Here is a 111,366-nt window from a genome sequence, read left to right as displayed (position 1 = left end):
TGGTCCGCAAGCGCGACGACTTCGACGAACAGCTCGCCCGCCAGGCGCAGAAGGCCGGCGCGCGGCTGTACGAGCGGTGCAACGTAGGCGCTCCGATCACCGACGACCGCACCGGCCGTATCACCGGCGTCCACGCCAAGCTGGGCGAGGAGAAGACCCCGGTCACCTTCCACGCGCCGCTCGTCGTCGCCGCCGACGGCAACTCGACCCGGCTTTCCCTGGGCATGGGTCTGCACCGCCGCGAGGACCGGCCGATGGGCGTCGCCGTCCGTACGTACTTCACCTCGCCCCGCCACGACGACGACTACCTGGAGTCCTGGCTCGAACTGTGGGACCGGCGCGGCCCCGGCGAGGACCGGCTGCTGCCCGGCTACGGCTGGATCTTCGGCATGGGCGACGGCACCTCCAACGTCGGCCTCGGCATCCTCAACTCCTCCTCCGCCTACAAGGAGCTGGACTGGCGCGAGGTGCTCAAGGCGTGGTGCGCCTCGATGCCGGAGGACTGGGGGTACACCCCGGACAACATGACGATGCCGATCCGCGGCGCCGCCCTGCCCATGGCGTTCAACCGCCAGCCGCACTACACCAAGGGCCTGCTGCTGGTGGGTGACGCGGGCGGCATGGTCAACCCGTTCAACGGCGAGGGCATCGCGTACGCCATGGAGTCCGGCCAGATCGCCGCCGACGTCATCGTCCAGGCCCATGCCCGCGCGACCCCCGCGCAGCGCGAGATGGCGCTCCGCCATTATCCGAAGGTCCTCAAGGACACCTACGGCGGCTACTACACGCTCGGCCGCGCCTTCGTGAAGCTCATCGGCAACCCGAAGGTCATGAAGATCGCGACGCAGCGCGGTCTGACACATCCGCTGCTGATGAAGTTCACGCTGAAGATGCTGGCGAACCTGACGGACCCGACGGGCGGGGACGCGATGGACCGCATTATCAATGGGCTGTCGAAGGTGGCCCCCAAGGCGTAAGGCGCAGGGCCCGTCTTGGTCCTGGAACTCGCCTGGGCACTGGAACTCGTATCAGCCTCGGGTCCACTTCTTGAGGGCATCCCGGTCGGCGAACTTTCCCACGTTCGTGTCGACCGGGGTGTCCGTGTACTGGTGGAACTTCCACGCCGCCTTGATCCGGGGCTTTCCGGGGGTCACATAGTCGGCGATCCACAGCGCGTCGCCCGCGATGCCGGTGGTGTCGCGGTGCAGCCAGTAGTACTGCCCGCAGTAAAGCCCCACTCGGTGATTGGACCCGCGCAACCGCTTCACCTCGCTGAGGAACGCGTCCTTCTCGGCACAGGAGACCCCGTCGTCCTCCCAGTCGGCGAACAGCGGGTCGTACTCGACGCTGGCGCACTCCTCGACGAAGTACCGCGCTTGCGCCTTCATGTCACCGGGCCGCAGGAAGTGATAGAACCCGGTCACCAGCCCGGCGCCCCGGGCGCGCGCGGCCTGCGCGTTCATCTTGGGGTTGATGTACGACGTGCCCTCGGTGGCCTTGATGAAGACGAAGTCGAGATCGGCCGTGCTGTAGCTGGAACTCTGGTGTGACGAGACGTCGATGCCTTTGACGGTCATGGGGGGAAGGCCTCCTGCGCGGTAGTTCAAGTGTTTCAACTTGCCCTTACCCAACCGTGGTTCCTACGGATCGCGCTGGCGTATCGGCGACAGCCACGACATCTTTACGAGTGAATTCCCCTGACTGAGGGAACTTGCGCGCGGCTACGACGCGGCGTGGGCCCGGTGTGGGCCCGGGGTGGGCCCGTGGGCCCTTCGGAATGGGCCTTGTGCGTACGTAGTGTGCCGATATACGTGCCACGGCTGGACGCCTGGGGCGGACGGCTTCAGCAGTTTGGTGGAAGGTACTTCCCTTGTCGGACTCACAAGGCTTGATGTTCCAGGCCGGCATACCCACGCGCCGTTGGGAGTTGCCGAGATCTCTTGTCGTGACCAGGGTTCTGCTCTATCTGATGTTCGCTCTGACGCTGTTGGGTGGTGTTGGCGTGGTGAACTCGTTGCTGGAGCTGGGTCGTCATATCACGCCGATGCTTTCTCTGGTGGCGTTGTATGCGGTGGCGCCTGGGGTTGCTGCGGTGGTCCTGGCGCGGCGTTTGTGGACTGGTGGGAAGGTTGTCTGGTTCGCGTTGGTAGGGCTTCAGGCGTGGTTGTTGGTCGGCAGTGTGGTGAATCTGTATGGGGGTTCGGAGCGGGGGCTGAGTCAGCTTCTGTTGCCGGGTGCTCTGCTGGCGTTGGTCTGTGCGGGTGCGAGTCGGGCTTGGTTCGAGTTGCCTGCGGATCAGCGGGCTGTGAGGCCGCGTTGGACGCGGGAGCGGTTGCGTCGGGAGGCGTTTCCGTCGGTTCCGCACATGATCGGGTGGCGTCGGAACCGGGGTCAGGGGACGGTCGAGTACGTAGGCATGATCGGTCTGGTCGCCCTGATCATCGGCACGCTTGTTCTCAGTGGTGTGGGGACTCAGGTCGCGAACGGTCTTCAGACGGCGGTCTGCACCATTCTTGGCGGGGACTGCGAGAGCGACACGGTCGCCGGGGGTGGTGGCGAGTCCGGCGGTGGTGACTCCGGCGGTGCGTCCGGTGGTGGTGACTCCGGCGGTGCGTCGGGTGGTGGTGACAACGGTGGTGGTGACTCCGGCGGTGGTGCGTCGGGTGGTGGCGACAACGGTGGTAGCTCCGGCGGTGGGAACAACGGCGGTGGATCCGATGGTGGGTCTGACGGTGGTGGGTCTGACGGTGGTGGGTCTGACGGTGGTGGTTCCAACGGTGGTGGTTCCAACGGTGGCGGTTCCAACGGTGGCGGCTCGAACGGTGGCGGCTCGAACGGCAGTGGTGGGAACAACGGCGGTGGATCCGACGGTGGGTCTGACGGCGGTGGATCCGATGGCGGTTCGGACGGCGGCGGTTCGAACGGTGGTGGTTCGAATGGCGGCGGGTCCAACGGTGGCGGCTCGAATGGTGGCGGCTCGAACGGCGGTGGTGGGAACAACGGCGGTGGATCCGATGGTGGGTCTGACGGCGGTGGATCCGATGGCGGTTCGGACGGCGGTGGTTCGAATGGCGGTGGTTCCAACGGTGGTGGGTCCAACGGCGGTGGCTCGAACGGCGGCTCCGACGGCGGTGGTTCGGACGGCGGCGGTTCGAATGGTGGAGGTTCGAGCGGTGGTGGTTCGAACGGTGGTGGCTCGAACGGTGGTGGTTCCAACGGTGGTGGTTCGAGTGGCGGTGGTTCCAACGGTGGTGGTTCCAACGGTGGTGGTTCGAGCGGCGGTGGCTCGAACGGTGGTGGTTCGAGCGGTGGCGGCTCGAACGGTGGTGGTTCGAGCGGTGGTGGTTCCAACGGTGGCGGCTCGAACGGTGGTGGTTCGAGTGGCGGTGGTTCCAACGGTGGTGGTTCGAGCAGTGGTGGTTCGAGCGGCGGTGGTTCCAACGGCGGTTCGGGCGGCGGTTCGAACTGCACGTCGGTCATGGGCCCTGCGGGCATCATCACGCACTGCGATGACCCGGATGAGCCGGACAAGCCGGATGACGACGACAAGGACAAAGACAAAGACAAGGACAAGGACAAGGACGACGACGGCAAGGAGACCATCTGCAATCCGGTCATGGGCCCTGCGGGTATCACCCAGCACTGCACGGAGGTAGATAAGCCGGACGAGCCGGATGACGACGACAAGGATGACGACAAGGACGACGACAAGGACGACTGTCGGAACAAAAATGTCGCCTTCTACGGCAGTGCGACCGCCGGTGCGGCCGGCAGCGGACGCTACACGCTCGCCTCGGCCGGTACTCGTACGCCCGTTGTCTTCAGCGGCAGCGTCCTCGCGGCCGGTTCCGGATTCTCCACTCTGAACCTGTTGTCCACGGTCTCCGGGGCCACGATCCCTGGCGTCGACACGTTCGACGATGTGAAGGACCGGCTCACCATCGCGATCGGCCTCACGGACCCGCCGCCTCCGCCGATCAAGGACGAGCCGGAGCCCGAGCCGGAGCCGGAACCTGAGCCCGAGCCGGGGCCGGAGGACTGCCCGGTCGGCAAGCCCAACCCCAACCCCCATCCCGAGGTGATGGAGGACGAATACGACATCGAGATCACGGGTGTCGACCAGGAAGACATCAAGTGGCGCGACACGGACGAGCCTCTGTACCGCTTCGATGACCGTCCCCCGGAGGACATCTTCCTGAACGGCTTCGATCCGAAGAAGCCGAACAACGGGGATCTGTACGACTACGTCACGCAGAACACGGACTCGGCGTTCGTCGGGACAACGAGGAACGAGCAACCGGATCTGCTCTACGAAGACAGGAAGTACCGCTACGACATCGATCCGCCGGGTGGAATCGACGTCAACGCGACCCTCGGGAAAGACAGTCGCTGGGCCAGCGAAGAAGAGGTCGCCTTCCCCGGCGGGATCGATTCGAGGTACATCAAGGGCGCCTGGGAGATCAACCCGGACGGTAGCTTGGGCAAGTACATACCGAACGACAAGTGGTACGAGCCGCCGAACGAGCGAGACTGACGGCTGAGCTGTACGCACGGCCCTGTGCGGTGACCGATCGGTCACCGCACAGGGCCTTCGTCATGCCGGGTGCTGAGGGGGAGCGGGACGGGGCATACGGTCCACTCCGTCCAGAGGCCACGGTGGCTGAGCGAGAATCCACACGGCTCGCCCCGGTGCAGCGCCCCGACCGCGCCGATACAGCCGCCACCGTCCACCCAACTCAGGGCGCGCTTGCGCTCGATGGGGGTGAGGGTGGCGGCGAGGTCGCGAACGGCCCTGCGGATGGCGCGGATCGCTTCGACGGGGGTGGTGGCCACGTGGTGCGATGCGTCGGCGATGCCGTCGACGGAGAGCGGGCTGTAGGTGATCCGCTCGCACCAGAAGGCTTGGTCTGTGCCGGAGTTGGGCATGGTGGGGCCTCCTGGCGGGCGGCATGGGCGGTTCGCGCGGCGGGTGGGTGGAGCTGGGGTTGTCCCCTGCCTTTGGCCGGCGTGACGAGCGGCGGGCAGGGGACAACCTTTCTGGGCTCCCCCAACTGGCGCAGAAGGAGGGGGAGTTGTGCGACGCGCAGCGGGCACGGCACGGCAGAGCTGTGCCGAGGGTTCTGCCCGTGGCGGCGACACGTGGAGACGTTAGCGTTTGCTGCGGACGCGTATCAAGTGTTTGACGTCTAACGAGTGAGGTGGCATATGTCGACGGGTTGTATGCGTCGACGCGCGCGGCCTGGTTGGGGGTTCAGGCGAGGTTGTCGAACTCGCCCTGCTTGGCGCCGTCGAGGAAGGCCCGCAGTTGGGCGCGGGTCGTACGGATGACCACGTCGGGGTTGTCGCTTTCGCGCATGAGGATCTGACCGTCGTGTTCGGCAAGTTCGAGGCAGTCGGAGCCTGCGGCGTTCGAGGACTTGGAGGATTTGTGCCACTGAATATCCATACCTGTATGTCTGCCGTGGTGTCCCGCGAAAGAAACGGGCGGCCTCCACCTGCGCCGGTGGGGCCGCCCGTTGCGGGATGCGGTGGTTGCTCAGGCGAGGTAGTCGAACTCGCCTTCCTTGGCGCCGTCGAGGAAGGCGCGCAGCTTGGCAGGGGTGGTGTGGATGACGACGTCGGGGTTGTCGCTCTCGCGCATCAGGATCTCGCCGCCGTGCTGGGCGAGTTCAAGGCAGTTGCTGCCCTCGGCATCCGAGGACTTGGAGGACTTGCGCCACTGAATATCCATTGTTCTCACGCCTTCATACTTGTTGTGCGACCTTGCGAATGAAGTCTCGTGAACTCTCCGGATCGAGTGACCGCTCTTCGGTCCGATCCAGCACCGCTCGATAGTTCACGAGACGCGTTTCGGCATCCAGAAATGCCGACCCGGTCGCGGTTTCCATCTGTACGGTATCGAGCTGCGGAACGGGCCCGTACATATAGTGTGTCGAACTGCTGGCGTTCGGGAACCCACCCGCCGCGAACGGGATTGCACGGATGGTGACGTTGTCGCGATCCGACTCCTTGAGCAGGTAGTCGAGCTGGCTACGGGCGACCTTGGAGCCGCCGTACGTCATCCGCAGAGCGGCCTCGTGGATCAGGAACGTGCAAGTAGGCGGGTCCGCCCGGTCAAGTACGTCGCGCCGCTTCAGCCGATGTGAGAGCCAGCGGCGCTGTCGCGCGGGGCTCGACGGTGGCACGGCTTCCGCGAAGACAGCACGTACGTAGTCCTCGGTCTGGAGCAGACCGGGCATATGCATGATCTGTACCGCTCGAATACCGACGGCGTGATGCTCCAATTCGGCCAGATCGATTGCGGCACTGGAGAGGTCGCCCCGGTAGTCCTCCCACCATCCGTTTATGCGCTCCGAGGCCATGCTGGCGAGCGCGTCGATATACGCCGTGTCGGGGCACTCGTAGTGGCCGGCCCACGTGCGCACCCGCTCGGGACTCACGCCGAATCGCCCGGATTCGATGTTGCTGATCGTGGTGCGATCTGTGCCGAGCATGGTTGCCGCTTGGGTGAGCGACAGGCCGGTGTGCTCCCGGATCTTGCGCAGTTCGGTACCCAAGCGACATTGGCGCGCGGTGGGTGCCTTCCTCGATGGCATCGGCCTCTCCTCTTGTTGGCTCTCAGTGTGGCCCGTGACCAAACCGGGGTCCACCTCGTTCGTGACTTTACGCGACTCCGTCCAACGCGTGAGGTGGAGGCGCTATCGTCGTCACAGCACCGCGTCGCACGTCAGTAAGACCGAAGTGCAGCCGCTTCGGCGCGCCTTGAGGCGCGCTGTCGCGGCCATCGCCACGCATGGCGGGCCACGCGTCAGTTCAGACCGCACCGCGTTGGGAGAACGACATGACCACCGTGACCGCCACCGCAACTCCCGTACCTCCACCACCCCAAGGTGGCGAGACCTACCGGCTTGCCCTGCCTAACACCGCGAGCGCGGCCAAGGTCGCGCGTGACTTCGTCACGTCGCTGCTGGGGGTGAACCGGCATCGCGACCTTGTCGATGACGCGCGCCTCTGTGTGACCGAAGTGGTCACCAACGCCCACCGTCATACCCATACGCCGCTGATCCGCGTGCATGTGACGGTCAACCACAAACAGGCGACGGTCTCCGTGGCCGACGACAAGCCCTGGGCCTTTCCCGTGCCGGCCGAACCGGTTGCCGTACGCATGGGGCGCGACCAAGAGGGCGGGCGGGGGCTGATGCTCGTGGACAGCCTGGCCCGTGCGTGGGGATTCACGATCTACGGTGGCCGATCGCCCAAGCTGAAGGCGGTCTGGTTCACGTTGTCCGAGGCCAGGAATGAGGTGGCCGGGTGATGGAGCCCGTAACGGACCCTGCGTTGTGGGGTGTTGTGTCGATCGCGTTGAGTGCGATCGTGCTGGCGGTGGGGGTGTTGTACGCGGTGATGCCGAGTCCGGAGAGTGCTTTTCCGCCGGTGCCGCTCGACGCGGAGGAGGGGTACACGTACACCTGCTACTGCTGCCCCGATCCGGTGCGTGTGACGGTCCGGGCGCCGCAGGCGCACTTGGTGGGACGGGCGGCCGGTGGTCGACGTCAGGTCAGTGCCGAGGGGTAGTCGGGGTGGGCCGGAAGGTTTGATGGCGGGTGGGGGCCGCCCCTGATCTTTGAGTTTCGCGGTTCCGGGTCGGGCGTCAAGGGCGCTCCTTTGTCGCGTCGGCTGCGCCGATTCCGCTTCGCTCCACCCTTGACACCCAACCCTCCACCGCAAGTGCAGCTTTGAGGGGGGCGGCCCCGGGGGAGGGATCCCCGGGAAAGCACCTCTGTTCCGGGGGCCGGTTGCCGACCGCAGGTCGGTGGGTGGTCTGCGCGGCAGTGGAATGGGGCGGCCCGGCACCGGCTCAGCGAGCTGATGCGAGTGGGTAGCTGGGACTCATGCCCCGCTGGTGACAGTCCATTGACGGGTGCACCTGTCAGCCGAGGCGGACGGGTCTGCTACCTGCCCCAATGTCCCATTTTGGAAGGGGCTTTGGAGGGTCCTCCGGCGGGTGATGTGTGCTGGGTTCGGTTAAGTCGTCCCCACGACACATCACCTCCTCTGACCGGCCCACTCGGCGCCTCGTTAGTCACACCCGTCCCATCACCCACATGCCCGGGGGAGAGGTCAGGGTCTGGGGTCATTGGACCTTGGGGGAGGCGGGCGGTCGGCGTCGGGTCAGTGCCGAGGGGTAGTCGGGGTGGGCCGGGGGGTGTGGATGCGGGTGGGGGCCGCCCCTAGGTTTCAGTTTCGCGGTTCCGGGTTGGGCGTCAAGGGCGCTCCTTCGTCGCGTCGGCAAGCCGATGACCTTCGGTCACCCTTGACACCCAACCCTCCACCGCAAGTGCAGCTTTGAGGGGGGCGGCCCCGGGGGAGGGATCCCCGGGAAAGCACCTCTGTTCCGGGGGCCGGTTGCCGACCGCAGGTCGGTGGGTGGTCTGCGCGGCAGTGGAATGGGGCGGCCCGGCCCCGGCAAAGCGACTGACCCCCGTGGACGGTCGGGATTCATGCCCCGCTGGTGGCGGTGTGTGGGTGGTGGGGTGGCTGTGACTCATGAGGCGCTGATCGGGCCTGTCCAAGGAGGTGATGTGTCGTGGAGACGACTTAACCGAACCCAGGACACATCACCTGCCCGAGGGCCCCGGAATGGCCCGCCAAACTGGGACATAGGGGGCGGGTGGCAGGCCCGTCCGCCTCGGCTGACAGGTGCACCCGTCAATGGACTGTCACCAGCGGGGCATGAGTCCCAGCTACCCACTCGCATCAGCTCGCTGAGCCGGTGCCGGGCCGCCCCATTCCACTGCCGCGCAGACCACCCACCGACCTGCGGTCGGCAACCGGCCCCCGGAACAGAGGTGCTTTCCCGGGGATCCCTCCCCCGGGGCCGCCCCCCTCAAAGCTGCACTTGCGGTGGAGGGTTGGGTGTCCAGGGTGAAGCGAAGCGGAATCGGCGCAGCCGACGCGACGAAGGAGCGCCCTTGACGCCCAACCCGGAACCGCGAAACTGAAACCTAGGGGCGGCCCCCACCCGTCTCCGAACCCTCCGGGTCACCCCGACTACCCCTCGGTCCTCACCCACACCCGAAAACCAACCCCCACCAGCGGGGCATGAATCCCGGCCACTCCCCAACGGTCAGACGCTTTGCCGGAGCCGGGCCGCCCCATTCCACTCCCGCGCAGACCACCCACCGGCCAGCAGGCCAGGAACAGACCGGCCCCCACCCGCATCCCCCCGCGTCCCCACCCCCCCCGGCCCACCCCGACTACCCCTCCACCCCGACCACCCCTCCGCCCGGACCCCCCGCTGAATCCGGATCCGGCGGCCTCGCCGCCTCAAGTGGGCCGTTTGCGGGCGGGCGGTCTTACTTCTCGGCCGTGCCCGGTTTCCCGCTGATGGACTCCTGATAGATGTCCGCGTAGGTGCGCGAGTCCTTGACCAGGTCGTCGCAGAAGGCGGCGACGTCGTTGCCGATGAGTTCCAGGACTCCCTTGCCGGCCGTGACGCCCTCCTCGAAGAAATCGACGATCCCTGAGAGCAGGGTCCCGTCAGCCAGGTCGACCGGTCCGATCTTGAAGAAGTACTTCTGCATCTCCTTGTAGACGATCTGGTAGTCCGGCGGGAGCGCCTTGACCCGCGCCATGTGCGCTCGCCACTGCTTCTTGCCCTCGATAATGTCTTGGATGCCCACGTCAGCCTCCTAGTTGGCCCAGTTTCCTTGCGACGTTCCTGTTCAGCTGCTCGCGCCACCGGTCGCGATGGTTCCGAGCACCCTCTCCGCCGGCCAGCGCCGCGCAGAAGTCGGCGACGTCGTCGCCCAGCACCTCGTGAATGGTCTGCCCGTCCGCCGCCGATTCTTCGAGCAGCCCCAGGGCACCGTCGAGGATCGGCATCAGATTGCGGCCCGTGAAGCCCGAGTAGGGGAAGAGGTGGGCCTTGATCTGTTCCCATGCCGCCCGGTAGTCGGCCGGCAATGCCCCGGCCCGGGCTTCGAACGCCTTCCATTCCCTGGTGAGGTCGCTGCCGGTAATGGTCTCCCAGAAGTTCATCTCCCGCCCTCCTTGAGCTTGTCGATTCGTGATGAGAGGTACTTCCATTTCGCCCAGAACTTCCGGAGTTCTTCGCGTCCCGCGTCGTTGAGCGCGTAGAACTTGCGCGGCGGGCCCATCCCGGATGGTCGTTTCGTCACTTGGACGAGCCCGTTCTTCTCCAGGCGCAGCAAGATGGTGTAGACCGTCCCGTCGATGACGTCGGTGAAGCCGAGTTCATTCAGCCGACGCGTGATGGCGTACCCGTAGGTCTCCTCGCTGCCGATGATTTCGAGCACGCAGCCCTCCAGCGTGCCCTTCAGCATCTCCGTCAGGTCGTCCACCGCGGGCCTCCTCTTCGGTTCTCCCGGTACTGCGTAGTACCGAGTACCACTACACGGTATCACCGAGTAGTGCGGCGAGGAAGGGATTCGAATCGTCGGTGCCGTGCTCGGCGCGCGGACCATCACCGACCCGGAGGCCGGGAAACGGCCCCCGGGGACAACGGAGCCTCCCCGGGGGCCTGTCCTCCGGTCCGTTCGCGAACAGCGGTGGATCAGTGCTGGATCAGGCCGCCGACCGGGACGGGAGCGACGTGGCCGGTCGCCGGGGCCGTCCGGGCCAGGTCGAGGCCGATGTCGACCAGTGATGACCGGCGCAGGCGAGCGACATCGGGGATCGGAGTCCAGACGGACTCGGCGATCTCGCCGTTCGGCTCGGGCCGCGATTGGCCGCCGGTGATACGGACCCGGTAGAAGACGCCGACATTCTGATGCGTGACTCCCGCACGCGCGACGGCCGCGGGGATCACCCGGGAGTCCACGCCCAGCAGGCGTTCGACCACCGCCTCGCAGCCGGTCTCCTCGGCGACCTCCCGGATCACCGCATCGAACGGATCCTCGCCGTGCTCGACACGACCGCCCGGAAGGGTCCAGTTGCTCCCACCCTCCGGCGGTACGTGACGAGCGAGCAGCACCCGCCCGTCCTGGACGCACATGGCGTATGCCGCCAGCCGGAAACTCATCCCCGTACCTCCCCATGGACCTGTCCAGGGGTCAAGGTACGCGCGCCGCGCGCGGAGTGGAGCCGGATCGCTGTGCGCCCGCGCCGACAAGGGCGGGCGCGGAGGGCGGGACGACCGTTAGGGTCGGCCGCATGGACAGCGATGAGGACGCTCTTCTGGCAGAGCAGGTCGCCTACTACCGGGCCCACGCGGGCGCGTACGACCGGCCTTACTCCGAGCGGGAGGACCTGCGGGAGCTGCTGGCCGCGGCTGACGACCTGCCGATCGTGGGTGACGTACTGGAGTTGGCCTGTGGAACGGGCCAGTGGACCAAGGCGCTCGCCCCGCGGGCGCGCTCGGTGACCGCGGTCGACGCGTCGGACGAGCCATTGGCCATCGCACGTGCCCGGGTTGCCTCCCCGCACGTTCAGTTCATCCAGGCCGACCTGTTCGCCTGGCAGCCGCCGCGCCGCTACGACACCGTCTTCTTCGCCTTCTGGCTCTCGCATGTCCCGCCGTCCCGCCTGCCGGACTTCTGGAGCGCGGTGGCCGCCGCGCTCGCGCCGAACGGGAAAGCGATCTTCATCGACGACGGTCCCGCCGAGGCCGCGCGCGAAGAGGTCCTGGACCAGCAGCCTGTCCCGGCGGTGCTGCGCCATCTCGACGACGGCAGCCCGTATCGCGTCGTCAAGGTGTTCCACGACGCCGGCAAGCTCACTGGCGACCTCGCCGCGCTGGGGTGGTCGGCCGATGTCCGGCACGTGGGCGGCAACTTCATCGTCGGCACCGCGCAACCCCCGGCCGTGCGTCCTGCGCCGCGTTGATCCGTTCTTCGGGGACCCGGCCCCCCCACCCGCCATCGAACCGGCCGGTAACAAGGAGCGGACCGCATTGCCGTGGGGGAGGGTGTCCGGCGGGGCGGGGCAGCCGCGCGTCCCACCGCGGACCGCGGCGTGCGGTTCGGGCGCAACCTCGTCAGTCTGATACCGGGCCGTCAATCGCGCATCCCGGGGTCTCGGCGGCCCGACCGCGGGACCGGAGACGGGCCTTTTGGCGTTCCTCGGCCAGCGGTACTGCTCTTTCTCCGCATCGGAGTGGTCTCTCCTCCTGCTCGGTTTTCGGAGGCTTTCGGTCGTCAACGTCTGAAGTGTCCGAACATTTCTTCACAAGGAGAAAACTCATGCGTATTCGTACAGCAGTCGCCGCCGCCGCTCTCGCCGCTCTGGCTGTCCTGGGCGGTGCGGGTGCCGCCTCAGCCGCGAGCTGGGAGCACGACGGGCGGGGAGAGGGCATTGACGTCTCGACCTGGATCAAGGAAAGCTTCAACACGGTTGTGATCTTCGGCGAGAAGTGACGCCGTCTCCACCCCGGCCCCCCGCGGGTTCACCGCGGGGGGCCGGGGTGCGTTCAGGCGGGAAAGCCGCGCGGTGCTCGGGTCAGCAGACCCGTGGCCAGTACCTCCAGCAGTTCGCGGAGCGTCGCGGTGAAGTCCATCCGCATGACGCCCAGTGCGGGGTCGGCCTCGTAGGCGGCCAGCATCGCGGCCGAGGGCTGCGCGTGGGTCCAGACAGCGCCGGTCGACATGAAGGCGGCGGCGGCGTACTTCGTCGCGTCGTGTTCGTCCAACTCGGGTAGGTGCGCGCGGATCAGCCGGACCAGGACGGTGACGTTGGCCAGGGTGGCGCGCTTGTACTCCGCGGCGATGCGCGGGGAGACGTTCCGTTCCAGTACCGCCGCTTGCGCGCTGACCAGATCGCAGAGCACCGGACGGGCCGCCAGTGTGTCCGCCATCGCGCCCGCGAGCTGGTCGCCGCGTTCGTACGGTCCCGAGGCCGGGTCGATCGCCGTGGCAAGGGCGCCGTCCAGCAGGTCCAGCCACTCGCGCAGCGCGGTGTCCAGCAGTTCGAGCAGGACCGCCTCGCGGGATTCGAAGTAGCGCAGCACGTTCGACTTGGCCAGACCGACGCGCCGGCTCAGCTCGTTGAGGCTCACCTGTGCCACGGGCATCTCGGTCAGCATCGTCGCCGCGCTGTCCAGGATCGCTTGCCGGCGTACGGCGCGCTGCTCCTCGCTGCGGGCGCGCTGGAAGGGCGTTGTCATGGCCTCAAGGCTACAGACCCCCGGTCTGTTGTTAGTAGACCGTCGGTCTGCTAGCGTCGATCACAACAGACCGGCGGTCTGCTACGAGTCGGTCCACCACGACGAAGGAGTCGCCATGTACGTCGTCCCCGACCAGAGCGGGAAACTCGCCGTGGTCACCGGCGCCAACAGTGGCACCGGGAAGGAAGCGGCCCGCCGGCTCGCCGGAGCGGGGGCGCGTGTCGTGCTGGCCGTCCGTACGGTCGCCAAGGGCGAGCGGGCCCGTGACGAGATCCTGGCCCAGTACCCGGACGCTCAACTGGAGGTGCGCCGGATCGATCTGGCCGATCTGGCCTCCGTCCAGGAGTTCGCGGACGGGCTCATCGCCGATGGCACCCCGCTCGATCTGCTGCTCAACAACGCCGGGGTGATGGCCCCGCCGGTCCGGCTGACCACGGCCGACGGCTTCGAGTTGCAGCTGGGGAGCAACCACCTCGGCCCCTTCGCGCTGACGGTCCGGCTGCTTCCGCTGCTGCTCTCCGCCACGGCGCCGCGCGTGACCACGATGAGCAGCGGTACGGCCAACTTCGGCCGTATCCACTTCGAAGACCTTCAGTGGGAGCGCCGCTACAGCCCGAACCTCTCCTACGCGCAGTCCAAGCTCGCCAATCTCATGATGACCCGGCAGCTCGCGGCCCTCGCCGCCGAGCGCGGCTGGCAGCTGCTGAGCGATGGCGCGCACCCCGGCTACACCCGCACGAACCTCCAGACGGCGGGGGCGAGTCTCGGCACCGGAAAGCCGTCGCGCCGGGCCTCCCTGCTCACGTCCCTCGACTTCCTGCCCTCGCAGGACGTCCAACAGGGCGCGGAACCACTGCTGTACGCGGCGGCCGACCCCGGCGCCGTCGCCGGTGGGTACTACGGTCCGGGCCGACGGTTCGGGCTGGTCGGCCCCACGACCACCGCCCGTATCACCCGCCGGGCCCTCGACCCCGCAGCCAACGCCCGTCTGTGGGCCGAGTCCGAGCGCCTCACCGGCGTCGCGCTGCCCGCCCCCGCCGCCTGAGGAGAAGCGGGGGACGCGTCCCGCGGCGAACTCCGGAGTGGGCCGTGGCGGCTGGAGCCGAGAGCGTCATGGGAGAGGTTCCCGAGGGAGGCGTGGTTGCCCGAGACGTCTACGGTCCGGGAGCATGTGGCGACGGACCGTGGCCGCCGGACTGGGGGGACCCGCTCATGCCTGCTTTATCCGCGCGCCGGGACTTGGCCACTCGCGTGGTTGAGGGGCTTTCCTCACCGTTGCTGAACGCGGTGATCGGGGTTATCGGAGTAGCGGTGCCGGTGGCGGCTTGGGTCAACGACACCGCCAGGGCGAAGAACGCCCTCTTCGCCGTGGAGACCGTGCTGGTACTTCTCCTGGTGGCCAACCATATGTGGTTGCGCAGCGCATACATCACGCTTCGGAGAGCCAACAGTCGTGAGATGGCCGACAGCCAGTACTTCGACCTTGTGCGTTCTCAGCTGGAGAGCGAACTCATCGCGGATTTCGGGGAGATCGCGGACGGGCATCTTCAGGTGTACGCGTCGGAGGTGCCCCGGCTTTCCGTGTTGTTGTACAGGGTCCTCATCGATGGCGGGTCCGAGCCCAAGCGGGTTCTCGCGGCCGACCTGACCACGAATCCGAACCTGCTCACCCAGCGGCGGGAGTATCTCGCCGTCAATCGCCGGCTCATCGAGGCGGGTGGCACGATCCAGCGGCTGTTCATCGCCTGGGCCACCGACCTGGCCCGTGAGGATTTCGCGAGGGCGCTGCTGCCGCTGATCAATCACCACCGGTCGCTCGGCGTGCAGTGCGGGATCGCGGTGCGTGACCGGTTCCGCGCGGATCAAGCCATCGACTTCGTCGTGGTCTCCGGGGCGGCGGTGCTCGTGGAGGAGGACCAGGGCGATGCCGATTACACGCGTGGCCGCTCCTCGGTGTACTTCAAACAGGTCGACCGCTGGACCGGCCGCTTCGAGTCGATCTGGGGACATGGCACGCTGTCCGCCCCGTTCACGCTTCAGTCCTACGAAGCTGTGGTCCGCCCGATGATCGATGCCGGGATCTGGGATGCCGCCCGGGTGCGGACGGCTGTGAACGAGCTGTGAGAACGGCGGTCCCCGGCAGGTGGGCGCGACGTCAGTAGAATGGCTGCTACCAGCCGGTCCGCGGGGCCGGTGCGAGTCGGAAAGCGGTCCTCGTCAGCCATGCCACATCTCTCGATCGCCAAGACCCACGGGTCGCGTAACGACATCTTCGTGATCGACGGCTCCCCGGATGATCACTTCGCCGCTGCCGATGTGCCCCGTGCGGTGAAACGGCTGTGTGACCGGCGGACGGGCCTGGGCAGTGACGGTGTGTACTTCCTCGCTGATAACGGCGATGGGTCCGCCAAGGCGTGGTTTTTCAATCCGGACGGTTCGCCTGCTCTGCTGTGCGGTAACGGGATGCGCTGCGCCGGCCGGCTGCTGCTCGACCGATACGACACCGAATCCGCTGTCGTACACACCGGCCCGTACAGTTTCACCGTCCACAGGGCTGACGACACCCCGCAGGGTGTGCGTCAGGTCGCGGTTGAGCTGCCTCCCGTCGACTTCACCCCCGCCGCCCCCATCGTGGCGGATGTGGAGTGGCCGTTCGTGGGCCAGGTCCTCCCGGCGTTCCACGCCACCCGCGCCGTGTCGGCTCTGGCGGTGCCCAACTCGCACCTGGTCAGTATCGTCGGCGCCTACGACGAAGCGGAGTTGGTGGAGACGGGACGCAGGGTTGCCGACGCCGCCGATTCGTTTCCGATCGGTGCGAACGTCTCCTTCGTTCTGTCTTTGGACGACACGGAGGTATTCGTTCACACGTTCGAGCGTGGTGCCGGGCTGACCCCCTCCTGCGGCTCCGGCGTGGCGGCGTCGCGGGCGGTGTCCTCCAAGCTAGGCCTGGTCGATCCCGATGTCCGGCTGCGGGTCCGTAACCCCGGCGGCCCTGCGCGCACCTGGTTGCAGGAGAGCGGAGGCCAGTGGCAGCCCGTCCTGGAAGGCAACGCCACCGTGGTCTACCGCACCGAACTCGACCCGGCCGACCTCTTGGGCGACAGCCCGCTGGAGTTCACCGGTGAGACGTATCTTCCGGAGATCAACGCCTTCACCGCGCTGTTCGACGATAATCTCAAGGCGTTGCACGCAGCCGGAGTCAACCCGACCATGATCTAGGGCGTGTTGGAGAAGTCTTGGTCCCCGCACCAGCGCTTATCGCGCGGGGATGGCATCGGACTGTCGCCCATGGTGGATCACGGGGCGGGTGCTGGGTCATGAGGATGGGGCATGCTCACACCTTTAGGGATTATCGCGGCCGGAATCGCCTTGCGGCAGTTCGACCGATGGTGGTTCAGCCCGGCGCGGGGACGTCAGTTCGCAGGATCGTTGCGGGCCGTCATGGCCTTGCAGCGCAGCAGGGCCAATAACCTCACGCCGGTGCTCCTGCTGGTCGGGCACTGGCTGGAACTTGTCGGCTGGTGGCAATTGGCCGCGCGCACAGGCCCCATCGGGTGGGGCGCCGTCGTTCTGGTCGCGTCGGTGAAGTTCCGACATTTGCAGGAGGTCAGCCACTTCACGGTGCATGGAGTGCTCACCCGTGACGGCGCCCTGGGTATCGCATTGACCGAGGCAACGGTGCACGCCCCGCTCGGCTTCGTGCCCGTGCCGGTACGGCGCGACAAACACGTCCGTCAGCATCACCCCAACGCCACAGTCGCCGGGGTGGACCCCAACCTCGCCGAACTTCACCGGGCGGGCCTGCGCCCCGAGGTCGGCTCCGGTCGATTCGTCATGGCTGTGATCTTCCCCCTGACCCTTGGCGGGCTGGCTGACACCTGTCGCGGCCTGGCCGTCAATCTGGATCCGCGCGGCGCCGGTTGGTCGCGCCTGTGCGTTTTCGCGGCCGTTCCGCTCGCTCTGGGGATTGTCCTCGGCTGGCCCGCCGCCGTGTTCGGCTTCCTCGTCCCCCGGCTCCTGTTCTACCCCCAACTGGCCTGGATGTCTCTGCTGGTTGAACACCGCTGGTTTGATGCCGAGCGGGCTACGGGCGGCCCTGCTGCCATCGAAGCCGCCCGCTGTCTGCGTCTGTATCCGCGCAATCGCGTCCTGGCTCTGCTGGCTCGTGGCACCTGGCTCCCATATGGAGATTTGTTCCACTATGCCCACTCGGTTCACCCAGCCGTGCGCTGGAACTATCTGCCTGCCCTGGAGCGCGGCATCGGCACGCCCGCGTACAGCCCACGTGGCTTGTTGATCGGCAGCTCCACCGTGGTCGCCCACCACCGTCGCGCGCTCGCGGACGCGCGGGCGTCGGGCCGTACGGCAGGTGTCACGCAGCCTGCCGCGCGTGCCGACGGGTGACTTCCTCGGCGCGGAGACCGAAGCGGGGACGGGCCCTGGGGGCAGACGGAGGCGGCCCGTCACGCGCGACACGTACCCGCATCCCCCGAGCGGGATGCGGGTACGTGTCGTATGCGTATTCGTGCCGATATGTCAGAGGACGCGGACCGCGCCGCTCGGCGGGTCCCAGTCCAGGGACTTCTTCACCACACCGCTGCTGGGGTTCTGCGCGCCGATGAACTCGCCGCCACCGGCGTAGATCGCCGTGTGGTACGCGCTGCCCGCGCCGCCCCAGTAGAGGATGTCGCCCGGCTGGAGGTTGCTCAGGGAGACCTGGGTGCCGGCGGTCGACTGGTCCTGCGAGACACGCGGGAGGTCGACACCGATCTGGCGGTAGGCGGCCTGGACGAGGGCGGAGCAGTCCCAGGCGTTGGGGCCCGTCGAGCCCATGATGTACGCGTCACCGAGCTGGGCCTGGGCGAAGGCGAGCACGGCGGCGGCCGAACCGGTGGCCCCCGAGGTGGTCTTCGACGCCGTCGAGGCGGACGAACCGGAGGACGAGCCCGAGCCCGAGCCGGAGTCCGACGAGGAGGACGCCGACAGCGTGGTCCGCTCCGCGGTACGGGACGCGCGCTCGGCGGCGGCGGCCTTGGCGCGCGCCTCCGCTTCGGCCTTCTTCTTGGCCTCGGCCTCGGCCTTGCGCTCCGCCTCGGCCTTGGCCTTCTTGGCGGTCTGCGCGGCGCTGGCCGCCGCGGCGTCCTGCTGGGCGCGCAGGTCCAGGGAGTTCGCGATGCGCTGCGTGGCCTCGGCGGACCTCGTGAAGTCGCCGACGAGCCCGGAGGTGAGCGTGGGCATTTCTATGGTCTGAGTGGTCACCGGCTCGGCGTTCGCCGGTCCGGCGGCACCTGCGACCGCGATGGTGCTGAGGACGCCACCGGCAACTCCGCTACGAAGGACGACTTTCGACGCGCTGCGGCGGGGCTTCCGGTGGCTGGGTATGTGAGCGGTGTGGGACATGAGAACTACGGCTATCAGGTGAGACCTGGTTCCCGTCAAGCAAGGTGTGTTGCGCCACAGTTACGTTCGGAACCTCTGAATCCGCTTAGCGTTCAGCCTTATTGACGCCGTAACGGGCAAACCGGGCATGCGTGATCATGGCTGTGATCACGGTCTTTCTGATAAACGTCCGAATTGCCCGCCGCTTACCACCCCTTCACACCCATGGCCAAGCCCTCTTGTCTTGGTGATGGAGTGGAGTGGTACAGGTCACAGGACGGTCACCGCTCGGCGGTCGGAATGATCACGGAGTCCGTTCGGCGCGATCGCGGGGTCCGCTCGGAGCGGTCGTGGGGTCCCGCGGAATGATCTCGGGATGAACTCGGGATGATCTCGAAGTGATCCCGGCGGTCCTCCGGCGTGCTCGGCTCCGTCTTCATGGACGCCCGTGAAGCTGTCCCGGTTGCTCGTGAATGCGTGCACGTGTCCACGTCGGTCCGCACTTCCCCCTCGCGCGAGTGACCACCGAGCCCCATAGCACGGTAGACTGTTTCATTGCAAATTTGCTTGTACGGTGCATCGCTTGATAGGGCAACCCGCCCCCGACCAGCGGAAACGGACTCGGTTGTCACATCTGGTGAGCGCTCGGCCGCTTCACGTATGAAGATCACCGCTCATCCGACTTCATGATCCTTCGTCGGGTGGTGGAGATCACAAAGCTGTTGCTGCACCCCGTGTCGCAGATCACAGACCACCGGGCATAAGATGCGGGGCAGTCGGGCTTGTGAACTGCCTCACATGTACGCGATCTTCAGTGATCGTGACGGGGCGGCGAGGCGAACCGCCCGGTGCGATCCAACGGTCAAGGACGACTGGAAGGAGCTGAGGGGCGTGAATTCCTACGCACCCATCCTCGTGCTCGGCGCCCTCGGGGCTGGGTTTGCGATCTTCTCCGTGGTCATGGCCACGCTTATCGGCCCAAAGCGCTACAACCGGGCCAAAGTTGAAGCGTACGAGTGTGGCATCGAACCCACGCCGACGCCGGCCGGAGGCGGCCGTTTTCCCGTCAAGTACTACCTGACGGCGATGCTCTTCATCATCTTCGATATCGAGGTCGTCTTCCTTTACCCCTGGGCCGTCACCTTCGACGCTCTGGGGATTTTCGGGCTCGTGGAGATGCTGCTCTTCGTGCTCACCGTCTTCGTCGCCTACGCGTATGTGTGGCGGCGCGGCGGTCTGGAATGGGACTAAAGGGGCTGAGGGGCCACCAATGGGACTCGAAGAGAAGCTGCCGAGCGGCTTTCTGCTGACCACCGTCGAACAGGCCTCGGGCTGGGTGCGGAAGTCATCCGTCTTCCCCGCGACCTTCGGCCTCGCGTGCTGCGCCATCGAGATGATGACGACCGGTGCCGGGCGGTACGACCTGGCGCGGTTCGGCATGGAAGTCTTCCGCGGTTCGCCGCGGCAGGCCGATCTGATGATCGTGGCCGGGCGGGTGAGCCAGAAGATGGCGCCGGTTCTGCGACAGGTCTATGACCAGATGCCCAACCCCAAGTGGGTGATTTCCATGGGGGTTTGTGCATCATCGGGCGGAATGTTCAATAATTACGCGATTGTCCAGGGTGTGGATCATATTGTCCCTGTCGACATCTATTTGCCCGGCTGCCCACCACGTCCCGAGATGCTGATGGACGCCATTCTCAAGCTCCACCAGAAGATCCAGAGCTCCAAGCTCGGGGTCAACGCGGAGGAAGCGGCCCGTGAGGCGGAGGAGGCGGCCCTCAAGGCGCTCCCGACGATCGAGATGAAGGGGCTGCTGCGGTGACCGGCGACCAGGGATCCGGAGAGCGGCCCTCCGGAAACAACGTTCCGTCCGCGCGTGAGGACGGCGGCGAGCCCATCCGCGTACAGAAGGGCATGTTCGGCGCCAACAACGGCGGCGACACCTCCGGCTACGGCGGGCTCGTCAGGACCGTGATGCTGCCGGGCGCCTCCGCCCGGCCGTACGGCGGCCCCGGCGGGTCCTTCGACGAGATCGCCGACGAACTCGAAGGCGCGCTGGAGGAGCAGGGCCTCCTCCCGGAGAACGCCATCGAGAAGACGGTCGTCGACCGCGCCGAGCTCACCTTCCATATCGCCCGCGAGCATCTCGTCCAGGTGGCGCGCACCCTGCGCGACGACCCGGCGCTGCGCTTCGAGCTCTGTACGGGGGTCTCGGGCGTCCACTTCCCCGGCGACAAGGGCCGTGAGCTGCACGCCGTCTACCACCTGCGCTCGCTCACCCACGGCCGGCTGATCCGTCTTGAGGTCTCCGCACCGGACGCCGACCCGCATGTGCCGTCCCTGGTCGAGATCTATCCGACCAACGACTGGCACGAGCGCGAGACGTACGACTTCTTCGGGCTGATCTTCGACGGCCACCCCGCCCTGACCCGGATCATGATGCCGGACGACTGGCAGGGCTTCCCGCAGCGCAAGGACTATCCCCTCGGCGGGATCGCCGTCGAGTACAAGGGCGCCCAGATCCCGGCTCCGGACCAGCGGAGGTCGTACTCCTGATGTCTGCTCCCCACGCACCCCACGCATCGCCCACCCCGCACGCCACGCCCCGCGCGACCACCGAGGGCACCGTATACACGGTCACCGGTGGCGACTGGGACGAGGTCGTCCAGTCCGCGGCAAAGGCCGACGACGAGCGGATCGTCGTCAACATGGGTCCCCAGCACCCCTCCACCCACGGAGTGCTGCGGCTGATCCTGGAGATCGAGGGCGAGACCGTCACCGAGGCCCGCTGCGGCATCGGCTATCTGCACACCGGTATCGAGAAGAACCTCGAATTCCGCAACTGGACGCAGGGCACCACCTTCGTCACGCGCATGGATTACCTGACGTCGTTCTTCAACGAGACGGCGTACTGCCTGGGCGTGGAGAAGCTGCTCGGCATCGAGGACGACATCCCGGACCGGGCGACGCTCATCCGCGTCCTGCTGATGGAGCTGAACCGGCTCTCCTCGCACCTCGTCTGTATCGCCACCGGCGGTATGGAGCTGGGCGCGACGACGATCATGATCTACGGCTTCCGTGATCGTGAACTCATTCTCGATGCCTACGAGCTGATCACCGGCCTGCGGATGAACCACGCGTTCATCCGCCCCGGCGGACTCGCCCAGGATCTGCCCCCGGGCGCCGTCGACCATCTGCGCGAGCTGCTGAAGACGCTGCGGAAGAACCTGCCGGAGTACGACAAGCTCGCCACCGGCAACCCGATCTTCAAGGCCCGTATGCAGGACGTCGGCTATCTCGATCTGACCGGCTGCATGGCGCTGGGCGCCACAGGACCGATCCTGCGCTCCGCCGGACTCCCGCACGATCTGCGCAGGAGCGACCCGTACTGCGGTTACGAGACCTTCGACTTCGAGGTCCCGACCGCCGACAGCTGCGACGCGTACGGCCGCTTCCTCATCCGCCTGGAGGAGATGCGCCAGTCGCTGCGGATCGTCGAACAGTGTCTGGACCGGCTGGAGCCGGGCCCGGTGATGGTCGCCGACAAGAAGATCGCCTGGCCCGCACAGCTCGCGCTCGGCCCCGACGGTCTGGGCAACTCGCTCGACCACATCAAGAACATCATGGGCACGTCCATGGAGGCTCTGATCCATCACTTCAAACTGGTGACGGAGGGCTTCCGGGTCCCGCCGGGACAGGCGTACGCGGCCGTCGAGTCGCCCAAGGGCGAACTGGGCGCGCATGTCGTCTCCGACGGCGGCACCCGCCCGTATCGGGTCCACTTCCGCGACCCGTCCTTCACCAATCTCCAGGCCATGGCGGCGATGTGCGAGGGCGGCCAGGTCGCCGACGTCATCGTCGCCGTCGCGTCCATCGACCCCGTGATGGGAGGCGTCGACCGGTGACCACCACACCGCCCAACGCAGAGGTGAGCCTGGGGATGCCACAGCTCCCCGCTCCCGACTACCCGGCCGATGTACGCGCCAGGCTGGCAGCGGACGCCAAGGAGATCATCGGCCGCTACCCCGGCTCCCGGTCCGCGCTGCTTCCGCTGCTGCACCTCGTGCAGGCCGAGGAGGGGTTCGTCTCCCGTACGGGGATGGCCTTCTGCGCGGAGCTGCTCGAACTGACCACCGCCGAGGTCACGGCCGTCGCGACCTTCTACTCCATGTACCGCCGCAAGCAGGGCGGCGACTACCAGGTCGGCGTCTGCACGAACACGCTCTGCGCGGTGATGGGCGGCGACGCCATCTTCGACGCGCTCAAGGAGCACCTCGGCGTCGGCAACAACGAGACGACCGAGGACGGCAAGGTCACCCTCGAACACATCGAGTGCAACGCGGCCTGCGACTTCGCGCCCGTCGTGATGGTGAACTGGGAGTTCTTCGACAACCAGACGCCGGACAGCGCCAAGCGGCTCGTCGACGACCTGCGCGAAGGGCAGACCGTCCAGCCCACCCGGGGCGCGCCCCTGTGCACGTACAAGGAGACCGCGCGCATCCTCGCCGGCTTCCCCGACGAGCGCCCCGGCGCCGTCGAGGCCACCGGCGGCGCCGGACCCGCGTCACTGGTCGGCCTGCGGCTCGCCAAGGGCGAGACACCTCAGCGGGTGGTACGGCCCCGGGACGGCGCGCATCCGCAGAACGAATCGCAGCCGGGCGCAGCCGAGGAGGGGGAGTGATGACGATGGCCGCCGCGCTCAACGAGAACGGGACCAGCCCCGAGAAGATCCTCGCGCCCGTCCTGTCCGCCTTCTGGGACCAGCCGGAGTCCTGGACGCTGGAGACCTACGAGCGCCACGAAGGGTACGAGGGGCTCAAGAAGGCCCTCGCGATGCCGCCCGACGACGTCATCGCGTATGTGAAGGACTCGGGCCTGCGCGGTCGCGGCGGCGCGGGCTTCCCCACCGGGATGAAGTGGCAGTTCATCCCGCAGGGTGACGGCAAGCCGCACTACCTCGTCGTCAACGCGGACGAGTCGGAGCCGGGCACCTGCAAGGACATCCCGCTCCTCTTCGCCAATCCGCACTCCCTCATCGAGGGGATCGTGATCGCCTGCTACGCGATCCGCTCGCAGCACGCGTTCATCTATCTGCGCGGTGAGGTCGTCCCCGTACTGCGCAGGGTGCACGAAGCGGTGCGCGAGGCCTACGCGGCGGGGTATCTCGGCAAGAACATCCTGGGCAGCGGGCTCGATCTCGATGTCACCGTGCACGCGGGCGCGGGCGCGTACATCTGTGGTGAGGAGACCGCGCTGCTCGACTCCCTGGAGGGCCGTCGCGGACAGCCCCGGCTGCGTCCTCCCTTCCCGGCGGTGGCGGGCCTCTACGCCTGCCCCACTGTGGTGAACAACGTCGAGTCCATCGCGTCTGTTCCCGCGATCCTCAACCGCGGCAAGGACTGGTTCAAGTCGATGGGCAGCGAGAAGTCCCCGGGCTTCACGCTCTACTCGCTCAGCGGCCATGTCACCAGCCCCGGCCAGTACGAGGCCCCGCTCGGGGTCACCCTGCGCCAGCTGCTCGACATGAGCGGCGGTATGCGGGCGGGCCACCGGCTCAAGTTCTGGACACCGGGCGGCTCTTCGACCCCGATGTTCACCGACGAGCACCTCGATGTCCCGCTGGACTACGAGGGGGTGGGCGCCGCCGGCTCCATGCTCGGCACGAAGGCGCTCCAGTGCTTCGACGAGACCACCTGCGTCGTCCGGGCCGTGACCCGCTGGACCGAGTTCTACGCCCATGAGTCCTGCGGCAAGTGCACGCCGTGCCGTGAAGGCACGTACTGGCTGGTGCAGTTGCTTCGCGACATCGAGGACGGCAAGGGACAGCTGTCCGACCTCGACAAGCTCAACGACATCGCCGACAACATCAACGGCAAGTCCTTCTGCGCGCTCGGTGACGGCGCCGCGTCCCCGATCTTCTCCTCGCTGAAGTACTTCCGCGAGGAGTACGAGCAGCACATCACCGGCAAGGGCTGCCCCTTCGACCCCGCGAAGTCCACCGTCTGGGCAGACCGGAACCCGCACCTGGAGGTGAACGCATGACCGTGACGACGAGCGCTCCCTCCGGCGGCGGCGAGCCCGCGGTCCCGCCCGAGGACCTTGTCTCGCTGACCATCGACGGCATCGAGATCTCCGTCCCCAAGGGGACCCTGGTGATCCGCGCCGCCGAACTCCTCGGCATCGAGATCCCGCGCTTCTGCGACCATCCGCTCCTGGACCCGGCCGGCGCCTGCCGCCAGTGCATCGTCGAGGTGGAGGGCCAGCGCAAGCCGATGGCCTCCTGCACCATCACCTGCACCGACGGCATGGTCGTCAAGTCGCAGCTGACCTCCCCGGTGGCCGAGAAGGCCCAGCGCGGGGTGATGGAGCTGCTGCTCATCAACCACCCGCTGGACTGCCCGGTCTGCGACAAGGGCGGCGAGTGCCCGCTCCAGAACCAGGCCATGCAGGTCGGCGACCCGGACACCCGCTTCGAGGGCAAGAAGCGCACGTTCCAGAAGCCCGTCCCGATCTCCACACAGGTGCTGCTCGACCGTGAGCGGTGTGTGCTGTGCGCGCGGTGTACGCGGTTCTCCAACCAGATCGCGGGCGACCCGATGATCGAGCTGATCGAGCGGGGCGCGCTCCAGCAGGTCGGCACCGGCGAGGGCGACCCGTTCGAGTCGTACTTCTCCGGGAACACCATCCAGATCTGCCCGGTGGGGGCGCTGACCTCGGCCGCGTACCGCTTCCGCTCCCGCCCGTTCGACCTGGTGTCCTCGCCGAGCGTCTGCGAGCACTGCGCGGGCGGCTGCGCCACCAGGACCGACCACCGGCGCGGCAAGGTCATGCGGCGGCTGGCCGCCAATGACCCGGAGGTCAACGAGGAGTGGCTGTGCGACAAGGGGCGGTTCGGCTTCCGCTACGCGCAGAAGCCCGACCGGCTCACCACCCCGCTCGTACGCAACGAGGACGGCGTCCTCGAACCGGCGAGCTGGCCCGAGGCGCTGGAGGCCGCGGCCCACGGTCTGAGCGCCGCGCGCGGCCGGGCGGGGGTGCTCGCGGGCGGCCGGCTCACCGTTGAGGACGCCTACGCCTACGCCAAGTTCGCCCGGGTCGCCCTCGACACCAACGACATCGACTTCCGCGCGCGCGTGCACAGCACCGAGGAGGCCGACTTCCTGGCCGCCCATGTCGCGGGCCACGGCCGCGACCTGGACGGTACGGGGCTCACGTACACCACGCTGGAGAAGGCTCCGGCCGTGCTGCTCGTGGGCTTCGAGTCCGAGGAGGAGGCGCCCGGCGTCTTCCTGCGGCTGCGCAAGGCGCACCGCAACCACGGCCAGCGCACATTCTCGCTGGCCACCTACGCCACCCGGGGTCTGGAGAAGGCCGGCGGCACGCTGCTGCCCGCCGCGCCGGGCACCGAGACCGAGTGGCTGGACGCGCTGGCGGCCAACCCGGTCAGCGCCGGACTCGAAGGGGACGGCGAACGGGCCTCCCAGGCGCTGCGCGAGCAGGGCGCGGTGATCGTCGTCGGCGAGCGGCTCGCGGCCGTACCGGGCGGGCTCACCGCCGCCGCGCGGGCCGCCACCGCGACCGGCGCGAGGCTGGTGTGGATCCCCAGGCGGGCCGGCGAACGCGGCGCGGTGGAGGCGGGCGCGCTCCCGTCGCTGCTGCCCGGCGGCCGTCCCGCCACCGACCCGCGGGCCCGTGAGGAGACCGCGGCGGTCTGGGGCGTACGCGAACTGCCGCGCGCCTACGGCCGTGACACCGGCCGGATCATCGAGGCCGCCGCCACCGGCGAGCTGTCCGCCCTGGTCGTCGCTGGTGTCGAGGTCGCGGATCTGCCGGACCCGGCGGGCGCGCGGGCGGCGCTGGACGCCGTCGGCTTCCTGGTCTCGCTTGAGCTGCGGCCGAGCGAGGTCACCGAGCGGGCCGATGTGGTCTTCCCGGTGGCCGCCGTCGCGGAGAAGTCGGGCACCTTCCTCAACTGGGAAGGCAGGGCGCGGCTGTTCGAGGCCGCGCTGAAGCCGGAGCAGATGACCCGGCGCCTGGCACCGAGCGACGCGCGCGTGCTGCACATGCTGGCCGACACGCTCGCCGCCACCTCGGACGCCGACGGGCTCGACGGCTTCGGACTGCCGGACCTCAGGGCCGTACGGACCGAGCTGGACCGGCTCGGCTGCTGGGAGGGACCGCGCGCCACCGAGCCGCTGGAACCGTCCCGTCCGGTGCCCAGGCCCGGCGAGGGCGAAGCCGTACTCGCGGGCCACCGGCTCCTGCTCGACCTCGGCCTTCTCCAGGAGGGCGACGACGCGCTGGCCGGCACCCGGCACGCGGCGGTCGCCAGGCTCTCCGCCGCGACGGCCGCCGAGACGGGCGTCAAGAACGGCGACGAGCTGTCCGTCACCGGCCCGTCGGGCACGGTCACGCTCCCGCTTCAGGTCACGGAGATGCCGGACCGGGTGGTCTGGCTGCCGCTCAACTCGACGGGCGGCGGGGTCCTCGCGGACACCGGCTCCCGCCCCGGCACGCTCGTCCGTATCGGCCCGGCCGAGCCCGGCGACGCGGCCACGGAAGCACCGGAGGTGCGCGCATGACCGCCTTCGCCCAACTCGCGACGGCCCCGGGAACGGTCCTCGCCGTCGAGGACCTGTCGATGTTCGGCCGCGACCCGTGGTGGCTCGTGGTCGTCAAGGCGGTGTTCTGCTTCGCGTTCCTGCTGCTGACCGTGCTCTTCGCCATCGTGTGGGAGCGCAAGGTCGTCGCCTGGATGCAGCTGCGCATCGGCCCGAACCGGCACGGCCCCTGGGGGATGCTCCAGTCCCTCGCCGACGGCGCCAAGCTGATGTTCAAGGAAGACATCATCGTCAAGCGCGCGGACAAGGTGGTCTACGTCCTCGCGCCGATCATCGCGGCGGTGCCGGCGTTCATGGCGATCGCCGTGATCCCGTTCGGCCCGGCGGGCAACGAGGTGTCGATCTTCGGCCACCGCACCACGATGCAGCTGACCGACCTGCCGATCGCGATGCTCTACATCCTCGCCGTCGCCTCGGTCGGGATCTACGGCATCGTCCTCGCGGGCTGGTCATCGGGATCGACGTATCCGCTGCTCGGCGGGTTGCGCTCGTGCGCGCAGATGATCTCGTACGAGATCGCCATGGGCGCCGCGTTCGCGTCGGTGTTCCTCTACTCGGGGTCGATGTCGACCTCGGCGATCGTCGAGGCCCAGGCCGACCGCTGGTACATCATCCTGCTGCCGGTCTCCTTCATCATCTACATCGTCACGATGGTGGGCGAGACGAACCGCGCCCCCTTCGACATGCCGGAGTCCGAGGGCGACCTCGTCGGCGGCTTCAACACCGAGTACTCATCGATCAAGTTCGCGATGTTCATGCTCGCCGAGTACATCAACATGGTCACCGTCTCGGCCGTCGCCGCCACGCTCTTCCTCGGCGGCTGGCGCGCCCCGTGGCCGATCTCCACCTTCTGGGAGGGCGCGAACCACGGCTGGTGGCCGCTGCTCTGGTTCGTACTCAAGGTCCAGCTGCTGCTGTTCTTCTTCATCTGGCTGCGCGGCACGCTGCCGCGCGTGCGCTACGACCAGCTGATGAAGCTCGGCTGGAAGGTGCTGATCCCGGTCTCGGTGGTCTGGCTGATGGTCGTCGCGACCGTACGGGCCCTGCGCAACGAGAACTACGGCTTCCAGTCGATCGTGCTGTACGTCCTCGGGGCGGTCATCGCGATCCTGCTGCTCTCCTTCGTCGTGGACATCTTCCGCGACAGGAAGGAGAAGGCCGCGGCGGCGAACGAACCGGAGCCCCCGGCCTTCGATCCGATGGCGGGCGGATTCCCCGTACCGCCGTTGCCGGGACAGGAGTTGCCGCCCGTACCGCGCAGGCGGCCACGACGTGACCGTGAGCTGATTGTCAGTGGTGGGGGCAATACTGTGAGTGACGGTACCGAGAGTGACGGAAAGGAGGCTGACAGTGTCTGACTCTTCGCCGGGGGACATCCCGCGTCCCCCCCGGAATCCGGTGGCCGGCTTCGGCGTGACCTTCAAGGCCATGTTCAAGAAGCGGCTGACCGAGCAGTACCCGGAACAGCAGAAGGAGACGGCGCCGCGCTTCCACGGCCGGCATCAGCTGAACCGGCATCCGGACGGGCTGGAGAAGTGCATCGGCTGCGAGTTGTGCGCCTGGGCCTGCCCGGCGGACGCGATCTATGTGGAGGGCGCGGACAACACGGACGAGGAGCGCTACTCCCCGGGGGAGCGCTACGGCCGCGTCTACCAGATCAACTACGCGCGCTGCATCCTGTGCGGTCTGTGCATCGAGGCCTGCCCGACCAGGGCGCTCACGATGACCAATGACTTCGAGCTGGCCGACAGCTCCCGCGAGAACCTGATCTATACGAAGGAGCAGCTTCTCGCGGGCCTTCAGGAAGGCATGGTCGAGACACCGCACTCGATCTTCCCGGGCACCGACGAACAGGACTACTACCGGGGGCTGGTCACCGAGGCCGCGCCGGGTACGGTCCGGCAGGTCGCGGTGAGCAAGGGCGAGAAGCCGACGGACGAGGAGGTCGGTGCATGAGCCTGCTCGCCGCGTCCTCCCTCGCGTCCGTCCTGCCTGTTTCCTCTCTCGCTTCCGCTTCTTCCCTCACCTCCGCCGCCACGACGACCTCGACCGGTGAGGCCGTCCAGTTCTGGATCCTCGGCACCGTCGCGGTGATCGGCGCGCTCTGCACGATCCTGATGAGGAAGGCCGTGCACAGCGCGCTGTGCCTGGCCGCCACGATGATCGTCCTGGCGGTCTTCTATCTCGCCAACGGGGCGTATTTCCTGGGCGTGGTGCAGATCGTCGTCTACACCGGCGCGATCATGATGCTGTTCCTCTTCGTGGTGATGCTCGTCGGTGTCACGGCCGCCGACTCCCTCAAGGAGACGCTGAAGGGCCAGCGTTGGTGGGCCGCCGCCTGCGGGCTGGGCTTCGGGGTCCTGCTCATCGCCGGGATCGGCAACGCCTCGCTGAACTCCTTCACCGGGCTCGGCCAGGCCAACGCCGGCGGCAATGTCGAGGGACTGGCCGCCCTGATCTTCACCCGGTACGTCTTCGCCTTCGAGATCACCGGCGCGCTGCTGATCACCGCGTCGGTCGGCGCGATGGTGCTCACGCACCGGGAGCGGACCGAACGGGCCAAGACCCAGCGGGAGCTGGCCGAGGAGCGCGTACGCAAGGGCACGCAACTGCCCCCGCTGCCCGCCCCCGGTGTCTACGCCCGGCACAACGCGGTGGACATCGCCGGTCTGCTGCCCGACGGCACCCCGTCCGAGCTGACGGTCAACAAGACGCTGAAGGACCGCGGGCAGATCCGCGATGTGTCGAACGAGGCCATCGCGGACCTGAAGGCGCTGGAGCAGCGGTCGTCGCAGCGGCTGGGCCGCGAGGATGAGGAGGTCAAGCGATGAATCCGGTCAACTACCTCTATCTCGCCTCGCTGCTGTTCACCATCGGCGCGGCCGGGGTGCTGATCCGGCGGAACGCGATCGTGGTGTTCATGTGCATCGAGCTGATGCTGAACGCCTGCAACCTCGCGTTCGTCGCCTTCTCCCGGATGCACGGCAATCTCGACGGCCAGATCATCGCGTTCTTCACGATGGTCGTCGCCGCCGCGGAGGTCGTGGTCGGGCTCGCGATCATCGTGTCGCTGTTCCGTTCCCGCCACTCGGCCTCGGTCGACGACGCCAGCCTGATGAAGCTCTGAGGGGTCGCTGAATCGTGGAGAACTTGATTGCGCTGCTCGTCGCGGCGCCTCTGCTCGGAGCGGCGGTGCTGCTGTGCGGCGGCCGTCGGCTCGACCGCGTGGGCCACTGGCTCGGCACGCTGCTGGCCGCCGCGTCCTTCGTGATCGGTGTCGTGCTCTTCAGCGACATGCTCGGCAAGAGCGGCGAAGGCCGCTCGCTGCACCAGCATCTGTTCAGCTGGATCCCCGTCGAGGGGTTCCAGGCGGACATCGCCTTCCAGCTCGACCAGCTGTCGATGACGTTCGTCCTGCTGATCACCGGCGTGGGCACGCTCATCCATATCTATTCGATCGGGTACATGGAGCACGACGAGCGGCGCCGCCGCTTCTTCGGCTATCTGAACCTGTTCCTGGCGGCGATGCTGCTGCTGGTCCTCGCCGACAACTACCTGCTGCTGTACATGGGCTGGGAGGGTGTCGGGCTCGCCTCGTACCTGCTCATCGGGTTCTGGCAGCACAAGCCCAGCGCGGCCACGGCCGCCAAGAAGGCGTTCCTGGTCAACCGGGTCGGCGACATGGGTCTGTCGATCGCGATCATGCTGATGTTCACCACCTTCGGGACCTTCGCCTTCGGTCCCGTGCTGTCGTCCACGGGCGACGCGACGGAGGGCAAGCTGACGGCGATCGGCCTGATGCTGCTGCTGGCCGCGTGCGGCAAGTCGGCCCAGGTGCCGCTCCAGTCCTGGCTCGGTGACGCGATGGAGGGCCCGACCCCGGTCTCGGCCCTGATCCACGCGGCGACGATGGTGACGGCGGGCGTGTATCTGATCACCCGCTCCGGCGCGATCTTCAACGCGGCGCCTGACGCACAGCTGGTGGTCGTGGTGGTCGGCGCGGTGACGCTCCTCTTCGGTGCGATCGTCGGTTGCGCGAAGGACGACATCAAGAAGGCCCTCGCGGGCTCGACGATGTCGCAGATCGGCTACATGATCCTGGCGGCGGGCCTCGGCCCGATCGGCTATGTCTTCGCGATCATGCACCTGGTGACGCACGGCTTCTTCAAGGCCGGGCTCTTCCTCGGCGCCGGTTCGGTCATGCACGGCATGAACGACGAGGTCGACATGCGGAAGTACGGCGGCCTGCGGAAGTACATGCCGGTCACGTTCGTCACGTTCGGCCTCGGCTATCTGGCGATCATCGGCTTCCCCGGGCTGTCCGGCTTCTTCTCCAAGGACAAGATCATCGAGGCGGCGTTCGCCAAGGGCGGTACGGAGGGCTGGATCCTCGGCGCCGTCACGCTGCTGGGCGCCGCGATCACCGCGTTCTATATGACGCGCGTGATGGTGATGACGTTCTTCGGCGAGAAGCGCTGGCAGCCCGACGAGAAGGGACACGAGCCGCATCCGCACGAGTCCCCGAAGTCCATGACCATCCCCATGATCATCCTGGCCTTCGGTTCGGTCTTCGCCGGCGGGTTCTTCTCCATCGGTGACCGCTTCCTGCACTGGCTGGAGCCCGTCACCGGACACTCGCACGGGAACCCGCCGGTCAGCGCCGCCACCGTCACCACCGCCACCGTGGTCGTGATGGTCCTCGGGGTCGCCCTCGCCTGGTTCATGTACGGACGCAAGCCCGTGCCGGTGGCCGCCCCGCGCGGCTCGCTGCTCACCCGCGCCGCCCGCCGCGATCTCCTCCAGGACGACTTCAACCATGTGGTCCTGGTCCGCGGCGGCGAGCACCTCACCCGTTCCCTGGTCTATGTCGACCACACCCTGGTCGACGGCGTGGTCAACGGCACCGCCGCGTCGTTCGGCGGGCTCTCCGGCCGGCTGCGCAAGCTGCAGAACGGCTACGCCCGCACCTATGCGGTCTCGATGTTCGGAGGTACGGCAGTGCTCATCGCCGCGACCCTGCTGATGAGGGCGGTGTAACGGACATGTCGTTCCCGCTCCTGACAGCCACGGCCGTGCTGCCCGCGGTCGGCGCGATCGTCACGGCGGCCGTCCCGGCCGCCCGGCGCACCGCCGCCAAGTGGCTGGCGCTGTTCTTCTCGCTCGCCACGCTCGTGCTGGCCGCCGTCGTGGTGGTCCGCTTCGAACCCGGTGGTGACCGCTATCAGCTCACCGAATCGCACGCCTGGATCTCCGACTTCGGGGTCCGTTACGAACTGGGCGTGGACGGCATCGGGGTGGCGCTCCTCGCGCTGACCGCGCTGCTGATCCCCTTTGTGATCCTGGCCGGCTGGCATGACGCCGACCCGCTGGAAGAGGTGAACCCGAACCGCCGCTGGCGGCCGACCCAGGGCTTCTTCGCGCTGATCCTGATGGTCGAGGCGATGGTGATCCTCTCCTTCGAGGCCACCGACGTCTTCCTCTTCTACATCCTCTTCGAAGCCATGCTCATCCCGATGTACTTCCTCATCGGCGGCTTCGGCGACCGCGCCCATAGCGGCGGGGACGAGGCGGCGGCCACCCAACGCTCGTACGCGGCCGTCAAGTTCCTCCTCTACAACCTGGTCGGCGGCCTGATCATGCTGGCCGCCGTCATCGGGCTCTATGTCGTCGCGGGCAGCTTCTCGCTCTCCGAGATCGCCGAGGCGCGGGCCAATGGCTCGCTGTCCATCGCGACCGACACCGAGCGATGGCTCTTCCTCGGCTTCTTCTTCGCGTTCGCGGTGAAGGCGCCGCTGTGGCCGCTGCACACCTGGCTGCCCAACGCGATGGGCGAGGCCACGGCGCCCGTCGCCGTACTGATCACCGCCGTGGTCGACAAGGTCGGCACGTTCGCGATGCTGCGCTTCTGCCTCCAGCTCTTCCCCGAGGCGTCCAAGTGGGCCACCCCGGTGATCCTGGTGCTCGCGCTGATCAGCATCGTCTACGGCGCGCTGCTCGCGGTCGGCCAGCGGGACATGAAGCGGCTGATCGCGTACGCCTCGATCTCCCACTTCGGCTTCATCATCATGGGCATCTTCGCGATGACCAGCCAGGGCCAGTCGGGCGCCACGCTCTACATGGTCAACCACGGGATCTCGACGGCCGCGCTGATGCTGGTGGCCGGCTTCCTGATCACCCGGCGCGGCTCGCGGCTCATCGCGGACTACGGCGGGGTGCAGAAGGTCGCGCCGGTTCTCGCCGGGACGTTCCTGATCGGCGGGCTCGCGACGCTCTCCCTGCCGGGGCTCTCGCCGTTCGTGAGTGAGTTCCTCGTCCTGGTCGGCACGTTCAGCAGATATCCGGTGATCGGCATCATCGCCACCATCGGCATCGTCCTCGCCGCGCTCTATGTCCTCGTGCTCTATCAGCGCACGATGACCGGGCCGGTGAAGGCCGAGGTCAAGTCGATGCCGGATCTGCGCGTCCGGGAGCTGGTGGTCGTCACTCCGCTGATCGCGCTGCTTCTCTTCCTGGGCGTCTATCCGAAGCCGCTGACCGAGATCGTCAACCCGGCGGTGGAGCACACGCTCTCCGACGTACAGCAGACCGATCCCAAGCCCGAGGTGGAGGCCGCTCCATGAGTGCGACTGTCGTCCACAGCCTGTGGACAACGACGGCGGCCGACGGGATCACCAAGATCCCGGCCCCGAACATCGAGTACGCGCAGCTGTCACCCGTACTGATCGTGCTGGGCGCGGCGGTCCTCGGCATCCTGGCCGAGGCGTTCGTCCCGCGCCGGGGCAGGTACCACACACAGCTGTTCCTCTCCGTGGTCGCCCTGGCCGCCGGCTTCGCGGCGGTGGTCGGGCTCGCGGCCGGCGGATACGGCACGACCAAGAAGCACATCGCGGCCATGGGCGCCATCGCCGTCGACGGCCCGGCGCTCTTCCTCCAGGGCACGATCCTGCTGGCCTCGATCGTCGCCGTGTTCACCTTCGCGGAGCGCAAGCTCGACCCGGAGGCCCATGGCAACCGCGTCGACTCCTTTGTGGCGCAGGCCGCGGCCGTACCGGGCAGCGACACCGAGAAAGCGGCGGTCAAGGCAGGGTTCACCACCACCGAGGTGTTCCCGCTGGCCATGTTCGCCGTCGCGGGCATGCTGGTCTTCCCGGCGGCCAACGATCTGCTGACGCTCTTCATCGCGCTGGAGGTCTTCTCGCTCCCGCTCTACCTTCTGTGCGCCCTCGCCCGCCGCAAGCGGCTGATGTCGCAGGAGGCGGCGGTCAAGTACTTCCTGCTCGGCGCGTTCTCCTCGGCGTTCCTGCTCTTCGGGATCGCCCTGCTGTACGGCTACGCGGGCTCCGTCTCGTACGCGCGGATCGCGGAGGTCGTCAACGGCACCGTCCAGAACGTCAACCCGGCCCTCGCCGACACCATGGGCAATGACGCGCTGCTGCTGATCGGCGGCGCGATGGTCCTGATGGGGCTGCTCTTCAAGGTCGGCGCGGTGCCGTTCCACATGTGGACCCCGGACGTCTACCAGGGCGCGCCCACGCCGGTCACCGGCTTCATGGCCGCGGCGACCAAGGTGGCGGCCTTCGGCGCGCTGCTGCGGCTGCTGTATGTCGTGCTGCCGGGGCTGCGCTGGGACTGGCGGCCGGTGATGTGGGGCGTCGTCATCGTCACCATGCTGGGCGGCGCGATCGTCGCCATCACCCAGACCGACATCAAGCGCCTCCTGGCGTACTCCTCGATCGCGCACGCGGGCTTCATCCTGGCCGGTGTGATCGCGGGGACGAGCGAGGGCATCTCGTCCGTCCTCTTCTATCTGGGGGCCTACTCCTTCGTCACGATCGGCGCGTTCGCGGTCGTCACGCTGGTGCGCGACGCGGGCGGCGAGGCGACGCATCTGTCCAAGTGGGCCGGGCTCGGGCGGCGTTCGCCCCTGGTGGCCGCGGTCTTCGCCGTCTTTCTGCTCGCCTTCGCCGGTATCCCGCTGACCTCGGGCTTCTCCGGGAAGTTCGCCGTCTTCAAGGCGGCGGCCGACGGCGGCGCGGGCGTGCTGGTGGTGATCGGTGTGATCGCCTCGGCGATCGCCGCGTTCTTCTACATCCGGGTCATCGTGCTGATGTTCTTCAGCGAGCCGAAGCCGGAGGGCCCGACGGTCGCGGTGCCCTCGGCGCTGACGACGACGGCGATCGCGGTCGGCGTCGTGGTCACGCTGGTCCTGGGCGTGGCCCCGCAGTACTTCCTGGATCTGGCGGGCCAGGCGGGCGGGTTCGTGCGGTAGAGCGCCGTCGCTGGACCAAGCCGGCTGCCCGGCACCCGTCGCGGGTGCCGGGCAGCCGCGTTCAGGCGGGCACGATCCGGCCCGTGACCTCGCCGAGGCCGACCCGGGTGCCGTCGGGCCCCGGGGCCCAGGCGGTCAGGGTGACCACGTCGCCGTCCTCCAGGAACGTCCGGTTGCCGTCGGGGAGTTCAAGGGGCTCGGTGCCGTTCCAGGTGAGTTCGAGCAGGGAGCCGCGCTGCTCGCGCTCGGCGCCGCTGACCGTCCCGGACGCGAAGAGGTCGCCCGTACGGAGCGAGGCGCCGTTGACCGTCATATGGGACAGCTGCTGGGCCGCGGTCCAGTACATGGAGGAGAACGGCGGCTCCGAGATGACCCGGCCATTGAGCGAGACGGAGATCCGCAGATCGAAGCCGCCCGGCTCCTCGTCGTCCGCGTCGTCCAGATAGGGGAGCAGCTCGGCGGTACGGGCCGGGGGCGCCACCCGGGCCGCGTCCAGGGCCTCCAGCGGGGTCACCCACGCCGAGACGGAGGTGGCGAAGGACTTCCCGAGGAACGGGCCGAGCGGTACGTACTCCCACGCCTGGATGTCGCGCGCCGACCAGTCGTTGAGGAGCGACAGCCCGAAGACATGGTCACGGAAGGACGTCTGCTCCACCGGACTGCCCTGCCGCGAGGGCGTCCCGACGACAAAGGCGACCTCCGCCTCGATGTCGAGCTTGATGGAGGGGCCGAAGACCGGCACCGGGTCGGAGGGCGCCTTGCGCTGTCCCGACGGGCGCGTCACATCCGTACCCGAGACGACGATCGTGCCGGCCCTGCCGTGGTAACCGATCGGCAGATGCTTCCAGTTGGCGGGCAGCGCGTCTCCGTCGGGGCGGAAGATCCGGCCCACATTGGTGGCGTGGTGCTCGCTCGCGTAGAAGTCGACATAGTCGGCGATCTCGTACGGCAGATGCAGGGTGACCGAGCCGAGCGGATGGAGCAGGGGCTCTATGTCCGCGCGGTGCGCGGGCACCGTGACCCAGGCGGTGAGGGCCCGGCGGACATCGCGCCAGGCCGTACGGCCCGCCGCCATCAGGGGGTTGAGGCTCGGCCTGGCCAGCAGTGCCGCGTACGGGGAGCCCAGGGCGTGTGCCGCCGCTCCCGCGTCGAGCACATGGTCGCCGATACGGACCCCGAGCCGGCGGCGGTCGGGCTCGTCGGCGGTGGAGAAGACTCCGTACGGGAGGTTGTGCGGGCCGAAGGGATCTCCTTCGGCCGGTTCGAGCGGGCTCTGCTCGGGCATTGGTGCTGCCTCGCTTTCCGGATCGATGCAGGACACGTTACGTCGCTGTTGCCCAGCCGCGGCAGTGGTGAAAAGTCCGTCTTGACCCAATAGGGCGCCGTGTGCCGGGTAGTTCGCGGACCGTACCGGCGGTAGCCCCGATGGCGGACCTGTTCCACCGTCAGATCGCCGCGGCCCGGCCCGCCGCGCCGCCCGTATGTGATCACCCCGTCATGTGTCCGCCGTGCGCGCGGCGCCGTACAGTCACTCAGCCGGTACGGCGGGTATCCGGGCGGCGGCGGGGGACCGGCTCGTCGCTGAGCGGGTGCCGGACGCGCGCGTACGGCCGGGTGCCGGCCGGGTGCCGGCCGGGTGCCGTCCGGGAGGGCGCGTACGTCAGGGTGGATCTTCCCGTACCGGAAGGTGGTGCGGATGGCGGAGGGCATACCGGTCGGTGACCGTGATCTCCGCCGCGTGATGGCCGCTCCCCGTTCGCTCGGGGTTCGGTCACTGTTCCGGACGAAAGCACTACTCATGGTCGTATGGCTGATCCCGAACATACCGGCGGGTCCGGGAAGGCGCCCACGGTGATCGAAAGGCGACCGGATAGGCTGACTTGAGTGGAGTCAGCGACACATCGACAATCCGTGTGATCGTCAGCAGACAGGAGTACCTCTCGTGACCGTCGTCGGGCCGTTCGGGCTGAGCGTGCGGGACCAGGCTCTTGAGGCCGATGTCCAGACCGGGTTGGCGGCTGTCGAGGCGGGACTGCTCGATGCCACCAAGAGCGACGTGCCCTTCATCACGGAGGCTGCCCAGCACCTGGTACGGGCGGGCGGCAAACGCTTCCGGCCCTTGTTGGTCATGCTCGCGTCACAGTTCGGTGATCCGTACGCGCCCGGTGTCGCCCCCGCGGCGGTGGTCGTCGAGCTGACCCATCTCGCGACGCTGTACCACGACGACGTGATGGACGAGGCGGAGGTCCGCCGGGGCGTGGACAGCGCCAACGCCCGCTGGGGCAACTCGGTCGCCGTCCTCACGGGTGACTTTCTCTTCGCGCGCGCGTCGCACATCCTGGCCGATCTGGGGCCCGAGGCGGTACGGATCCAAGCCGAGGCGTTCGAACGGCTGGTGACGGGCCAGATCCTGGAGACGGCGGGTCCGCGCGACGGACGCGACCCGGTCGCGCACTACCTCGATGTGGTGGGCGGCAAGACCGGATCGCTGGTCGCGGTCTCCTGCCGCTTCGGCGCGATGACCTCCGGCGCGGACGAGTCGGTCGTCGACATCCTCACCCAGTACGGGGAGCGCCTCGGCGTCGCCTTCCAGCTCGCGGACGACGTCCTCGACATCGCCAGCGACTCGCACGAGTCGGGCAAGACGCCCGGCAAGGATCTGCGTGAGGGCATCCCCACGCTGCCCGTGCTGCTGCTGCGGGCCCAGGCCGAGGCGTACGGCCGCCCCGACGACCTCGCGCTGGTCGAGCTGCTGGACGGCGATCTGACGGACGACGCGCGGCTCTCGGAGGCGCTGCGGCTGCTGCGCGCGCATCCGGCCCTGGAGCAGGCGCGCAGGGACACGGTGCGGTACGCGCAGGAGGCGCGGGCGACGCTCACGCCGCTGCCCGAGGGGTACGCGAAGTCGGCGCTGATCGAGCTGTGCGACGCGGTGGTCCACCGGGCGGGCTGACGGGGCGTCCGCCCGGCGTGGCGTGCACCTGACGGGGCACGCGCCTGACGGGGCGTCTGTCCGGCGTGGAGTCTGCCCGGCGTGGCGTCTGCCGACGGAGTCCCGAGCTGGAACCCGACCGGCGGAATCCTGTCTTCCCCTAGTGGATGCGGGAAGCATCTCATCGGTATGTCATCCCTGAGCAGTACGGCAAGTTGCGCCCCGGGTCTGACGCTTTGCATGAGGCCGTTTGGTCAGATGGTTAACACCACTCCTGACCAATTCGGGTGAGACTGGCGGCGCGGAGTGGACGAGTGCATGGGACGGAAGGCCGCCGACCACGGAGGTAGGGCACACATGGCACCGAACGACAGCGCACGGATCACCGAGGAGGACAGGGAGCCCGGCGGGGGCCGCCGCAAGGCGGCGCGCTACGCGCTCCCCGCCGCGGTGGCGGTGGTGGCTGCGGCGACCATCGGGCTCGTCCCGGCACTCGCCGCGACCGGAGACCCCGAACTGCCGAAGATCAGCGCGCAGCAACTCATCGAGAAGATCGCCGCGTCGGAGACCGAGCAGCTCTCGGGCTCCGTGAAGATCACCACGGATCTGGGGCTCCCGTCGCTCGGCGGTCTCGGTGACATGGCGGGCGGCGCGCTCGCCGGTGGCAAGGGCGGGCCGGGCGGCTCCGGCCCCACCGACGGCTCGTCCGCGGACCCGAACGCCAAGCTGATGGAGCTCAGCTCCGGCACGCACACGCTGCGGGTCGCGGTGGACGGCCCCGACAAGCAGCGGCTGTCGATCCGCGACACCGCCGCCGAGTACAGCCTGATCCACAACGGCGGCGAGGTCTGGGCGTACGACAGCGCCTCCAACGAGGCGTACCACGCGACCGCCCCAAAGGACGCGGCCAAGGACGGCGAGAAGCAGGCCCCGAAGGACACCCCGAAGGACGCCCTGAAGGACGTCCCGGCGACCCCCAAGGACTTCGCCGAGCAGGCGCTGAAGGCCGCGGGCGACACGACATCCGTGAGCGTCGACGGCACGGCGAAGGTCGCCGGACGCGACGCGTACCAGCTGCTCATCAAGCCCAAGCAGAGCGGTTCGACGGTCGGCTCGATCAAGATCGCGGTCGACGCGGAGACCGGCACCCCGCTGAAGTTCACGCTGTCGCCGAGCAGCGGTGGCAAGGCCGTGGTCGACGTCGGCTTCACCGATGTCGACTTCGCCAAGCCCGCCGCCTCCACGTTCGAGTTCACGCCGCCCAAGGGCGCGAAGGTGACGCAGGGCGACGACAAGGGCGCGGCTGAGCACAAGGGCGACCAGGGCGGAGCCTGGGGGCTGCCCAAGGGCGAGGACGGCGCCAAGGGGGCCGAGGAGCAGAGCGCGCCGAAGGTGATCGGCGAGGGCTGGAACGCCGTCTACGAGCTGGAGACCGGCGCCGGCGCGGGTATCGCGGGCGCGGCCGGTGCGGACGCGGCGAAGTCGGGCGATGTCCCGGCGGAGGCGCGGCAGTTCCTGGACGCGCTGGGTGACAAGGTCACCGGGAAGTTCGGTTCCGGCACGGTCTTCAAGACCCGCCTGATCAACGCCCTGATGACGGACGACGGCAAGGTGTACGTCGGCGCGGTGACACAGGACGCGCTGGTCAAGGCCGCCAACGCGGCGAAGTAACGATCCGGCCGGTCCGGCACGCTCCGCCCCGCCGTACGCTCCGTACGGCGGGGCGGAACGCTGACCGGGGCCGGTCCGTTCTCGTACTGCCGATATGTGAGCGGCGATGTGTGACCGGGGAGGGAGATGACCGCCGTGCTCGATGTGCGCGACGAGATCGATGAGATCGACGAGATCGATGTGATCGAGACGCGTGGACTCACCAAGCGGTTCCGCGGCGGGCAGCTCGCCGTGGACCGGCTCGATCTCGCCGTCCCCGCCGGCAGCGTCTTCGGCTTTCTCGGGCCCAACGGGTCGGGCAAGACGACCACGATCCGGATGCTGATGGGGCTGATCGAGCCGACCGCGGGCTCGGCCTCGCTCCTCGGCCGGCCCATGCCCCGCGCGGCCCGCGCCGTACTTCCCCAGGTCGGCGCGCTGATCGAGGGGCCCGCGCTGTACGGGTACCTGTCGGGCCGGGAGAACCTCGTACGGTACGACTCCGCCGACCCGACGGCCGACCCCCGTACCCGCCGCGCCCGGGTGACCGACGCCCTGGACCGGGTCGGGCTGACCGCCGCCGCGGGCAAGAAGGCGAAGGCGTACTCCCTCGGGATGAAGCAGCGGCTCGGGCTCGCGTCGGCGCTCTTGCGACCGCGCCGGCTGCTGGTGCTCGACGAGCCCACGAACGGTCTGGACCCGCAGGGCATGCGGGAGATCAGGACCCTGGTACGGGAGCTGGCGGCGGACGGCACGACCGTCTTCCTCTCCTCGCATCTCCTCGACGAGATCGAGCAGGTGTGCACGCACGCCGCGGTGATGGCCCAGGGGCGGCTGATCACACAGGGTTCGGTCGCCGAGCTGGCGGCCGGGACCCGGGGCAGGCTGGCCGTCACCACCCCCGACCCCGGCGACGCCGCCCGGGTGCTGAAGGAGCTGGGGGTCACCGATGTGGTCGTGGCGGAGGACCGGGTGAGCGGAGAGCTGCCCACGGGCGGGCCGGAGCCGGTGGACCCCGCCGACCTCAACGCGGCGCTCGTCCGGGCAGGGGTTCGCGTACGCGCCTTCGGCCAGGAGCGCGCCTCGCTGGAGGACGCCTTTGTCGCGCTGACGGGGGAGGGCTTCGATGTCGCGGGCTGAGGCGGGGGCCCCGGAGACGGCGGAAGCGGGACCGGTGAGGCCCGTGGTCCGGGACCGGGAGCGCCGGCTGTGGTGGACCTTCGGGCTGCTGCGCTCCGAGGTGACCACCACCTTCCGGCGCTGGCGGACCCTCGCGCTGCTGGGTGTGCTCGCCGCCGTACCCGTTCTCATCGGGATCGCCGTCAAGATCGAGACGGGCGACGGCGGCGGAATGGGCCGGGGTGGCGGCGCGGACGGGCCCGCGTTCCTGACGCAGATCACCAACAACGGACTGTTCCTGGTCTTCGCCGCGCTCGCCGCGACGCTGCCCGTCTTCCTGCCGATGGCGGTGGGGGTCATCGCGGGTGACGCGATCGCGGGCGAGGCCAACGGCGGGACGCTGCGCTATCTGCTGGTCGCACCGGCCGGGCGTACGAGACTGCTGCTCGCCAAGTACGCGTCCACGCTGGCCTTCTGCCTGGTCGCGACGCTCGTCGTGGCGGCCTCGGCGCTCGCTGTCGGCGCGCTGCTCTTCCCGCTCGGTGATGTCACCACGATCTCGGGCACCCGGATCTCCTTCGGCGACGGGCTGCTGCGGGCCCTGCTGATCGCGTTGGTCGTCGCCGCCTCGCTGGTGGGTCTCGCGGCGCTCGGTCTGTTCATCTCCACCCTGACCAACAGCGGGATCGCGGCGATGGCGGCGACCGTCGGGCTGCTGATCACGGTGCAGATCCTGGACACGATTCCGCAGCTGCACGCGATACAGCCGTATCTCTTCCCGCACTACTGGCTGTCCTTCGCGGATCTGCTGCGCGAGCCGTTCTACTGGGACGACATCGGCAGGAATCTGGGGTTGCAGGCGCTGCACGCGGCGGTGTTCGGCTCGGCGGCCTGGGCGCGCTTCACGGCGAAGGACATCAACGCCTGACGTGCGGCTGCCCGCGTGCGCACAGATTGCAGCACGCGGGCAGCCGCGGTTTTGGGAGGGCGCGGTTTTGGGGTCCCAGGGGTCGCGTTCCCAGGAGTCGCGGGTCTCAGGGGTCGCGTTCCCAGGACGGCTCGCGGTCTAGAAGGTGAGGCGCCAGCTGTCGATGTAGCCGGTGTCCTGGGCGGCCACGTCCTGGACCCGCAGCCTCCAGACGCCGTTCGCGGTCTCGCTCGACGCGTTCACCGTGTACGTGGCGATCACGTTGTCGGCCGAGTCGTTGCCGCTGGAGTCCTTCAGCCGGTAGACCGTCCCGCTCGGGCCGATCAGGTCGATGACCACGTCACCCCGCCAGGTGTGCTTGATGTCCACACCCACCTTGAGCGCGGCGGGCGCGTTGCCCGTACGGCCGGAGACCGTCACCGCCGAGGTGATGGTGGGTCCGTTGTCCGGGATGGTGACATCGTCGACGGTCTCGAAGACCTCGCCCGACGGGCCGGAGGAGTTCGCCGACAGCGTCCACACCGCGTGGGCGGCGGCGTCGCTGTTGCGGTCGAGCGCCGTGTCGTTGATGTTCGCCGTGGTGTCGCAGGAGGAGTGGTAGCAGCGGTCGAAGGCCTGCCCCGAGGTGCCGCCCCACTTCTGCGCCTGCGCGGCGCTCTTGATGTAACCGGCGCCGCTGAAGAGCCCGCCGACCGGGATGCCCACGTTCTTGAACGGCGCGTGGTCCGAGCGGCCGTCGCCCTCGGTCTCGATCTCCGTCGCGACGCCGATGCCCGCGTAGTAGTCCTTGAAGGTCTGCTCGATGGTCGGGTCGTCGTCGTAGACGAAGTAACCGGGGTTCGGGCTGCCGATCATGTCGAAGTTCAGATATCCGCTGATCTTCGCGCGCTCGGCGGTCGGCAGATTGTTCACGTAGTACCGCGAACCGACCAGACCCAGCTCTTCCGCGCCCCACCAGGCGAACCGCAGATGCTTCGCGGGCTGGAGCTGGGCCCGGGAGACGGCGAGCGCGGTCTCCAGGACGGCGGCTGAGCCCGATCCGTTGTCGTTGATCCCGGCGCCCGAGGTGACCGAGTCGAGATGCGAACCGGACATCACGACCTGGTTCGGATCGCCGCCCGGCCAGTCGGCTATCAGGTTGTAGCCGGTGGCGCCGCTGGAGGTGAACTGCTGTACGGAGGTGGTGAACCCGGCCGCGTCCAGCTTGCCCTTGACGTAGTTGACGGAGGCCAGATAGCCGGCGCGGCCATGGGCGCGGTTGCCGCCGTTGGCCGCGGCGATGGACGAGAACTGGGTGAGATGCGCCTTGACATTGGCGAGCGGAATGTCGGGGGCCGCGAGCGCGGCGGGCGCGGTGGACGTGGACTGCGCCGGTCTTGTGGAGACCGGAGGCGCCGCGGGCGTCGCCGACACGGCGGGCGCGGCCGTGGCGAGCAGCCCGACGGCGGCGAGTCCGGCGACCGCGGCAGTGGTGGCGCGGACGGATATTCGGCCGGGTCGGACGGGCCGACCGGGTATGCGATGGGCTCCGGGAACGGAGAGTTTCATGTGGGGGCTCCGGATTCCGTACGGGGACAGGACGGAACGTGCGAGACGCCCCGCGACGGATGGTGGCGCGGGGCGTTGGAGCTGTGCTGGTGCCGTACCGGCGTTGCGCTGGTGCTGATACTGATGCGGAAGCTGTTGGTGCGCTGTGCGTGCTGAATGCTCGGCGAGAGCTTGACTCGCCGTCAAGAGAGAAAACCGGTCAGCGGTGTTCGCTGACCGGACGGGATATCGGGCTTGCTCGGCTGGGGCGTGTCTTCGAAGACCCGCCCTAGGCCACGCAGAACTCGTTGAGTTCGGGGTCGCCCATCACGACCCACTCCCCGCCGGGCTCCTTCACGCGGCGGACCACCGTCGCTCCCAGCCCCTCCAGACGCCCGACCTCGGCCTCCCGCTGCCCGGGGCCGGGGTGCAGGTCGAGATGGATCCGGTTCTTGCCGGTCTTGGCCTCCGGCACGCGCTGGAACAGGATCCGGCGGCCAAGACCCATGCCGCTCTCCTCCTCGTACGGCTCGTCCGGATGGCGGACGGCGGCCAGATCCCGCCAGGCCGGGCGGCCATGCGCTTCCAGGACGTCCGCGTCCGTTACATGGCCGAGGCTCAGCAGCTTCTCGACAAGGACGCTGTGGTCCTCGACGAGATAGCCGAGGGCCGCGGCCCAGAAATCGGCTTGGGCATGCGGATCGGCCGCGTCGATGACGAGTTTCCAGTGCACGGGCTTGGCAGACTGACTCATGTAACCAGTTATATTGGTTACATGAGTCAGTCCGCAACAGGCAGGACGGGCATGCTTCTTCAGCCGCCCGAAGGGGGCCGCCCCTACCGGTTCGACCCGGGCGCGCTCTGCCTGGAGCTGCTGACGACCGGCGGCCCGGGGCTGTACGCGCGGCATGAGGTGCTGCACGACCCCGCGGCGCTGATGGAGTGGGTACGGCGGAGCCGGCTGTCGCCGGGGCTCGAACGGCTGCTGTCGGTACGGCAGGAGGATGTGCGGGACGCCCGTACGGTGCGGGACGCGCTGCTGCGGCTGACCCTGGCCCGCGCCCACGGTGGGGAGTTGGCGGCGGCGGACCTCGCGGTGATCAACACCGCGGCGGCCGAACCCCCGCTCGTCACCCGTATCGCGTCCGACGGGACCCGCGCCTGGGCCCCGGGCGCCACCGGGCCGCGACTGCTGTCGACCGTCGCCCGCGATGTCGTCGAGCTGTTCACCGGACCCTTCGCGGCGCGTGTACGCGAATGCGCCGCGCATGACTGCTACTTGCTCTTCGTCGACACCTCACGGCCGGGCCACCGCCGCTGGTGCGCGATGGAACGGTGCGGGACGCGCGACAAGGTACGGGCCCACCGCGCCCGTACCGACACGGCCTGAGCCGCCTGAGGATGAGGCGCTACGGGGAGACGGGTGTGCCGGTTACCGGGGGCCCGGTTCGCGAGGAGCGGGGGAGGACGCCGGCTCCGTGACCGGGATCGGTTCTCCCACCTGCGCCGAGGGGGAGGCCGAGGCGGCCACGGCCGTCGCCGTCGCCGTCGTTGCCGCCTCCGCCGCCAGGCGCAGCGCCTGTGCCCGGGTACGGCGGGCGTTCCGCAGCGCGTCCCAGGTCAGGATCGCCAGGGCCAGCCAGACCAGCGAGAAGCCCGCCCACCGCTCCGGCGGCATCGCCTCGTGGAAGTACGTGATCCCCAGCACGAACTGGAAGACCGGCGCCAGATACTGGAGCAGGCCCAGCGTCGACAGCGGTACCCGGATCGCCGCCGCGCCGAAGCAGATCAGCGGCAGCGCGGTGACCACGCCCGTCCCGGCGAGCAGGGCCATCTGGCCCGTACCCTCCGAGCCGAAGGTGGCCGAGCCGGACGCGCCCAGCCACACCAGATAGCCGAGCGCGGGCAGGAACAGAACCGCGGTCTCGGCGGCCAGCGACTCCAGGCCGCCGATGTTGATCTTCTTCTTGACCAGGCCGTAGGTCGCGAACGAGAAGGCCAGTACGAGCGAGATCCACGGCGGCTGTCCGTAGCCGACGGCGAGGACGAGCACGGCGGCCAGGGCGATGAACACCGCCGTCCACTGGGCGGGCCGCAGCCGTTCCTTGAGCAGCAGGACGCCCATGGCGATCGTCACCAGCGGATTGATGAAGTAGCCGAGCGAGGCTTCGACGACCCGCCCGGAATTGACCGCCCAGATGTAGAAACCCCAGTTGAGGGAGATGGTGGTGGCGGCCACGGCGATGAGGCCCAGCTTGCGGGGGCTGCGTATCAGCTCCGGTATCCAGCCCCAGCGGCGCAGCACCACCAGCCCGATGGCGACGAACGCCAGCGACCAGACCATCCGGTGGGCCAGGATCTCCATCGCCCCGGCCGGTTCGAGCAGGGGCCAGTAGAGCGGGACCAGTCCCCACATCCCGTAGGCACCGATCCCGTACAGCAGCCCCGCCCGCTGGGCCGGCTGTCCTGCCCGCTGGTCGCCGTCCGCCTTCACTGGCCCTCCCCGCCACAGAAGCGCCGTCCCGGCACGGCGCCCCACGAAGGTAGCGCCGCGCGGGCCGCCATGTCATGTCCGTATCGTCATACGGTCATGACGCGTACGAATGCGCGTGTCAGCCCTTGAGCGCCTCGGCGATCGTGTCGGCGAGCGGGGTGGTGGGGCGGCCGACCAGCCGGGCCAGATCCCCCGTCGTACCGGCGAGCAGCCCGCGCTCGATCCCGTGGTCCACGTCGACCAGGAGGGCGGCCATCGGCTCCGGCATGCCCGAGCCGGTGAGGATTCCGAGCAGCGTCTCGGCCGGCACGTTGTTGTAGGCGATGGTCCTGCCGGTCTGCCGCGACAGCTCCGCCGCGTACTCGCCCACCGACCACGCCGTGTCGCCGCTCAGCTCGTACGCCTTGTTGAGGTGCCCGTCACCGGTCAGTACGGCCGCCGCCGCGGCGGCGTAGTCCGCGCGGGAGGCGGAGGCGATCCTGCCCTCGCCCGCGGCGGCGACGACGGCGTCGTGCTCCAGTACGGGCGCGAGGTTGCCGGTGTAGTTCTCGGTGTACCAGCCGTTGCGCAGGAAGGTGTACGGCAGCCCTGAGTCAAGGATCAGCCGCTCGGTCTCCTTGTGCTCGGCGGCCAGCTGGAGGTCGGCGTCGGGGCCGCCCAGGATGCCGGTGTACGCGAGCTGGGCCACGTCCGCCGCCCGTGCGGCGTCGATGACGGCGGTGTGCTGCGGCACGCGCTGCCCGACCTCGCTGCCGGAGATCAGCAGTACCCGGTCACCGGCCCGGAACGTGTCCGCCAGCGTCTCGGGCCGGCTGTAGTCGGCGACGCGCAGCTCGACTCCGCGCGCCACCAGGCCCGCGGCCTTCTCCTCGTTCCGTACGACGATGGCGATTCCGTCGGCCGGAACGCCGTCGGCCAGCAGGGACTCGACGACCAGTCGGCCGAGGTGTCCGGTGGCTCCGGTGACAACGATGCTCATGGGGGGCTCCAGTTCGGATGGATATGCGCGGATCGGCGCTCTCTGTCACTCTCACCCTAGGGTCGACACTAACCATGCGAAAGTACCCACCTTGAAGTAAGGTACTGGCATGGTGGTAAGTAAGCAGGCGGGAAAGCCGGAGAAGCCGGACGTCACCCCATCCATATGTCCCTCCCGGCTGGTCCTGGAGCATGTCACCAGCCGCTGGGGGGTGCTGGTGCTCAGCGCCCTGCTGGAGCGCTCATACCGCTTCAGCGAACTGCGCAGGGAGATCGGCGGGGTCAGCGAGAAGATGCTCGCCCAGACACTCCAGATCCTGGAGCGTGACGGCTTCGTCCACCGCGACGCCAAGCCCGTGATCCCGCCGCGCGTGGACTACTCGCTGACCGAGCTGGGAAGGGAGGCCGCCGAGTATGTGTCCGAGCTGGGGCGCTGGACGGAACGGCGGCTGGACGACGTGTTCAAGGCCCGCCGGGCATACGACGAGGCCCGGACCTCATAAGAGATCCGGGCCCCAGATTCCAGGCCGGGCCCCGGGGAACGGCGACGCGCCAGGCCCCCGAACCAGCCCTCGCCTAGCCGCCGACGACCGTCCAGGTGTCGCCACCGGCGAGCATCGTGGCCAGATCGCCCTTGCCCTGCCGCTCGACGGCCGCGTCCAGCTGGTCCGACATCAGGGTGTCGTAGACGGGCCGCTCGACGCTGCGCAGCACCCCGATGGGGGTGTGGTGCAGCGTGTCCGGGTCCGCGAGACGTGACAGCGCGAACGCGGTGGTGGGGCTGGCCGCGTGCGCGTCATGGACGAGGATCCGCGACTCGTTCTCGGGCGTGACGGCCACGACCTCCAGGTCACCGGTGGCCGGGTCGCGGACGACACCCTTCTCGCCCTCCACGCCGAAGCGGATCGGCTGCCCGTGCTCCAGCCGGATCACGGCCTCCGCGGCCTTCTCCCTGTCCTTGAGGACCTCGAAGGCGCCGTCGTTGAAGATATTGCAGTTCTGGTAGATCTCCACCAGCGCGGTGCCGGGGTGGTCGGCGGCCTGGCGCAGTACCTCGGTGAGGTGTTTGCGGTCGGAGTCGACCGTACGGGCCACGAACGACGCCTCGGCGCCGATCGCCAGCGACACCGGGTTGAAGGGCGCGTCCAGCGAACCCATCGGGGTCGACTTGGTGATCTTCCCGAGCTCGGAGGTGGGTGAGTACTGGCCCTTCGTCAGCCCGTAGATCCGGTTGTTGAACAGCAGGATCTTGAGGTTGACGTTCCGCCTCAGCGCGTGGATCAGATGGTTGCCGCCGATGGAGAGCGCGTCCCCGTCGCCGGTCACCACCCAGACCGACAGATCGCGGCGCGAGGTCGCCAGCCCGGTGGCGATGGCGGGGGCGCGGCCGTGGATGGAGTGCATCCCGTACGTGTTCATGTAGTACGGGAAGCGCGAGGAGCAGCCGATGCCGGAGACGAAGACGATGTTCTCCTTGGCGAGGCCCAGCTCGGGCATGAAGCCCTGAACCGCGGCCAGCACCGCGTAGTCACCGCAGCCGGGGCACCAGCGGACCTCCTGGTCCGACTTGAAGTCCTTCATGGACTGCTTGGCCTCGGCCTTGGGGACCAGTGTCAGCAACTCGTTCGCATCAGACATCGATGGCCTCCTTGAGGGCCGTGGCCAGCTGCTCGGCCTTGAACGGCATGCCGTTGACCTGGTTGTACGAGTGGGCGTCGACGAGATACTTCGCCCGCAGCAGCGTGGCGAGCTGGCCGAGGTTCATCTCCGGCACGACGACCTTGTCATAACGGCCAAGGATCTCCCCGAGATTGCGCGGGAAGGGGTTGATATGACGCAGATGCGCCTGGGCGATGGGCGTGCCCGCCCTGCGCAGCCGGCGGACCGCGGCGGTGATCGGCCCATAGGTGGAGCCCCAGCCCAGAACCAGCGTGCGGGCGCCGTCCGGGTCGTCGACGGTCAGATCGGGGACCTGGATTCCGTCGATCTTGGCCTGGCGGGTGCGCACCATGAAGTCGTGGTTGGCCGGGTCGTACGAGATATTGCCCGTGCCGTCCTGCTTCTCGATCCCGCCGATACGGTGCTCAAGGCCCGGCGTGCCGGGCACCGCCCACGGGCGGGCCAGGGTCTGCGGGTCACGCTTGTACGGCCAGAACACCTCGGTGCCGTCGGCCAGCTCGTGGTTGGGTCCGGTCGCGAACCGCACCCGCAGATCGGGCAGTTCGTCCGTCTCCGGGATCCGCCAGGGCTCGGAGCCATTGGCGAGATAGCCGTCGGAGAGCAGGAAGACCGGGGTCCGGTAGGTCAGCGCGATCCGCGCGGCCTCCATGGCGGCGTCGAAGCAGTCCGCCGGGGTCTGCGGCGCGACCACCGGCACCGGGGCCTCGCCATTGCGCCCGTACATCGCCTGGAGCAGATCCGCCTGCTCGGTCTTGGTCGGCAGCCCGGTGGAGGGACCGCCGCGCTGGATGGCGACGACCAGCAGCGGCAGCTCCAGCGAGACCGCCAGACCGATGGTCTCCGACTTGAGCGCCACACCCGGGCCCGAGGTGGTGGTGACGGCGAGGGACCCGCCGAACGCCGCGCCGAGCGCCGCGCCGATGGCCGCGATCTCGTCCTCGGCCTGGAAGGTCCGTACGCCGAAGTTCTTGTGCCGGGACAGCTCGTGCAGGATGTCCGAGGCCGGGGTGATCGGGTACGAGCCGAGGTAGAGCGGCAGGTCCGCCTGGTGACCGGCGGCGATCAGGCCGTACGCCAGCGCCAGGTTCCCGGAGATATTGCGGTACGTGCCGGTCGGGAAGGCGGCACCGGCCGGGGCGACCTCGTAGGAGACCGCGAAGTCCTCGGTGGTCTCCCCGAAGTTCCAGCCGGCCCGGAACGCGGCGACATTGGCCTCCGCGATCTCCGGCTTCTTGGCGAACTTGGCCCGCAGGAACCTCTCGGTGCCCTCCGTCGGCCGGTGGTACATCCAGGAGAGCAGCCCGAGCGCGAACATGTTCTTGGAGCGCTCGGCCTCCTTGCGGGAGAGACCGAACTCCTTGAGCGCCTCGATGGTCAGCGTCGTCAGCGGCACCGGGTGCACCTGGTAGCCGTCGAGCGAGCCGTCCTCAAGCGGTGAGGTCAGATAGCCGACCTTGGCCATCGGCCGCTTGGTGAACTCATCGGTGTTCACGATGATTTCCGCCCCGCGCGGCACATCGCCGATATTCGCCTTCAGCGCGGCCGGGTTCATGGCCACGAGCACATTGGGCGCGTCGCCCGGGGTGAGGATGTCGTGGTCGGCGAAGTGCAGTTGGAACGAGGAGACGCCCGGCAGCGTCCCTGCGGGAGCCCGGATCTCGGCCGGGAAGTTCGGCAGCGTCGACAGGTCGTTCCCGAACGACGCCGTCTCGGAGGTGAACCGGTCACCTGTCAGCTGCATCCCGTCACCCGAGTCACCCGCGAAACGGATGATGACCCGGTCCAGTCGACGGACTTCCTTCTCGCCTGCGCCCTCCTGTCCGGACGCGGGGGCGCGCTGGTCACCGACGGCGCGATCGCTCTCACTCGCGTCGCTGGCCCCATCGGCCTGCTCGGCTGGGCTACTGACCTGGCTGGTCACTGAACTGGACCTCCCTCGGGCGGCGGCTCGGGACCGACCGGCCGCCCGGCAGTCCCGAAGGCCACCCTACGTCGGTAAGGGTCGCCTTCCCTTGACCGATCGAATGATGGACGCCAGTTTGAGACGCTCTCTCGCGCAAATTTGTCATACTTTGCCCACCCCCGATGGGATTCGTGAAGGTCGTTCCGCTCTCATCCTTTGGTTCTAGGGCTTTCGTCCCACCCCGCACCCCGCGTATGCGACTGACGGAGCGACAGTCAGGGTGTTCCCCGGTCAGGACCGCAGATACGTCAGGACGGCCAGCACCCGGCGGTGATCCCCATCACTAGGGGAAAGCCCAAGCTTCAGAAAGATATTGCTGACATGTTTCTCGACCGCGCCGTCGCTCACGACCAGCTGCTTGGCGACCGCCGAGTTCGTCCGCCCCTCGGCCATCAGCCCGAGGACCTCACGCTCGCGGGGCGTCAGCCCCGCCAGCACGTCCTGCTTGCGGCTCCGGCCCAGCAGCTGCGCCACCACCTCGGGGTCCAGCGCGGTCCCGCCCCTGGCCACCCGTACGACGGCGTCCACGAACTCCCTGACCTCGGCCACCCGGTCCTTGAGCAGATACCCCACGCCCCGGCTGCTGCCGGCCAGCAGCTCGGTGGCGTACTGCTCCTCGACATACTGCGAGAGCACCAGCACCCCGATCCCCGGATGGTCCCGGCGCAGCCGCACGGCCGCCCGTACCCCCTCGTCGGTGTGGGTCGGCGGCATCCGTACGTCCGCGACCACCACATCCGGCAGCGCGCCCTCGTTCGCCAGATCACCCACGGTCTTGATGAGCGCTTCCCCGTCACCGACACCGGCGACGACATCGTGGCCGCGGTCGGTCAGCAGCCGGGTCAGGCCCTCCCGAAGCAGCACTGAGTCCTCGGCGATGACGACCCGCACTCTGTCTTCCACGATGATGCAGCCCCCATTGGTGAGATCTGTCCCCTGTGCCCTCCAGCATCCCAGTATTCGTATCGCCCCGCGCACACCCGGCGGGAAAAGGGCCTACCGCCTGGCGAGAGCCTTCCGGGCGGGGGCACCTGGAAGGCAGCTCGCGCTGCCGTACGAGGCCGCGCTGTACGGGGTCGCGCCGTAGGAGGTCGCGCCGTGCGAGGTCAGGTCTTGCGGGGTCACGCCGTGCGGGGTCGCGCCGTGTGAGGTCAGGTCTTGCGGGGTCGCGCCGTGCGGGGTCGCGCCGTACGGCGCTCCATGAGCGTCAGCCCCGCCAGGGCAGCTCCGCCGTCACCATCGTCGGACCGCCGGCCGGGGAGTCGATGACCAGGATCCCGTCCACCGCGTCCAGCCGCTCCGTCAGCCCGGCGAGCCCGCTGCCCGCCGTCGCGTCCGCCCCGCCCCTGCCGTCATCCGTGACCTGAAGCATCAGCCGGTCCTGCGTCTGCCACACCTCCACCGTCGCCCGGCTCGCCCTGGCGTGCTTGCTGACGTTCTGCAGCAGCTCGGAGACCGTGAAGTAGGCGATGCCCTCGATCGCGGCGGCCGGCCGGTAGGGGAGATCGACCTCCACCGTCACCGGGACCGTGCAGCGCGAGGCCACGGCGGACAGCGCCGCGTCCAGCCCCCGGTCGGTGAGGACGGCCGGGTGGATGCCGCGTGCCAGATCGCGCAGCTCCTGGAGCGCCGTCTTCACCTCGCCGTGCGCCTCGCCGACCATGCGCGCCGCGGCCTCCGGGTCCTCCGCCAGCTTCTCCTTCGCCAGCCCCAGATCCATGGCCAGGGCCACCAGCCTCGCCTGCGCGCCGTCGTGCAGATCCCGCTCGATACGGCGCAGATCGGCCGCTGCCGTGTCGACCACCACTCCCCGGTCCGACTCCAGCTCCGAGACCCGGGTGGCCAGCCGGGACGGGCCGAGCAGCCCCATCACCAGCAGCCGGTCCACGGTCGCCAGGCCGCGTATCAGCCAGGGGCAGAAGAGCACCAGCACCAGCCCCACCACCGAGGTGGCGGCTAGCTCGAACGGCGTGTCCAGGAAGAAGCCGTCCCCCGTGCCGTCGCTGTAGACCGCGATTCCCGACTGGTCGAGATGGCTGGGGAACACCCAATGCCACAGCGGATACGCGAACAGCCCCCAGGCCACGGACCAGAACGTCAGGGACACCACGAACGCGAACACCGCCCACGGGAAATGCAGGATCGCGTAGAGCAGATGGCGCCAGGACGCCCCGCTCTTCAGCACCGCGCCGACCCAGGACATCAGCCCGCTCTTCGCGCCACGGGCCGGTACCGGATCCGGCACATCGAGCCCGAGCAGCGCCCGCGCCCGCGCCCGCTCCATCATCCCGAAGCCGCGGCAGCCGGCCAGCCCCAGCGCCAGCACCGGCACCCCGAGGAAGGTGACCAGCAGCCCCGCCCCGAGCGCGATCGTCGTTATCGCGTAGGAGAACAGCACCGCGCTGATGGGCAGGCTGAGCAGCAGATAACCGAACTCGCGCCAGGTGCGACCCTCGACCGGGGCGCGCAGGGCCGGCGGAAGGAAGTGGGGCCGCGGCTGCGATCCATAATCCAAGGCCATGGGTGTGGTCCGTTCTGCGAGCGGGCTGGGGGAGAGCGGGGTGCGTGCTTCCATGTCCTCCATGCTCCCGGGGCCGGAGCGCCCGCACCATGAGGCCGGTCTCCGTCTTTCCCTGGGGTTTTCCCCACCCCCGAGGTGTGGGTCGTGCCCCGCCCGGGCGCCCCTCGGGCCCCGGGCCGTGCTCAGCCCTTACCGCGCCGCCGCCACGGCAGCTCCGCCGTGACGATCGTCGGCCCGCCGGCCGGGGATTCGAGGACGAACAGACCGTCGACCGCGTCGAGCCGCTCGGACAGCCCGGACATGCCCGTACCGCCGTCCAGCCGCGCGCCGCCGCGCCCGTCGTCCTGCACCTGGATCAGCAGCCGGTCGTCCCGCCGCCACACATCCACCGCCGCCATCCGCGCCTCGCTGTGCTTGCTGACGTTCTGCAACAGCTCGGAGACCGTGAAGTACGCGATGCCCTCGATCGCCTCGGCCGGCCGCTCGTCCAGATCCACGGTGACCTTCACCGGGACCGTGCAGCGGGAGGCGACGGACGAGAGCGCCGCGTCCAGCCCGCGGTCGGTGAGGACGGCCGGGTGGATGCCGCGTGCCAGATCGCGCAGCTCCTGGAGCGCCAGCTTCACCTCGCCGTGGGCCTCGTCCACCATGCTCGCCGCCGCCTCCGGATCCTCCAGCAGCTTCTCCTTGGCGAGGCCGAGCCCCATGGCCAGGGCTACCAGCCGGGCCTGTGCGCCGTCGTGCAGATCGCGTTCGATACGGCGCAGATCGGCGGCGGCCGTGTCGACCACCACCCCCCGGTCCGACTCCAGCTCCGCGATCCGCCGCTCCAGCTCGTCGGAGGGCGAGAGCAGCGTCCGCACCATCGCCCGGTCGGCATTGGTGAGCCCGCGCGCCACATAGGGGAGGACCGGCCAGAACACGAAGAGACCGGCGAGCGTGACGCCGAACGTCAGCACGCCCCAGGGCAGCCGGATGAACTCGTACAGCACGGTCCGCCAGGCCACCGGATCCTTCAGCCCGGCCCATATCCGGCCGAGCAGCCCGTCGGGGCGCCGTCCGGGGCCGTGCAGCGGGCTCGGCTCGTCGATCCGTACCCCGAGCAGCGCGCGCGCCCGCGCCCGCTCGGCCCGGCCGAGCAGCCGCGCCCCCGCGAGCCCGCAGACCAGCCACGGCAGCCCGATCAACGTCACCGAAAGCCCCGCACCCGTGGAGACCGTGAACACCACATAGACAAAACCGACCAGGGAAGCCGGAAGGTTCAGCAGGAGATGCGCGATCTCCTTCCAGGTGTGCCGGTCGAACGCGAAGCGCACGGGTGGCGGACGGTCGTCGTCGGGGAGGCTGCTGCTCATGGTCATAAGCACCAAGCCTGCACGGAGCGGATGGCGCGCGCCATGGGGTAGCTGGGCCAGCCGAAGTAGGGATAACCCCACTAAGCGGGACGCGGCTGCTTACCAAGTCTTTAACAGGGCCTAGACTCCCGTCCGTACAGATCGTCGAAGAAGCCGCTACGAGGTCAGGGAGCGAGGGGCGGACGTGTCGCAACCGACCGTTCTCGCGTCGGACTACTTCCAGAGCTATTCGGTGGTCGGACTGCTCGCGGTCGTCGGCGTGCTGTTCGTCGCCGTCGCCTTCGGGGCGGGCCGGCTGCTGCGGCCGGTGGTGCCGACGCCGGAGAAACTGCTCACCTATGAATGTGGTGTGGACCCGGTGGGCGAGGGCTGGGCACACACCCAGGTCCGCTACTACGTCTATGCGTTCCTCTATGTGATCTTCGCCGTCGACTCGATCTTCCTGTTCCCCTGGGCGACCGTCTTCGCCGCCCCCGGATACGGCGCCACGACGCTGGTCGAGATGTTCATCTTCCTCGGCTTCCTGGCCGTAGGACTGCTCTACGCATGGAAGAAGGGCGTCCTGGAATGGACGTGACCCCCACTCCCGCTCCCGAATTCCTGCCGACGGTGTCCGCCGACGGTCCCGCCGGGACCGAAGCCGGTACCGGGACCGGAGCCGGAATCGGGCTCGGCACCGGAGACACGAGCGGAACCGGCGAGGCGAGCGGAAGCGGAAAGCGGCTCGGTGTGCTCTCCCGGCTGGCCCCGCAGCCCATGAAGGTGGTCCTCAACTGGGGCCGCCGCTACAGCCTCTGGGTCTTCAACTTCGGACTCGCCTGCTGCGCCATCGAGTTCATCGCCGCCTCCATGGCCCGGCACGACTTCATCCGGCTCGGGGTGATCCCCTTCGCCCCGGGACCGCGCCAGGCCGATCTGATGGTCGTCTCCGGCACCGTCACGGACAAGATGGCACCCGCCGTGAAGCGGCTGTACGAGCAGATGCCCGAGCCCAAGTACGTGATCTCCTTCGGCGCCTGCTCCAACTGCGGTGGCCCCTACTGGGACTCCTACTCCGTGACGAAGGGCGTCGACCAGATCATCCCGGTCGACGTCTACGTACCGGGCTGCCCGCCCCGCCCCGAGGCGCTGCTCCAGGGCATCCTGAAACTCCAGGAGAAGATCGCGCGCGAATCGCTCGGCGAACGCTACGCCTCGGCAGGACGGCCCTCGGCCGCCGCGCTGCGCAGCGGACTGGTCACGCCGCCGCCACCGCCGACGCCGGGGGAGAGCGCCTCGTGAACGCATACGACCGGCTGCCGGACGCCGCCGCCGAGATCTTCGGCGAGGGGGCCACGGCCGAGCGGACATACGACCTGCTGACGGTCGATGTCCCCGCCGAGTCCTGGATCCCCGCTCTCGAAACCGCCCGCGACCAGCTGGGCTGCACCTACTTCGACTGGCTGAGCGCGGTCGACGAGCCGGGCACCGGCTTCCGCGTCTGCGCCCATGTCGCCGCCCTGGAGGGCGGTACGGTCCGCCGGCTGCTCGTCCGTACGACCGTCCCGCACGACGCGGCCGTCCTGCCCACGGCCATCGGCGTCTACGCGGGCGCGGGCTGGCACGAGCGCGAGACGCACGAGATGTTCGGCGTCTCCTTCTCCGGCCACCCCCATCTCGTTCCCCTTCTTCTTCCCGAGGAGTTCGAGGGGCACCCGCTGCGCAAGGACTTCGTCCTGGCGGCCCGGGTCGTCAAGGCATGGCCGGGTGCGAAGGAGCCGGGGGAGTCCGAGCACGGCGGCCCCAAGCGGCGCCAGATGCTCCCGCCCGGTGTGCCCGACCCGAACGAGTGGGGTCCCCTCAAGGGCCAGTTGCCCCCGGCCCCGGCCCGACCCGCCCGCGGGGCACGCGCCGCGGGTGCCGGTGGCGCGGGTGCCGGTGGTGCGGCGGGCGACCGCCCGGCGCGCCGCGCGCGCAGCGTCACGCAGGGCTCGGCGAGCCAGCGGCCGGAGGGTACGACCCCGGACGCGCCATGGCGTAAACCCCCTCCGGCCGAGAGCCCCGAGAGCCCCGAGAGCCCCGCACCTGAAGGTCCCGCACCCGAAGGTCCCAAGCCCGAAGGTCCCAAGCCCGAAAGCCCCCAGAGCGAGGGCCCCGAGAGCGACCGCCGCCCCGAAGGAGACGCGTGAACGACGTACTCGACGTCGCCCTCCGGCTGATCGTCGTCTTCGCCGTGTTCCTGGTCGTTCCCCTCGTCGTCGGTCAGACCGAGCACAAGGTGATGGCCCATATGCAGGGCCGTCTCGGCCCCATGCACGCGGGCGGTTTCCACGGCTGGGCCCAGCTCGTCGCGGACGGGGTGAAGTTCGCGCAGAAGGAGGATGTGGTCCCGGCCAACGCCGACCGCCGTATCTTCCAACTCGCCCCGGCCGTCGCCCTTCTCCCGTACCTCCTCGTGCTGGTCGCGATCCCCATCGGTCCGAGCGAGGGCGCGGTCGGCCAGGTCGTCGACGCGGGCATCTTCTTCGTGCTCGCCGTGATGGGCATCGGGGTGCTCGGCTCGCTCATGGCGGGCTGGGCCTCGGCCAACAAGTTCTCCCTTCTCGGCGGTCTGCGTACGGCCGCACAACTGCTCGCGTACGAGCTGCCGATGCTGCTCGCCGCCGCCTCCGTCGCCATGGCGGCCGGTACCGTCTCCCTGCCCGGCATCCTCAACGCCTTCGAGTGGTGGTGGCTGCCCTGGCAGATCGTCGGCGCCCTGGTCTTCTTCGTCGCCGGTCTCGCGGAACTCCAGCGCCCGCCCTTCGACATGCCGGTCGCCGACTCCGAGATCATCTTCGGCGCCTACACCGAATACACGGGCCTGCGCTTCGCGCTCTTCCTGCTCGCCGAGTACGCGGGCATCGTCGTCCTCTGCGGACTGACCACCGTCCTCTTCCTCGGCGGCTGGCACGGCCCGCTCGGGGACGACGGACTCGGCTGGGTCTGGACGCTCCTCAAGACGGCTGTGCTCGCGTTCGTCATCATCTGGCTGCGGGTGAGCTACCCGCGACTGCGTGAGGACCAGTTGCAGAAGCTCGCCTGGACCGTTCTCATCCCGCTCGCTCTCGCGCAGATCGCGCTCACCGGCATCGTGAAGGTGGCGATCAACTAGTGGCCCCCTCGTTTCCCGGCTCCGGTCTGGCCAAGGGCCTGGCCGTCACCCTGCGGACGATGACCAGGAAGACCGTCACCCACCAGTACCCCGAAGCACAGCCCGAACTCCCGCCCCGCACCCGTGGCGTGATCGGACTGTTCGAGGAGAACTGCACGGTCTGCATGCTCTGCGCCCGTGAGTGCCCCGACTGGTGCATCTATATCGACTCCCACAAGGAGACGGTCCCGGCCGCCGTCCCCGGAGGGCGCGAACGCAGCCGTAATGTCCTCGACCGGTTCGCCATCGACTTCGCGCTCTGCATGTACTGCGGTATCTGCATCGAGGTCTGTCCTTTCGACGCACTCTTCTGGTCACCGGAGTTCGAGTACTCGGAGACGGACATCCGTGACCTCACCCACGAGCGGGACAAGCTCCGCGAGTGGATGTGGACGGTGCCCGCGCCGCCCGCCCTCGACCCGGCGGCCGAGGAGCCGAAGGAGCTCGGCGCCGCCCGCAAGACCGTCGAGAAGCTCGCCACGGCGGCGCAGCGGGAACGGGAACAGGAGGCGGGCGAGTGAGCCCCGCAGCGCACGGCTTCCTGTCACCCAGCGGTGTCGAGATCGCTTTTCTCCTCGTCGGTCTGGTCACCTTCGGCGCGGCCCTCGTCACCGTCACGACCAAACAGCTGGTCCACGCCGCCCTCTGGCTGGTCGTCACGCTCGGCGGCCTGGCCGTCGAATATCTGCTGCTCACGGCGGAGTTCATCGCCTGGGTGCAGGTCCTGATCTATCTCGGTTCCGTGGTGGTCCTCCTTCTCTTCGGGCTGATGCTCACCAAGGCGCCCATCGGCCGCTCCCCGGACGCCGATTCGGGCAACCGCCCGGTCGCCCTCGCGGTGGCCGTCGTCGCGGCCGTATCCCTGGTCTGGGTGGTCGTCGACGCGTTCCGTACGACCTGGATCGACCTGGACGGGCCGGCCCAGGGCTCCACGGAGGTGACCGGCCACTTCCTGTTCCGCAACTGGGTGCTGCCCTTCGAGGCGCTCTCCGTGCTCCTGCTGGCCGCACTCGTCGGCGCGATCGTCCTCTCCCGTAAGCGCGCGGCCGCCACCAAGAACAGCCGTAGCGGTAGCGACGCCGCCAAGAACGGCCGTAGCGGTAACGGCCGTAGCGGTAAGGAGCAGCGCTGATGCATCTCGCCTATCCCGCCGTGCTCGCGGCCCTGCTGTTTTCCACCGGGCTGTACGGAGTGCTCGCGCGGCGCAACGCGATCCTCGTCCTGATGTCCGTCGAGCTGATGCTCAACGCCGTCAACCTCAATCTGGTCGCCTTCGACGTCTGGCTCCGCGACACCCTGCACGCCGGCCAGGCCCTCACCCTCTTCGTCATCGCCATCGCCGCCGCGGAGATCGGCATCGGCCTGGCGATCGTCCTGATGGTCTACCGCAACCGCGGTACCTCGGACATCGACAGGCTCCGCGACACCGCGGAAGGCCCCGGGGGTCCCGACACCCCGGAGGGCGCCGGACCGGAAGCGACCGACGCCACCCCGGCGCAGAAGGCTGAGGCCACCGCGTGACCACCACGACCCTCGCCGTTCTCGTCCCCCTCCTGCCCTTCCTGGGCGCCGTCGCCGGGCTGCTGCTCGGCCGTGTCTCACCCGGGTTCGTACGCCCGCTGGCCGTTCTGCCGACCCTGGCCGCGGCGGGGTTCGCCATCGCCGTGGCCGTACGCCAGGGCGGCGGCGACGGCGACGGAACGCCGCCGCTGGACGCCGCGACCCAGCTCACCCCCACCGGCTCGGTCCCCATCGACCTCGCCCTGCACATCGACGGCTTCGCGGCTCTGGTCGCCGTCCTCGTCGGCGTCGTCGCGTCGTGCGTGCAGATCTACTCGACGGGCTATCTGCGCGGCGACGCGCGCTACCCCTCGTACGCGGCTCTGGTCTCGCTCTTCACCTCCGCCATGCTGCTGGTCGTCTACTCCGGCGATCTGATGGTGCTGCTGGTCGGCTGGGAGATCATGGGCATCTGCTCGTACTTCCTCGTCGGCCACTACTGGGAGACGCCCGAGGCGCGCGCGGCCTCCCTCAAGGCCTTCCTCGTCACCAAACTCGGTGATGTCCCCTTCCTGATCGGGCTGTTCGCGCTCGCCTCCGACGCCGGGACGTTCCGTATCACCGGCGTGCTGAGGACCGTCGCCGACGGTGGCCTCGACCACCCCACCCTGATCGCGCTGCTGCTGCTCGCGGGTGTGGCCGGCAAGTCCGCGCAGTTCCCGCTGCACACCTGGCTGCCCGACGCGATGGCGGGCCCCACACCCGTCTCCGCTCTGATCCACGCGGCGACGATGGTCGCCGCCGGTATCTACTTCGTGGCCCGGCTCCTTCCTGTCTTCGCCGCCTCGGCCGCCGCCCTGGTGGTGCTCGCCGTGATGGCCGCGATCACGATGGTCGGCTCGGCGCTCGCCGCCCTCGCGCAGGACGACATCAAGCGGGTACTCGCCTACTCGACCATCGGCCAACTCGGCTATATGTCCGGCGCTCTGGCCGTGGGTGACCGTGGCGCCGCCGTCTTCCATCTCATCGCGCACGGCGCGTTCAAGGCACTCCTCTTCCTCGGCGCCGGCGTGATCATCCATGCCGCCGGCACCAACTCACTGGCCGCCATGTCCCGGATGCGCGGCCTCTCCCAGCGCATCCCGGACGCCTACTGGACGGTGACCGTCGCCCTGCTCGCGCTCGCCGCGATCCCTCCCTTCGCCGGCTTCTTCTCCAAGGAATCCGTCCTCGTCGCCGCCGAGCACACGGCTTTCGGCGAATCCGGCGGCGCCGCCCCCGGAGCGGCGGGCTGGACCGTACTGCTCGCCGGACTGCTCACCGCCCTCCTCACCGCCGCCTACGCGGCCCGCCTCTGGCTGCTGACCTTCCGCGGCCGGGGCTCCGAGGTCCCGGACTACGGCAAGCAACCCCTCTCCATGAACGCCGTGCTGTGGATCCTGGCCATCCCCACCATCGGCCTCGGCCTGGCCATCGGCTACCTCCCCGGCTGGTTCGACGGCCAGGGCCTCGCCCCGAACCTCACCACCTCCGTCCTGGGCACGGGCGTCGCGCTGGCCGGCGGTCTGATCACCTACGGCTGCTGGCGGCACACCTCCGCACTGGCCGCCCGCACCCCGATCGGGGCCGTCGTCCCCCACCCCGACACGGAGCCCGCCCTCGCGGAGAGGGAAGCCATCGAGATCCACACCCGGGTGTACGGCTCCATCGCGGGCGCCCCCGACCCCGCGGACCCCGCACGCCTCCTGCTGGGGCCGCTCCACCGCCACGCGGCGGCCGGCTTCCATCTCGACGCCGTCTACCACCGGCTGTTCGTACGCCCCGTCCTGGCGGCCGCCCAGCTGGTCCGCTTCCTCGACCGCGAGGTCGTCGACACATACGTACGCGCCGCGGGCACCGGCACCGGCTGGCTCGGCGCCGCCGTACGCCGTGCCCAGACCGGAAACGTGCAGACCTACCTCAGCGCCCTGCTGGCCGGCTCCGTCGTCCTGGCGATCGCCGCCGTACTCGTCGCCGCCGGAGCGTGAGCCGTGATCGATATCAGTGAATCCGTGATGCAGTTCCTTCTTGCGTTGATCGTCGTCGGGCCGCTCATCGGGGCCGTCGCGGCGCTCCTCCCGGCCCCGCCCGGACTTCGGGGCACAAGCCCCGACCAGGCCGTGCTGCGCCACGGCGTGACCGTGACCGGCGCGATCCTCGTCGCCGCGATCGTCCTGGCCCTCGGCTTCGACCATGACCAGCCGTCAAAGATGCAGGCCACGACGGACATCAGCTGGATCGCGGCACTCGACGTCCGGATCCACCTCGGTGTCGACGGCATTTCCCTCCCCCTTCTGGTCCTGACCGCGCTGCTGACCTTCCTCTGCGCGCTCTACAGCTACTTCCGGATGCCCAAGGGCCCCTCGCCCAAGGGATTCGTCGCCCTGCTGCTCGTGCTGGAGTCCGGCACGCTCGCGACCTTCGCCGTTCTCGACCTCGTGCTCTTCTTCCTGGCCTTCGAGATGGTGCTGATCCCGATGTACTTCCTCATCGCCCGCTGGGGCGGCTCGGAAGGCGTCACCGGCGGCAGGCAGGCCGCCGCCTGGAAGTTCATCCTCTACACGCTGCTCGGCTCCGTGGTCATGCTGCTCGGCCTGCTGCTGATCGGGCTCAACGCGGGCACATTCGACATGGTGGCACTCGCCACTGACAACGGCCGTGGGCTCAGCACATCCGTGCAGCTCATCGCCGTTCTGGCGATCGGCATCGGCCTCGCGGTCAAGACCCCGATGTGGCCGCTGCACAGCTGGCTGCCCGACGCCCACACCGCCGCCCCGACCGTCGGCTCGGTGCTCCTCGCCGGCGTGCTGCTCAAGATGGGTACGTACGGCTTCGTCCGGATCATCCTGCCCATCGCCCCCGACGGCATGCGGACCTTCGCGCCGTATCTCGCGGCCTTCGCGGTCGTGGGCATCATCTACGGCTCCCTGGCCTGTCTCGCGCTGGCCAAGCAGGGCGCGGGCGGCGATCTCAAACGGCTGATCGCCTACTCGTCCGTCGGCCACATGGGCTTCGTCCTGCTCGGCATCGCGACCATGACACCCACCGGCGTCAACGGCGCGCTCTTCGCCAACATCGCCCACGGCCTCATCACCGGCCTGCTGTTCTTCCTGGTCGGCGCGGTCAAGGAGCGGTACGGCAGCGCCGACCTCGACACCCTCGCCGGAGCCACCGGCGCCGCGCTCTACGGCCGCGCCCCCCGCCTCGGCGGTCTGCTCGCGTTCGCGGCCGTCGCCTCCCTCGGCCTGCCCGGCCTCGCCGGATTCTGGGGCGAGATGCTCGCGATGTTCGGGGCCTTCAAGCCGGCGGAGGGGCTGAGCCGCCCCGCCTTCCTCACCTTCATGGTGATCGCGGGCTTCGGCACGCTGCTCACCGCCGCGTATCTGCTGATCGTCGTACGCCGCGTCTGCATGGGCGCGTACCCCCAGGAAGCCTTCCAGGAAGCCCCACAGGAAGCCCGGGAGCAAGCCCCGCAGGAAGGACCGACGAGACCGACGGCGCCGGCGGCGCGCTTCACCGACGTGCAGAACTATGAGTTCGCCGCCTGGACCCCGCTCGTCGCCCTCACCGTCCTCGCCGGACTCTGGCCCGCTGTTCTGCTCGGCCTCACCGACCCCGTCGTGCAGAAGCTCCTCGCAGGAGGCAAGTCGTGACCGTGGCCGCCGAGAGCGCCGCCGGCGCCGCCAGCCTCGTCCAGTCGATCGACTGGCTCGCGATCGCGCCCCCCACCATCACGGCGGCGGTCGCCCTGATCGTGCTGGTCGCCGATCTCTTCGTACCGGAGCATCGCAAGCCGCTCCTCGGTGGTATCGCGATCGCCGGTCTGGTCGCCGCGCTCCTCACCCTTCTCCCGCTGCGCGCCGGCGACCGTTCGACGTTCTGCCTCACCAACGACGCCGACGTCTGCAGCTACACCGCCGACCACTTCGCGCTGGTCATCCAGTTGCTGGTGCTCGGCGGGGCGCTGCTCACCGCGCTGATCTCGCTCCAGGACAGCAGGAAACTCCCCGTAGGGGAGTACTGGTTCCTGCTGCTCGCCTCGGCGGCCGGCGCCGCCCTGCTGCCCGCCTCGCGTGATCTCGCCACCCTGGTCGTCGCCCTCGAAGTGGCGTCGCTGCCCGCGTTCGCGCTCGTCGGACTGCGACGAGGCGACCGGCTCTCCTCCGAGGCCGCGCTGAAGTTCTTCCTCTCGTCGGTGACCGCGACCGCCGTGATGCTGCTGGGCGTCAGCTTCGTGTACGCCGCGACCGGCACCCTCCATCTCACCCGGATCGCCGCGGAACTGGGGCATGTCCCCGGTCAGCTGGACACCCTCGCCAAGGCGGGCGTCGCCCTGACCCTCGTCGGCTTCGCCTTCAAGACGGCCGCCGCACCGTTCCACTTCTGGGTGCCCGACACCTATGTGGGCGCGCCCCTGCCCATCGCCGCGTACCTCTCCGTCGTCGGGAAGGCGGTCGGCTTCTCCGGCCTCATTCTGGTGACCGTCATCGCGTTCCCCTCGTACCGCGAGGTGTGGGGTCCGGTACTCGCGGTCCTCGCCGCGCTCACCATGACCCTCGGCAACGCCGCGGCGATGCGTCAGTCGGCCACCCGCGCGCGGAGCGCGGTACGGCTGCTGGCCTGGTCGTCCGTGGCCCAGGCGGGCTATCTCCTGGTGCCGATCGCCGCCGCGGCGTACGCGGGTGGCGACCGGATCGGGTCGACGGTCGCGTACGCCCTGATGTACGCCGTCGTGAACCTGGGCGCCTTCGCGGTCGTCGCGCTGGTGGCCCGTACGAAGCCGCTGAACCGCCTCTCCGACTACCAGGGCCTCTATGCGCGGCGGCCCCTCGTCGCCCTCGCGATGGGCTTCTTCCTGCTCTGTCTGGCCGGACTGCCGCCGGGCATCATCGGCCTGTTCGCCAAGGTCACGGTCTTCTCGGCGGCCGTCGACGCGGGCCTCGGCTGGCTGGCCGTCGTCATGGCCGTCAATGTGGTGATCGGGCTGTACTACTACCTCCAGTGGACGGCGGTCCTCTTCCGCGCGCCGGAGCCCGAGACCACGAGCGCGGCTCCCGAGACCACGAGCGCGGCTCCGGAGACCGGTACCGGCGTGGCTCCGGAGACCGGGGGCGACGAGGTGGCCATCGGCCGGCCCCCCGCGGCCGTCACCGTCGCCATCGCGCTCACGGCCGCCGCCGCTGTCGCCCTCTCAGGCGCGCCCCAGCTCGTACTGCGCTTTGCCGGTACCGGCCTCTTCTAGCCCGTACCCGAGCGAGCCTCTGAGCCGGTACCGACCCCGCACACCACCGGCCTGTACCACCGGCCCCGCACCACCGCCACCCGGACGGCGTACGCCCCTGTCCGGCGGCACAAGGGAACCCGCGCCGCCCGCCTGGCGTTGACCAGTACGGAAGGGTCCACTGAAGAGTGGAGCAGCACCAGCAAAGGGTTCCCCTGCCGCACCACTTGGAGGGCGTACCGTGCACCGCCGGCACAACGGGCTCAGGACCGCCGTACTCCTCGGGGGACTGTCCGCACTCATCATCGCGATCGGCAGTTTCTTCGGCAGTACGGGCCTGATCGTCGCGCTCGTCGTGGCGATCGGCACGAACGCGTACGCCTACTGGAACAGCGACAAGCTGTCCCTGCGCGCCATGCGGGCGCGCCCCGTCAGCGAATTCGAGGCGCCTCAGCTCTACCGCATCGTCCGTGAGCTCTCGACCGCCGCCCGCCAGCCCATGCCACGGCTCTACATCTCGCCCACACAGGCCCCCAACGCGTTCGCCACCGGCCGTAACCCGCGCAATGCCGCCGTCTGCTGCACGGAAGGCATCCTCCAGATCCTCGACGAGCGCGAGCTGCGCGGAGTCCTCGGCCATGAGCTGAGCCATGTCTACAACAGGGACATCCTGATCTCCTCCGTCGCCGGAGCCCTCGCCTCAGTGGTGATGTTCCTGGTGAACTTCGCCTGGCTGATCCCCTTCGGCCGGTCCGACGACGATGACGGCCCCGGCATCTTCGGCATGCTGCTGATCATGATTCTGGGCCCGCTCGCGGCCTCGGTCATCCAACTCGCGGTGAGCCGCTCGCGGGAGTACGAAGCCGATGCCTCGGGCGCCCAGATCACCGGCGACCCCCTGGCTCTGGCCAGTGCGCTGCGTAAACTGGACGCGGGGACGAAACAGCTCCCGTTGCCTCCCGAGCCGCGTATCGAGACCGCGAGCCACATGATGATCGCGAACCCCTTCCGCCCCGGGGACGGAGTCTCGAAGCTGTTCTCCACGCACCCGCCGATGGCGGAGCGCATCGCCCGACTGGAACAGATGGCAGGTCGCCGCCCATGAAAACAATCCTGAACGTCATATGGCTCGTTCTGTGCGGCTTCTGGATGTGCCTCGGCTATCTGCTGGCAGGCGCGCTGCTCTGTATCACGATCATCGGTATCCCCTTCGGGGTGGCCGCGTTCCGTATCGGCTTCTACGCCCTGTGGCCCTTCGGCTATATGGCCGTCGACCGCCGCGACGCGGGCGCGCCCTCGTGCGTCGGCAATGTGCTGTGGCTGGTTCTCGCGGGCTGGTGGCTCACCCTCGGCCATATCCTCACCGGCATCGCCCTATGCGTCACGATCATCGGAATCCCGCTGGGCCTGGCCAACTTCAAGCTGATTCCCATCTCGCTGGCGCCGCTCGGCAAGGAAATCGTCCCCACCGACCAGCCGTTCGCGGCCCGCTGACCGCTTCCGGGGCCGCTTCCCGGGCTGCTGCCCCTTCGCCGCGGTCATGCCCCCGGCACCGCCGCCGGCTTCCTGTGCGTACGCCATGAACTTCCGGCGGTCCCGCCTCCAGGTGCAACCGCCACCCGCCCGTACGGCGTCTTCCGGGGCAAGACCGTACGAAAGGCAGGTTCATGGCATGGGTGTCATCAGCTGGATCATTCTAGGACTTCTCGCCGGAGCCGCCGCCAAGATTCTGCTCCCCGGCCGGGACCCGGGCGGACTGATCGGTACGACCCTCATCGGTATCGCGGGAGCCTTCATCGGCGGCTGGATCTCGGCCCGTTGGCTCGACCATCCCATCAGCAACGAGTTCTACGACGGGGCGACCTGGATATCGGCGATCGGCGGCGCTCTTGTGCTGCTCGTTCTCTACCGGCTGATTTTCGGCCACTCCCGCGCCCGCTGAGCCCCCGCGCAAGCTGACCTCGCGCCCGCCGACCCCGGCTGCACGAGGACGACTGCACAAGGACGACTGCACAAGGACGACTGCACGAGGACGGCTACACGAGGCCGGTCTCGCGCAGGGTGATGTTCAACCGCCCGGCACCCAGCCCCGTGGCCGGGTCCGCCGTATCCGGATAGACCTTGGGCACCCCGTGGTACGCGTACCGCGAAGGGCCGCCGAAGACGAAGAGGTCCCCGGAGGACAGTTCGACGTCCGTGTACGGCTGCCCCCGGCCCTCCGTATTGCCGAAGCGGAAGACACAGCGGTCACCAATGCTCAAGGACACCACCGGCGCCCCGGACTTCTCGTCCTTGTCCTGGTGCATCCCCATCTTCGCGCCGCCCTCATAGAAGTTGATCAGCGCGGTGTCCGGGGTGTACGCCGCACCGGCCGCCGGATCGCCGTACGCCTCGACCAGCGCCTCCCGCCCCAACGCGACCAGCCAGTCCGGGAACTCCGCGACCCGCGCGCCATTCACATCACCGGCCGTACGGGTATACGCGTACGGCTGCCAGTGCCAGCCCACGCAGACCGTCTGTACGGACATCACACCGCCGCTCGGCAGCACCGTGTGCCGGATCGGCACCGGCCCCCGTGCCCAGCCCCGGCAGGCGTCCACCAGCTCCCGCTGCCGCTCCTCGGACAGCCACGAGGGAACGTGCACGGCGCCGGGCGCGACGACGGCTCGCGGCCTCGGGAACAGTTCCCCGCTCATCGCACCAGCGCGCCCTCCAGGCCGAGGAGCCGCTCCTTACGGTCCATGCCGCCCGCGTACCCGCGCAGCGCCCCGTCCGCGCCGATCACCCGATGACACGGCCGTACGACAAGCAGCGGATTCCGTCCGATCGCGGTCCCCACGGCGCGCACCCCGGCCCCGGCGGAGCCGACCTGCCCGGCGATCTGCCCGTACGTCACGGTCTCGCCGTACGGAATGGCGTCCACCGCCTGCCAGACCCGCCGCTGGAAGTCCGTACCGCTGTCCGCGTACTCGATCCGGAACCGCGTCAGCGTCCCCTCGAAGTACGCCCTGAGCTGCCCGGCGATCTCCTCGAACGCCTCCGGCGCCCGGACCCAACCGTCCTGGACGACGGCCGCGCCCTTCTGCCCCGGCACGGAGAGCGAGGCGAGCGCGACGCCGCCCTTCGCGGTGGCGGACCGCTCGCCGACGAGCAGCAGTTCGCCCAGCGGGCTGTCGATCGTCGTGTACATGGTCCCGGTCATCACTCGGTCCTCTCCTCGCAGAGCGTTCAGCTGTCCACGAGCCGCGTTCGGTGGCCGCTTTCAGCTGCTACGAGTAACGAGTCTCCGCCGCCCGATCCGCCGAAGCTGGCGGGATTCGGACATCACGCCCGACCACATCACGCCCGACCGGTGACGGCCGGGGCGGGCACGGAGCGCCCGCCCCGCGCCGCCCACCTCTCCGGTCGGTCCCGCGTCACCGGTAGTTCACGAACTGGAGCGCGAAGTCGAAGTCCTGCCCCTTCAGCAGGGAGATCACGGTCTGCAGGTCGTCACGGCTCTTCGAGCTGACCCGCAGCTCGTCGCCCTGCACCTGCGCCTTGACGCCCTTGGGGCCCTCATCGCGGATGATCTTCGCGACCTTCTTGGCGTTGTCCTGGGAGATGCCTTCCTCGATCGAAGCGAAGATCTTGTACTCCTTGCCGGACAGCTGGGGCTCGCCCGCGTCCAGCGCCTTGAGCGAGATCCCGCGCTTGATCAGCTTGGACTGGAAGACGTCGAGGATCGCGTTGACCCGCTCCTCCGAGTTCGCCTGCATGAGGATCTTCTCGCCGGACCAGCCGATCGAGGCGCCGACGTTCTTGAAGTCGTAACGCTGCGCGATCTCCTTCGAGGCCTGGTTGAGAGCGTTGTCGATCTCCTGCCGCTCGACCTTCGAGACGATGTCGAAACTGGAGTCGGCCATGTCCTGTGGCTCCTTGTATCGGTGCTGTTCGGGTGCTCATCGCATGCTCGCTGCGCGACCGGACACCGCCGGCCGCTGCCGTAAAGCCTAGTCACCCACGCCCGCCCGGAGTGCTGATCAAACCGGTGGCGGAGCACCCCCGAGCATCGGGTATCGTTTACGTCGTTGCCACGGAGCACCGCCCAAAGCGGCCCCTCCACCCGGCAACGACATCCCATGGCGGTGTGCCCGAGTGGCCAATGGGAGCGGACTGTAAATCCGTCGGCTTAGCCTACCCAGGTTCGAATCCTGGCGCCGCCACGCGATAGAGATGGCCCCTGATTCACGGAGACGTGGATCAGGGGCCATTCTCATCTCCGGCCGACCAGCCGGCCGACCAGCCGGCCGACCAGCCGAAGCGTCCGAACAACGCCGCGCTATCCGCCCGGGGCCAGATCGGCGAGGCGGAACGCCAGCTCCGTCTCCCAGTTGGCCGGGTCCGGTTCCACTCGCGGGTCGGTTCTGTACGTCTCCAGTCGACAGTCCCAGTGCTCCACCCCGTCGACCACCGTCATGTCCCACTCCAGCCCCTCGTGCTCCGCCCACTCGCGCAGCCCCCTGGCCACCTCCAACAGCCCGTCGGGATGGCCGAGGTGAGTGATCGTCGCGTAATAGCCGGCGGGCAGTGTCCCGACGCGGATCTCGCCCTCCGGCTCCGGCGCCGACACCAGAGGGACGCCGGCCTCCACCTCCGACTCGCCGTCCATGTCGATGGTGCGGTAGCGGAAGAACGGCGCCCCCGCCAGTTCGAGCCCCTGGCCGAGCACCCATCCGATGAGCTCGGGCAGCCGGTCGGCGATCGTCGGGAACTCGTCCATCCGGACAGATTTTCCGATGGCCACATACGGCTGCTCGCCCCGTCGGACGATCTTCGGCAGGCTCACGGACGCGCTCCGGTCCTTCTCCGCACCCAAGCCCTCACCTACGCCCTCGCTCACGTCCTTACTCACACTGTCGTCGCTCATGTCCTCGCTCATGTCCTCGTTCATGAGGGCAAGGACCGCCGCGGGGCCCGGAACTCATCGTCCGCCCGCCGCGACCTCCGTCGCCTCCGCCACCGGCACCGTCCCACTGATCAGCCCCAGCGTCAGACCCGCGGTCCCCGGGGTCTCCACCAACTCGGCCAGCACCGCCGCCACGTCGTCACGCGGAACGGACCCCCGTACCGTCGACTCCGTGAGCCGCACGAGCCCCGTCCCGGGGTCGTCCGTCAGCGCCCCCGGCCGCAGGATCGTCCAGTCGAGACCGGACCTGGACCGTACGTACGCGTCCGCCGCGCCCTTGGCCCGCAGATACGCGTCGAAAACCTCGTCGCCCGGGTGATCCGGGTCCGCGCCCACGGACGAGACGACGAGGTGACGGCGTACGCCCGCGCGCTCAGCGGCGTCCGCGAAGAGGATCGCCGCGCCCTTGTCCACCGTCTCCTTGCGGGCCGCTCCGCTCCCGCCGCCCGCGCCCGCGGCGAAGACCGCCGCGTCCGCGCCCTTCAGTACCTCGGCCACCTCCTCGACCGAGGCCGACTCCAGGTCCAGTACGACCGGTTCGGCACCGGCTTCGCGCAGATCCTCCGCCTGCCCCGGGGCGCGGATGATGCCCGCGGCCTCGTGTCCGCGCGCGGCGAGCAGTCGCTCCAGCCGCAGCGCGATCTGACCATGTCCTCCGGCGATCACGATTCGCATGGTTACGACCGTACGTCCGTGGACCGTTCCCCGCCGACCCGGCGTCCCGCTCAGGGGCCGGGGTTACCCAGGACGGACCGTCCCTGCCGGGGCAGTTCGAGCGCGACCGCCGCCGCCGAGTCGCAGTACTCCCGTACGGCGGACGTCCGCGCCACCACCCGTCCGCGGTGGATGACGATCCTGCTGTACGCGAGGGACAGCGCGCCCTCGATCCGCTCCCCTCGTACGGCCAGCAACTCCGCGGGAAAACCCGCCTCGACCCGTACCTCGGGCAGCCCCATCGCCGCCCGCGCCACCCCGCTCACCGCGTCATACGCGTCCGCCGCCCGCATCCCGCCCTGCGACGCCAGCAGATATGCGGCCTCCAGCGGATCGCCGCGCCCCACCGGATTCGACACGTCCCGCAGCGCCCCGCTGCCCGCCGCGATCCGCACACCGGCGGCCCGCAGCAGCCGTACGGGGGCGACGCCGCGCTCGGCGCCGGGCAGCCCGTACCCCCAGGAGTCCGTGCCGGGCGGCTCGGTACCGAACCGGTCCACGCCACCGCGCCGGTCCGCGCCCACCCGTTCCACATCCGCGCGTTCCACACCTCCGCAGCCGCCCTGCGGCAGACAGACCACCGTCACGCCGGCCGCCGCCAGCTGGTCCGCGGCCAGCGCCGCCGTCTCGGCAGGCAGCCTGGCCAGCCCCGCGCACGGCCCGAGCGCCACCCCGGGCCGCAGACCGCCCGCCATCGCGGCGAGCCGGGCGAGCAGGAGCGGATCGTCACCGTCCGTATGCAGATCGACGGGGCAGCCGTGCTCGGCCGCGATCCCCAGCACCGCTTCCGCGTACCCGGCCGGATCCGGGTCCAGGTCGGGGCAGCCGCCCACCACACCCGCGCCCATCTTCACCGCGTCCCGCAGCATCGCGAGCCCGTCGGCGCCCGCGAGGCCGGTCAGCAGCCGAGGTACGGCGACGGCGGTCAGATCGGCGAGACCGCGCAGCGAACGCCGGGCCTGGAGCACCGCCTCCATCCGGCCCAGCTCCTGCGCGCCCCCGATCCGTACGTGGGAGCGCAGCGCGGTCGCGCCGTGCCCGAGTTGCAGCAGGGTGGCCTCGGTGGCGCGGCGCTGCACATCCTCGGGGGAGTACGGGCCCGGTCCGTCGGGGGTGAGCGCGGTGAGGGCGGTGTCACTGTGGGCGTGCGGCTCGGCCGGAGCGGGGAGCAGCAGATAGCCGGCCAGATCCACCCGCGTGCCGTGCGCGGCGAGACTGCCCGGCGTGCCCACCGCCTCGATCCGGCCCGAGCTGAGCCGTACGTCCACGACGCGGCCGTCGGTGAGACGGGCGCCGCACAGGACGAGCGCGGTGGTGTCGGCCGGGGCTCCGTCGGACGGCTGCGGCTGGCTGTCGGGCATCGGGCTCCTGGTGAGGGCTTTCCGGTCGGACTCCGGCGTGCGGGATCACGCAGCGTGAGTCGAGCCTAGGGGCGCCTCGGTCGGCCTTCGAGGAGGAGCGCGACAGTCGTCCCGACGAGCCCACCAGTGGCGTACGGGACACCGCGGGACGCGTGGGGTGTGGGGAGGGAAAACGGATTTGGGCGATCGGCAATCGACCGTGTAATGTCTTCATCGCTCGCCCCAATAGCTCAGTCGGTAGAGCGTCTCCATGGTAAGGAGAAGGTCTACGGTTCGATTCCGTATTGGGGCTCAGATGTTCGGTGATCCTCGCCCTCGGGCGAGGAGATCCAACATCGAAGCGGTGTAGCTCAGTCGGTAGAGCAAGCGGCTCATAATCGCTGTGTCACCGGTTCAAGTCCGGTCACCGCTACACAAAGTAGCCGATTGTGGGGTCGGTCCTTCGATCGGCTACTCTTTTCTGCGTTCATCCGTTCATCCGTTGTCCGTCCAAGGAGCACTCACGTGGCTGCCACCGACGTCCGCCCGAAGATCACGCTGGCCTGCGTGGAGTGCAAGGAGCGGAACTACATCACCAAGAAGAACCGGCGTAACAACCCGGACCGTCTTGAGATGAAGAAGCACTGCCCGCGCTGCAACTCGCACACCGCGCACCGCGAAACGCGCTGAATCAGGCTCGTATGCGAGGCCGTCCCCGGTTGGGGACGGCCTCGCGTCGTTTCTCTTGTCTACGTCAGGCTTGTCTGCGTCAGGTCGTCAGGTCTGCGTCAGGCTTGTGGTCATCTACATCAGGAGGGAGCGAGTCAGTGGCGCTCGATCAGTCCTTCGTGGGGCGGAGCTATCCGCCCACCGCGCCGTACGAGGTCGGCCGGGAGAAGATCCGCGAGTTCGCCGAGGCGGTGGGCGACCCCAACCCGGCGTACACCGACCTGGAGGCCGCCAAGGCCCTCGGGCACTGCGATGTGATCGCTCCGCCGACCTTCGTGTTCGCGATCACCTTCAAGGCCGCGGGTGAGGTCATCGCCGATCCGCAGCTGGGTCTGGACTACAGCCGTGTCGTGCACGGCGACCAGAAGTTCGCGTACACCCGTCCCGTGCGGGCGGGCGACCGGCTGAGCGTCACCTCGACCATCGAGGCGATCAAGTCTCTGGCCGGGAACGACATCATCGATGTCCGCGGTGAAGTGCGCGACGAGGCCGGCGAGCATGTCGTGACCGCGTGGACCAAGCTGGTGGCGCGCGCCGCCGAGGGGGCGTGAGGCCGGTGACCGCGAAGATCGGTTACGACGAGGTCGAGATCGGTACGGAGCTGCCGCCCCGCGGCTTCCCCCTCACACGCGCGACGCTGGTGCGGTACGCGGGCGCCTCCGGGGACTTCAACCCGATCCACTGGAACGAGAAGTTCGCCAAGGAGGTCGGCCTCCCGGATGTCATCGCGCACGGCATGTTCACCATGGCCGAGGCGATCCAGGTGGTGACCGACTGGGTGGGCGACCCGGGAGCCGTCGTCGAGTACGGCGTCCGCTTCACGAAGCCGGTCGTGGTGCCCAATGACGACCAGGGCGCGCTGATCGAGGTCAGCGCCAAGGTCGCGGCCAAGCTGGAGGACAACAAGGTCCGGGTGGATCTGACGGCGATGAGCGCGGGACAGAAGGTGCTGGGCATGTCCCGCGCCGTTGTCCGGCTCGCCTGAGCGATCGACGAGTAAGGGGTGCCCGCAATGGACGGGCGCCCCTTACGTTTGACATAGGTAGTGAGTAGTCAATAACTTTAGCCCATGGTCAGGATGAGCGCGGAAGAGCGGCGCGAGAGCGTGGTCCGCGCGGCGGTCGCGGAGTTCGCCCGGGGTGGCTACCACGGCACCTCCACGGAGACGATCGCCCGCCGGGTCGGCGTCTCGCAGCCGTATCTCTTCCGGCTCTTCCCGAACAAGCAGGCCATATTCCTCGCCGCCGCGGAGCGCTGTCTGGCGGACACCACGCGCGTCCTCGTGGAGGCGTCGGACGGTCTGGAGGGCGAAGAGGCTCTACAGGCCATGGCGACTGCCTATCAGCGGCTCATCGCCGATGATCCGGAGAAACTGCTGATGCAGATGCAGATGTATGTCGCGGTGGCGACCGCCGAGGCCGCGGGTGACCACGAGTTCGGCGACGCGGTACGGGCCGGCTGGCAGACGCTCTGGGAGACGGTCCATCTGACGCTCGGGGCGGACGTGGACGAGACCACGACGTTTCTGGCGTACGGAATGCTGATCAACACCCTTGTCTCGCTCGGCTTCCCGCCCGGCCATCGTATCTGGTCCGGCTTCCACGACGGGGCCCGGCCCTCCGGGGGCTGAACGCCCGCCGGGGGAGTGCCGGGCGCTTCCGTATGGCCAGGAAAGTTAGTAATCCATAACTAATGAGTGCAGGCCCATCAGGGGAGAAAGAGAATGAGTCAGCCAACGGCCGGCCGGTCCCGAGCCATCTGGACCCTGGTCATCACCGGTGTCGCCAGTTTCATGGCGGCCCTGGACAACCTCGTCGTCACCACCGCACTGCCCTCCATCCGAGAAGATCTCGGCGGCGCGCTGGAGGACCTGGAATGGACCGTCAACGCCTACACGCTCACGTTCGCGGTCCTCCTCATGTTCGGAGCGGCCCTGGGTGACCGGTACGGCCGCCGCAGGCTCTTCCTGGCCGGCCTCGCGATCTTCACCGTCGCCTCGGCCGCCGCCGCGCTCTCACCCGGCATCGACGCGCTGATCGCCGCACGCGCCGTCCAGGGCGTCGGCGCGGCGATCATGATGCCGCTCACGCTCACCCTGCTCACCGCCGCCGTGCCCGCCGAACGGCGAGGAGCCGCCCTCGGCATCTTCGGCGCCGTCACCGGTCTCGCGGTCGCCAGCGGTCCACTCGTCGGCGGTACCCTCACCGAACACCTCTCGTGGCAGTGGATCTTCTGGCTGAACGTACCGATCGGCCTCGCTCTGCTGCCCCTCGCCCGGCAGCGCCTCCAGGAGTCGTACGCGCCCGACGCCCGCCTCGACATCCCCGGCACGCTCCTTGTCAGCACGGGCCTCTTCGGCATCGTCTACGCCCTGGTCACGGCCAACGCCGACGGCTGGACCAGCTTCCCCGTCCTGCTGGGCCTGACAGCCGGCGGCGCGCTGCTCATCGCCTTCGTCCTGCACGGACTGCGCGCCCCGGGCGCGATGCTGCCCATGCGGCTGTTCAAGAACCGCGGCTTCGCCGGCATCAACGGCGCCAGCCTTCTGATGTTCCTCGGCATGTTCGGTTCGATCTTCCTGCTCAGCCAGTTCCTGCAAGGGGTTCTCGGCTACTCGCCCACCCAGGCGGGGCTGAGGATGCTCCCGTGGACCGCGATGCCGCTGCTCGTCGCACCGATCGCCGGGGTGCTCTCCGACCGCATCGGCGGCCGGCCCGTGGTGGTCGTGGGCCTGACACTCCAAGCCCTCGGGCTGGGGCTGTTCGCGCTGATCCTCGCGCCGGACATGTCCTACGCGGCGCAACTGCCCGCGCTGGTCATCAGCGGCGTCGGGATGGGGCTGTACTTCGCCCCGACCGCCAGCCTGGTCATGTCCACCGTCCGCCCGGCGGAGCAGGGCATCGCCTCCGGTACGAACAACGCCCTGCGCGAGGTCGGCGGAGCGCTCGGTGTGGCGGTCCTCGGAGCGGTCTTCGCCGCGCAGGGCGGCTACCGTACGCCCGACACCTTCACGGACGGCACCGTGCCGGCCCTCTGGATCGGCGCGGGGACGGTGGCGCTCGGCGCGCTGACGGCCCTGCTCATACCCGGGCGCGGTGCCCAGCGGGTGGATCTGGCCAAGGGGACGGCGGCGGAGCGCGAGCCCGCCGCCGTCTGATCCCGTCCCACCGGACCGTCCAGCCGGCCACCCACCGGACCGTCCGCCGGACAGGACCTACGGGCCGTCGGGATCCGATCCCCGGATCCCGACGGCCCGTACTCTTGTCCCGTGCAGGAACTCCACGACGCCCCCCTCGCCCCACTGACCACCTTCCGCCTCGGCGGCCCGGCGACGCGCCTGGTCACGGCGGTCACCGACGACGAAGTGATCGCCACCGTGCGCGAGGCGGACGCCGCCGGTACGCCGCTGCTGATCATCGGCGGCGGCAGCAATCTGATCATCGGGGACAAGGGCTTCGACGGCACCGCCCTGCGCATCGCGACCAAGGGCTTCTCGCTCGACGGCACCACGCTGGAGCTGGCCGCCGGGGAGATCTGGACCGACGCCGTCGCCCGTACCGTCGAAGCGGGCCTGGCCGGCATCGAATGCCTCGCCGGGATCCCCGGCTCGGCCGGTGCCACGCCGATCCAGAACGTCGGCGCGTACGGCCAGGAGGTGTCGAGCACCCTCACCGAAGTCGTCGCCTACGACCGCTCCACCGGGCGGACGGTCACACTCACCAACGCCGACTGCGGCTTCTCGTACCGCCACAGCCGGTTCAAGCGGCACCCCGACCGCTGGGTCGTCCTGCGGGTCCGCTTCGCGCTGGAGGACGCCCGGGGGCTCTCCGCCCCGCTCAAGTACGCCGAGACGGCGCGCGTCCTCGGTGTCGAACCCGGTGAGCGCGTCCCGGCGGAGACCGCGCGGGACACCGTCCTCAAGCTGCGGGCGGGCAAGGGCATGGTGCTCGACCCCGAGGACCACGACACCTGGTCGGCCGGCTCCTTCTTCACCAACCCGATCCTGACCGACCAGGAGTACGCGGACTTCGTCGCGCGCGTACGGGCCCGCCTCGGCGACGAGGTGACGCCGCCCGGCTTCCCGGACGGGGAGGGGCGTACGAAGACCTCCGCGGCCTGGCTGATCGACCGGGCGGGTTTCACCAAGGGGTACGGCACGGGCCCGGCCCGAATCTCCACCAAGCACACCCTCGCCCTCACCAACCGGGGCGCGGCGACCACCGAGGATCTGCTCGCGCTCGCCCGCGAGGTGGTGGCGGGGGTCCAGGAGGCCTTCGGGATCACGCTGGTCAACGAGCCGGTGACGGTCGGCGTCAGCCTCTAGCGGTTGAGCCGGCCGGATGAACGGGCGTCAGTCGGCCAGCCAGTCGTCGATGCCCGTCAGCAGCTTCTCCCGTACCTCCCGGGGCGCCGCGGAACCCCGTACCGACTGCCGTGCCAGCTCGGCCAGTTCGGTGTCGCTGAAGCCCTGGTGCCGACGGGCCAGCTCGTACTGCGCCGCCAGCCGGGAGCCGAAGAGCAACGGGTCGTCCGCGCCCAGCGCCATCGGGACCCCCGCGTCGAACAGGGTCCGCAGCGGGACGTCCTCCGGCTTCTCGTACACGCCCAGCGCGACATTCGAGGACGGGCAGACCTCGCAGGTCACCCCGCGCTCCGCGAGCCTGCGCAGCAGCTTCGGGTCCTCCGCCGCGCGGACGCCGTGCCCGATACGGGCCGCCCGCAGATCGTCCAGACAGTCCCGTACGGACGCGGGCCCGGTCAGCTCACCGCCGTGCGGCGCGGCCAGCAGCCCGCCGTCCCTGGCGATCGCGAAGGCCCGGTCGAAGTCCCTGGCCATCCCGCGTCGCTCGTCGTTGGAGAGCCCGAAGCCGATGACGCCCCGGTCCGCGTACCGCACGGCGAGCCGGGCCAGCGTCCTGGCCTCCAGCGGATGCTTCATCCGGTTCGCCGCCACCAGCACCCGCATCCCCAGACCTGTCTCCCTGGACGCGGTGTCCACGGCGTCCAGGATGACTTCGAGTGCAGGGATGAGCCCGCCGAGATGGGGGGCGTACGAGGTGGGGTCGACCTGGATCTCCAGCCAGCCCGAGCCGTCCCGTACGTCCTCCTCGGCCGCCTCGCGGACCAGCCGCTGGATGTCCTCGGGCGTCCGCAGACAGGACCGCGCGATGTCGTAGAGCCGCTGGAAGCGGAACCAGCCGCGTTCGTCGGTCGCGCGCAGCTTGGGCGGTTCGCCGCTGGTCAGCGCGTCGGGGAGATGAACGCCGTACTTGTCGGCGAGTTCGAGCAGCGTCGTGGGCCGCATCGAACCGGTGAAGTGCAGATGCAGATGAGCCTTGGGCAGCAGGCTGAGATCGCGGGGGCGGGTGGTGCTCTCCATTCGTAGATCCTGCCGCATGCTCAAGCCGACCGGCAGCCACTTTCCCCGATCGAGATCTTGCCCGAACGCAAAAACGGGCTCCCGGCGACCGCCGGGAGCCCGTCGCGAGCCCACTCAGTCCTTGGCCTCGCCCAGCAGCTTCTGGATCCTGCCGACGCCCTCCGCCAGATCCTCGTCACCGAGCGCGTACGACAGCCGCAGATAGCCGGGCGTACCGAACGCCTCTCCGGGGACGACCGCGACCTCGGCCTCGTCCAGGATCAGCGCGGCCAGCTCGACCGTCGTCCGGGGGCGCTTGCCGCGGATCTCCTTGCCCAGCAGTGCCTTCACGGACGGGTACGCGTAGAAGGCGCCCTCCGGCTCCGGGCAGACGACGCCGTCGATCTCGTTCAGCAGCCGCACGATGGTCTGACGGCGCCGGTCGAAGGCGGCGCGCATCTCGGCGACCGCGGTGAGGTCACCGGAGACGGCGGCGATCGCCGCGGCCTGCGAGACATTGGCGACATTGGACGTGGCGTGCGAATGGAGGTTGGTCGCGGCCTTGACGACATCCTTGGGGCCGACGATCCACCCCACACGCCAGCCGGTCATCGCATAGGTCTTGGCCACACCATTGACCACGATGCACTTGTCGCGCAGCTCCGGTACGGCGGCCGGCAGCGAGGTGAAGGTGGCGTCGCCATACACGAGATGCTCGTAGATCTCGTCCGTCATCACCCACAGCCCGTGCTCGACGGCCCAGCGGCCGATGGCCTCGGTGTCGGCGGGGCTGTAGACGGCGCCCGTCGGGTTGGACGGCGACACGAAGAGGACGACCTTCGTACGTTCGGTACGCGCGGCCTCCAACTGCTCGACGGAGACCCGGTAGCCGGTGGTCTCGTCGGCCACGACCTCTACCGGGACACCGCCGGCCAGCCGGATCGACTCGGGGTACGTCGTCCAGTACGGAGCCGGCACGATGACCTCGTCGCCCGGGTCCAGGATGGCCGCGAACGCCTCGTAGATCGCCTGCTTGCCACCGTTGGTCACCAGGACCTGCGCGGGCTCGATCTCGTAGCCGGAGTCGCGCAGCGTCTTCGCGACGATCGCGGCCTTGAGCTCGGGGAGCCCTCCGGCCGGCGTGTAGCGGTGGTACTTGGGGTCACGGCACGCCTCGACAGCGGCATCGACGATGTAGCCGGGCGTCGGGAAGTCGGGCTCGCCGGCGCCGAAGCCGATCACCGGACGCCCGGCCGCCTTGAGGGCCTTGGCCTTGGCGTCCACGGCGAGGGTCGCGGACTCGGAGATCGCGCCGATACGGGCGGAGACCCGGCGCTCGGTCGGAGGGATTGCAGCGCTCATGCGCCCATGGTCCCAGACCCGAAACCTCGTCGGCACACAGGTTTCGCTGGGTGGACACATAGAAGGAAGCCCGGCGCACGGGGCGGGCCACGACTGTCGCGGGGGAAGCTGTTCGACGCGGGGGCCGCGACCACGTACACTCACTCGTCGTTGGCCCTCAGCCACCAGGTCCGTACCGCGCACTCCGTGCGTCCGGTCGGATGCGGTAGGTTGGGGAAAACGCAAAGGGTCGTAGCTCAATTGGTAGAGCACTGGTCTCCAAAACCAGCGGTTGGGGGTTCAAGTCCCTCCGGCCCTGCTACACACATCTCCGCCAGGATGTGTGCGCATGTACGTACATTCAATGCATCGCCGTGCGGCTCCCCCGGGCGCGGCACGGCCACGACCCGGAATCAGGTGAGAGAGCGTGACGGACGCCGTGGGCTCCATCGACAAGCCTGATGCTGACGACGAGTCCGCCGAGTCGAAGAAGCCGCGCAAGGGCGGCAAGCGTGGCAAGAAGGGCCCTCTGGGCCGGCTCGCGCTCTTCTACCGTCAGATCGTCGCCGAGCTGCGCAAGGTCGTCTGGCCGACTCGCAACCAGCTGACTACGTACACCACCGTGGTGATTGTCTTCGTCGTCGTCATGATCGGTTTGGTGACCGTGATTGACTATGGATTCCAGAACGCAATCAAGTACGTCTTCGGCTGATCCCGCGGAGGGGAGCCCGGTGCGGCGTCCCTTTCGCGTGTTCCACCCAATGAGCCAGGAAGAAGCAGCCACCGTGTCTGACCCGAAACTGAACGACGCCAGCGAGTCGGTGGAGTCCCGCGAGGACGAGACCGGCATCGTCGAGGCGGCGGACGCTGTCGAGCCAGACCAGGCCGAAGCCGCTGACGTCGCCGCGGGCGAGCCGGCCGAGGAAGCCGCCCTCCATATCGAGGACGACGAGGACGACCCGGCGGAGGACGACGCCGACGAGTCCGCCGTCGACGAGGCCGCGAGCGACGCCGACGAAGAGCCCGAGGCTCCCGTCGACCCGGTCGCCGCGCTCCGTGAGGAACTCCGCGGGCTGCCCGGCGAGTGGTACGTGATCCACACCTACGCGGGCTACGAGAAGCGCGTGAAGGCCAACCTGGAGCAGCGTGCCGTCTCGCTGAACGTCGAGGAGTTCATCTACCAGGCCGAGGTCCCCGAGGAAGAGATCGTCCAGATCAAGAACGGCGAGCGCAAGAACGTTCGCCAGAACAAGCTTCCGGGCTACGTCCTGGTACGCATGGATCTGACGAACGAGTCCTGGGGCGTCGTCCGTAACACCCCCGGTGTCACCGGCTTCGTGGGCAACGCCTACGACCCGTACCCGCTGACCCTGGACGAGATCGTCAAGATGCTCGCGCCGGAGGCCGAGGAGAAGGCCGCCCGTGAGGCCGCGGAGGCCGAGGGCAAGCCCGCCCCGTCCCGCAAGGTCGAGGTCCAGGTGCTGGACTTCGAGGTCGGCGACTCGGTCACCGTCACCGACGGGCCGTTCGCCACGCTCCAGGCGACCATCAACGAGATCAACGCCGACTCGAAGAAGGTCAAGGGCCTGGTCGAGATCTTCGGCCGCGAGACCCCGGTCGAGCTGAGCTTCGACCAGATCCAGAAGAACTGAGCCCAGCGGGCGGCGCGTACGCGCCGGTGTCCGCGCGCGACAGCAGCTTCCGACAGGTCAGACAGGCTCATACAGCTGTCTGACCTGTCGGTTTTTGGCCGTGCAGCTATACCCGTTATCGTTGTGCGGTATGCCTCCATCCGGATGACCGGACGGCTGGCTGAAAACTCTCACTAGGACCCGGAGAGAGCAATGCCTCCCAAGAAGAAGAAGGTCACGGGGCTTATCAAGCTCCAGATCAGCGCCGGCGCGGCCAACCCGGCTCCGCCGGTCGGCCCCGCGCTGGGCCAGCACGGCGTCAACATCATGGAGTTCTGCAAGGCCTACAACGCCGCGACCGAGTCGCAGCGTGGCATGGTCGTGCCGGTGGAGATCACGGTCTACGAGGACCGCTCCTTCACCTTCATCACCAAGACGCCGCCGGCCGCCAAGCTGATCCTCAAGGCCGCGGGCGTGGACAAGGGCTCAGGCGAGCCGCACGTCAAGAAGGTCGCGAAGCTCACCCGCGACCAGGTGCGCGAGATCGCCACCACCAAGATGCCCGACCTGAACGCCAACGACCTGGACGCCGCCGAGAAGATCATCGCCGGCACCGCCCGTTCCATGGGCGTCACGGTCGAGGGCTGACCCAGCCGGGCAAGCCCCAGTGGCAGGGCCATGCGCGGCCCGGACCACGACCTCCACACCTGATGAACCACCAGGAGACGAAGTGAAGCGCAGCAAGGCTCTCCGCGGCGCGGACGCCAAGATCGACCGGGAGCGTACGTACGCCCCGCTTGAGGCGGTCCGTATCGCCAAGGACACCACCACCACCAAGTTCGACGGCACCGTCGAGGTGGCCATGCGGCTGGGCGTCGACCCCCGCAAGGCCGACCAGATGGTCCGTGGCACCGTGAACCTTCCGCACGGCACCGGCAAGACCGCCCGGGTCCTGGTCTTCGCGACCGGTGACCGTGCCGAGGCCGCGCGTGCCGCGGGCGCCGACATCGTCGGCGCCGACGAACTCATCGACGAGGTTTCGAAGGGCCGTCTGGACTTCGACGCCGTCGTCGCCACCCCGGACCTCATGGGCAAGGTCGGCCGCCTCGGCCGCGTCCTCGGCCCGCGTGGTCTGATGCCGAACCCGAAGACCGGCACCGTCACCCCCGATGTCACCAAGGCTGTGAACGACATCAAGGGCGGCAAGATCGAGTTCCGCGTCGACAAGCACTCGAACCTGCACTTCATCATCGGCAAGGTCTCCTTCGACGAGACGAAGCTGGTCGAGAACTACGCCGCGGCGCTGGAGGAAGTCCTCCGTCTCAAGCCGTCCGCCGCCAAGGGCCGTTACATCAAGAAGGCGACCCTGGCCACGACGATGGGCCCCGGCATCCCGCTGGACGCCAACCGCACCCGCAACCTCCTCGTGGAGGAGGACCCGGCCGCCGTCTGACACTGACGGCAACCGCGGTCCCGCGTACCAAAAGCCGGTTCCCGCACCTCTCCTGAGGTGCGGGAACCGGCTTTTATCCGTGCCCGTCTGTCATAGGCATGGGTTACCGTGCACGGGAGTTGAAATCACAACCAAGGGGTGGGGAATGAGTAAGTCGGTATGGAGGCGCGGGGGCGTCTCGCTGGCGGCTGTGGCCGTCATCGCCGCTGTCGCGGGCTGTCAGAGCGACGGCGGTAAGGCATCGTCCTCGTCAGGGGCCGCGGATGTCATCACCGCCGCTTTCAAGAAGACCTCCGAGGCGAAGTCGGCCAAGGTCCGGATGACGATGACGATGCCGGCCGAGGCCGGCGCGGCGGGCGACATGGAGATGACCGGCGTCATGGGGTGGGACCCCACGGTGATGGACATGACCATGGACGGATCGGCGCTGGCGGCCGACGCCTCGGCCCCGGACAAGATCCGGATGATCTGGCGCGACAACGTCATGTACATGGACATGGGCCCGGACGCGGCCAAGGAGATGGACGGCAAGCGCTGGATGAAGCTCGACCTGGGCGCCGTGGCCGAGGCCTCGGGGGACAAGGCGGCCCAGAAGCAGCTGGCGGGCGGCCTGGAGAACATGAACCAGGACCCGGCCCAGCAGCTCGCCCTGCTGCTCGACTCGCCGAATCTGAAGCACCTCGGCAGCGAGAAGGTCGACGGCGTCCAGGCAGAGCACTACAAGGGCACGCTCACGCTCGACGAGCTGGTGAAGTCCCAGGGGTCTCTCGACGTGCTCAGCGCCAAGGAGCGTGCGGACCTCCTCGACTCGATGAAGAAGTCGGGCCTGAAGGGGTACGACACGGAGGTCTGGGTCAACGAGGACGACTATCCGGTGAAGATGGACGTCGGCATGGACACCGCCCAGGGCGAGATCAACATATCCATGCACTACTCCGACTACGGAGCGAAGGCGGAGGTCCAGGCGCCGCCGGCCGGTGAGACCTTCGACTTCGCCGGGCTGATGGGCAGCCTGGGCGCCGATGGAACGGGTGCGGCCACCGGCTGATTTGTACTGCGGCCTCCTCCTCACGTACTCTGCCCCAGAAGCCAAAGACCGCTGGTCGTTGCTGTGCGCTCGCAAGAGGGTGCGGCGGCCGAAGGATCCGCTAGCTGCGGACGACCCGCGCAGGTGACTGTGGACAGTTCCCGGATTCCATTCGGTCGAGCTACGCCCCGTGCGCCTGCGCCGGGGCGTTTCGTTTTGCCCAGCCCCTTCTGAGCGGTCCTCATCACCCGGAAGGAGGCCGACGCTCATGGCAAGGCCCGACAAGGCTGCCGACGTAGCCGAGCTGACGGACAAGTTCCGCAGCTCGAATGCCGCCGTGCTGACCGAGTACCGGGGTCTCACCGTGGCGCAGCTCAAGGAGCTGCGCCGTTCTCTCGGTGAGAACGCCCAGTACGCCGTGGTGAAGAACACGCTGACCAAGATCGCGGCCAACGAGGCCGGGATCAACACGCTGGACGACCTCTTCGCGGGTCCGACGGCGGTTGCCTTCGTCACCGGTGACCCGGTGGAGTCGGCGAAGGGTCTTCGTGACTTCGCCAAGGAAAACCCGAATCTCGTCATCAAGGGCGGCGTCCTCGATGGCAAGGCGCTGAGCGCTGACGAGATCAAGAAGCTCGCGGACCTTGAGTCCCGCGAGGTTCTGCTCTCCAAGCTGGCAGGTGCCATGAAGGGCAAGCAGTCGCAGGCTGCCTCGCTCTTCCAGGCGCTTCCGTCGAAGTTCGTCCGCACCGCGGAAGCGCTTCGCGTCAAGAAGGAAGAGCAGGGCGGTGCCGGTACGCCGGCTCCCGTCGAGGCCGACTCCGAGTAATCACGCTCGCTCGGCCGCAGCGGGCCGGTACGCCCGCGGAACTGTACATACGGCACCAGCCGAATTAGTGGAAGGACCGCCATCATGGCGAAGCTCAGCCAGGAAGACCTGCTCGCGCAGTTCGAGGACATGACCCTCATCGAGCTCTCCGCGTTCGTGAAGGCGTTCGAGGAGAAGTTCGACGTCACCGCCGCCGCCGCGGTCGCCGCGCCGGTCGCCGGTGCCCCGGGTGCCCCGGCCGAGGCCGAAGAGGTCCAGGACGAGTTCGACGTCATCCTCACGGGTGCCGGCGAGAAGAAGATCCAGGTCATCAAGGTCGTGCGTGAGCTGACCTCCCTGGGCCTCAAGGAGGCCAAGGACCTCGTGGACGGCGCCCCGAAGCCCGTCCTGGAGAAGGTCGCCAAGGAGGCCGCTGACAAGGCCGCCGAGTCCCTCAAGGCCGCCGGCGCCTCCGTCGAGGTCAAGTGACCTCGTACGAGTCCGTTACCGGCCGCCTGTAGGCGTACGGAGGCAGTCTCGGCGCCGCGAGGCGCGATGTTGACGCGAAGGGCGATCACCCAGTCGGGTGGTCGCCCTTCAGCGTCCCCGCAGGGGCTGCCTTGCTCTTCGGCGAGCGGCGAGTATCGTGATCATCGCCGCGCTTCCACCCGCCCCGTGACCTCTTGCGTGGGGTGGGGGGCCTTGACGAACCGCACGCAGCGCGCAATTCTCAGGACGCGTCGCCACAATCGATCCGCATCCGAGGCATGGATCGACGGCGAAGAGGGCAGTATCGATGTGCGCCTACGGCGCGAGGCTTGACGCAGTTGAGTTGCCGCAGTTGAGACAAGGGTGTTGAGAAAAACGAGGGTGTCGGAAAACCCGCTCTGGACATCAGTGTGCCAAGTGGCTACACTGACCCTTTGCGCTGCCTGTTAGCTGCTCCCTGCCCGTCACCAGGGGCACCCCCTCGCAAGAGCATCGGTGAGTGAACGGCCCTGAACTGGGCTTTCTCTCTCCGTGCCCGGCTTGGGACCGGTACGCGCGTAGTGAGTCCGAGCCCTCGGAAGGACCCCCTCTTGGCCGCCTCGCGCAACGCCTCGACCACGAATACGAACAACGGTGCCAGCACCGCCCCGCTGCGCATCTCCTTTGCAAAGATCAAGGAGCCCCTCGAGGTTCCGAACCTCCTGGCGCTGCAGACCGAGAGCTTTGACTGGCTGCTCGGTAACGCCGCTTGGAAGGCTCGTGTCGAGGCGGCTCTGGAGAGTGGGCAAGACGTCCCCAGGAAGTCAGGTCTGGAGGAGATCTTCGAGGAGATCTCTCCGATCGAGGACTTCTCCGGGTCGATGTCGCTGACCTTCCGCGATCACCGCTTCGAGCCGTCGAAGAACTCCATCGACGAGTGCAAGGAGCGCGACTTCACGTTCGCCGCCCCGCTCTTCGTCACGGCTGAGTTCACCAACAACGAGACCGGCGAGATCAAGTCCCAGACGGTCTTCATGGGCGATTTCCCGCTCATGACCAACAAGGGCACCTTCGTCATCAACGGCACCGAGCGTGTCGTGGTGTCCCAGCTGGTCCGCTCGCCGGGTGTCTACTTCGACTCGTCGATCGACAAGACGTCCGACAAGGACATCTTCTCCGCCAAGATCATCCCGTCCCGGGGTGCCTGGCTGGAGATGGAGATCGACAAGCGCGACATGGTCGGTGTCCGTATCGACCGCAAGCGCAAGCAGTCCGTGACCGTCCTCCTCAAGGCTCTCGGCTGGACCACCGAGCAGATCCTGGAGGAGTTCGGCGAGTACGAGTCCATGCGCGCCACCCTGGAGAAGGACCACACCCAGGGCCAGGACGACGCGCTGCTCGACATCTACCGCAAGCTGCGTCCGGGCGAGCCCCCGACTCGCGAGGCGGCTCAGACGCTGCTGGAGAACCTCTACTTCAACCCGAAGCGCTACGACCTCGCGAAGGTCGGCCGCTACAAGGTGAACAAGAAGCTCGGCGCGGACGAGCCGCTGGACGCCGGCGTGCTCACCACCGACGATGTCATCGCGACCATCAAGTACCTGGTCAAGCTGCACGCCGGGGAGACCGAGACGGTCGGTGAGAACGGCACCCAGATCGTCGTCGAGACCGACGACATCGACCACTTCGGCAACCGTCGTCTGCGTAACGTCGGCGAGCTCATCCAGAACCAGGTCCGTACGGGTCTGGCGAGGATGGAGCGTGTCGTGCGCGAGCGCATGACGACCCAGGACGTCGAGGCGATCACGCCGCAGACCCTGATCAACATCCGGCCGGTCGTCGCCTCCATCAAGGAGTTCTTCGGCACCAGCCAGCTGTCGCAGTTCATGGACCAGAACAACCCGCTGTCGGGTCTGACCCACAAGCGCCGTCTGTCGGCGCTGGGCCCGGGTGGTCTGTCCCGTGAGCGGGCCGGCTTCGAGGTCCGTGACGTGCACCCGTCGCACTACGGGCGTATGTGTCCGATCGAGACCCCTGAAGGCCCGAACATCGGCCTGATCGGCTCGCTCGCCTCGTACGGCCGGGTCAACGCGTTCGGGTTCGTCGAGACCCCGTACCGCAAGGTCACCGACGGCCAGGTCACCGACGAGGTGGACTACCTGACCGCTGACGAGGAGGACAGGTTCGTCATCGCTCAGGCGAACGCGACGCTCTCCGACGAGCTGCGCTTCACCGAGCCCCGCGTCCTGGTCCGCCGCCGTGGCGGAGAGGTCGACTACGTGCCCGGCACGGACGTCGACTACATGGATGTCTCGCCGCGCCAGATGGTGTCGGTCGCGACCGCCATGATCCCCTTCCTGGAGCACGACGACGCCAACCGTGCCCTCATGGGCGCGAACATGATGCGTCAGGCCGTGCCCCTGATCACGTCCGAGGCGCCGCTGGTCGGCACCGGCATGGAGTACCGCTGCGCGGTCGACGCCGGTGACGTCATCAAGGCGGAGAAGGAGGGTGTGGTCCAGGAGGTCTCCGCGGACTACATCACCGTCGCCAACGACGACGGCACGTACACCACGTACCGCATCGCCAAGTTCTCCCGGTCCAACCAGGGCACCTCGGTCAACCAGAAGGTTGTCGTCAACGAGGGCGACCGGGTCATCGAGAGCCAGGTCCTCGCCGATGGTCCCGCCACCCAGCAGGGTGAGATGGCGCTCGGCAAGAACCTCCTCGTGGCGTTCATGCCGTGGGAGGGCCACAACTACGAAGACGCGATCATCCTCAGCCAGCGGCTGGTCCAGGACGACGTCCTCTCCTCGATCCACATCGAGGAGCACGAGGTCGACGCCCGTGACACCAAGCTGGGCCCCGAGGAGATCACCCGGGACATCCCGAACGTCTCGGAGGAGGTCCTCGCGGACCTCGACGAGCGCGGCATCATCCGGATCGGTGCCGAGGTCGTCGCCGGAGACATCCTGGTCGGCAAGGTCACGCCCAAGGGCGAGACCGAGCTGACCCCGGAGGAGCGGCTGCTCCGCGCGATCTTCGGTGAGAAGGCCCGTGAGGTCCGTGACACCTCGCTGAAGGTGCCGCACGGCGAGACCGGCAAGGTCATCGGTGTGCGTGTCTTCGACCGCGAGGAGGGCGACGAGCTGCCGCCGGGCGTGAACCAGCTGGTTCGCGTGTATGTCGCGCAGAAGCGCAAGATCACCGACGGTGACAAGCTCGCCGGCCGTCACGGCAACAAGGGCGTCATCTCGAAGATCCTGCCGATCGAGGACATGCCGTTCCTGGAGGACGGCACCCCGGTCGACATCATCCTCAACCCGCTGGGTGTCCCGTCCCGAATGAACCCGGGACAGGTCCTGGAGATCCACCTCGGCTGGCTCGCCAGCCAGGGCTGGAAGGTCGAGGGCAGCGAGGAGTGGATGGAGCGGCTGAAGGCCATCGGCGCCGACGAGGTCGCCGCCGGTACCAACGTCGCCACCCCGGTCTTCGACGGTGCCCGTGAGGACGAGATCTCCGGTCTCTTCGAGGCGACGATCCCGAACCGCGACGGCAACCGGATGGTCCAGCCGTCCGGCAAGGCACACCTGTTCGACGGCCGCTCCGGTGAGCCGTTCCCGGACCCGATCTCGATCGGGTACATGTACATCCTCAAGCTCCACCACCTGGTCGACGACAAGCTGCACGCGCGTTCGACCGGCCCGTACTCGATGATCACCCAGCAGCCGCTGGGTGGTAAGGCTCAGTTCGGTGGTCAGCGCTTCGGTGAGATGGAGGTGTGGGCGCTGGAGGCTTATGGCGCCGCGTACGCCCTCCAGGAGCTGCTGACGATCAAGTCCGACGACGTGACCGGCCGCGTGAAGGTCTACGAGGCCATCGTCAAGGGCGAGAACATCCCCGAGCCCGGCATTCCCGAGTCCTTCAAGGTGCTCATCAAGGAAATGCAGTCGCTCTGCCTCAATGTGGAGGTGCTGTCCTCGGACGGTATGTCCATCGAGATGCGTGACACGGACGAGGACGTCTTCCGCGCGGCGGAGGAGCTCGGTATCGACCTGTCCCGGCGCGAGCCGAGCAGCGTCGAAGAGGTCTGACGGGTTCGCCGGCCGGATCCCGTATCCGGCCGGCTCTCCCCGGACCCGTTCAGACCATTGCTGAAGTGCCCCATCTACTCGCTGACGCGAGGGGCTCGAACCCCCGAAAGAGGGATTGACGACAAGTGCTCGACGTCAACTTCTTCGACGAGCTGCGGATCGGCCTTGCCACCGCGGACGACATCCGGACCTGGTCGCACGGCGAAGTGAAGAAGCCGGAGACCATCAACTACCGCACGCTCAAGCCCGAGAAGGACGGACTCTTCTGCGAGAAGATCTTCGGTCCGACCCGGGACTGGGAGTGCTACTGCGGCAAGTACAAGCGTGTCCGCTTCAAGGGCATCATCTGTGAGCGCTGTGGCGTGGAAGTCACGCGCGCCAAGGTGCGCCGTGAGCGGATGGGCCACATTGAGCTGGCCGCGCCCGTGACCCACATCTGGTACTTCAAGGGCGTCCCGTCACGCCTCGGGTACCTGCTCGACCTCGCGCCGAAGGACCTCGAAAAGGTCATCTACTTCGCCGCGTACATGATCACGTTCGTGGACGAGGAGCGCCGTACGCGCGACCTGCCGTCGCTGGAGGCGCATGTCTCCGTCGAGCGCCAGCAGGTCGAGAACCGCCGCGACGCCGACCTCGAAGCCCGCGCCAAGAAGCTTGAGACCGACCTGGCCGAGCTGGAGGCCGAGGGCGCCAAGGCCGATGTGCGCCGCAAGGTGCGCGAGGGCGCCGAGCGTGAGATGAAGCAGCTGCGCGACCGCGCGCAGCGCGAGATCGACCGTCTCGACGAGGTGTGGAACCGCTTCAAGAACCTCAAGGTCCAGGACCTGGAGGGCGACGAGCTGCTCTACCGCGAGCTGCGTGACCGCTTCGGCACGTACTTCGACGGTTCGATGGGTGCCGCGGCGCTGCAGAAGCGCCTGGAGTCCTTCGACCTGGACGAGGAGGCCGAGCGCCTCCGCGAGATCATCCGTACCGGCAAGGGCCAGAAGAAGACCCGCGCGCTCAAGCGCCTCAAGGTCGTCTCCGCGTTCCTGCAGACCAGCAACAGCCCCAAGGGCATGGTGCTGGACTGCGTGCCGGTCATCCCGCCGGACCTGCGTCCGATGGTGCAGCTGGACGGTGGCCGCTTCGCGACCTCCGACCTGAACGACCTGTACCGCCGTGTGATCAACCGCAACAACCGCCTCAAGCGTCTCCTTGACCTCGGTGCCCCCGAGATCATCGTGAACAACGAGAAGCGGATGCTGCAGGAGGCCGTCGACGCGCTGTTCGACAACGGCCGCCGCGGTCGCCCGGTGACGGGTCCCGGTAACCGTCCGCTGAAGTCCCTGAGCGACATGCTCAAGGGCAAGCAGGGCCGGTTCCGTCAGAACCTCCTCGGCAAGCGAGTCGACTACTCGGCCCGTTCCGTGATCGTCGTCGGTCCGCAGCTCAAGCTGCACCAGTGCGGTCTGCCGAAGGCCATGGCGCTGGAGCTCTTCAAGCCGTTCGTGATGAAGCGCCTGGTGGATCTGAACCACGCGCAGAACATCAAGTCGGCGAAGCGCATGGTCGAGCGCGGCCGTACGGTCGTGTACGACGTGCTCGAAGAGGTCATCGCCGAGCACCCGGTGCTGCTGAACCGTGCGCCGACCCTGCACCGTCTGGGCATCCAGGCCTTCGAGCCGCAGCTGGTCGAGGGCAAGGCCATCCAGATCCACCCGCTCGTCTGCACCGCGTTCAACGCGGACTTCGACGGTGACCAGATGGCCGTCCACCTGCCGCTCTCCGCGGAGGCGCAGGCCGAGGCCCGCATCCTGATGCTGTCCTCGAACAACATCCTGAAGCCGGCCGACGGTCGTCCCGTCACCATGCCGACCCAGGACATGGTGCTCGGTCTCTTCTTCCTCACGACGGACGAGGAAGAGCGCGAGGTCATCGGCGAGGGCCGGTCCTTCGGCTCCACCGCCGAGGCGACCATGGCGTTCGACAACCGGGAGCTCTCGCTCCAGGCGAAGGTCGACATCCGCTTCCCGGTGGGCACGATTCCGCCGCGTGGCTGGACCCCGCCTGTCGCCGATGAGGCCGACACGGACGGCACCGCGGTGCCGTGGCAGCAGGGCGACCCGTTCCGGCTGCGTACGACCCTGGGCCGCGCGCTCTTCAACGAGCTGCTGCCCGAGGACTACCCGTTCGTCGACTACTCGGTGGGCAAGAAGCAGCTCTCCGAGATCGTCAACGACCTCGCCGAGCGCTACCCCAAGGTCATCGTGGCGGCGACGCTCGACAACCTGAAGGCGGCCGGCTTCTTCTGGGCGACCCGTTCCGGTGTCACCGTCGCCATCTCCGATGTCGTCGTGCCCGAGGCGAAGAAGGCGATCGTCCAGGGTTACGAGGCGCAGGACGAGAAGGTCCAGAAGCAGTACGAGCGCGGTCTGATCACCAAGGACGAGCGCACGCAGGAACTCATCGCGATCTGGACCAAGGCGACCAACGAGGTCGCCGAGGCGATGAACGCGAACTTCCCGAAGACCAACCCCATCTTCATGATGGTCAACTCGGGTGCTCGCGGAAACATGATGCAGATGCGTCAGATCGCCGGTATGCGTGGTCTGGTGTCCAACGCCAAGAACGAGACGATCCCGCGTCCCATCAAGGCGTCCTTCCGTGAGGGTCTGTCCGTGCTGGAGTACTTCATCTCCACGCACGGTGCCCGAAAGGGTCTGGCCGACACCGCCCTGCGTACCGCCGACTCGGGTTACCTGACCCGTCGTCTGGTGGATGTCTCGCAGGACGTGATCATCCGCGAGGAGGACTGTGGCACCGACCGCGGTCTGAAGCTGCGGATCGCCGAGCGCGGCGCCGATGGTGTGCTGCGCAAGGCGGAGGACGTCGAGACGTCCGTGTACGCGCGGATGCTCGCCGAGGACGTCGTCGTCGACGGCAAGGTCATCGCGCCGGCAAATGTCGACCTGGGCGATGTCCTGATCGACGCCGTCGTGGCCGCCGGGGTCGAGGAGGTCAAGACCCGCTCGGTCCTGACCTGCGAGTCCGCGGTCGGCACCTGTGCCTTCTGCTACGGCCGTTCGCTGGCCACCGGCAAGCTGGTCGACATCGGTGAGGCGGTCGGCATCATCGCCGCCCAGTCCATCGGTGAGCCCGGTACCCAGCTGACGATGCGTACCTTCCACACCGGTGGTGTGGCCGGTGACGACATCACCCAGGGTCTGCCCCGAGTCGTCGAGCTCTTCGAAGCCCGTACGCCCAAGGGTGTCGCCCCGATCTCGGAGGCGGCCGGCCGCGTCCGTATCGAGGAGACCGAGAAGACCAAGAAGCTCGTCGTCACCCCGGACGACGGCAGCGACGAGACGCCGTTCCCGATCTCCAAGCGTGCCCGTCTGCTCGTGGGCGAGGGCGACCATGTCGAGGTGGGCCAGAAGCTCACCGTGGGTGCCACCAACCCGCACGACGTGCTGCGGATCCTCGGTCAGCGCGCGGTCCAGGTCCACCTGGTCGGCGAGGTCCAGAAGGTCTACAACTCGCAGGGTGTGTCGATCCACGACAAGCACATCGAGATCATCATCCGGCAGATGCTGCGCCGTGTGACGATCATCGAGTCCGGCGACGCGGAGCTGCTGCCGGGCGAGCTGGTGGAGCGCTCGAAGTTCGAGACCGAGAACCGTCGTGTGGTCACGGAAGGCGGCCACCCGGCCTCCGGCCGTCCGCAGCTGATGGGTATCACCAAGGCGTCGCTGGCCACCGAGTCGTGGCTGTCGGCGGCGTCCTTCCAGGAGACGACCAGGGTCCTCACCGACGCGGCGATCAACGCCAAGTCGGACTCCCTGATCGGCCTCAAGGAGAACGTCATCATCGGTAAGCTCATCCCGGCCGGTACGGGTCTGTCCCGCTACCGCAACATCCGGGTCGAGCCGACCGAGGAGGCCAAGGCCGCGATGTACTCGGCCGTCGGCTACGACGACATCGACTACTCGCCGTTCGGCACGGGCTCCGGCCAGGCCGTTCCGCTGGAGGACTACGACTACGGTCCGTACAACCAGTAAGGCGTGAGCGAACGAAGGGCGGCCATCCTGTACGGGATGGCCGCCCTTCGGCGTTTCGGGCCCCCGGGGTTTCTCATCAGGTCTCACTCTTCGCCGCGATCGCTCGGGTATCTGGGTGCTCAAGAAGGCCGGTCATATGTTGCGAGCGTGCATGCAACCGGGAGCTTCGGTTGTGGCCGCGTTGTGTGGGTGTTGGCAGGGCATGGGCAGCGACAGAACCCTCACAATTGACACAAGGGAAGGCCATAATTCTGTGCGCGCAAGCGCGGTAGCCTGTTACCCGCTTCGGAGGGAGGCGATCACCCATGACTTCAAGCGAACTTGAGCAGTTCGCCACCTGGGTCGAAGAGCTGATACGTCGGCGCGGCTTCGACATCGACAGCCCTCGTGGCGGGGGCAAGTCCCGCCTCGCCGATGAGGCGGGTGTGCACCGGGCCGCCGTCACCAGGCTGCTCCAGCGGCAGAGCATGCCGGATCTGGAGACCACCCGGCGGCTTTCGCATGTTCTTCAGGTCCCGGTGCGCGAGATGCTGATCCGGTCGGGCAGGCTGACGGAGGAGGATCTCCCGCTCCCCGATCCGCCGCCGCGCGCGGTGCACGCGCCGGAGTCCGCCACGGGTTCCGTGGCGGGCACGCTCACGCTGGAGGAAGCGGCGGTCGCCCTCGGCGTTCCGGTCGAGCAGCGGGACATGTTCATCAGGGTCGCCGGACAGTTCCTGCCGGCGAACGCACCGGCCGCGGTTTCCGCGCGCCCGGACGAGCGGCTCCCGCTCGCCTCGGACTGACCGCCTCGGACCGGCCGCCCCGTACGTCTCGTCAGGGCAGAGGCCGCCCCGTGCGGCCGGACTGCCTCGTACTGACCGCTTCTGACCGACCCGGCACTGAATGTGCCCGATAAACTATTGTCGCCTGTCCCCGCACCTACGGATGTGCAGGCGGAACACCTCTTCGTAGGGGTTTGTCGGCGGTAACGCGGGGGCTGAGTGGCCGTGCCTGGGCTGTGCCGCCCCGACGCCATGGGCGGAATGGGCGGGATGGGAGGCCATGGGACGTGACGAGGAGACGCGCGCGGCAGAGGGCGACGAGCGTCACCAGCCTTCGCTGCCCACCGCCAAGGACGACGGGGTCCGGGTCGGCGGGCCGCTGCTCCCGCCCCCGGGAGATCTCCGCGCACTCCTCGACTCCCTCGGCCGGTCCCTCGAAGATCATGAGCCAGGGGAGCTCGTCGTACTGCTGCGCGAGGAGATCGAGCGCCGGGAGCTGAGGGCGTACGCGAGCGGCTGGCGCGACGCGGCCGAGCAGTACGAATCTGCGCTGGAGCAGGCGCGTGCCACCGCCAGGACCGGCCGTCTGCGGCTTGTGGGGCGCACTCCCGGACAGGCCGCGGTGATCCCGTTCCCCCAGGAGGGCTCCCCGGAGGACCCGGCGCGCGACCACCCGGAGCGGGATGACGGCGACGGCCCGGCCCCCGCGGCCGACGCGCGTGCCGAGCCACCTGATGACGGAAGCGTCGACCCGCATACCGACCCGCATACCGACCGGCGTACCGAACAGCGCGCCGCCGGCCCACGCCCACCCGCCGAGCCCGTCAAACCCGCCTTCGTCCGTAAGAGACGCAGCTCGAAGGTGCCGACCATCCCCACGCTCCCGCCGCCCCGCCGTACCCGGCGTGACCGTTCCCGGCCGCCCGGCGACGACCTGCTCCAATGAGCCGTGACGTGCCCCCGTCACCCGCCGTTCACCAGGGGGACGTCCGGCGTGTCGGGGGGCCCGGCATTTGTTTTGACCGGAGTCCATGAGGTAGGTACGCTCAGACCTTGTGCCTGGGGTGTGCCTGGGCTCCTGTGCGTGTCCTCAACCGCACGCGAGCTTGAGCACCGGCCACCGTAATCTGCGCCCTCCTCGCCTTCGGTGAGGCCATGCAGTATTCGACACACCCGACCGCGTGGGTCGGAGGTGTTCCAGGTTAGTTTCACTAACGGCACACAGAAACCGGAGAAGTAGTGCCTACGATCCAGCAGCTGGTCCGGAAGGGCCGGCAGGACAAGGTCGAGAAGAACAAGACGCCCGCGCTTGAGGGGTCCCCTCAGCGCCGCGGCGTCTGCACGCGTGTCTTCACGACCACCCCGAAGAAGCCGAACTCGGCCCTCCGTAAGGTCGCGCGTGTGCGTCTGACCTCCGGTATCGAGGTCACGGCCTACATTCCGGGTGAGGGACACAACCTGCAGGAGCACTCCATCGTGCTCGTGCGTGGTGGCCGTGTGAAGGACCTGCCGGGTGTTCGCTACAAGATCATCCGCGGCTCCCTTGACACCCAGGGTGTCAAGAACCGCAAGCAGGCCCGCAGCCGCTACGGCGCCAAGAAGGAGAAGTAAGAATGCCTCGTAAGGGCCCCGCCCCGAAGCGCCCGGTCATCATCGACCCGGTCTACGGTTCTCCTCTTGTCACGTCGCTGATCAACAAGCTTCTGCTCAACGGCAAGCGTTCCACTGCCGAGCGGATCGTGTACGGCGCCATGGAAGGCCTCCGCGAGAAGACCGGCAACGACCCGGTCATCACGCTGAAGCGCGCGCTTGAGAACGTCAAGCCCACGCTTGAGGTCAAGTCCCGCCGTGTCGGTGGCGCCACCTACCAGGTGCCGATCGAGGTCAAGCCCGGTCGCGCCGCCACCCTCGCTCTGCGCTGGGTCGTGGGTTACTCCCGCGCCCGTCGCGAGAAGACCATGACCGAACGCCTCATGAACGAGCTGCTCGACGCCTCCAACGGTCTCGGCGCCTCGGTCAAGAAGCGTGAGGACACGCACAAGATGGCCGAGTCCAACAAGGCCTTCGCGCACTACCGCTGGTAGTCGCTACCCACATCGAGACCGAGAGAAGATTGAGCCTTATGGCCACCACTTCGCTTGACCTGGCCAAGGTCCGCAATATCGGGATCATGGCCCACATCGACGCGGGCAAGACGACGACCACCGAGCGCATCCTGTTCTACACCGGTGTGAGCTACAAGATCGGTGAGGTCCACGACGGCGCTGCCACGATGGACTGGATGGAGCAGGAGCAGGAGCGCGGCATCACCATCACGTCCGCCGCGACGACCTGTCACTGGCCGCTCGACGACGTCGACCACACCATCAACATCATCGACACCCCGGGTCACGTGGACTTCACGGTCGAGGTGGAGCGTTCGCTCCGCGTCCTCGACGGTGCCGTCACCGTGTTCGACGGTGTCGCCGGTGTGGAACCGCAGTCCGAGACGGTATGGCGGCAGGCCGACCGTTACGGCGTGCCCCGTATCTGCTTCGTGAACAAGCTCGACCGGACCGGCGCGGAGTTCCACCGCTGCGTCGACATGATCTCGGACCGCCTCGGCGCGGTTCCGATCGTCATGCAGCTTCCGATCGGTGCGGAGGCCGACTTCAAGGGCGTCGTCGACCTCGTGACGATGAAGGCCTTCGTCTGGTCCGCCGAGGCGGCGAAGGGCGAGATGTACGACGTCGTCGACATCCCGGCCACGCACACCGAGGCGGCCGAGGAGTGGCGCGGCAAGCTGCTCGAAACCGTCTCCGAGAACGACGACGAGCTGATGGAGCTGTACCTGGAGGGCACCGAGCCCTCCGTGGAGCAGCTGTACGCGGCGATCCGCCGTATCACCATCGCCTCCGGCAAGTCCGACGGCATCACCGTCACCCCGGTGTTCTGCGGTACCGCGTTCAAGAACAAGGGCGTTCAGCCCCTGCTCGACGCGGTCGTGCGCTACCTGCCGACTCCGCTGGACGTCGAGGGCATCGTGGGCCACGACGTCAAGGACCCGGAGCTGGAGGTCGTTCGCAAGCCCTCCGTCGACGAGCCGCTGTCCGCGCTGGCGTTCAAGATCATGAGCGACCCGCACCTCGGCAAGCTCACCTTCGTCCGTGTGTACTCCGGCAAGCTGGAGTCCGGCACCGCGGTGCTGAACTCGGTGAAGGGCCGCAAGGAGCGCATCGGCAAGATCTACCGTATGCACGCGAACAAGCGTGAGGAGATCGAGTCGGTGGGCGCCGGTGACATCGTCGCCGTCATGGGCCTGAAGCAGACCACCACCGGTGAGACGCTGTGCGACGAGAAGAACCCGGTGATCCTGGAGTCCATGGACTTCCCGGCGCCGGTCATCGAGGTCGCGATCGAGCCCAAGTCCAAGGGTGACCAGGAGAAGCTGGGTGTCGCCATCCAGCGTCTCGCGGAGGAGGACCCCTCCTTCCAGGTGCACACCAACGAGGAGACCGGCCAGACCGTTATCGGCGGTATGGGCGAGCTTCACCTTGAGGTGCTGGTCGACCGTATGCGGCGCGAGTTCCGCGTCGAGGCGAACGTCGGCAAGCCGCAGGTCGCTTACCGTGAGACGATCCGCAAGACCGTCGAGCGGGTGGACTACACCCACAAGAAGCAGACCGGTGGCACCGGGCAGTTCGCCAAGGTGCAGATCATGATCGAGCCCATCGAGGGCGGCGACGCCTCGTACGAGTTCGTGAACAAGGTCACCGGTGGCCGTATCCCGAAGGAGTACATCCCTTCGGTGGACGCCGGCGCGCAGGAGGCCATGCAGTTCGGCATCCTCGCGGGTTACGAGATGACCGGTGTGCGCATCACGCTGCTCGACGGTGGCTACCACGAGGTCGACTCCTCGGAGCTGGCCTTCAAGATCGCCGGTTCGCAGGCGTTCAAGGAGGCCGCCCGCAAGGCGTCTCCCGTGCTCCTTGAGCCGATGATGTCGGTCGAGGTGACCACGCCCGAGGACTACATGGGCGATGTCATCGGTGACATCAACTCCCGGCGTGGCCAGATCCAGGCCATGGAGGACCGGGCCAACGCCAAGGTCGTCAAGGGCCTGGTGCCGCTGTCGGAGATGTTCGGCTACGTCGGAGACCTCCGCAGCAAGACCTCGGGTCGCGCAAGCTACTCGATGCAGTTCGACTCCTACGCCGAGGTTCCCCGGAACGTCGCCGAGGAGATCATCGCGAAGGCCAAGGGCGAGTAACTCTTCCGAGTCCACGCTTTAGGCTTGTCACCGGCAAGTCCTGGGGCGGTTCCGCCGGATCCACCGGATCATGGCGGGGCCGCCCCGGGGGCCGGCATCCCAGCAAAGATCACCTGGCGCCGATGAGTAAGGCGTACAGAACCACTCCAGGAGGACCCCAGTGGCGAAGGCGAAGTTCGAGCGGACTAAGCCGCACGTCAACATCGGCACCATCGGTCACATCGACCACGGTAAGACGACCCTCACGGCCGCCATTACCAAGGTGCTGCATGACGCGTACCCGGACCTGAACGAGGCCTCGGCCTTCGACCAGATCGACAAGGCTCCCGAGGAGCGCCAGCGCGGTATCACCATCTCCATCGCGCACGTCGAGTACCAGACGGAGTCGCGTCACTACGCGCACGTCGACTGCCCGGGTCACGCGGACTACATCAAGAACATGATCACGGGTGCGGCGCAGATGGACGGCGCCATCCTCGTGGTCGCCGCCACCGACGGCCCGATGCCGCAGACCAAGGAGCACGTGCTCCTGGCCCGCCAGGTCGGCGTTCCGTACATCGTTGTCGCCCTGAACAAGGCCGACATGGTGGACGACGAGGAGATCCTTGAGCTCGTCGAGCTTGAGGTCCGCGAGCTGCTCTCCGAGTACGAGTTCCCGGGCGACGACCTGCCGGTCGTCAAGGTCTCGGCGCTCAAGGCCCTTGAGGGCGACGCCGAGTGGGGCAAGACCGTTCTCGACCTGATGAAGGCCGTTGACGAGTCCATCCCGCAGCCCGAGCGCGACGTCGACAAGCCGTTCCTGATGCCGATCGAGGACGTCTTCACGATCACCGGTCGTGGCACCGTCGTCACCGGTCGTATCGAGCGTGGTGTCCTGAAGGTCAACGAGACCGTCGACATCGTCGGTATCAAGACCGAGAAGACCACCACCACGGTCACCGGCATCGAGATGTTCCGCAAGCTGCTCGACGAGGGCCAGGCCGGTGAGAACGTCGGTCTGCTCCTCCGTGGCATCAAGCGCGAGGACGTCGAGCGCGGCCAGGTCATCATCAAGCCGGGTTCGGTCACGCCGCACACCAGCTTCGAGGCCCAGGCCTACATCCTGTCGAAGGACGAGGGTGGCCGTCACACCCCGTTCTTCAACAACTACCGCCCGCAGTTCTACTTCCGTACCACGGACGTGACCGGCGTGGTGACCCTCCCCGAGGGCACCGAGATGGTCATGCCGGGCGACAACACCGTCATGACGGTCGAGCTGATCCAGCCCGTCGCCATGGAGGAGGGCCTCAAGTTCGCCATCCGTGAGGGTGGCCGGACCGTCGGCGCCGGCCAGGTCACCAAGATCAACAAGTAATCACTGATCTGACCTGGTAGCTCCTCGGAGCATCCAACAGGGGCCCCGCACCCCGTCCGTGAGGAGGGCGGTGCGGGGCCCTCGTGTTTTTCCCCTCACTGGAGGGGGATCGCGGAGACGCTCCGTTCGAAGAGCGCAGGGCCCGGTCCGCTGATTGAGCGGGTCCGGCGTGGGGTACCCTTTCCGGCCGCGATTGGCCAGGGCTGGGGCCCCTATGGCACACTGTTCAGGTTGCTCGGTTGAGTGCCGATGCTGCGCGCCTCCCGCCGGGAGGACCGGAAGCGAGTCCCACAGTACTCGTCGTCCCAACTGCCCTTCCGGGCAGCGCTGGGGCGGACGTACGGGAATCTTCCGGGAAGCGTCAGCGGGGCTCCGGCCAGGCGCCCGGTGGCTAATCGCGATATCGCGGCCCGGCCCCGGCTCGCGGTCGTCAGGACCGCACCCCTTGGCAGGGAAATTCCTTCGGGAGATTTTCATTGGCGAGGATGCGACACGCCCGACCGCGTGGGTCGGAGCGGGGCGCGGAGCTACCGGGTTCCAGAGCGTTACGAGAGACAGGACTACGAAGCAGCCATGGCGGGACAGAAGATCCGCATCCGGCTCAAGGCCTACGACCACGAGGTCATCGACTCCTCGGCGAAGAAGATCGTCGAGACGGTGACGCGTACTGGTGCGTCGGTCGCGGGCCCGGTGCCGCTGCCCACTGAGAAGAACGTGTACTGCGTCATCAAGTCGCCGCACAAGTACAAGGACTCGCGCGAGCACTTCGAGATGCGCACGCACAAGCGCCTGATCGACATCCTCGACCCGACGCCCAAGACCGTTGACTCGCTGATGCGCCTGGACCTTCCGGCCGGCGTTGACATCGAGATCAAGCTCTGAGAGGCGCGGAAGAGATGGCAAAGCAGATCAAGGGTGTCCTGGGCGAGAAGCTCGGCATGACCCAGGTCTGGGACGAGAACAACCGTGTCGTCCCGGTGACCGTCGTCAAGGCCGGGCCCTGCGTTGTTACCCAGGTCCGTACGAATGACTCCGACGGCTACGAGTCGGTCCAGATCGCCTTCGGCGAGATCGACCCGCGCAAGGTGAACAAGCCCCTCAAGGGCCACTTCGCCAAGGCCGACGTGACCCCCCGCCGCCACCTGGTGGAGCTCCGCACCTCCGACGCCGGCGAGTACACGCTCGGCCAGGAGATCACCGCCGCCACGTTCGAGTCCGGCGTCAAGGTCGACGTCACGGGCAAGAGCAAGGGCAAGGGCTTCGCCGGTGTCATGAAGCGTCACAACTTCAAGGGCCTCGGCGCCGGTCACGGCACCCAGCGCAAGCACCGCTCTCCCGGCTCCATCGGTGGCTGCGCCACCCCGGGCCGTGTGTTCAAGGGCCTCCGCATGGCGGGCCGTATGGGCAACGAGCGGGTCACCACCCAGAACCTGACCGTTCACGCCGTTGACGCGGAGAAGGGCCTGCTCCTGATCAAGGGCGCGGTTCCTGGTCCGAACGGCGGCCTCGTCCTGGTCCGTACCGCGGCCAAGGGGGCCTGAGGTAACTGATGAGCACCGTTGACATCCTTTCGCCGGCAGGCGACAAGGCCGGGACCGTCGAGCTCCCCTCGGAGATCTTCGACGCGAAGGTCAGCATTCCGCTGATCCACCAGGTCGTTGTCGCCCAGCTGGCCGCTGCCCGACAGGGCACGCACAAGACCAAGACCCGCGGCGAAGTCCGTGGCGGTGGCAAGAAGCCGTACCGCCAGAAGGGCACCGGCCGCGCCCGTCAGGGTTCGACCCGCGCTCCGCAGTTCGCCGGTGGTGGCGTCGTCCACGGCCCCGTGCCGCGTGACTACTCGCAGCGGACCCCCAAGAAGATGAAGGCCGCCGCCCTGCGCGGTGCCCTCACCGACCGGGCCCGTCACTCTCGTATCCACGTCGTTTCCGGCCTGGTCGAGGACGCGGTGTCCACGAAGGCAGCCCGGACCCTGATCGGCAAGATCAGCGAGCGCAAGAACGTGCTCCTGGTCGTCGAGAGGTCCGACGAGGCCGCGTGGCTGTCCGCCCGCAACCTGCCCCAGGTGCACATCCTGGCGCCGGGCCAGCTGAACACGTACGACGTGATCGTCTCCGACGACGTGGTCTTCACCAAGGCCGCCTTCGAGTCCTTCGTGTCTGGCCCTTCCAAGGCCGAAGACAACGAGGGGAGTGAAGCCTGATGGCCGAGATCACCAGCAAGACCTTCCACGACCACCGCGACATTCTTGTGAAGCCCGTGGTGTCCGAGAAGAGCTACGCGCTGCTCGACGAGAACAAGTACACGTTCATCGTGGCGCCCACGGCCAACAAGACCCAGATCAAGCAGGCCGTGGAAGCGGTCTTCTCGGTCAAGGTCGCCGGGGTCAACACGATCAACCGCCAGGGCAAGCGCAAGCGCACCCGCACCGGTTTCGGTAAGCGCGCGAACACCAAGCGCGCCATCGTGACCCTCGCAGAGGGCGACCGTATCGACATCTTCGGCGGCCCGACCTCCTGACGGAGGTCGAGACGTCCAGGATCCGGAATTCTTCCGAGGACTGAGAGACAATGGGTATCCGCAAGTACAAGCCGACGACCCCGGGCCGTCGTGGCTCCAGCGTCGCCGACTTTGTCGAGATCACGCGGTCCACGCCGGAGAAGTCGCTGGTCCGCCCGCTGCACAGCAAGGGCGGCCGTAACAACGCCGGTCGTGTGACCGTTCGCCACCAGGGTGGTGGACACAAGCGCGCCTACCGCGTGATCGACTTCCGTCGTCACGACAAGGACGGCGTGCCGGCCAAGGTCGCGCACATCGAGTACGACCCGAACCGCACCGCGCGCATCGCGCTCCTGCACTACGCGGACGGCGAGAAGCGCTACATCATCGCGCCGCGTGGCCTCGCGCAGGGCGCGCGTGTCGAGAACGGTCCGGCCGCCGACATCAAGCCCGGCAACAACCTGGCGCTGCGCAACATCCCGGTCGGTACGACCATCCACGCCATCGAGCTGCGGCCCGGCGGCGGCGCGAAGTTCGCCCGCTCCGCGGGTGCCTCCGTGCAGCTGCTGGCGAAGGAGGGCTCCATGGCCCACCTTCGTATGCCGTCCGGCGAGATCCGGCTGGTCGACGTCCGCTGCCGCGCCACCATCGGCGAGGTCGGCAACGCCGAGCAGTCGAACATCAACTGGGGCAAGGCCGGCCGTATGCGCTGGAAGGGCGTACGCCCGACCGTCCGCGGTGTCGCGATGAACCCGGTTGACCACCCGCACGGTGGTGGTGAGGGCAAGACCTCCGGTGGACGCCACCCGGTCAGCCCGTGGGGTCAGAAGGAGGGTCGTACTCGCTCGCCGAAGAAGGCAAGCAGCAAGTACATCGTCCGCCGCCGCAAGACGAACAAGAAGCGCTAGGAGCGGGTTTAGATGCCGCGCAGTCTCAAGAAGGGGCCCTTCGTCGACGACCACCTGATCAAGAAGGTGGACGTCCAGAACGAAGCAGGCACCAAGAACGTCATCAAGACCTGGTCCCGTCGCTCGATGATCGTCCCGGCCATGCTGGGCCACACGATCGCGGTGCACAACGGCAAGATCCATGTCCCGGTGTTCGTCACCGAGTCCATGGTCGGCCACAAGCTCGGCGAGTTCTCGCCGACTCGCACCTTCCGCGGCCACGTCAAGGACGACCGGAAGTCGAAGCGCCGCTAACGCGGGGTGACTGACTATGACTTACACCGAAGGGACAACCATGGAAGCCAGGGCCCAGGCGCGGTACATCCGCGTCACGCCCATGAAGGCCCGCCGCGTGGTGGACCTCATCCGTGGCATGGATGCCACGGAGGCTCAGGCGGTCCTGCGCTTCGCCCCGCAGGCCGCGAGCGTGCCGGTCGGCAAGGTGCTTGACAGCGCCATTGCCAACGCCGCGCACAACTACGACCACACCGACGCCTCTTCGCTGGTCATCAGCGAGGCGTACGTGGACGAGGGCCCGACCCTGAAGCGGTTCCGTCCGCGTGCCCAGGGCCGTGCCTACCGGATCCGTAAGCGGACCAGCCACATCACCGTGGTCGTCAGCAGCAAGGAAGGAACCCGGTAATGGGCCAGAAGGTTAACCCGCATGGGTTCCGACTCGGTATCACCACGGACTTCAAGTCCCGTTGGTACGCCGACAAGCTGTACAAGGACTACGTCAAGGAAGACGTCGCCATTCGTCGCATGATGACGAAGGGCATGGAGCGGGCCGGCATCTCCAAGGTGGAGATCGAGCGCACCCGCGACCGCGTCCGCGTTGACATCCACACCGCACGTCCGGGCATCGTCATCGGCCGCCGCGGCGCCGAGGCCGACCGTATCCGCGGCGAGCTGGAGAAGCTGACCGGCAAGCAGGTCCAGCTGAACATCCTTGAGGTCAAGAACCCCGAGGTGGACGCTCAGCTGGTGGCCCAGGCCGTCGCCGAGCAGCTGTCCTCGCGTGTCTCCTTCCGTCGCGCCATGCGTAAGAGCATGCAGTCGACGATGAAGGCCGGCGCCAAGGGCATCAAGATCCAGTGCGGTGGCCGTCTCGGCGGCGCCGAGATGTCCCGCTCGGAGTTCTACCGCGAGGGCCGTGTGCCCCTGCACACGCTCCGTGCGAACGTCGACTACGGCTTCTTCGAGGCCAAGACGACCTTCGGCCGTATCGGTGTGAAGGTCTGGATCTACAAGGGCGACGTCAAGAACATCGCCGAGGTGCGCGCCGAGAACGCCGCGGCCCGCGCCGGCAACCGTCCGGCCCGTGGTGGTGGCAACGACCGTCCCGCCGGCCGTGGTGGCCGCGGTGGCGAGCGTGGCGGCCGTGGCCGCAAGCCGCAGCAGAACCCGGCAGCCGAGGCCCCCAAGGCCGACGCCGCCGCTGCTCCGGCCGCTGAGGCGACGTCCTCTTCTACCGGCGGAACGGAGGCCTGACCGAAATGCTGATCCCCCGTAGGGTCAAGCACCGCAAGCAGCACCACCCGAAGCGCAGCGGAATGTCCAAGGGTGGGACGCAGGTTGCGTTCGGCGAGTACGGCATCCAGGCGCTGACCCCCGCGTACGTGACGAACCGTCAGATCGAGGCCGCTCGTATCGCGATGACCCGTCACATCAAGCGTGGCGGCAAGGTCTGGATCAACATCTACCCGGACCGTCCGCTCACCAAGAAGCCTGCCGAGACCCGCATGGGTTCCGGTAAGGGTTCCCCCGAGTGGTGGATCGCGAACGTCAAGCCCGGTCGGGTGATGTTCGAGCTGTCCTACCCGAACGAGAAGATTGCGCGTGAGGCGCTTACCCGCGCTGCTCACAAGCTTCCGATGAAGTGCCGGATCGTTCGGCGCGAGGCAGGTGAGGCGTGATGGCGGCCGTGACCAAGGCGTCCGAACTGCGCGAACTGGGCGACGAGGAGCTTCTCGCGAAGCTTCGCGAGGCCAAGGAAGAGCTGTTCAATCTCCGCTTCCAGGCGGCGACGGGTCAGCTCGAAAACCACGGGCGGCTGAAGCTCGTGCGCAAGGACATCGCGCGGATCTACACCCTGATGCGTGAGCGCGAGCTGGGCATCGAGACGGTGGAGAGCGCCTGATGACTGAGAGCAACGTGACCGAGACCAACGCCACGACCGACCGCGGCTTCCGCAAGACCCGTGAGGGTCTGGTCGTCAGCGACAAGATGGACAAGACCGTCGTCGTCGCTGTCGAGGACCGCGTCAAGCACGCGCTGTACGGCAAGGTCATCCGCCGTACGAACAAGCTCAAGGCGCACGACGAGCAGAACGCCGCCGGCATCGGCGACCGCGTCCTCCTGATGGAGACCCGGCCGCTGTCCGCCACGAAGCGGTGGCGCATCGTCGAGATCCTTGAGAAGGCCAAGTAACAACCCCCTCCGAGGGGGTTTCCCCTCGGAATAGTTCCGCCAGGCTCGGTGGGGCTCCGTACGTCACGTACGGAGCCCCCACCGGGAACCGGCAGACGATCAGGAGATAGACGTGATCCAGCAGGAGTCGCGACTGCGTGTCGCCGACAACACGGGTGCGAAGGAAATTCTCACCATCCGTGTTCTCGGTGGCTCGGGTCGCCGCTACGCGGGCATCGGTGACGTCATCGTCGCCACCGTCAAGGACGCGATCCCCGGTGGCAACGTGAAGAAGGGTGACGTCGTCAAGGCGGTCATCGTTCGCACCGTCAAGGAGCGCCGCCGTCCGGACGGCTCGTACATCCGCTTCGACGAGAACGCCGCCGTCATTCTGAAGAACGACGGCGACCCTCGTGGCACCCGTATCTTCGGCCCGGTGGGCCGTGAGCTGCGCGAGAAGAAGTTCATGAAGATCATCTCGCTCGCGCCGGAGGTGCTGTAAGCATGAAGATCAAGAAGGGCGACCTGGTCCAGGTCATCACCGGTAAGGACAAGGGCAAGCAGGGCAAGGTCATCGTGGCCTACCCCACGCAGGACCGTGTTCTCGTCGAGGGTGTCAACCGGGTCAAGAAGCACACCAAGGCCGGCCAGACGGCTCGCGGTTCGCAGACCGGCGGCATCGTGACCACCGAAGCCCCCATCCACGTCAGCAACGTTCAGCTGGTTGTGGAGAAGGACGGCAAGAAGGTCGTCACCCGCGTCGGCTACCGCTTTGACGACGAGGGCAACAAGATCCGCGTTGCCAAGCGGACCGGTGAGGACATCTGATGACTGCCACCACTACCGCGCCGCGTCTGAAGCTGCGCTACCGCGAGGAGATCGCCGGAAAGCTGCGTGAGGAGTTCTCGTACGAGAACGTCATGCAGATCCCCGGTCTCGTCAAGATCGTGGTCAACATGGGTGTGGGCGACGCCGCCCGCGACTCCAAGCTGATCGAGGGTGCCATCAAGGACCTCACCACGATCACCGGCCAGAAGCCGTCCGTCACCAAGGCCCGGAAGTCCATCGCGCAGTTCAAGCTGCGCGAGGGCCAGCCGATCGGTTGCCACGTCACCCTCCGCGGTGACCGCATGTGGGAGTTCCTGGACCGTACGCTGTCGCTCGCGCTGCCGCGTATCCGTGACTTCCGCGGTCTGTCCCCGAAGCAGTTCGACGGCCGTGGCAACTACACCTTCGGTCTCACGGAGCAGGTCATGTTCCACGAGATCGACCAGGACAAGATCGACCGGGTCCGGGGCATGGACATCACCGTGGTCACCACGGCGACCAATGACGACGAGGGTCGTGCCCTCCTTCGTCACCTCGGCTTCCCGTTCAAGGAGAACTGACCGTGGCGAAGAAGGCTCTGATCGCTAAGGCCGCCCGCAAGCCGAAGTTCGGTGTGCGCGGTTACACCCGCTGCCAGCGCTGCGGCCGTCCCCACTCCGTCTACCGCAAGTTCGGCCTGTGCCGTGTGTGCCTTCGTGAGATGGCCCACCGCGGCGAGCTGCCGGGCGTCACCAAGAGCTCCTGGTAGTCCTGTTCTTCAGGATCACCCGAAGCTCTCGGTAAGCAATTGGTTGGCGGGAGCCCTCCCTCACATGCCGTAGGCTTGTGGGGTTGGGCGCCCGTCGTCCAAATCAGACTTACTACGCCGTAGGTCCCCGCACCGCACCCGTCCCGACTCTGATCGGGGAGAGGGATGGCGCATACAGGAAACCCCGGCGAGAGAGGCCGAAGGCCAATTCATGACCATGACTGATCCCATCGCAGACATGCTCACGCGTCTGCGCAACGCGAACTCGGCGTACCACGACGAAGTCGTGATGCCGCACAGCAAGATCAAGTCGCACATCGCGGAGATCCTCCAGCAGGAGGGCTTCATCACCGGCTGGAAGGTCGAGGACGCCGAGGTCGGCAAGAACCTCGTCCTGGAGCTGAAGTTCGGCCCGAACCGCGAGCGTTCGATCGCCGGCATCAAGCGCATCTCCAAGCCGGGTCTGCGTGTGTACGCGAAGTCCACCAATCTGCCGAAGGTTCTCGGCGGCCTGGGCGTGGCCATCATCTCCACGTCCCACGGTCTCCTGACCGGCCAGCAGGCCAGCAAGAAGGGCGTAGGTGGGGAAGTCCTCGCCTACGTCTGGTAGTCGGGAACGGAGGAATAGCTCATGTCGCGAATCGGCAAGCTCCCCATCCAGGTTCCCGCCGGTGTGGACGTCACCATCGATGGCCGTACGGTCGCCGTGAAGGGCCCCAAGGGTTCCCTCTCGCACACCGTCGCCGCGCCGATCGAGGTCACCAAGGGCGAGGACGGCACCCTTCAGGTGCTGCGCCCGAACGACGAGCGTCAGAACAAGGCCCTGCACGGCCTGTCCCGCACGCTGGTGGCGAACATGATCACCGGCGTGACCCAGGGATACATCAAGGCGCTCGAAATCAGCGGAGTCGGCTACCGCGTCCAGGCGAAGGGCTCCAACCTGGAGTTCGCCCTGGGCTACAGCCACCCGATCCTCATCGAGGCCCCCGAGGGCATCACCTTCAAGGTCGAGACGCCCACGAAGTTCACCGTCGAGGGCATCGACAAGCAGAAGGTCGGCGAGGTCGCCGCTAACATCCGCAAGCTGCGGAAGCCCGACCCGTACAAGGCCAAGGGCGTCAAGTACGCGGGCGAGGTCATCCGCCGCAAGGTCGGAAAGGCGGGTAAGTAAGCCATGGCATACGGTGTCAAGATTGCTAAGGGTGACGCGTACAAGCGCGCCGCCATCAAGCGTCGCCACATCCGCGTCCGCAAGCATGTCTCCGGTACGCCGGAGCGTCCTCGCCTGGTCGTGACGCGCTCCAACCGCAACATCGTCGCGCAGGTCATCGACGACATCGCGGGCCACACGCTCGCTTCGGCGTCGACCCTGGACACCTCGATCCGAGGTGGCGAGGGCGACAAGAGCGCCCAGGCACAGAAGGTCGGTGCCCTGGTCGCCGAGCGTGCCAAGGCCGCAGGCGTCGAGGCCGTCGTGTTCGACCGTGGTGGCAACAGGTACGCCGGGCGCATTGCCGCTCTGGCTGACGCCGCCCGCGAAGCCGGGCTGAAGTTCTAGCTCCCGGTTCCGGGACCAACGGACGTAACAGAGAGAGGTAAATCCAATGGCTGGACCCCAGCGCCGCGGAAGCGGTGCCGGTGGCGGCGAGCGGCGGGACCGGAAGGGTCGCGACGGTGGCGCTGCCGCCGAGAAGACCGCTTACGTTGAGCGCGTTGTCGCGATCAACCGCGTTGCCAAGGTTGTGAAGGGTGGTCGTCGCTTCAGCTTCACCGCGCTGGTCGTGGTGGGCGACGGTGACGGCACCGTGGGTGTCGGCTACGGCAAGGCCAAGGAGGTGCCGGCCGCCATCGCCAAGGGTGTTGAGGAGGCCAAGAAGCACTTCTTCAAGGTCCCCCGTATCCAGGGCACCATCCCGCACCCGATCCAGGGCGAGAAGGCCGCGGGCGTCGTCCTGCTCAAGCCGGCTTCCCCCGGTACCGGCGTGATCGCCGGTGGCCCGGTGCGTGCCGTGCTGGAGTGCGCGGGCGTGCACGACATCCTGTCGAAGTCGCTCGGCTCGGACAACGCGATCAACATCGTGCACGCGACCGTGGCGGCCCTCCAGGGCCTGCAGCGTCCCGAGGAGATCGCGGCCCGCCGCGGTCTGCCCCTTGAGGACGTCGCCCCCGCGGCTCTGCTCCGTGCGCGTGCGGGAGCGGGTGCGTAATGGCCCGTCTCAAGATCACGCAGACGAAGTCGTACATCGGCAGCAAGCAGAACCACCGCGACACCCTGCGTTCGCTCGGCCTCAAGCGGGTCAGCGACACGGTTGTCAAGGAGGACCGCCCCGAGTTCCGCGGCATGGTGCACACCGTCCGCCACCTCGTGACGGTTGAGGAGGTCGACTGACATGGCGGAGAACAACCCGCTGAAGGTCCACAACCTCCGTCCTGCCCCGGGCGCCAAGACCGCCAAGACCCGTGTGGGTCGTGGTGAGGCGTCCAAGGGTAAGACCGCAGGTCGTGGTACCAAGGGCACCAAGGCCCGTTACCAGGTTCCGGAGCGCTTCGAGGGTGGGCAGATGCCCCTCCACATGCGTCTCCCGAAGCTCAAGGGCTTCAAGAACCCGTTCCGCACCGAGTACCAGGTCGTGAACCTGGACAAGCTCTCCGCTCTCTACCCCGAGGGCGGCGAGGTCACGGTGGCCGATCTGGTCACCAAGGGCGCGGTGCGCAAGAACAGCCTCGTCAAGGTCCTGGGCCAGGGCGAGATCTCCGTGGCGCTGCAGGTTTCGGTTGACGCCGTCTCCGGCTCCGCCAAGGAGAAGATTGCCGCCGCCGGCGGCACCGTCACCGAGCTCGTCTGAGACAACTCGATGGCCTGAACATCCGACCGGGGATGCCTCTCAAAAGGGGCATCCCCGGTTGGTCGTTCCAAGGGGGGCACTGTCGCCGGTAAGGTGGCGTGCATTGTTGCTGTATTGCTTGTTCCGTATCCGTCGATCCTCAATACCGTCACCTCTGACGCAGTAGCGCGGGGGTCGCAGGAGGCACCGTGCTCACCGCGTTCGCCCGGGCGTTCAAGACGCCCGACCTGCGCAAGAAGCTGCTCTTCACACTCGGCATCATCGTGCTGTACCGGCTCGGGGCACATGTCCCGGTACCGGGCGTCAGTTACGAGAATGTCCAGACGTGTGTCGACGCGGCCCAGAAGGGCAATAACAGCCTGTTCGGTCTGGTGAACATGTTCAGCGGCGGGGCGCTGCTGCAGATCACGATCTTCGCGCTCGGCATCATGCCGTACATCACCGCGAGCATCATTCTGCAGCTGCTGACCGTGGTCATCCCCAGGCTGGAGGCCCTCAAGAAGGAGGGCCAGTCCGGTCAGGCCAAGATCACCCAGTACACCCGCTATCTGACGGTCGCCCTCGCCGTGCTGCAGGGCACCGGCCTGGTCGCCACCGCCCGGAGCGGCGCGCTCTTCAGCGGCTGCCCGGTCGCCTCGGAGATCGTGCCCGACCAGTCGATCTTCGTCACCGTCACCATGGTGATCACCATGACCGCGGGCACCGCCGCCGTCATGTGGCTCGGTGAGCTCATCACCGACCGCGGGATCGGCAACGGCATGTCCATCCTGATGTTCATCTCGATCGCCGCGGGCTTCCCCGGCGCGCTGTGGGCCATCAAGGAGAGCGGCACGCTCGCCAAGGGCTGGATCGAGTTCGGCACGGTCATTCTGATCGGCTTCGTGATGGTGGGCCTGGTCGTCTTCGTCGAGCAGGCGCAGCGCCGGATCCCCGTGCAGTACGCGAAGCGCATGATCGGCCGCAGGTCCTACGGCGGTACGTCCACCTACATCCCGCTGAAGGTGAATCAGGCGGGTGTGATCCCGGTCATCTTCGCGTCGTCGCTGCTCTACATCCCGGCGCTGGTCGCGCAGTTCTCCAGTGGGAACTCCGCCTGGAAGACCTGGATCGAAGCGCACTTCGTCAAGGGTGACCACCCGTATTACATCGCGACGTACTTCCTGCTGATCGTGTTCTTCGCCTTCTTCTACGTGGCCATCTCCTTCAACCCCGAAGAAGTCGCCGACAACATGAAGAAGTATGGTGGCTTCATCCCGGGTATCCGGGCAGGTCGACCTACTGCCGAGTATCTGAGCTACGTGCTCAACAGGATCACTTGGCCGGGCTCGCTGTACCTGGGTCTGATTGCTCTCGTCCCGACGATGGCGTTGGCAGGCTTCGGCGGTGCGAACCAGAACTTCCCGTTCGGCGGGACGAGCATCCTCATCATCGTGGGTGTGGGTCTGGAAACCGTGAAGCAGATCGAGAGCCAGCTTCAGCAGCGTAATTACGAAGGGTTCCTCCGCTGATGCGAATCGTCCTCGTCGGGCCGCCCGGTGCCGGCAAGGGAACGCAGGCCGCGTACCTCGCCAAGAACCTGAAGGTCCCGCACATCTCCACGGGCGACCTCTTCCGAGCCAACATCAGCCAGGGCACGACCCTCGGCAAGCTCGCGAAGTCGTACATGGACGCCGGGAACCTGGTGCCCGACGAGGTGACCATCGCGATGGCACAGGAGCGGATGGGGCAGCCGGACGCCGTCAACGGCTTTCTGCTGGACGGCTTCCCGCGCAATGTCTCGCAGGCGAAGGCGCTGGACGAGGCCCTCGCGGAGGACGGCGTGAAGCTGGACGCGGTGCTGGATCTTGAGGTCCCCGAGGACGAGGTCGTCACACGGATCGCGGGGCGCCGGGTCTGCCGCAACGACAGCGCGCATGTCTTCCATGTCACGTACAGCCCGCCGAAGAAGGAGGGTGTCTGCGACATCTGCGGCGGCGAGCTGTACCAGCGGGACGACGACTCCGAGGAGACGGTGCGGACCCGGCTTGAGGTCTACCACACGCAGACCGAGCCGATCATCGACCACTACCGGGCCCAGGGTCTGGTGGTCACGATCTCCGCGCTCGGCAAGGTCACGGAAGTGACCGAGCGTGCGATGGCGGCGCTTGAGCGGGGCCGGGCCGCGTAGGTCCCAGCAGTGCAGCGGTACCAAGTACGGCCGTGGGGACTGGTCGGTATGCGCGAGCGCGCCACCCTGTACCGGGGCGAGGTCACCGCCGGCCGCAACCCTCACGGCGGCTGGACCGTCCACGCCCTC

The 111,366-nt window shown here is 68.2% G+C and carries 116 protein-coding genes and 4 tRNA genes (1 of these 120 only partly in view); 91 read left to right on the top strand and 29 right to left on the bottom strand.

Features of this window, described 5'->3' with window-relative positions:
* Positions 1-977 carry the 3' portion of a geranylgeranyl reductase family protein gene (locus AB0M67_RS25775; RefSeq protein ID WP_365749073.1) on the top strand. The gene continues 310 nt to the left of window position 1, outside the view, so 977 of the gene's 1,287 nt are visible here — the last part of the coding sequence; the start codon falls outside the window, past its left edge; the stop codon is at positions 975-977.
* Between the two features lie 51 nt (positions 978-1,028).
* Here the strand turns inward: AB0M67_RS25775 and AB0M67_RS25770 are convergent, their stop codons facing one another.
* Positions 1,029-1,577 (bottom strand): glycoside hydrolase family 25 protein, encoded by a 549-nt coding sequence (locus AB0M67_RS25770; protein ID WP_365749072.1) that lies wholly within the window; start codon positions 1,575-1,577, stop codon positions 1,029-1,031.
* Positions 1,578-2,365: 788 nt separating this feature from the next.
* On the opposite strand from AB0M67_RS25770, the gene AB0M67_RS25765 reads away from it, so the two are divergent.
* A complete protein-coding gene (locus AB0M67_RS25765) occupies positions 2,366-4,534 on the top strand; it encodes a hypothetical protein (protein WP_365749070.1) in 2,169 nt (722 codons plus the stop codon).
* 41 nt (positions 4,535-4,575) lie between these two features.
* Here AB0M67_RS25765 and AB0M67_RS25760 read toward each other — a convergent pair whose 3' ends face one another.
* The 4 genes from AB0M67_RS25760 to AB0M67_RS25745 form a co-directional block, all read right to left on the bottom strand.
* On the bottom strand, positions 4,576-4,926 hold the full coding sequence (locus AB0M67_RS25760) for a hypothetical protein (protein WP_365749068.1): 351 nt from the start codon (positions 4,924-4,926) through the stop codon (positions 4,576-4,578).
* 325 nt (positions 4,927-5,251) lie between these two features.
* Complete coding sequence (locus AB0M67_RS25755; protein WP_365749066.1) at positions 5,252-5,446, bottom strand: DUF397 domain-containing protein; 195 nt, start codon at positions 5,444-5,446, stop codon at positions 5,252-5,254.
* Between the two features lie 90 nt (positions 5,447-5,536).
* Positions 5,537-5,731: a DUF397 domain-containing protein gene (locus tag AB0M67_RS25750; protein ID WP_365749064.1), complete on the bottom strand. Its 195-nt coding sequence runs from the start codon at positions 5,729-5,731 to the stop codon at positions 5,537-5,539.
* Positions 5,732-5,744: 13 nt separating this feature from the next.
* The gene (locus AB0M67_RS25745) at positions 5,745-6,596 is read right to left on the bottom strand and encodes a Scr1 family TA system antitoxin-like transcriptional regulator (RefSeq protein ID WP_351424777.1); all 852 of its coding nucleotides are present in this window, start codon (positions 6,594-6,596) and stop codon (positions 5,745-5,747) included.
* 245 nt (positions 6,597-6,841) lie between these two features.
* On the opposite strand from AB0M67_RS25745, the gene AB0M67_RS25740 reads away from it, so the two are divergent.
* Positions 6,842-7,315, top strand: coding sequence for an ATP-binding protein (locus tag AB0M67_RS25740; protein WP_365749062.1), 474 nt, complete (start codon positions 6,842-6,844; stop codon positions 7,313-7,315).
* Positions 7,315-7,575 carry a hypothetical protein gene (locus AB0M67_RS25735; RefSeq protein ID WP_365749060.1) on the top strand — a complete coding sequence of 87 codons (261 nt, stop codon included), beginning with the start codon at positions 7,315-7,317 and terminating at the stop codon, positions 7,573-7,575. The genes AB0M67_RS25740 and AB0M67_RS25735 overlap by 1 nt, the downstream gene beginning before the upstream one ends.
* A gap of 1,781 nt (positions 7,576-9,356) precedes the next feature.
* Here the strand turns inward: AB0M67_RS25735 and AB0M67_RS25730 are convergent.
* The 4 genes from AB0M67_RS25730 to AB0M67_RS25715 form a co-directional block, all read right to left on the bottom strand.
* A complete protein-coding gene (locus AB0M67_RS25730) occupies positions 9,357-9,683 on the bottom strand; it encodes a DUF1048 domain-containing protein (RefSeq protein ID WP_365749058.1) in 327 nt (108 codons plus the stop codon).
* Between the two features lies 1 nt (position 9,684).
* Positions 9,685-10,041, bottom strand: a complete 357-nt coding sequence (locus AB0M67_RS25725; protein WP_365749056.1) for a DUF1048 domain-containing protein — start codon at positions 10,039-10,041, stop codon at positions 9,685-9,687.
* Positions 10,038-10,364 carry a PadR family transcriptional regulator gene (locus AB0M67_RS25720; RefSeq protein WP_365749055.1) on the bottom strand — a complete coding sequence of 109 codons (327 nt, stop codon included), beginning with the start codon at positions 10,362-10,364 and terminating at the stop codon, positions 10,038-10,040. The genes AB0M67_RS25725 and AB0M67_RS25720 overlap by 4 nt, the downstream gene beginning before the upstream one ends.
* A gap of 212 nt (positions 10,365-10,576) precedes the next feature.
* Positions 10,577-11,044 (bottom strand): NUDIX domain-containing protein, encoded by a 468-nt coding sequence (locus tag AB0M67_RS25715; protein WP_365749053.1) that lies wholly within the window; start codon positions 11,042-11,044, stop codon positions 10,577-10,579.
* A 131-nt stretch (positions 11,045-11,175) separates the two neighbouring features.
* On the opposite strand from AB0M67_RS25715, the gene AB0M67_RS25710 reads away from it, so the two are divergent.
* Together AB0M67_RS25710 and AB0M67_RS25705 are read left to right on the top strand one after the other, a co-directional pair.
* Positions 11,176-11,847 (top strand): class I SAM-dependent methyltransferase, encoded by a 672-nt coding sequence (locus AB0M67_RS25710; RefSeq protein WP_365749051.1) that lies wholly within the window; start codon positions 11,176-11,178, stop codon positions 11,845-11,847.
* Between the two features lie 356 nt (positions 11,848-12,203).
* Positions 12,204-12,377 (top strand): hypothetical protein, encoded by a 174-nt coding sequence (locus tag AB0M67_RS25705; RefSeq protein WP_365749049.1) that lies wholly within the window; start codon positions 12,204-12,206, stop codon positions 12,375-12,377.
* A gap of 53 nt (positions 12,378-12,430) precedes the next feature.
* On the opposite strand, the gene AB0M67_RS25700 is transcribed toward AB0M67_RS25705, so the two are convergent.
* Positions 12,431-13,123, bottom strand: coding sequence for a TetR family transcriptional regulator (locus AB0M67_RS25700; RefSeq protein WP_365749048.1), 693 nt, complete (start codon positions 13,121-13,123; stop codon positions 12,431-12,433).
* Positions 13,124-13,238: 115 nt separating this feature from the next.
* Here AB0M67_RS25700 and AB0M67_RS25695 point away from each other — a divergent pair, with 115 nt between their 5' ends.
* From AB0M67_RS25695 to AB0M67_RS25680, 4 genes are all read left to right on the top strand, one after another.
* Positions 13,239-14,168 (top strand): SDR family oxidoreductase, encoded by a 930-nt coding sequence (locus AB0M67_RS25695; protein WP_365749046.1) that lies wholly within the window; start codon positions 13,239-13,241, stop codon positions 14,166-14,168.
* Positions 14,169-14,236: 68 nt separating this feature from the next.
* Positions 14,237-15,247 carry a hypothetical protein gene (locus AB0M67_RS25690; protein WP_365749044.1) on the top strand — a complete coding sequence of 337 codons (1,011 nt, stop codon included), beginning with the start codon at positions 14,237-14,239 and terminating at the stop codon, positions 15,245-15,247.
* Positions 15,248-15,286: 39 nt separating this feature from the next.
* Positions 15,287-16,342: a diaminopimelate epimerase gene (dapF, locus tag AB0M67_RS25685; protein ID WP_365749042.1), complete on the top strand. Its 1,056-nt coding sequence runs from the start codon at positions 15,287-15,289 to the stop codon at positions 16,340-16,342.
* Between the two features lie 111 nt (positions 16,343-16,453).
* Positions 16,454-17,527 carry a fatty acid desaturase gene (locus AB0M67_RS25680; RefSeq protein WP_365749040.1) on the top strand — a complete coding sequence of 358 codons (1,074 nt, stop codon included), beginning with the start codon at positions 16,454-16,456 and terminating at the stop codon, positions 17,525-17,527.
* A 132-nt stretch (positions 17,528-17,659) separates the two neighbouring features.
* Here AB0M67_RS25680 and AB0M67_RS25675 read toward each other — a convergent pair whose 3' ends face one another.
* On the bottom strand, positions 17,660-18,523 hold the full coding sequence (locus AB0M67_RS25675) for a C40 family peptidase (protein WP_365749039.1): 864 nt from the start codon (positions 18,521-18,523) through the stop codon (positions 17,660-17,662).
* 870 nt (positions 18,524-19,393) lie between these two features.
* Here AB0M67_RS25675 and AB0M67_RS25670 point away from each other — a divergent pair.
* The 14 genes from AB0M67_RS25670 to nuoN are packed head-to-tail and all read left to right on the top strand — an operon-like array spanning position 19,394 to position 35,395.
* Complete coding sequence (locus tag AB0M67_RS25670; RefSeq protein WP_365749234.1) at positions 19,394-19,753, top strand: NADH-quinone oxidoreductase subunit A; 360 nt, start codon at positions 19,394-19,396, stop codon at positions 19,751-19,753.
* Positions 19,754-19,772: 19 nt separating this feature from the next.
* Positions 19,773-20,327, top strand: coding sequence for an NADH-quinone oxidoreductase subunit B family protein (locus AB0M67_RS25665; RefSeq protein WP_046505025.1), 555 nt, complete (start codon positions 19,773-19,775; stop codon positions 20,325-20,327).
* Positions 20,324-21,061 carry an NADH-quinone oxidoreductase subunit C gene (locus AB0M67_RS25660; RefSeq protein ID WP_365749037.1) on the top strand — a complete coding sequence of 246 codons (738 nt, stop codon included), beginning with the start codon at positions 20,324-20,326 and terminating at the stop codon, positions 21,059-21,061. The genes AB0M67_RS25665 and AB0M67_RS25660 overlap by 4 nt, the downstream gene beginning before the upstream one ends.
* Entirely contained in the window at positions 21,061-22,410 is a 1,350-nt protein-coding gene (locus tag AB0M67_RS25655) for an NADH-quinone oxidoreductase subunit D (protein ID WP_365749035.1), read from the top strand. Before AB0M67_RS25660 ends, AB0M67_RS25655 begins: the two co-directional genes overlap by 1 nt.
* Before the next feature lie 35 nt (positions 22,411-22,445).
* Positions 22,446-23,186 (top strand): NADH-quinone oxidoreductase subunit NuoE, encoded by a 741-nt coding sequence (nuoE, locus tag AB0M67_RS25650; protein WP_365749233.1) that lies wholly within the window; start codon positions 22,446-22,448, stop codon positions 23,184-23,186.
* Positions 23,186-24,547: an NADH-quinone oxidoreductase subunit NuoF gene (gene nuoF / locus AB0M67_RS25645; protein ID WP_365749033.1), complete on the top strand. Its 1,362-nt coding sequence runs from the start codon at positions 23,186-23,188 to the stop codon at positions 24,545-24,547. The genes nuoE and nuoF overlap by 1 nt, the downstream gene beginning before the upstream one ends.
* The gene (locus tag AB0M67_RS25640; RefSeq protein ID WP_365749031.1) at positions 24,544-27,087 is read left to right on the top strand and encodes an NADH-quinone oxidoreductase subunit G; all 2,544 of its coding nucleotides are present in this window, start codon (positions 24,544-24,546) and stop codon (positions 27,085-27,087) included. Before nuoF ends, AB0M67_RS25640 begins: the two co-directional genes overlap by 4 nt.
* Positions 27,084-28,484 (top strand): NADH-quinone oxidoreductase subunit NuoH, encoded by a 1,401-nt coding sequence (gene nuoH, locus AB0M67_RS25635; protein ID WP_365749029.1) that lies wholly within the window; start codon positions 27,084-27,086, stop codon positions 28,482-28,484. Before AB0M67_RS25640 ends, nuoH begins: the two co-directional genes overlap by 4 nt.
* A complete protein-coding gene (gene nuoI, locus AB0M67_RS25630; RefSeq protein ID WP_351396659.1) occupies positions 28,477-29,082 on the top strand; it encodes an NADH-quinone oxidoreductase subunit NuoI in 606 nt (201 codons plus the stop codon). The genes nuoH and nuoI overlap by 8 nt, the downstream gene beginning before the upstream one ends.
* Positions 29,079-29,957 carry an NADH-quinone oxidoreductase subunit J gene (locus AB0M67_RS25625; protein WP_365749027.1) on the top strand — a complete coding sequence of 293 codons (879 nt, stop codon included), beginning with the start codon at positions 29,079-29,081 and terminating at the stop codon, positions 29,955-29,957. The genes nuoI and AB0M67_RS25625 overlap by 4 nt, the downstream gene beginning before the upstream one ends.
* On the top strand, positions 29,954-30,253 hold the full coding sequence (gene nuoK / locus AB0M67_RS25620) for an NADH-quinone oxidoreductase subunit NuoK (protein ID WP_030351371.1): 300 nt from the start codon (positions 29,954-29,956) through the stop codon (positions 30,251-30,253). The genes AB0M67_RS25625 and nuoK (AB0M67_RS25620) overlap by 4 nt, the downstream gene beginning before the upstream one ends.
* A 14-nt stretch (positions 30,254-30,267) precedes the next feature.
* Entirely contained in the window at positions 30,268-32,163 is a 1,896-nt protein-coding gene (nuoL, locus tag AB0M67_RS25615) for an NADH-quinone oxidoreductase subunit L (RefSeq protein ID WP_365749025.1), read from the top strand.
* A gap of 5 nt (positions 32,164-32,168) precedes the next feature.
* A complete protein-coding gene (locus AB0M67_RS25610; RefSeq protein WP_365749024.1) occupies positions 32,169-33,746 on the top strand; it encodes an NADH-quinone oxidoreductase subunit M in 1,578 nt (525 codons plus the stop codon).
* On the top strand, positions 33,743-35,395 hold the full coding sequence (nuoN, locus tag AB0M67_RS25605; protein ID WP_365749022.1) for an NADH-quinone oxidoreductase subunit NuoN: 1,653 nt from the start codon (positions 33,743-33,745) through the stop codon (positions 35,393-35,395). Before AB0M67_RS25610 ends, nuoN begins: the two co-directional genes overlap by 4 nt.
* A 61-nt stretch (positions 35,396-35,456) precedes the next feature.
* On the opposite strand, the gene fahA is transcribed toward nuoN, so the two are convergent.
* Positions 35,457-36,680, bottom strand: coding sequence for a fumarylacetoacetase (gene fahA / locus AB0M67_RS25600; RefSeq protein ID WP_365749020.1), 1,224 nt, complete (start codon positions 36,678-36,680; stop codon positions 35,457-35,459).
* Positions 36,681-37,337: 657 nt separating this feature from the next.
* Between fahA and AB0M67_RS25595 the strand changes: the two genes are divergently transcribed.
* The 4 genes from AB0M67_RS25595 to AB0M67_RS25580 all read left to right on the top strand — a co-directional run bounded on the left by AB0M67_RS25595 (position 37,338) and on the right by AB0M67_RS25580 (position 42,024).
* Complete coding sequence (locus AB0M67_RS25595) at positions 37,338-38,348, top strand: polyprenyl synthetase family protein (RefSeq protein ID WP_365749018.1); 1,011 nt, start codon at positions 37,338-37,340, stop codon at positions 38,346-38,348.
* Positions 38,349-38,684: 336 nt separating this feature from the next.
* Positions 38,685-39,998 (top strand): DUF2092 domain-containing protein, encoded by a 1,314-nt coding sequence (locus tag AB0M67_RS25590; RefSeq protein WP_365749017.1) that lies wholly within the window; start codon positions 38,685-38,687, stop codon positions 39,996-39,998.
* A gap of 126 nt (positions 39,999-40,124) precedes the next feature.
* The gene (locus tag AB0M67_RS25585; RefSeq protein ID WP_365749015.1) at positions 40,125-41,117 is read left to right on the top strand and encodes an ABC transporter ATP-binding protein; all 993 of its coding nucleotides are present in this window, start codon (positions 40,125-40,127) and stop codon (positions 41,115-41,117) included.
* Entirely contained in the window at positions 41,104-42,024 is a 921-nt protein-coding gene (locus tag AB0M67_RS25580; protein WP_365749013.1) for an ABC transporter permease subunit, read from the top strand. Before AB0M67_RS25585 ends, AB0M67_RS25580 begins: the two co-directional genes overlap by 14 nt.
* Before the next feature lie 138 nt (positions 42,025-42,162).
* On the opposite strand, the gene AB0M67_RS25575 is transcribed toward AB0M67_RS25580, so the two are convergent.
* Together AB0M67_RS25575 and AB0M67_RS25570 are read right to left on the bottom strand one after the other, a co-directional pair.
* A complete protein-coding gene (locus AB0M67_RS25575; protein ID WP_365749011.1) occupies positions 42,163-43,572 on the bottom strand; it encodes a M28 family peptidase in 1,410 nt (469 codons plus the stop codon).
* Between the two features lie 268 nt (positions 43,573-43,840).
* Positions 43,841-44,305 (bottom strand): VOC family protein, encoded by a 465-nt coding sequence (locus AB0M67_RS25570; protein ID WP_365749010.1) that lies wholly within the window; start codon positions 44,303-44,305, stop codon positions 43,841-43,843.
* 21 nt (positions 44,306-44,326) lie between these two features.
* On the opposite strand from AB0M67_RS25570, the gene AB0M67_RS25565 reads away from it, so the two are divergent.
* Complete coding sequence (locus AB0M67_RS25565) at positions 44,327-44,941, top strand: ABATE domain-containing protein (RefSeq protein WP_365749008.1); 615 nt, start codon at positions 44,327-44,329, stop codon at positions 44,939-44,941.
* 42 nt (positions 44,942-44,983) lie between these two features.
* Here the strand turns inward: AB0M67_RS25565 and rarD are convergent, their stop codons facing one another.
* Both rarD and AB0M67_RS25555 read right to left on the bottom strand, forming a co-directional pair.
* Complete coding sequence (gene rarD / locus AB0M67_RS25560; RefSeq protein ID WP_365749006.1) at positions 44,984-46,045, bottom strand: EamA family transporter RarD; 1,062 nt, start codon at positions 46,043-46,045, stop codon at positions 44,984-44,986.
* Between the two features lie 118 nt (positions 46,046-46,163).
* Entirely contained in the window at positions 46,164-47,024 is an 861-nt protein-coding gene (locus AB0M67_RS25555) for an SDR family oxidoreductase (RefSeq protein ID WP_365749005.1), read from the bottom strand.
* Positions 47,025-47,133: 109 nt separating this feature from the next.
* On the opposite strand from AB0M67_RS25555, the gene AB0M67_RS25550 reads away from it, so the two are divergent.
* Positions 47,134-47,526 carry a helix-turn-helix domain-containing protein gene (locus AB0M67_RS25550; RefSeq protein ID WP_365749003.1) on the top strand — a complete coding sequence of 131 codons (393 nt, stop codon included), beginning with the start codon at positions 47,134-47,136 and terminating at the stop codon, positions 47,524-47,526.
* 73 nt (positions 47,527-47,599) lie between these two features.
* Here AB0M67_RS25550 and AB0M67_RS25545 read toward each other — a convergent pair whose 3' ends face one another.
* The 5 genes from AB0M67_RS25545 to AB0M67_RS25525 form a co-directional block, all read right to left on the bottom strand.
* Positions 47,600-48,661, bottom strand: coding sequence for a 2-oxoacid:ferredoxin oxidoreductase subunit beta (locus tag AB0M67_RS25545; protein ID WP_365749001.1), 1,062 nt, complete (start codon positions 48,659-48,661; stop codon positions 47,600-47,602).
* On the bottom strand, positions 48,654-50,624 hold the full coding sequence (locus tag AB0M67_RS25540) for a 2-oxoacid:acceptor oxidoreductase subunit alpha (RefSeq protein ID WP_365749000.1): 1,971 nt from the start codon (positions 50,622-50,624) through the stop codon (positions 48,654-48,656). The genes AB0M67_RS25545 and AB0M67_RS25540 overlap by 8 nt, the downstream gene beginning before the upstream one ends.
* Before the next feature lie 273 nt (positions 50,625-50,897).
* A complete protein-coding gene (locus tag AB0M67_RS25535; protein ID WP_249948533.1) occupies positions 50,898-51,557 on the bottom strand; it encodes a response regulator transcription factor in 660 nt (219 codons plus the stop codon).
* Positions 51,558-51,873: 316 nt separating this feature from the next.
* Positions 51,874-53,187: a sensor domain-containing protein gene (locus AB0M67_RS25530; protein ID WP_365748998.1), complete on the bottom strand. Its 1,314-nt coding sequence runs from the start codon at positions 53,185-53,187 to the stop codon at positions 51,874-51,876.
* A gap of 182 nt (positions 53,188-53,369) precedes the next feature.
* A complete protein-coding gene (locus AB0M67_RS25525; protein WP_365748996.1) occupies positions 53,370-54,548 on the bottom strand; it encodes a sensor domain-containing protein in 1,179 nt (392 codons plus the stop codon).
* A gap of 178 nt (positions 54,549-54,726) precedes the next feature.
* Here AB0M67_RS25525 and AB0M67_RS25520 point away from each other — a divergent pair, with 178 nt between their 5' ends.
* The 13 genes from AB0M67_RS25520 (at position 54,727) to AB0M67_RS25460 (ending at position 66,416) form a co-directional block, all read left to right on the top strand.
* The gene (locus tag AB0M67_RS25520; protein WP_240045916.1) at positions 54,727-55,119 is read left to right on the top strand and encodes an NADH-quinone oxidoreductase subunit A; all 393 of its coding nucleotides are present in this window, start codon (positions 54,727-54,729) and stop codon (positions 55,117-55,119) included.
* Entirely contained in the window at positions 55,110-55,823 is a 714-nt protein-coding gene (locus AB0M67_RS25515) for an NADH-quinone oxidoreductase subunit B family protein (protein ID WP_365748993.1), read from the top strand. The genes AB0M67_RS25520 and AB0M67_RS25515 overlap by 10 nt, the downstream gene beginning before the upstream one ends.
* Positions 55,820-56,710 (top strand): NADH-quinone oxidoreductase subunit C, encoded by an 891-nt coding sequence (locus AB0M67_RS25510; RefSeq protein ID WP_365748991.1) that lies wholly within the window; start codon positions 55,820-55,822, stop codon positions 56,708-56,710. The genes AB0M67_RS25515 and AB0M67_RS25510 overlap by 4 nt, the downstream gene beginning before the upstream one ends.
* A complete protein-coding gene (locus tag AB0M67_RS25505) occupies positions 56,707-57,675 on the top strand; it encodes a complex I subunit 1 family protein (protein ID WP_365748989.1) in 969 nt (322 codons plus the stop codon). Before AB0M67_RS25510 ends, AB0M67_RS25505 begins: the two co-directional genes overlap by 4 nt.
* Positions 57,675-58,235, top strand: a complete 561-nt coding sequence (locus AB0M67_RS25500) for an NADH-quinone oxidoreductase subunit I (protein ID WP_365748987.1) — start codon at positions 57,675-57,677, stop codon at positions 58,233-58,235. The genes AB0M67_RS25505 and AB0M67_RS25500 overlap by 1 nt, the downstream gene beginning before the upstream one ends.
* A complete protein-coding gene (locus AB0M67_RS25495; RefSeq protein ID WP_365748985.1) occupies positions 58,232-58,846 on the top strand; it encodes an NADH-quinone oxidoreductase subunit J in 615 nt (204 codons plus the stop codon). The genes AB0M67_RS25500 and AB0M67_RS25495 overlap by 4 nt, the downstream gene beginning before the upstream one ends.
* Positions 58,846-59,235: an NADH-quinone oxidoreductase subunit NuoK gene (nuoK, locus tag AB0M67_RS25490; protein WP_365748983.1), complete on the top strand. Its 390-nt coding sequence runs from the start codon at positions 58,846-58,848 to the stop codon at positions 59,233-59,235. The genes AB0M67_RS25495 and nuoK (AB0M67_RS25490) overlap by 1 nt, the downstream gene beginning before the upstream one ends.
* Positions 59,232-61,241 (top strand): NADH-quinone oxidoreductase subunit L, encoded by a 2,010-nt coding sequence (locus AB0M67_RS25485; RefSeq protein WP_365748981.1) that lies wholly within the window; start codon positions 59,232-59,234, stop codon positions 61,239-61,241. Before nuoK (AB0M67_RS25490) ends, AB0M67_RS25485 begins: the two co-directional genes overlap by 4 nt.
* Positions 61,242-61,244: 3 nt before the next feature.
* Positions 61,245-62,906, top strand: coding sequence for an NADH-quinone oxidoreductase subunit M (locus AB0M67_RS25480; protein WP_365748979.1), 1,662 nt, complete (start codon positions 61,245-61,247; stop codon positions 62,904-62,906).
* A complete protein-coding gene (locus tag AB0M67_RS25475) occupies positions 62,903-64,495 on the top strand; it encodes an NADH-quinone oxidoreductase subunit N (protein ID WP_365748977.1) in 1,593 nt (530 codons plus the stop codon). Before AB0M67_RS25480 ends, AB0M67_RS25475 begins: the two co-directional genes overlap by 4 nt.
* 220 nt (positions 64,496-64,715) lie before the next feature.
* Complete coding sequence (htpX, locus tag AB0M67_RS25470; protein WP_030351401.1) at positions 64,716-65,579, top strand: zinc metalloprotease HtpX; 864 nt, start codon at positions 64,716-64,718, stop codon at positions 65,577-65,579.
* The gene (locus AB0M67_RS25465; protein WP_249948361.1) at positions 65,576-65,968 is read left to right on the top strand and encodes a YccF domain-containing protein; all 393 of its coding nucleotides are present in this window, start codon (positions 65,576-65,578) and stop codon (positions 65,966-65,968) included. Before htpX ends, AB0M67_RS25465 begins: the two co-directional genes overlap by 4 nt.
* Before the next feature lie 178 nt (positions 65,969-66,146).
* Entirely contained in the window at positions 66,147-66,416 is a 270-nt protein-coding gene (locus tag AB0M67_RS25460; RefSeq protein ID WP_030351403.1) for a GlsB/YeaQ/YmgE family stress response membrane protein, read from the top strand.
* Between the two features lie 94 nt (positions 66,417-66,510).
* Here the strand turns inward: AB0M67_RS25460 and AB0M67_RS25455 are convergent, their stop codons facing one another.
* The 3 genes from AB0M67_RS25455 to AB0M67_RS25445 all read right to left on the bottom strand — a co-directional run bounded on the left by AB0M67_RS25455 (position 66,511) and on the right by AB0M67_RS25445 (position 68,379).
* Entirely contained in the window at positions 66,511-67,170 is a 660-nt protein-coding gene (locus tag AB0M67_RS25455; protein ID WP_365748974.1) for an alpha-ketoglutarate-dependent dioxygenase AlkB, read from the bottom strand.
* Positions 67,167-67,676, bottom strand: a complete 510-nt coding sequence (locus AB0M67_RS25450) for a methylated-DNA--[protein]-cysteine S-methyltransferase (RefSeq protein ID WP_365748972.1) — start codon at positions 67,674-67,676, stop codon at positions 67,167-67,169. Before AB0M67_RS25450 ends, AB0M67_RS25455 begins: the two co-directional genes overlap by 4 nt.
* 214 nt (positions 67,677-67,890) lie before the next feature.
* Positions 67,891-68,379, bottom strand: coding sequence for a YajQ family cyclic di-GMP-binding protein (locus AB0M67_RS25445; protein WP_249948357.1), 489 nt, complete (start codon positions 68,377-68,379; stop codon positions 67,891-67,893).
* Between the two features lie 218 nt (positions 68,380-68,597).
* On the opposite strand from AB0M67_RS25445, the gene AB0M67_RS25440 reads away from it, so the two are divergent.
* A tRNA-Tyr gene (locus AB0M67_RS25440) sits at positions 68,598-68,679 on the top strand.
* Positions 68,680-68,795: 116 nt separating this feature from the next.
* Here the strand turns inward: AB0M67_RS25440 and AB0M67_RS25435 are convergent.
* The 3 genes from AB0M67_RS25435 to AB0M67_RS25425 are packed head-to-tail and all read right to left on the bottom strand — an operon-like array spanning position 68,796 to position 71,497.
* Positions 68,796-69,383, bottom strand: coding sequence for a GyrI-like domain-containing protein (locus AB0M67_RS25435; protein ID WP_365748970.1), 588 nt, complete (start codon positions 69,381-69,383; stop codon positions 68,796-68,798).
* 54 nt (positions 69,384-69,437) lie between these two features.
* On the bottom strand, positions 69,438-70,097 hold the full coding sequence (locus tag AB0M67_RS25430) for an SDR family oxidoreductase (RefSeq protein ID WP_365748968.1): 660 nt from the start codon (positions 70,095-70,097) through the stop codon (positions 69,438-69,440).
* Positions 70,098-70,147: 50 nt separating this feature from the next.
* Positions 70,148-71,497, bottom strand: coding sequence for an amidohydrolase family protein (locus AB0M67_RS25425; protein ID WP_365748966.1), 1,350 nt, complete (start codon positions 71,495-71,497; stop codon positions 70,148-70,150).
* A 219-nt stretch (positions 71,498-71,716) separates the two neighbouring features.
* Here AB0M67_RS25425 and AB0M67_RS25420 point away from each other — a divergent pair.
* The 8 genes from AB0M67_RS25420 (at position 71,717) to AB0M67_RS25385 (ending at position 76,529) form a co-directional block, all read left to right on the top strand.
* Positions 71,717-71,789: transfer RNA gene (locus tag AB0M67_RS25420), tRNA-Thr, on the top strand.
* A gap of 47 nt (positions 71,790-71,836) precedes the next feature.
* A tRNA-Met gene (locus tag AB0M67_RS25415) sits at positions 71,837-71,909 on the top strand.
* Positions 71,910-72,001: 92 nt separating this feature from the next.
* Positions 72,002-72,166: a 50S ribosomal protein L33 gene (gene rpmG, locus AB0M67_RS25410; RefSeq protein WP_003956487.1), complete on the top strand. Its 165-nt coding sequence runs from the start codon at positions 72,002-72,004 to the stop codon at positions 72,164-72,166.
* Between the two features lie 137 nt (positions 72,167-72,303).
* Positions 72,304-72,756, top strand: a complete 453-nt coding sequence (locus AB0M67_RS25405; RefSeq protein ID WP_249948353.1) for a MaoC family dehydratase N-terminal domain-containing protein — start codon at positions 72,304-72,306, stop codon at positions 72,754-72,756.
* Between the two features lie 5 nt (positions 72,757-72,761).
* On the top strand, positions 72,762-73,190 hold the full coding sequence (locus AB0M67_RS25400) for a MaoC family dehydratase (RefSeq protein ID WP_365748964.1): 429 nt from the start codon (positions 72,762-72,764) through the stop codon (positions 73,188-73,190).
* Between the two features lie 84 nt (positions 73,191-73,274).
* Positions 73,275-73,835 carry a TetR/AcrR family transcriptional regulator gene (locus tag AB0M67_RS25395; protein WP_365748962.1) on the top strand — a complete coding sequence of 187 codons (561 nt, stop codon included), beginning with the start codon at positions 73,275-73,277 and terminating at the stop codon, positions 73,833-73,835.
* A 93-nt stretch (positions 73,836-73,928) separates the two neighbouring features.
* Entirely contained in the window at positions 73,929-75,362 is a 1,434-nt protein-coding gene (locus tag AB0M67_RS25390) for a DHA2 family efflux MFS transporter permease subunit (protein WP_365748960.1), read from the top strand.
* A gap of 111 nt (positions 75,363-75,473) precedes the next feature.
* Complete coding sequence (locus AB0M67_RS25385) at positions 75,474-76,529, top strand: UDP-N-acetylmuramate dehydrogenase (protein WP_365748959.1); 1,056 nt, start codon at positions 75,474-75,476, stop codon at positions 76,527-76,529.
* A 27-nt stretch (positions 76,530-76,556) separates the two neighbouring features.
* Here AB0M67_RS25385 and AB0M67_RS25380 read toward each other — a convergent pair whose 3' ends face one another.
* Both AB0M67_RS25380 and AB0M67_RS25375 read right to left on the bottom strand, forming a co-directional pair.
* On the bottom strand, positions 76,557-77,603 hold the full coding sequence (locus tag AB0M67_RS25380; protein ID WP_365749231.1) for an adenosine deaminase: 1,047 nt from the start codon (positions 77,601-77,603) through the stop codon (positions 76,557-76,559).
* A gap of 96 nt (positions 77,604-77,699) precedes the next feature.
* Positions 77,700-78,926: a pyridoxal phosphate-dependent aminotransferase gene (locus AB0M67_RS25375; RefSeq protein WP_365748957.1), complete on the bottom strand. Its 1,227-nt coding sequence runs from the start codon at positions 78,924-78,926 to the stop codon at positions 77,700-77,702.
* A 225-nt stretch (positions 78,927-79,151) separates the two neighbouring features.
* Here AB0M67_RS25375 and AB0M67_RS25370 point away from each other — a divergent pair.
* The 39 genes from AB0M67_RS25370 to AB0M67_RS25180 all read left to right on the top strand — a co-directional run bounded on the left by AB0M67_RS25370 (position 79,152) and on the right by AB0M67_RS25180 (position 111,237).
* Positions 79,152-79,224, top strand: a tRNA-Trp gene (locus tag AB0M67_RS25370).
* A gap of 108 nt (positions 79,225-79,332) precedes the next feature.
* Positions 79,333-79,617 (top strand): preprotein translocase subunit SecE, encoded by a 285-nt coding sequence (gene secE, locus AB0M67_RS25365; protein WP_249948346.1) that lies wholly within the window; start codon positions 79,333-79,335, stop codon positions 79,615-79,617.
* 73 nt (positions 79,618-79,690) lie between these two features.
* Positions 79,691-80,557: a transcription termination/antitermination protein NusG gene (gene nusG, locus AB0M67_RS25360; protein WP_365748955.1), complete on the top strand. Its 867-nt coding sequence runs from the start codon at positions 79,691-79,693 to the stop codon at positions 80,555-80,557.
* A gap of 192 nt (positions 80,558-80,749) precedes the next feature.
* Positions 80,750-81,184 carry a 50S ribosomal protein L11 gene (rplK, locus tag AB0M67_RS25355; protein WP_030351419.1) on the top strand — a complete coding sequence of 145 codons (435 nt, stop codon included), beginning with the start codon at positions 80,750-80,752 and terminating at the stop codon, positions 81,182-81,184.
* A gap of 82 nt (positions 81,185-81,266) precedes the next feature.
* Positions 81,267-81,989 carry a 50S ribosomal protein L1 gene (gene rplA, locus AB0M67_RS25350; protein WP_365748952.1) on the top strand — a complete coding sequence of 241 codons (723 nt, stop codon included), beginning with the start codon at positions 81,267-81,269 and terminating at the stop codon, positions 81,987-81,989.
* 145 nt (positions 81,990-82,134) lie between these two features.
* Positions 82,135-83,037 (top strand): hypothetical protein, encoded by a 903-nt coding sequence (locus AB0M67_RS25345; RefSeq protein ID WP_365748950.1) that lies wholly within the window; start codon positions 82,135-82,137, stop codon positions 83,035-83,037.
* A 247-nt stretch (positions 83,038-83,284) separates the two neighbouring features.
* Complete coding sequence (gene rplJ / locus AB0M67_RS25340; RefSeq protein WP_249948342.1) at positions 83,285-83,845, top strand: 50S ribosomal protein L10; 561 nt, start codon at positions 83,285-83,287, stop codon at positions 83,843-83,845.
* Between the two features lie 84 nt (positions 83,846-83,929).
* A complete protein-coding gene (gene rplL, locus AB0M67_RS25335) occupies positions 83,930-84,313 on the top strand; it encodes a 50S ribosomal protein L7/L12 (RefSeq protein ID WP_030351422.1) in 384 nt (127 codons plus the stop codon).
* A 590-nt stretch (positions 84,314-84,903) separates the two neighbouring features.
* Positions 84,904-88,386 (top strand): DNA-directed RNA polymerase subunit beta, encoded by a 3,483-nt coding sequence (rpoB, locus tag AB0M67_RS25330; RefSeq protein WP_365748948.1) that lies wholly within the window; start codon positions 84,904-84,906, stop codon positions 88,384-88,386.
* 125 nt (positions 88,387-88,511) lie between these two features.
* Entirely contained in the window at positions 88,512-92,426 is a 3,915-nt protein-coding gene (locus AB0M67_RS25325; protein WP_365748946.1) for a DNA-directed RNA polymerase subunit beta', read from the top strand.
* A gap of 305 nt (positions 92,427-92,731) precedes the next feature.
* Positions 92,732-93,211, top strand: coding sequence for a helix-turn-helix transcriptional regulator (locus AB0M67_RS25320; protein ID WP_365748944.1), 480 nt, complete (start codon positions 92,732-92,734; stop codon positions 93,209-93,211).
* Positions 93,212-93,470: 259 nt separating this feature from the next.
* The gene (locus AB0M67_RS25315; protein ID WP_365748942.1) at positions 93,471-94,136 is read left to right on the top strand and encodes a hypothetical protein; all 666 of its coding nucleotides are present in this window, start codon (positions 93,471-93,473) and stop codon (positions 94,134-94,136) included.
* A 293-nt stretch (positions 94,137-94,429) separates the two neighbouring features.
* Complete coding sequence (rpsL, locus tag AB0M67_RS25310; RefSeq protein WP_003948652.1) at positions 94,430-94,801, top strand: 30S ribosomal protein S12; 372 nt, start codon at positions 94,430-94,432, stop codon at positions 94,799-94,801.
* 2 nt (positions 94,802-94,803) lie between these two features.
* Complete coding sequence (rpsG, locus tag AB0M67_RS25305; RefSeq protein ID WP_030351427.1) at positions 94,804-95,274, top strand: 30S ribosomal protein S7; 471 nt, start codon at positions 94,804-94,806, stop codon at positions 95,272-95,274.
* 38 nt (positions 95,275-95,312) lie between these two features.
* Positions 95,313-97,439: an elongation factor G gene (fusA, locus tag AB0M67_RS25300; protein ID WP_365748940.1), complete on the top strand. Its 2,127-nt coding sequence runs from the start codon at positions 95,313-95,315 to the stop codon at positions 97,437-97,439.
* A gap of 160 nt (positions 97,440-97,599) precedes the next feature.
* Positions 97,600-98,793 (top strand): elongation factor Tu, encoded by a 1,194-nt coding sequence (gene tuf, locus AB0M67_RS25295; RefSeq protein WP_129770864.1) that lies wholly within the window; start codon positions 97,600-97,602, stop codon positions 98,791-98,793.
* Positions 98,794-99,366: 573 nt separating this feature from the next.
* Entirely contained in the window at positions 99,367-99,675 is a 309-nt protein-coding gene (rpsJ, locus tag AB0M67_RS25290) for a 30S ribosomal protein S10 (protein ID WP_003948644.1), read from the top strand.
* A gap of 14 nt (positions 99,676-99,689) precedes the next feature.
* Complete coding sequence (gene rplC / locus AB0M67_RS25285; protein WP_249948335.1) at positions 99,690-100,334, top strand: 50S ribosomal protein L3; 645 nt, start codon at positions 99,690-99,692, stop codon at positions 100,332-100,334.
* Between the two features lie 8 nt (positions 100,335-100,342).
* A complete protein-coding gene (rplD, locus tag AB0M67_RS25280) occupies positions 100,343-100,996 on the top strand; it encodes a 50S ribosomal protein L4 (RefSeq protein ID WP_365748937.1) in 654 nt (217 codons plus the stop codon).
* Entirely contained in the window at positions 100,996-101,313 is a 318-nt protein-coding gene (rplW, locus tag AB0M67_RS25275) for a 50S ribosomal protein L23 (protein WP_249948333.1), read from the top strand. Before rplD ends, rplW begins: the two co-directional genes overlap by 1 nt.
* Before the next feature lie 50 nt (positions 101,314-101,363).
* Entirely contained in the window at positions 101,364-102,200 is an 837-nt protein-coding gene (rplB, locus tag AB0M67_RS25270) for a 50S ribosomal protein L2 (RefSeq protein WP_129770859.1), read from the top strand.
* A gap of 12 nt (positions 102,201-102,212) precedes the next feature.
* The gene (gene rpsS, locus AB0M67_RS25265) at positions 102,213-102,494 is read left to right on the top strand and encodes a 30S ribosomal protein S19 (RefSeq protein ID WP_030351437.1); all 282 of its coding nucleotides are present in this window, start codon (positions 102,213-102,215) and stop codon (positions 102,492-102,494) included.
* Between the two features lie 40 nt (positions 102,495-102,534).
* Entirely contained in the window at positions 102,535-102,882 is a 348-nt protein-coding gene (gene rplV, locus AB0M67_RS25260) for a 50S ribosomal protein L22 (protein WP_004571827.1), read from the top strand.
* On the top strand, positions 102,882-103,730 hold the full coding sequence (gene rpsC / locus AB0M67_RS25255) for a 30S ribosomal protein S3 (RefSeq protein ID WP_030351439.1): 849 nt from the start codon (positions 102,882-102,884) through the stop codon (positions 103,728-103,730). Before rplV ends, rpsC begins: the two co-directional genes overlap by 1 nt.
* A gap of 5 nt (positions 103,731-103,735) precedes the next feature.
* Positions 103,736-104,155 (top strand): 50S ribosomal protein L16, encoded by a 420-nt coding sequence (gene rplP / locus AB0M67_RS25250; RefSeq protein ID WP_072485538.1) that lies wholly within the window; start codon positions 103,736-103,738, stop codon positions 104,153-104,155.
* Positions 104,155-104,379, top strand: coding sequence for a 50S ribosomal protein L29 (gene rpmC, locus AB0M67_RS25245; protein ID WP_249948332.1), 225 nt, complete (start codon positions 104,155-104,157; stop codon positions 104,377-104,379). The genes rplP and rpmC overlap by 1 nt, the downstream gene beginning before the upstream one ends.
* Positions 104,379-104,669 (top strand): 30S ribosomal protein S17, encoded by a 291-nt coding sequence (gene rpsQ / locus AB0M67_RS25240; RefSeq protein ID WP_249948331.1) that lies wholly within the window; start codon positions 104,379-104,381, stop codon positions 104,667-104,669. The genes rpmC and rpsQ overlap by 1 nt, the downstream gene beginning before the upstream one ends.
* A 112-nt stretch (positions 104,670-104,781) precedes the next feature.
* Positions 104,782-105,150 (top strand): 50S ribosomal protein L14, encoded by a 369-nt coding sequence (gene rplN, locus AB0M67_RS25235; RefSeq protein ID WP_003974257.1) that lies wholly within the window; start codon positions 104,782-104,784, stop codon positions 105,148-105,150.
* A gap of 2 nt (positions 105,151-105,152) precedes the next feature.
* On the top strand, positions 105,153-105,476 hold the full coding sequence (gene rplX, locus AB0M67_RS25230) for a 50S ribosomal protein L24 (protein ID WP_249948330.1): 324 nt from the start codon (positions 105,153-105,155) through the stop codon (positions 105,474-105,476).
* Entirely contained in the window at positions 105,476-106,036 is a 561-nt protein-coding gene (gene rplE, locus AB0M67_RS25225) for a 50S ribosomal protein L5 (RefSeq protein ID WP_030351443.1), read from the top strand. The genes rplX and rplE overlap by 1 nt, the downstream gene beginning before the upstream one ends.
* A gap of 2 nt (positions 106,037-106,038) precedes the next feature.
* Positions 106,039-106,224 carry a type Z 30S ribosomal protein S14 gene (locus tag AB0M67_RS25220; RefSeq protein ID WP_003948630.1) on the top strand — a complete coding sequence of 62 codons (186 nt, stop codon included), beginning with the start codon at positions 106,039-106,041 and terminating at the stop codon, positions 106,222-106,224.
* 211 nt (positions 106,225-106,435) lie between these two features.
* Complete coding sequence (rpsH, locus tag AB0M67_RS25215; protein WP_046504649.1) at positions 106,436-106,834, top strand: 30S ribosomal protein S8; 399 nt, start codon at positions 106,436-106,438, stop codon at positions 106,832-106,834.
* Positions 106,835-106,855: 21 nt separating this feature from the next.
* Positions 106,856-107,395 carry a 50S ribosomal protein L6 gene (gene rplF / locus AB0M67_RS25210; RefSeq protein WP_365748931.1) on the top strand — a complete coding sequence of 180 codons (540 nt, stop codon included), beginning with the start codon at positions 106,856-106,858 and terminating at the stop codon, positions 107,393-107,395.
* Between the two features lie 3 nt (positions 107,396-107,398).
* Positions 107,399-107,782 (top strand): 50S ribosomal protein L18, encoded by a 384-nt coding sequence (rplR, locus tag AB0M67_RS25205; RefSeq protein WP_114659653.1) that lies wholly within the window; start codon positions 107,399-107,401, stop codon positions 107,780-107,782.
* Between the two features lie 46 nt (positions 107,783-107,828).
* Complete coding sequence (gene rpsE / locus AB0M67_RS25200; RefSeq protein ID WP_030351447.1) at positions 107,829-108,431, top strand: 30S ribosomal protein S5; 603 nt, start codon at positions 107,829-107,831, stop codon at positions 108,429-108,431.
* Complete coding sequence (gene rpmD, locus AB0M67_RS25195) at positions 108,431-108,613, top strand: 50S ribosomal protein L30 (RefSeq protein WP_066943591.1); 183 nt, start codon at positions 108,431-108,433, stop codon at positions 108,611-108,613. The genes rpsE and rpmD overlap by 1 nt, the downstream gene beginning before the upstream one ends.
* A gap of 1 nt (position 108,614) precedes the next feature.
* On the top strand, positions 108,615-109,070 hold the full coding sequence (gene rplO, locus AB0M67_RS25190; protein WP_030351448.1) for a 50S ribosomal protein L15: 456 nt from the start codon (positions 108,615-108,617) through the stop codon (positions 109,068-109,070).
* Between the two features lie 188 nt (positions 109,071-109,258).
* A complete protein-coding gene (secY, locus tag AB0M67_RS25185) occupies positions 109,259-110,578 on the top strand; it encodes a preprotein translocase subunit SecY (RefSeq protein WP_249948327.1) in 1,320 nt (439 codons plus the stop codon).
* Entirely contained in the window at positions 110,578-111,237 is a 660-nt protein-coding gene (locus AB0M67_RS25180; protein WP_365748928.1) for an adenylate kinase, read from the top strand. Before secY ends, AB0M67_RS25180 begins: the two co-directional genes overlap by 1 nt.
* Positions 111,238-111,366 lie beyond the last annotated feature (129 nt).

It is taken from the genome of Streptomyces sp. NPDC051662 (genome assembly GCF_040681655.1).
GTDB lineage: Bacteria > Actinomycetota > Actinomycetes > Streptomycetales > Streptomycetaceae > Streptomyces.
This window is presented reverse-complemented; position numbering and strand designations above follow the sequence as displayed.

Bases quoted from the DNA above. Each gene is read 5' to 3' on its own strand.
- AB0M67_RS25625 (WP_365749027.1), top strand. From the start codon at position 29,079: ATGAGCCTGCTCGCCGCGTCCTCCCTCGCGTCCGTCCTGCCTGTTTCC.
- rplF (WP_365748931.1), top strand. From the start codon at position 106,856: ATGTCGCGAATCGGCAAGCTCCCCATCCAGGTTCCCGCCGGTGTGGAC.
- AB0M67_RS25585 (WP_365749015.1), top strand. From the start codon at position 40,125: ATGACCGCCGTGCTCGATGTGCGCGACGAGATCGATGAGATCGACGAG.
- dapF (WP_365749042.1), top strand. From the start codon at position 15,287: ATGGCTGCTACCAGCCGGTCCGCGGGGCCGGTGCGAGTCGGAAAGCGG.
- AB0M67_RS25320 (WP_365748944.1), top strand. From the start codon at position 92,732: ATGACTTCAAGCGAACTTGAGCAGTTCGCCACCTGGGTCGAAGAGCTG.
- rplR (WP_114659653.1), top strand. From the start codon at position 107,399: ATGGCATACGGTGTCAAGATTGCTAAGGGTGACGCGTACAAGCGCGCC.
- AB0M67_RS25745 (WP_351424777.1), bottom strand. From the start codon at position 6,596: ATGCCATCGAGGAAGGCACCCACCGCGCGCCAATGTCGCTTGGGTACC.
- AB0M67_RS25450 (WP_365748972.1), bottom strand. From the start codon at position 67,676: ATGACCGGGACCATGTACACGACGATCGACAGCCCGCTGGGCGAACTG.
- AB0M67_RS25430 (WP_365748968.1), bottom strand. From the start codon at position 70,097: ATGCGAATCGTGATCGCCGGAGGACATGGTCAGATCGCGCTGCGGCTG.
- AB0M67_RS25705 (WP_365749049.1), top strand. From the start codon at position 12,204: ATGCGTATTCGTACAGCAGTCGCCGCCGCCGCTCTCGCCGCTCTGGCT.
- AB0M67_RS25690 (WP_365749044.1), top strand. From the start codon at position 14,237: ATGGGAGAGGTTCCCGAGGGAGGCGTGGTTGCCCGAGACGTCTACGGT.
- rpsS (WP_030351437.1), top strand. From the start codon at position 102,213: ATGCCGCGCAGTCTCAAGAAGGGGCCCTTCGTCGACGACCACCTGATC.
- AB0M67_RS25640 (WP_365749031.1), top strand. From the start codon at position 24,544: ATGACCGTGACGACGAGCGCTCCCTCCGGCGGCGGCGAGCCCGCGGTC.
- rplX (WP_249948330.1), top strand. From the start codon at position 105,153: ATGAAGATCAAGAAGGGCGACCTGGTCCAGGTCATCACCGGTAAGGAC.
- AB0M67_RS25425 (WP_365748966.1), bottom strand. From the start codon at position 71,497: ATGCCCGACAGCCAGCCGCAGCCGTCCGACGGAGCCCCGGCCGACACC.
- AB0M67_RS25740 (WP_365749062.1), top strand. From the start codon at position 6,842: ATGACCACCGTGACCGCCACCGCAACTCCCGTACCTCCACCACCCCAA.
- AB0M67_RS25700 (WP_365749048.1), bottom strand. From the start codon at position 13,123: ATGACAACGCCCTTCCAGCGCGCCCGCAGCGAGGAGCAGCGCGCCGTA.
- AB0M67_RS25570 (WP_365749010.1), bottom strand. From the start codon at position 44,305: ATGAGTCAGTCTGCCAAGCCCGTGCACTGGAAACTCGTCATCGACGCG.
- AB0M67_RS25465 (WP_249948361.1), top strand. From the start codon at position 65,576: ATGAAAACAATCCTGAACGTCATATGGCTCGTTCTGTGCGGCTTCTGG.
- AB0M67_RS25555 (WP_365749005.1), bottom strand. From the start codon at position 47,024: ATGAGCATCGTTGTCACCGGAGCCACCGGACACCTCGGCCGACTGGTC.
- AB0M67_RS25435 (WP_365748970.1), bottom strand. From the start codon at position 69,383: ATGAGCGACGACAGTGTGAGTAAGGACGTGAGCGAGGGCGTAGGTGAG.
- AB0M67_RS25695 (WP_365749046.1), top strand. From the start codon at position 13,239: ATGTACGTCGTCCCCGACCAGAGCGGGAAACTCGCCGTGGTCACCGGC.
- AB0M67_RS25665 (WP_046505025.1), top strand. From the start codon at position 19,773: ATGGGACTCGAAGAGAAGCTGCCGAGCGGCTTTCTGCTGACCACCGTC.
- rplK (WP_030351419.1), top strand. From the start codon at position 80,750: ATGCCTCCCAAGAAGAAGAAGGTCACGGGGCTTATCAAGCTCCAGATC.
- rpsJ (WP_003948644.1), top strand. From the start codon at position 99,367: ATGGCGGGACAGAAGATCCGCATCCGGCTCAAGGCCTACGACCACGAG.
- rplJ (WP_249948342.1), top strand. From the start codon at position 83,285: ATGGCAAGGCCCGACAAGGCTGCCGACGTAGCCGAGCTGACGGACAAG.
- AB0M67_RS25345 (WP_365748950.1), top strand. From the start codon at position 82,135: ATGAGTAAGTCGGTATGGAGGCGCGGGGGCGTCTCGCTGGCGGCTGTG.
- AB0M67_RS25515 (WP_365748993.1), top strand. From the start codon at position 55,110: ATGGACGTGACCCCCACTCCCGCTCCCGAATTCCTGCCGACGGTGTCC.
- AB0M67_RS25375 (WP_365748957.1), bottom strand. From the start codon at position 78,926: ATGAGCGCTGCAATCCCTCCGACCGAGCGCCGGGTCTCCGCCCGTATC.
- AB0M67_RS25610 (WP_365749024.1), top strand. From the start codon at position 32,169: ATGTCGTTCCCGCTCCTGACAGCCACGGCCGTGCTGCCCGCGGTCGGC.
- rpsE (WP_030351447.1), top strand. From the start codon at position 107,829: ATGGCTGGACCCCAGCGCCGCGGAAGCGGTGCCGGTGGCGGCGAGCGG.
- AB0M67_RS25655 (WP_365749035.1), top strand. From the start codon at position 21,061: ATGTCTGCTCCCCACGCACCCCACGCATCGCCCACCCCGCACGCCACG.
- AB0M67_RS25315 (WP_365748942.1), top strand. From the start codon at position 93,471: ATGGGACGTGACGAGGAGACGCGCGCGGCAGAGGGCGACGAGCGTCAC.
- AB0M67_RS25575 (WP_365749011.1), bottom strand. From the start codon at position 43,572: ATGAAACTCTCCGTTCCCGGAGCCCATCGCATACCCGGTCGGCCCGTC.
- nuoF (WP_365749033.1), top strand. From the start codon at position 23,186: ATGACGATGGCCGCCGCGCTCAACGAGAACGGGACCAGCCCCGAGAAG.
- rpsQ (WP_249948331.1), top strand. From the start codon at position 104,379: ATGACTGAGAGCAACGTGACCGAGACCAACGCCACGACCGACCGCGGC.
- AB0M67_RS25725 (WP_365749056.1), bottom strand. From the start codon at position 10,041: ATGAACTTCTGGGAGACCATTACCGGCAGCGACCTCACCAGGGAATGG.
- rplW (WP_249948333.1), top strand. From the start codon at position 100,996: ATGGCCGAGATCACCAGCAAGACCTTCCACGACCACCGCGACATTCTT.
- rplO (WP_030351448.1), top strand. From the start codon at position 108,615: ATGGCGGAGAACAACCCGCTGAAGGTCCACAACCTCCGTCCTGCCCCG.
- AB0M67_RS25180 (WP_365748928.1), top strand. From the start codon at position 110,578: ATGCGAATCGTCCTCGTCGGGCCGCCCGGTGCCGGCAAGGGAACGCAG.
- AB0M67_RS25545 (WP_365749001.1), bottom strand. From the start codon at position 48,661: ATGTCTGATGCGAACGAGTTGCTGACACTGGTCCCCAAGGCCGAGGCC.
- rplL (WP_030351422.1), top strand. From the start codon at position 83,930: ATGGCGAAGCTCAGCCAGGAAGACCTGCTCGCGCAGTTCGAGGACATG.
- AB0M67_RS25455 (WP_365748974.1), bottom strand. From the start codon at position 67,170: ATGAGCGGGGAACTGTTCCCGAGGCCGCGAGCCGTCGTCGCGCCCGGC.
- AB0M67_RS25675 (WP_365749039.1), bottom strand. From the start codon at position 18,523: ATGTCCCACACCGCTCACATACCCAGCCACCGGAAGCCCCGCCGCAGC.
- AB0M67_RS25530 (WP_365748998.1), bottom strand. From the start codon at position 53,187: ATGGCCTTGGATTATGGATCGCAGCCGCGGCCCCACTTCCTTCCGCCG.
- AB0M67_RS25380 (WP_365749231.1), bottom strand. From the start codon at position 77,603: ATGCGGCAGGATCTACGAATGGAGAGCACCACCCGCCCCCGCGATCTC.
- AB0M67_RS25395 (WP_365748962.1), top strand. From the start codon at position 73,275: ATGGTCAGGATGAGCGCGGAAGAGCGGCGCGAGAGCGTGGTCCGCGCG.
- rpsH (WP_046504649.1), top strand. From the start codon at position 106,436: ATGACCATGACTGATCCCATCGCAGACATGCTCACGCGTCTGCGCAAC.
- AB0M67_RS25735 (WP_365749060.1), top strand. From the start codon at position 7,315: ATGGAGCCCGTAACGGACCCTGCGTTGTGGGGTGTTGTGTCGATCGCG.
- rplV (WP_004571827.1), top strand. From the start codon at position 102,535: ATGGAAGCCAGGGCCCAGGCGCGGTACATCCGCGTCACGCCCATGAAG.
- AB0M67_RS25680 (WP_365749040.1), top strand. From the start codon at position 16,454: ATGCTCACACCTTTAGGGATTATCGCGGCCGGAATCGCCTTGCGGCAG.
- rpsG (WP_030351427.1), top strand. From the start codon at position 94,804: ATGCCTCGTAAGGGCCCCGCCCCGAAGCGCCCGGTCATCATCGACCCG.
- rpsC (WP_030351439.1), top strand. From the start codon at position 102,882: ATGGGCCAGAAGGTTAACCCGCATGGGTTCCGACTCGGTATCACCACG.
- rplE (WP_030351443.1), top strand. From the start codon at position 105,476: ATGACTGCCACCACTACCGCGCCGCGTCTGAAGCTGCGCTACCGCGAG.
- AB0M67_RS25550 (WP_365749003.1), top strand. From the start codon at position 47,134: ATGGTGGTAAGTAAGCAGGCGGGAAAGCCGGAGAAGCCGGACGTCACC.
- AB0M67_RS25760 (WP_365749068.1), bottom strand. From the start codon at position 4,926: ATGCCCAACTCCGGCACAGACCAAGCCTTCTGGTGCGAGCGGATCACC.
- AB0M67_RS25770 (WP_365749072.1), bottom strand. From the start codon at position 1,577: ATGACCGTCAAAGGCATCGACGTCTCGTCACACCAGAGTTCCAGCTAC.
- rplC (WP_249948335.1), top strand. From the start codon at position 99,690: ATGGCAAAGCAGATCAAGGGTGTCCTGGGCGAGAAGCTCGGCATGACC.
- AB0M67_RS25580 (WP_365749013.1), top strand. From the start codon at position 41,104: ATGTCGCGGGCTGAGGCGGGGGCCCCGGAGACGGCGGAAGCGGGACCG.
- nuoH (WP_365749029.1), top strand. From the start codon at position 27,084: ATGACCGCCTTCGCCCAACTCGCGACGGCCCCGGGAACGGTCCTCGCC.
- fusA (WP_365748940.1), top strand. From the start codon at position 95,313: ATGGCCACCACTTCGCTTGACCTGGCCAAGGTCCGCAATATCGGGATC.
- AB0M67_RS25765 (WP_365749070.1), top strand. From the start codon at position 2,366: ATGATCGGGTGGCGTCGGAACCGGGGTCAGGGGACGGTCGAGTACGTA.
- rplP (WP_072485538.1), top strand. From the start codon at position 103,736: ATGCTGATCCCCCGTAGGGTCAAGCACCGCAAGCAGCACCACCCGAAG.
- nuoK (WP_030351371.1), top strand. From the start codon at position 29,954: ATGAATCCGGTCAACTACCTCTATCTCGCCTCGCTGCTGTTCACCATC.
- fahA (WP_365749020.1), bottom strand. From the start codon at position 36,680: ATGCCCGAGCAGAGCCCGCTCGAACCGGCCGAAGGAGATCCCTTCGGC.
- AB0M67_RS25460 (WP_030351403.1), top strand. From the start codon at position 66,147: ATGGGTGTCATCAGCTGGATCATTCTAGGACTTCTCGCCGGAGCCGCC.
- AB0M67_RS25750 (WP_365749064.1), bottom strand. From the start codon at position 5,731: ATGGATATTCAGTGGCGCAAGTCCTCCAAGTCCTCGGATGCCGAGGGC.
- AB0M67_RS25390 (WP_365748960.1), top strand. From the start codon at position 73,929: ATGAGTCAGCCAACGGCCGGCCGGTCCCGAGCCATCTGGACCCTGGTC.
- AB0M67_RS25755 (WP_365749066.1), bottom strand. From the start codon at position 5,446: ATGGATATTCAGTGGCACAAATCCTCCAAGTCCTCGAACGCCGCAGGC.
- AB0M67_RS25590 (WP_365749017.1), top strand. From the start codon at position 38,685: ATGGCACCGAACGACAGCGCACGGATCACCGAGGAGGACAGGGAGCCC.
- AB0M67_RS25525 (WP_365748996.1), bottom strand. From the start codon at position 54,548: ATGACCATGAGCAGCAGCCTCCCCGACGACGACCGTCCGCCACCCGTG.
- nuoE (WP_365749233.1), top strand. From the start codon at position 22,446: ATGCCACAGCTCCCCGCTCCCGACTACCCGGCCGATGTACGCGCCAGG.
- nuoK (WP_365748983.1), top strand. From the start codon at position 58,846: ATGCATCTCGCCTATCCCGCCGTGCTCGCGGCCCTGCTGTTTTCCACC.
- AB0M67_RS25710 (WP_365749051.1), top strand. From the start codon at position 11,176: ATGGACAGCGATGAGGACGCTCTTCTGGCAGAGCAGGTCGCCTACTAC.
- AB0M67_RS25715 (WP_365749053.1), bottom strand. From the start codon at position 11,044: ATGAGTTTCCGGCTGGCGGCATACGCCATGTGCGTCCAGGACGGGCGG.
- rpmC (WP_249948332.1), top strand. From the start codon at position 104,155: ATGGCGGCCGTGACCAAGGCGTCCGAACTGCGCGAACTGGGCGACGAG.
- AB0M67_RS25565 (WP_365749008.1), top strand. From the start codon at position 44,327: ATGAGTCAGTCCGCAACAGGCAGGACGGGCATGCTTCTTCAGCCGCCC.
- rpmD (WP_066943591.1), top strand. From the start codon at position 108,431: ATGGCCCGTCTCAAGATCACGCAGACGAAGTCGTACATCGGCAGCAAG.
- rplB (WP_129770859.1), top strand. From the start codon at position 101,364: ATGGGTATCCGCAAGTACAAGCCGACGACCCCGGGCCGTCGTGGCTCC.
- rplD (WP_365748937.1), top strand. From the start codon at position 100,343: ATGAGCACCGTTGACATCCTTTCGCCGGCAGGCGACAAGGCCGGGACC.
- AB0M67_RS25445 (WP_249948357.1), bottom strand. From the start codon at position 68,379: ATGGCCGACTCCAGTTTCGACATCGTCTCGAAGGTCGAGCGGCAGGAG.
- nuoN (WP_365749022.1), top strand. From the start codon at position 33,743: ATGAGTGCGACTGTCGTCCACAGCCTGTGGACAACGACGGCGGCCGAC.